The sequence below is a fragment of the Flagellimonas okinawensis genome (genome assembly GCF_029194005.1).
GTDB lineage: Bacteria > Bacteroidota > Bacteroidia > Flavobacteriales > Flavobacteriaceae > Flagellimonas > Flagellimonas okinawensis.
Window position 1 is genome coordinate 691,325 of record NZ_JARFVA010000001.1, and the last position, 115,343, is coordinate 806,667.

At 42.5% G+C, this 115,343-nt stretch carries 101 protein-coding genes and 1 tRNA gene (2 of these 102 running past the window's edge); 58 read left to right on the top strand and 44 right to left on the bottom strand.

What is annotated here, in order from left to right; all coding sequences use genetic code 11:
- The 10 genes in view from PY091_RS03290 to PY091_RS03335 are tightly spaced (at most 19 nt apart) and all read left to right on the top strand, a layout consistent with a single transcriptional unit that may run on beyond the window.
- A protein-coding gene (locus PY091_RS03290) for an NAD(P)/FAD-dependent oxidoreductase (RefSeq protein ID WP_090294879.1) crosses the window boundary here: on the top strand, positions 1–821 show its 3' portion. It extends 547 nt beyond the left edge of the window; 821 of the gene's 1,368 nt are visible here — the last part of the coding sequence; its start codon lies off the left edge, out of view; the stop codon is at positions 819–821.
- Positions 818–988, top strand: a complete 171-nt coding sequence (locus PY091_RS03295) for a hypothetical protein (RefSeq protein ID WP_275648311.1) — start codon at positions 818–820, stop codon at positions 986–988. Before PY091_RS03290 ends, PY091_RS03295 begins: the two co-directional genes overlap by 4 nt.
- Positions 985–1,815 (top strand): universal stress protein, encoded by an 831-nt coding sequence (locus tag PY091_RS03300; RefSeq protein ID WP_090294878.1) that lies wholly within the window; start codon positions 985–987, stop codon positions 1,813–1,815. Before PY091_RS03295 ends, PY091_RS03300 begins: the two co-directional genes overlap by 4 nt.
- 3 nt (positions 1,816–1,818) lie before the next feature.
- A complete protein-coding gene (locus PY091_RS03305) occupies positions 1,819–2,676 on the top strand; it encodes an ATP cone domain-containing protein (RefSeq protein WP_090294876.1) in 858 nt (285 codons plus the stop codon).
- Positions 2,663–4,039, top strand: a complete 1,377-nt coding sequence (locus PY091_RS03310; protein ID WP_275648312.1) for an MBL fold metallo-hydrolase RNA specificity domain-containing protein — start codon at positions 2,663–2,665, stop codon at positions 4,037–4,039. The genes PY091_RS03305 and PY091_RS03310 overlap by 14 nt, the downstream gene beginning before the upstream one ends.
- 3 nt (positions 4,040–4,042) lie before the next feature.
- Complete coding sequence (locus PY091_RS03315; RefSeq protein ID WP_090294871.1) at positions 4,043–5,545, top strand: thymidine phosphorylase family protein; 1,503 nt, start codon at positions 4,043–4,045, stop codon at positions 5,543–5,545.
- Positions 5,546–5,561: 16 nt separating this feature from the next.
- Complete coding sequence (locus PY091_RS03320; RefSeq protein ID WP_090294868.1) at positions 5,562–6,455, top strand: ribose-phosphate pyrophosphokinase; 894 nt, start codon at positions 5,562–5,564, stop codon at positions 6,453–6,455.
- Positions 6,452–7,102: a hypothetical protein gene (locus PY091_RS03325; protein WP_090294866.1), complete on the top strand. Its 651-nt coding sequence runs from the start codon at positions 6,452–6,454 to the stop codon at positions 7,100–7,102. The genes PY091_RS03320 and PY091_RS03325 overlap by 4 nt, the downstream gene beginning before the upstream one ends.
- Positions 7,103–7,108: 6 nt before the next feature.
- The gene (locus PY091_RS03330; protein ID WP_090294862.1) at positions 7,109–7,402 is read left to right on the top strand and encodes a phosphoribosylpyrophosphate synthetase; all 294 of its coding nucleotides are present in this window, start codon (positions 7,109–7,111) and stop codon (positions 7,400–7,402) included.
- 19 nt (positions 7,403–7,421) lie between these two features.
- On the top strand, positions 7,422–9,506 hold the full coding sequence (locus tag PY091_RS03335; RefSeq protein ID WP_275648313.1) for a copper-translocating P-type ATPase: 2,085 nt from the start codon (positions 7,422–7,424) through the stop codon (positions 9,504–9,506).
- A gap of 271 nt (positions 9,507–9,777) precedes the next feature.
- Here the strand turns inward: PY091_RS03335 and PY091_RS03340 are convergent, their stop codons facing one another.
- Genes PY091_RS03340 through PY091_RS03375 form a run of 8 tightly spaced genes read right to left on the bottom strand, consistent with a single transcriptional unit; the run spans position 9,778 to position 16,520 of the window.
- Positions 9,778–10,563, bottom strand: a complete 786-nt coding sequence (locus tag PY091_RS03340) for a DUF4138 domain-containing protein (protein ID WP_090294857.1) — start codon at positions 10,561–10,563, stop codon at positions 9,778–9,780.
- Positions 10,560–11,492, bottom strand: a complete 933-nt coding sequence (traM, locus tag PY091_RS03345) for a conjugative transposon protein TraM (RefSeq protein ID WP_275648314.1) — start codon at positions 11,490–11,492, stop codon at positions 10,560–10,562. The genes PY091_RS03340 and traM overlap by 4 nt, the downstream gene beginning before the upstream one ends.
- On the bottom strand, positions 11,473–12,099 hold the full coding sequence (locus tag PY091_RS03350) for a conjugal transfer protein TraK (protein WP_090294852.1): 627 nt from the start codon (positions 12,097–12,099) through the stop codon (positions 11,473–11,475). The genes traM and PY091_RS03350 overlap by 20 nt, the downstream gene beginning before the upstream one ends.
- A 10-nt stretch (positions 12,100–12,109) precedes the next feature.
- The gene (locus tag PY091_RS03355; RefSeq protein ID WP_275648315.1) at positions 12,110–12,949 is read right to left on the bottom strand and encodes a hypothetical protein; all 840 of its coding nucleotides are present in this window, start codon (positions 12,947–12,949) and stop codon (positions 12,110–12,112) included.
- A complete protein-coding gene (locus tag PY091_RS03360) occupies positions 12,949–13,554 on the bottom strand; it encodes a conjugal transfer protein (RefSeq protein WP_275648316.1) in 606 nt (201 codons plus the stop codon). The genes PY091_RS03355 and PY091_RS03360 overlap by 1 nt, the downstream gene beginning before the upstream one ends.
- Positions 13,551–15,962: a TraG family conjugative transposon ATPase gene (locus PY091_RS03365; protein ID WP_163636518.1), complete on the bottom strand. Its 2,412-nt coding sequence runs from the start codon at positions 15,960–15,962 to the stop codon at positions 13,551–13,553. The genes PY091_RS03360 and PY091_RS03365 overlap by 4 nt, the downstream gene beginning before the upstream one ends.
- On the bottom strand, positions 15,955–16,233 hold the full coding sequence (locus tag PY091_RS03370) for a hypothetical protein (protein WP_275648317.1): 279 nt from the start codon (positions 16,231–16,233) through the stop codon (positions 15,955–15,957). The genes PY091_RS03365 and PY091_RS03370 overlap by 8 nt, the downstream gene beginning before the upstream one ends.
- Positions 16,233–16,520 carry a hypothetical protein gene (locus PY091_RS03375; protein ID WP_090294840.1) on the bottom strand — a complete coding sequence of 96 codons (288 nt, stop codon included), beginning with the start codon at positions 16,518–16,520 and terminating at the stop codon, positions 16,233–16,235. Before PY091_RS03375 ends, PY091_RS03370 begins: the two co-directional genes overlap by 1 nt.
- A gap of 302 nt (positions 16,521–16,822) precedes the next feature.
- Here PY091_RS03375 and PY091_RS03380 point away from each other — a divergent pair, with 302 nt between their 5' ends.
- Together PY091_RS03380 and PY091_RS03385 are read left to right on the top strand one after the other, a co-directional pair.
- Entirely contained in the window at positions 16,823–17,116 is a 294-nt protein-coding gene (locus tag PY091_RS03380) for a helix-turn-helix domain-containing protein (protein ID WP_090294837.1), read from the top strand.
- 33 nt (positions 17,117–17,149) lie between these two features.
- Entirely contained in the window at positions 17,150–21,619 is a 4,470-nt protein-coding gene (locus PY091_RS03385; protein ID WP_090294835.1) for a restriction endonuclease, read from the top strand.
- A gap of 432 nt (positions 21,620–22,051) precedes the next feature.
- Here PY091_RS03385 and PY091_RS03390 read toward each other — a convergent pair whose 3' ends face one another.
- Positions 22,052–22,714 (bottom strand): ATPase, encoded by a 663-nt coding sequence (locus PY091_RS03390; RefSeq protein WP_090294833.1) that lies wholly within the window; start codon positions 22,712–22,714, stop codon positions 22,052–22,054.
- A gap of 80 nt (positions 22,715–22,794) precedes the next feature.
- Here PY091_RS03390 and PY091_RS03395 point away from each other — a divergent pair, with 80 nt between their 5' ends.
- From PY091_RS03395 to PY091_RS03415, 5 genes are all read left to right on the top strand, one after another.
- On the top strand, positions 22,795–22,983 hold the full coding sequence (locus PY091_RS03395; protein ID WP_417956557.1) for a hypothetical protein: 189 nt from the start codon (positions 22,795–22,797) through the stop codon (positions 22,981–22,983).
- Positions 22,984–22,985: 2 nt separating this feature from the next.
- On the top strand, positions 22,986–24,257 hold the full coding sequence (locus tag PY091_RS03400; protein ID WP_090294795.1) for a restriction endonuclease subunit S: 1,272 nt from the start codon (positions 22,986–22,988) through the stop codon (positions 24,255–24,257).
- Between the two features lie 8 nt (positions 24,258–24,265).
- Positions 24,266–25,453, top strand: a complete 1,188-nt coding sequence (locus tag PY091_RS03405) for a PDDEXK-like family protein (protein ID WP_090294793.1) — start codon at positions 24,266–24,268, stop codon at positions 25,451–25,453.
- Between the two features lie 216 nt (positions 25,454–25,669).
- Positions 25,670–26,581, top strand: a complete 912-nt coding sequence (locus tag PY091_RS03410) for an Abi family protein (protein WP_090294790.1) — start codon at positions 25,670–25,672, stop codon at positions 26,579–26,581.
- A 1-nt stretch (position 26,582) separates the two neighbouring features.
- Positions 26,583–29,417 carry a type I restriction endonuclease subunit R gene (locus PY091_RS03415; RefSeq protein WP_275648318.1) on the top strand — a complete coding sequence of 945 codons (2,835 nt, stop codon included), beginning with the start codon at positions 26,583–26,585 and terminating at the stop codon, positions 29,415–29,417.
- Between the two features lie 308 nt (positions 29,418–29,725).
- On the opposite strand, the gene PY091_RS03420 is transcribed toward PY091_RS03415, so the two are convergent.
- Positions 29,726–30,562, bottom strand: coding sequence for a DUF932 domain-containing protein (locus PY091_RS03420; protein WP_090294785.1), 837 nt, complete (start codon positions 30,560–30,562; stop codon positions 29,726–29,728).
- A 5-nt stretch (positions 30,563–30,567) separates the two neighbouring features.
- Between PY091_RS03420 and PY091_RS03425 the strand changes: the two genes are divergently transcribed.
- Complete coding sequence (locus PY091_RS03425; protein ID WP_275648319.1) at positions 30,568–30,780, top strand: hypothetical protein; 213 nt, start codon at positions 30,568–30,570, stop codon at positions 30,778–30,780.
- Positions 30,781–30,824: 44 nt separating this feature from the next.
- Positions 30,825–31,391, top strand: a complete 567-nt coding sequence (locus tag PY091_RS03430) for an AAA family ATPase (protein WP_090297501.1) — start codon at positions 30,825–30,827, stop codon at positions 31,389–31,391.
- Positions 31,392–31,438: 47 nt separating this feature from the next.
- On the opposite strand, the gene PY091_RS03435 is transcribed toward PY091_RS03430, so the two are convergent.
- From PY091_RS03435 to PY091_RS03475, 9 genes are all read right to left on the bottom strand, one after another.
- Positions 31,439–32,458: an acyl-CoA dehydrogenase family protein gene (locus tag PY091_RS03435; protein WP_275648320.1), complete on the bottom strand. Its 1,020-nt coding sequence runs from the start codon at positions 32,456–32,458 to the stop codon at positions 31,439–31,441.
- Positions 32,442–33,035 (bottom strand): nicotinamide riboside transporter PnuC, encoded by a 594-nt coding sequence (gene pnuC / locus PY091_RS03440; protein WP_090297496.1) that lies wholly within the window; start codon positions 33,033–33,035, stop codon positions 32,442–32,444. Before pnuC ends, PY091_RS03435 begins: the two co-directional genes overlap by 17 nt.
- Before the next feature lie 226 nt (positions 33,036–33,261).
- Positions 33,262–34,848, bottom strand: a complete 1,587-nt coding sequence (locus PY091_RS03445) for a type IV secretory system conjugative DNA transfer family protein (protein WP_090294780.1) — start codon at positions 34,846–34,848, stop codon at positions 33,262–33,264.
- Between the two features lie 11 nt (positions 34,849–34,859).
- Positions 34,860–35,879 (bottom strand): MobB family relaxase, encoded by a 1,020-nt coding sequence (gene mobB, locus PY091_RS03450; RefSeq protein ID WP_090294777.1) that lies wholly within the window; start codon positions 35,877–35,879, stop codon positions 34,860–34,862.
- A 2-nt stretch (positions 35,880–35,881) separates the two neighbouring features.
- A complete protein-coding gene (locus PY091_RS03455; protein WP_090294774.1) occupies positions 35,882–36,469 on the bottom strand; it encodes a BfmA/BtgA family mobilization protein in 588 nt (195 codons plus the stop codon).
- Between the two features lie 471 nt (positions 36,470–36,940).
- Positions 36,941–37,120, bottom strand: a complete 180-nt coding sequence (locus PY091_RS03460; protein ID WP_067036202.1) for a hypothetical protein — start codon at positions 37,118–37,120, stop codon at positions 36,941–36,943.
- A 306-nt stretch (positions 37,121–37,426) separates the two neighbouring features.
- Positions 37,427–37,624, bottom strand: a complete 198-nt coding sequence (locus PY091_RS03465) for a hypothetical protein (protein ID WP_090294768.1) — start codon at positions 37,622–37,624, stop codon at positions 37,427–37,429.
- 150 nt (positions 37,625–37,774) lie between these two features.
- Positions 37,775–38,224 carry a JAB domain-containing protein gene (locus PY091_RS03470; RefSeq protein WP_090294766.1) on the bottom strand — a complete coding sequence of 150 codons (450 nt, stop codon included), beginning with the start codon at positions 38,222–38,224 and terminating at the stop codon, positions 37,775–37,777.
- A gap of 63 nt (positions 38,225–38,287) precedes the next feature.
- A complete protein-coding gene (locus tag PY091_RS03475; RefSeq protein ID WP_036385938.1) occupies positions 38,288–38,641 on the bottom strand; it encodes a single-stranded DNA-binding protein in 354 nt (117 codons plus the stop codon).
- A gap of 237 nt (positions 38,642–38,878) precedes the next feature.
- Between PY091_RS03475 and PY091_RS03480 the strand changes: the two genes are divergently transcribed.
- The gene (locus tag PY091_RS03480; RefSeq protein WP_275648321.1) at positions 38,879–39,079 is read left to right on the top strand and encodes a hypothetical protein; all 201 of its coding nucleotides are present in this window, start codon (positions 38,879–38,881) and stop codon (positions 39,077–39,079) included.
- A 445-nt stretch (positions 39,080–39,524) separates the two neighbouring features.
- Here the strand turns inward: PY091_RS03480 and PY091_RS03485 are convergent, their stop codons facing one another.
- From PY091_RS03485 to PY091_RS03505, 5 genes are all read right to left on the bottom strand, one after another.
- Positions 39,525–41,492 carry a heavy metal translocating P-type ATPase gene (locus PY091_RS03485; RefSeq protein WP_090294760.1) on the bottom strand — a complete coding sequence of 656 codons (1,968 nt, stop codon included), beginning with the start codon at positions 41,490–41,492 and terminating at the stop codon, positions 39,525–39,527.
- Between the two features lie 42 nt (positions 41,493–41,534).
- Positions 41,535–41,951, bottom strand: coding sequence for a Fur family transcriptional regulator (locus PY091_RS03490; protein ID WP_067036187.1), 417 nt, complete (start codon positions 41,949–41,951; stop codon positions 41,535–41,537).
- Positions 41,952–41,966: 15 nt separating this feature from the next.
- A complete protein-coding gene (locus tag PY091_RS03495) occupies positions 41,967–43,166 on the bottom strand; it encodes an efflux RND transporter periplasmic adaptor subunit (protein WP_275648322.1) in 1,200 nt (399 codons plus the stop codon).
- 4 nt (positions 43,167–43,170) lie between these two features.
- Entirely contained in the window at positions 43,171–47,544 is a 4,374-nt protein-coding gene (locus tag PY091_RS03500) for a CusA/CzcA family heavy metal efflux RND transporter (protein WP_275648323.1), read from the bottom strand.
- Positions 47,545–47,667: 123 nt separating this feature from the next.
- On the bottom strand, positions 47,668–47,976 hold the full coding sequence (locus PY091_RS03505; protein WP_275648324.1) for a DUF6660 family protein: 309 nt from the start codon (positions 47,974–47,976) through the stop codon (positions 47,668–47,670).
- Between the two features lie 23 nt (positions 47,977–47,999).
- Here PY091_RS03505 and PY091_RS03510 point away from each other — a divergent pair, with 23 nt between their 5' ends.
- From PY091_RS03510 to PY091_RS03560, 11 genes are all read left to right on the top strand, one after another.
- On the top strand, positions 48,000–48,353 hold the full coding sequence (locus PY091_RS03510) for a hypothetical protein (protein ID WP_275648325.1): 354 nt from the start codon (positions 48,000–48,002) through the stop codon (positions 48,351–48,353).
- A gap of 246 nt (positions 48,354–48,599) precedes the next feature.
- Positions 48,600–48,971, top strand: coding sequence for an ArsR/SmtB family transcription factor (locus PY091_RS03515; protein ID WP_067036171.1), 372 nt, complete (start codon positions 48,600–48,602; stop codon positions 48,969–48,971).
- 1 nt (position 48,972) lies between these two features.
- Positions 48,973–49,575, top strand: coding sequence for a mercuric transport protein MerTP (merTP, locus tag PY091_RS03520; RefSeq protein ID WP_275648326.1), 603 nt, complete (start codon positions 48,973–48,975; stop codon positions 49,573–49,575).
- A gap of 1 nt (position 49,576) precedes the next feature.
- Positions 49,577–49,783, top strand: a complete 207-nt coding sequence (locus PY091_RS03525) for a GDCCVxC domain-containing (seleno)protein (protein ID WP_072882309.1) — start codon at positions 49,577–49,579, stop codon at positions 49,781–49,783.
- A gap of 58 nt (positions 49,784–49,841) precedes the next feature.
- The gene (locus tag PY091_RS03530; protein ID WP_072882308.1) at positions 49,842–50,204 is read left to right on the top strand and encodes a metal-sensing transcriptional repressor; all 363 of its coding nucleotides are present in this window, start codon (positions 49,842–49,844) and stop codon (positions 50,202–50,204) included.
- Positions 50,205–50,363: 159 nt separating this feature from the next.
- A complete protein-coding gene (locus PY091_RS03535; RefSeq protein WP_275648327.1) occupies positions 50,364–50,633 on the top strand; it encodes a thioredoxin family protein in 270 nt (89 codons plus the stop codon).
- A gap of 17 nt (positions 50,634–50,650) precedes the next feature.
- Positions 50,651–51,508, top strand: coding sequence for a hypothetical protein (locus PY091_RS03540; RefSeq protein ID WP_275648328.1), 858 nt, complete (start codon positions 50,651–50,653; stop codon positions 51,506–51,508).
- Positions 51,509–51,536: 28 nt separating this feature from the next.
- The gene (locus tag PY091_RS03545; protein ID WP_275648329.1) at positions 51,537–52,022 is read left to right on the top strand and encodes a heavy-metal-associated domain-containing protein; all 486 of its coding nucleotides are present in this window, start codon (positions 51,537–51,539) and stop codon (positions 52,020–52,022) included.
- A 5-nt stretch (positions 52,023–52,027) separates the two neighbouring features.
- Entirely contained in the window at positions 52,028–52,369 is a 342-nt protein-coding gene (locus PY091_RS03550) for a hypothetical protein (RefSeq protein WP_067036155.1), read from the top strand.
- Positions 52,359–53,057 (top strand): NHL repeat-containing protein, encoded by a 699-nt coding sequence (locus PY091_RS03555; RefSeq protein WP_275648330.1) that lies wholly within the window; start codon positions 52,359–52,361, stop codon positions 53,055–53,057. Before PY091_RS03550 ends, PY091_RS03555 begins: the two co-directional genes overlap by 11 nt.
- A 566-nt stretch (positions 53,058–53,623) precedes the next feature.
- Positions 53,624–54,577 (top strand): DUF4382 domain-containing protein, encoded by a 954-nt coding sequence (locus tag PY091_RS03560; protein ID WP_207027391.1) that lies wholly within the window; start codon positions 53,624–53,626, stop codon positions 54,575–54,577.
- A 61-nt stretch (positions 54,578–54,638) separates the two neighbouring features.
- On the opposite strand, the gene PY091_RS03565 is transcribed toward PY091_RS03560, so the two are convergent.
- Positions 54,639–55,445 carry a membrane metalloprotease gene (locus tag PY091_RS03565; protein ID WP_275648331.1) on the bottom strand — a complete coding sequence of 269 codons (807 nt, stop codon included), beginning with the start codon at positions 55,443–55,445 and terminating at the stop codon, positions 54,639–54,641.
- A 560-nt stretch (positions 55,446–56,005) separates the two neighbouring features.
- Entirely contained in the window at positions 56,006–57,802 is a 1,797-nt protein-coding gene (locus PY091_RS03570; protein ID WP_275648332.1) for a ParB/RepB/Spo0J family partition protein, read from the bottom strand.
- Between the two features lie 600 nt (positions 57,803–58,402).
- Between PY091_RS03570 and PY091_RS03575 the strand changes: the two genes are divergently transcribed.
- The gene (locus PY091_RS03575; RefSeq protein WP_067036133.1) at positions 58,403–59,017 is read left to right on the top strand and encodes a DUF6088 family protein; all 615 of its coding nucleotides are present in this window, start codon (positions 58,403–58,405) and stop codon (positions 59,015–59,017) included.
- On the top strand, positions 59,014–60,012 hold the full coding sequence (locus PY091_RS03580) for a nucleotidyl transferase AbiEii/AbiGii toxin family protein (protein ID WP_275648333.1): 999 nt from the start codon (positions 59,014–59,016) through the stop codon (positions 60,010–60,012). Before PY091_RS03575 ends, PY091_RS03580 begins: the two co-directional genes overlap by 4 nt.
- 237 nt (positions 60,013–60,249) lie before the next feature.
- On the opposite strand, the gene PY091_RS03585 is transcribed toward PY091_RS03580, so the two are convergent.
- The 4 genes from PY091_RS03585 to PY091_RS03600 form a co-directional block, all read right to left on the bottom strand.
- On the bottom strand, positions 60,250–61,524 hold the full coding sequence (locus PY091_RS03585) for a site-specific integrase (protein ID WP_067036128.1): 1,275 nt from the start codon (positions 61,522–61,524) through the stop codon (positions 60,250–60,252).
- 561 nt (positions 61,525–62,085) lie between these two features.
- Entirely contained in the window at positions 62,086–63,858 is a 1,773-nt protein-coding gene (locus PY091_RS03590) for a diadenylate cyclase (protein ID WP_275648334.1), read from the bottom strand.
- A 3-nt stretch (positions 63,859–63,861) separates the two neighbouring features.
- A complete protein-coding gene (locus tag PY091_RS03595; protein WP_275648335.1) occupies positions 63,862–64,431 on the bottom strand; it encodes a Cap15 family cyclic dinucleotide receptor domain-containing protein in 570 nt (189 codons plus the stop codon).
- 10 nt (positions 64,432–64,441) lie between these two features.
- Positions 64,442–65,338 (bottom strand): nucleotidyltransferase domain-containing protein, encoded by an 897-nt coding sequence (locus tag PY091_RS03600; protein ID WP_275648336.1) that lies wholly within the window; start codon positions 65,336–65,338, stop codon positions 64,442–64,444.
- A gap of 304 nt (positions 65,339–65,642) precedes the next feature.
- Here PY091_RS03600 and PY091_RS03605 point away from each other — a divergent pair, with 304 nt between their 5' ends.
- Genes PY091_RS03605 through PY091_RS03615 form a run of 3 tightly spaced genes read left to right on the top strand, consistent with a single transcriptional unit; the run spans position 65,643 to position 68,321 of the window.
- Complete coding sequence (locus tag PY091_RS03605; RefSeq protein ID WP_275648337.1) at positions 65,643–65,882, top strand: helix-turn-helix domain-containing protein; 240 nt, start codon at positions 65,643–65,645, stop codon at positions 65,880–65,882.
- Positions 65,866–66,810 carry a hypothetical protein gene (locus PY091_RS03610; RefSeq protein ID WP_275648338.1) on the top strand — a complete coding sequence of 315 codons (945 nt, stop codon included), beginning with the start codon at positions 65,866–65,868 and terminating at the stop codon, positions 66,808–66,810. Before PY091_RS03605 ends, PY091_RS03610 begins: the two co-directional genes overlap by 17 nt.
- 53 nt (positions 66,811–66,863) lie before the next feature.
- Positions 66,864–68,321 (top strand): DNA cytosine methyltransferase, encoded by a 1,458-nt coding sequence (locus PY091_RS03615; protein WP_275648339.1) that lies wholly within the window; start codon positions 66,864–66,866, stop codon positions 68,319–68,321.
- A gap of 221 nt (positions 68,322–68,542) precedes the next feature.
- On the opposite strand, the gene PY091_RS03620 is transcribed toward PY091_RS03615, so the two are convergent.
- Positions 68,543–69,640, bottom strand: a complete 1,098-nt coding sequence (locus PY091_RS03620; protein WP_275648340.1) for a hypothetical protein — start codon at positions 69,638–69,640, stop codon at positions 68,543–68,545.
- Between the two features lies 1 nt (position 69,641).
- On the bottom strand, positions 69,642–70,436 hold the full coding sequence (locus PY091_RS03625) for an RNA polymerase sigma factor (RefSeq protein WP_275648341.1): 795 nt from the start codon (positions 70,434–70,436) through the stop codon (positions 69,642–69,644).
- Between the two features lie 194 nt (positions 70,437–70,630).
- Between PY091_RS03625 and PY091_RS03630 the strand changes: the two genes are divergently transcribed.
- Positions 70,631–71,020 (top strand): helix-turn-helix domain-containing protein, encoded by a 390-nt coding sequence (locus PY091_RS03630; protein WP_275648342.1) that lies wholly within the window; start codon positions 70,631–70,633, stop codon positions 71,018–71,020.
- A gap of 134 nt (positions 71,021–71,154) precedes the next feature.
- Entirely contained in the window at positions 71,155–72,021 is an 867-nt protein-coding gene (locus tag PY091_RS03635) for a hypothetical protein (RefSeq protein WP_275648343.1), read from the top strand.
- Positions 72,022–72,180: 159 nt separating this feature from the next.
- Here PY091_RS03635 and mobB (PY091_RS03640) read toward each other — a convergent pair whose 3' ends face one another.
- The 6 genes from mobB (PY091_RS03640) to PY091_RS03665 all read right to left on the bottom strand — a co-directional run bounded on the left by mobB (PY091_RS03640) (position 72,181) and on the right by PY091_RS03665 (position 84,924).
- Positions 72,181–73,203: a MobB family relaxase gene (mobB, locus tag PY091_RS03640; protein WP_275648344.1), complete on the bottom strand. Its 1,023-nt coding sequence runs from the start codon at positions 73,201–73,203 to the stop codon at positions 72,181–72,183.
- Positions 73,204–73,208: 5 nt separating this feature from the next.
- A complete protein-coding gene (locus PY091_RS03645) occupies positions 73,209–73,793 on the bottom strand; it encodes a BfmA/BtgA family mobilization protein (RefSeq protein ID WP_275648345.1) in 585 nt (194 codons plus the stop codon).
- A 262-nt stretch (positions 73,794–74,055) separates the two neighbouring features.
- On the bottom strand, positions 74,056–75,294 hold the full coding sequence (locus tag PY091_RS03650) for a site-specific integrase (protein ID WP_275648346.1): 1,239 nt from the start codon (positions 75,292–75,294) through the stop codon (positions 74,056–74,058).
- 226 nt (positions 75,295–75,520) lie between these two features.
- Positions 75,521–75,594 (bottom strand) — tRNA-Pro (locus PY091_RS03655).
- 316 nt (positions 75,595–75,910) lie between these two features.
- Positions 75,911–76,420: a nicotinate-nucleotide adenylyltransferase gene (locus tag PY091_RS03660; RefSeq protein WP_275648347.1), complete on the bottom strand. Its 510-nt coding sequence runs from the start codon at positions 76,418–76,420 to the stop codon at positions 75,911–75,913.
- A gap of 191 nt (positions 76,421–76,611) precedes the next feature.
- Positions 76,612–84,924 carry a T9SS type B sorting domain-containing protein gene (locus tag PY091_RS03665; RefSeq protein ID WP_275648348.1) on the bottom strand — a complete coding sequence of 2,771 codons (8,313 nt, stop codon included), beginning with the start codon at positions 84,922–84,924 and terminating at the stop codon, positions 76,612–76,614.
- A 156-nt stretch (positions 84,925–85,080) separates the two neighbouring features.
- On the opposite strand from PY091_RS03665, the gene PY091_RS03670 reads away from it, so the two are divergent.
- Complete coding sequence (locus PY091_RS03670) at positions 85,081–86,199, top strand: PQQ-dependent sugar dehydrogenase (RefSeq protein WP_275648349.1); 1,119 nt, start codon at positions 85,081–85,083, stop codon at positions 86,197–86,199.
- A gap of 14 nt (positions 86,200–86,213) precedes the next feature.
- On the opposite strand, the gene murQ is transcribed toward PY091_RS03670, so the two are convergent.
- Together murQ and PY091_RS03680 are read right to left on the bottom strand one after the other, a co-directional pair.
- Positions 86,214–87,029, bottom strand: coding sequence for an N-acetylmuramic acid 6-phosphate etherase (murQ, locus tag PY091_RS03675; protein ID WP_275648350.1), 816 nt, complete (start codon positions 87,027–87,029; stop codon positions 86,214–86,216).
- A gap of 4 nt (positions 87,030–87,033) precedes the next feature.
- The gene (locus tag PY091_RS03680; RefSeq protein WP_275648351.1) at positions 87,034–87,783 is read right to left on the bottom strand and encodes a DeoR/GlpR family DNA-binding transcription regulator; all 750 of its coding nucleotides are present in this window, start codon (positions 87,781–87,783) and stop codon (positions 87,034–87,036) included.
- Positions 87,784–87,963: 180 nt separating this feature from the next.
- Between PY091_RS03680 and nagB the strand changes: the two genes are divergently transcribed.
- From nagB to PY091_RS03725, 9 genes are all read left to right on the top strand, one after another.
- Entirely contained in the window at positions 87,964–89,871 is a 1,908-nt protein-coding gene (nagB, locus tag PY091_RS03685) for a glucosamine-6-phosphate deaminase (RefSeq protein WP_275648352.1), read from the top strand.
- A 57-nt stretch (positions 89,872–89,928) separates the two neighbouring features.
- Entirely contained in the window at positions 89,929–92,901 is a 2,973-nt protein-coding gene (locus tag PY091_RS03690; protein ID WP_275648353.1) for a SusC/RagA family TonB-linked outer membrane protein, read from the top strand.
- 17 nt (positions 92,902–92,918) lie between these two features.
- On the top strand, positions 92,919–94,253 hold the full coding sequence (locus PY091_RS03695; protein ID WP_275648354.1) for a RagB/SusD family nutrient uptake outer membrane protein: 1,335 nt from the start codon (positions 92,919–92,921) through the stop codon (positions 94,251–94,253).
- An 89-nt stretch (positions 94,254–94,342) separates the two neighbouring features.
- Positions 94,343–95,827 carry a glycoside hydrolase family 10-like protein gene (locus PY091_RS03700; protein ID WP_275648355.1) on the top strand — a complete coding sequence of 495 codons (1,485 nt, stop codon included), beginning with the start codon at positions 94,343–94,345 and terminating at the stop codon, positions 95,825–95,827.
- A 6-nt stretch (positions 95,828–95,833) separates the two neighbouring features.
- Complete coding sequence (locus PY091_RS03705; protein WP_275648356.1) at positions 95,834–96,316, top strand: hypothetical protein; 483 nt, start codon at positions 95,834–95,836, stop codon at positions 96,314–96,316.
- A complete protein-coding gene (locus PY091_RS03710) occupies positions 96,313–97,593 on the top strand; it encodes an MFS transporter (RefSeq protein WP_275648357.1) in 1,281 nt (426 codons plus the stop codon). The genes PY091_RS03705 and PY091_RS03710 overlap by 4 nt, the downstream gene beginning before the upstream one ends.
- Positions 97,586–99,172 (top strand): glycoside hydrolase family 3 protein, encoded by a 1,587-nt coding sequence (locus PY091_RS03715; protein WP_275648358.1) that lies wholly within the window; start codon positions 97,586–97,588, stop codon positions 99,170–99,172. The genes PY091_RS03710 and PY091_RS03715 overlap by 8 nt, the downstream gene beginning before the upstream one ends.
- A complete protein-coding gene (locus PY091_RS03720; protein WP_275648359.1) occupies positions 99,162–99,827 on the top strand; it encodes a class I SAM-dependent methyltransferase in 666 nt (221 codons plus the stop codon). The genes PY091_RS03715 and PY091_RS03720 overlap by 11 nt, the downstream gene beginning before the upstream one ends.
- Positions 99,824–100,915 carry an anhydro-N-acetylmuramic acid kinase gene (locus PY091_RS03725; RefSeq protein ID WP_275648360.1) on the top strand — a complete coding sequence of 364 codons (1,092 nt, stop codon included), beginning with the start codon at positions 99,824–99,826 and terminating at the stop codon, positions 100,913–100,915. The genes PY091_RS03720 and PY091_RS03725 overlap by 4 nt, the downstream gene beginning before the upstream one ends.
- Here PY091_RS03725 and PY091_RS03730 read toward each other — a convergent pair.
- Complete coding sequence (locus tag PY091_RS03730) at positions 100,912–102,126, bottom strand: multidrug effflux MFS transporter (protein WP_275648361.1); 1,215 nt, start codon at positions 102,124–102,126, stop codon at positions 100,912–100,914. The genes PY091_RS03725 and PY091_RS03730 overlap by 4 nt on opposite strands.
- 186 nt (positions 102,127–102,312) lie before the next feature.
- Between PY091_RS03730 and PY091_RS03735 the strand changes: the two genes are divergently transcribed.
- Positions 102,313–103,374 (top strand): Gfo/Idh/MocA family protein, encoded by a 1,062-nt coding sequence (locus tag PY091_RS03735; protein ID WP_275648362.1) that lies wholly within the window; start codon positions 102,313–102,315, stop codon positions 103,372–103,374.
- 51 nt (positions 103,375–103,425) lie between these two features.
- Here PY091_RS03735 and PY091_RS03740 read toward each other — a convergent pair whose 3' ends face one another.
- From PY091_RS03740 to PY091_RS03750, 3 genes are read right to left on the bottom strand one after another with little or no spacing between them, the layout of a single operon-like run.
- The gene (locus PY091_RS03740; protein ID WP_275648363.1) at positions 103,426–104,967 is read right to left on the bottom strand and encodes an acyl-CoA carboxylase subunit beta; all 1,542 of its coding nucleotides are present in this window, start codon (positions 104,965–104,967) and stop codon (positions 103,426–103,428) included.
- Positions 104,968–104,972: 5 nt separating this feature from the next.
- Positions 104,973–106,415 (bottom strand): acetyl-CoA carboxylase biotin carboxylase subunit, encoded by a 1,443-nt coding sequence (gene accC, locus PY091_RS03745; RefSeq protein WP_275648364.1) that lies wholly within the window; start codon positions 106,413–106,415, stop codon positions 104,973–104,975.
- Between the two features lie 6 nt (positions 106,416–106,421).
- The gene (locus PY091_RS03750; protein ID WP_275648365.1) at positions 106,422–106,922 is read right to left on the bottom strand and encodes an acyl-CoA carboxylase biotin carboxyl carrier protein subunit; all 501 of its coding nucleotides are present in this window, start codon (positions 106,920–106,922) and stop codon (positions 106,422–106,424) included.
- A gap of 179 nt (positions 106,923–107,101) precedes the next feature.
- Here PY091_RS03750 and udk point away from each other — a divergent pair, with 179 nt between their 5' ends.
- The 9 genes from udk to lepB all read left to right on the top strand — a co-directional run.
- On the top strand, positions 107,102–107,710 hold the full coding sequence (gene udk, locus PY091_RS03755; protein WP_275648366.1) for a uridine kinase: 609 nt from the start codon (positions 107,102–107,104) through the stop codon (positions 107,708–107,710).
- A 1-nt stretch (position 107,711) separates the two neighbouring features.
- A complete protein-coding gene (locus tag PY091_RS03760; RefSeq protein ID WP_275648367.1) occupies positions 107,712–108,050 on the top strand; it encodes an FtsB family cell division protein in 339 nt (112 codons plus the stop codon).
- Complete coding sequence (locus PY091_RS03765; protein ID WP_275648368.1) at positions 108,037–109,422, top strand: methylmalonyl-CoA mutase subunit beta; 1,386 nt, start codon at positions 108,037–108,039, stop codon at positions 109,420–109,422. Before PY091_RS03760 ends, PY091_RS03765 begins: the two co-directional genes overlap by 14 nt.
- On the top strand, positions 109,415–111,487 hold the full coding sequence (gene scpA, locus PY091_RS03770) for a methylmalonyl-CoA mutase (RefSeq protein WP_275648369.1): 2,073 nt from the start codon (positions 109,415–109,417) through the stop codon (positions 111,485–111,487). Before PY091_RS03765 ends, scpA begins: the two co-directional genes overlap by 8 nt.
- A gap of 134 nt (positions 111,488–111,621) precedes the next feature.
- On the top strand, positions 111,622–112,395 hold the full coding sequence (locus PY091_RS03775; RefSeq protein ID WP_166248660.1) for a ParA family protein: 774 nt from the start codon (positions 111,622–111,624) through the stop codon (positions 112,393–112,395).
- A complete protein-coding gene (locus tag PY091_RS03780; protein WP_275648370.1) occupies positions 112,396–113,301 on the top strand; it encodes a ParB/RepB/Spo0J family partition protein in 906 nt (301 codons plus the stop codon).
- Positions 113,294–113,941 (top strand): DUF5683 domain-containing protein, encoded by a 648-nt coding sequence (locus PY091_RS03785; RefSeq protein WP_275648371.1) that lies wholly within the window; start codon positions 113,294–113,296, stop codon positions 113,939–113,941. The genes PY091_RS03780 and PY091_RS03785 overlap by 8 nt, the downstream gene beginning before the upstream one ends.
- A gap of 3 nt (positions 113,942–113,944) precedes the next feature.
- Entirely contained in the window at positions 113,945–114,646 is a 702-nt protein-coding gene (gene dapB, locus PY091_RS03790; protein ID WP_275648372.1) for a 4-hydroxy-tetrahydrodipicolinate reductase, read from the top strand.
- A gap of 49 nt (positions 114,647–114,695) precedes the next feature.
- Positions 114,696–115,343: the beginning of a signal peptidase I gene (gene lepB, locus PY091_RS03795; RefSeq protein ID WP_275648373.1), read on the top strand. 1,089 nt of this gene lie beyond the right edge of the window; the window shows 648 of its 1,737 coding nt (coding positions 1–648); it begins with the start codon at positions 114,696–114,698; its stop codon lies beyond the right edge, outside the window.

Genomic DNA, 115,343 nt, shown 5'->3' on the forward strand with positions numbered 1-115,343 from the left:
GGGTTGAAATGGCAGGGGCCTTGGCCGAATTTCGTAGATACATCCTGCCAAAGGACTATCCAGAGTACCCATCCTCCACCATGGAAATCTACTTGGTGGAAGCCCTTGACGAACTATTGGGCACCATGTCGGACAAGGCCTCCACCAAGACACTGGCCTATTTAAGGGAACTTGAGGTAAACGTACTGTTCAACGAATCGGTAAGTGGGTATGACGGTAGTGTGGTCACCACAAAAAGTGGAAAGGAGATCAAGGCAAAAAACCTCATATGGACCGCAGGGGTGCAGGGGCAGTTCCCCAAAGGCATTGCCCCTGATAAAGTGGTAAAGGGCAACCGGCTCAAGACCGATCCCCATTTACATGTTGAGGGGTATGGGAATATTTTTGCCATTGGGGACATAGCCGCCTTGATCGGGGAAACGACTCCCAAAGGGCATCCCCAAGTGGCGCAGGTAGCCATCCAACAAGGCAGGTACCTTGGGCGGTCTCTTTGGGCCACCCTTCATGGAAAACCAACAAAACCCTTTTCCTACAAAGACAAGGGATCATTGGCCACAGTGGGCAAGCGCAAGGCCGTCGCCGATTTGGGCAAATTCAGGTTTGGCGGGTATCCCGCCTGGCTATTGTGGTCCATCGTTCACCTTATGTCCATCAGTGGTTTTAGAAATAGAATCCTGGTCGGTTTGAACTGGGCCGCAAGTTATTTCACCTATGAAAAGGGCAACCGTTTGATTATAAGGAATTTTAGCCCTCCAGACCAAGGCCCACCTAAAAAATCCAGAACGGGAAACTTCGGGAACCATAAAGAAAAAGTCCAATGAAGCGGAAACCAATATCCTATGATGTGATCAAAGGGAGGCTGATTTTTGAAAGAAAGGCCTTCCATGGACCCTTCAGGGGTAGCATCCAATTTTTGAACAACGTCCAATGGATATATCTGGACGACACGACCACAATTGCAGAACACATAAAACCCTATGAGCCATGAACAATATTCTAGTACCCACCGACTTTTCCAAAAACTGTGAAAAAGCAGCACAATTGGCCTTGGAAATGGCCAAGGCATACCAATCCGAGATCCATTTTTTGCACCTTATGAAAACACCCGTGGATTGGATAAAGCTGGATAAGGAAAAGGAAAAGCGCTATCCGGAGACCCTTAAACAGATCGGCAAGGCCAAAGCCGCCTTACGGGAGTTGGAAAAAACGGCCGAACGGAAGGGACTGAAGTGCCGGACCTTTCTTCAGTTTGATGCCGGACAAGCAGATATCCTGGAGCATTCGGGACATTTTCACCATGACTTCATCATTACCGGGAGCAGCGGTACCAAAGGAGTCGTTCGCGAATTGACGGGAAGCAATGTGGAACAAATTGTACGAAAGGCCCATGTCCCCGTTATCGTTGTAAAGGATGAAAAGCTACACTTTCCCTTCAAGAACATCGTGTTCGTTTCGGACTTTGAGGAAGATTGCAGCCAAGCCTTCGAGAAGGTCATCTCCATTGCCAAAAAATGCAATGCCCGGATACACTTCTTGCGCATCAATACCGAAACCGACCACAACAGTATCCGATTGGGCCTGTCCCCCATTGAAAATTTGCTGAAGAAATTCCCGGGATTGGAAAACTATGCGCTGGCGGTCTATAATGAACCTTCCGTTGAAACGGGGATCAATACCTTTGTTGCACAGCATCCCATTGATCTTATCGCCATGGTCACCCACGGCAAAACAGGGTTTTTAAGCCTGTTCCGAACCAGTATTGCCGAGGGCGTCACCAACCATGCGTCCTTGCCCGTAATGACCTTACACCTCTAAGCCATGGCCAAATCCGTTAACCTTATCAAACATTCGGGCGATGTAGTCCCGTTCGATCGTAAAAAACTGATCCATTCCTTACAACGTGCCCGCGCAAGCGATGTACTCATACAACAAATTGTGGAGCAAGTCGAGCACCAGATCCAGGATGGCATGACCACAAAAAAAGTATATCAGCTGGCCTTTACAATGCTTCGGAAAAAGTCCCGTGTGAGTGCCTCTAGATACAAGCTCAAAAAAGCATTGATGGAATTGGGCCCCTCCGGTTTTCCCTTCGAGAAATTGGTCGGTGAACTCATGGGGCGCGAAGGATTCTCCACCCAGGTAGGTGTCATAGTAGCGGGCAATTGCGTACAGCACGAAGTGGATGTCATAGCCCAAAAGGAAAATGTACATTATATGATCGAATGCAAATACCACAGTGACCAAGGCCGGTTTTGCAATGTCAAGACCCCTTTGTATATCCATTCCCGCTTTCTGGATGTGGAAAAGCAATGGGTCCGCCAAAAGGGACATGGTGCCAAACTCCATAAAGGTGGGGTGTACACCAATACCCGGTTGACCACTGACGCCATCCAATATGGGAACTGTGTTGGATTGCTCCTGTGCAGTTGGGACCATCCGAACGGAAACGGACTCAAGGATAGAATAGACAAGGCGGGTCTTCATCCCTTGACCGCCTTGACGACCCTTACCAAAGGGGAAAAAACAAAATTACTGGATAAGGGCATCGTCCTTTGCAAGGACATCCACGAAAACCCAATGTTGTTGGATGACATGGGAATCTCCAGATCCCGGCAAAAAAACATCTTGAACGATTCAAGGGAATTATGCAAAACCCATAGTCATGGACCTAGATAAAACAAACATTCATTTTTTGGGGGCGTCAGGTACGGTCACCGGCTCAAAATATCTTTTGGACACAGGAGACAGAAAAATACTGGTGGATTGTGGACTGTTCCAGGGACTGAAGGAACTGCGCCTTAAAAACTGGGAATATCCACCCGTAACGGTTTCGGAAATAGATGTGGTATTGCTCACCCATGGCCATATGGACCATACGGGATATCTTCCCCGATTGGTGAAACAGGGATTCAATGGGTCCATTTATGGAACATATCCCACCTTGGACATCACAAAGATCATTTTAAACGACACTGCCAAAATACAAGAGCAGGAAGCCGAACGTGCGAATAAGGAGGGCTATTCGAAACACCGTCCTGCCCAACCTCTCTACGACCTAAAGGATGTGGAAAAGACCCTTCCGCATTTCAAGGGGGTTCCCCAATCCCAATGGATTACCCTATTCGATGGCATAAGGGTACGGTTCCAATACAACGGACACATCCTGGGAGCCACACATATCGACTTGGATATACACGGAAAGCGCTTTGTTTTTTCAGGGGATATTGGAAGAACCAAGGACCTATTGCTTTACCCACCCCTAAAACCGAGAAAGGCCGATGTGCTTTTCATTGAATCGACCTATGGTGGAAGGTTCCATCCCGATGAGGCGGAAGCCCTCCCCTTGATCGAAAAATTGGTCCAGGACACCATAGCCAGGGGCGGTAGCCTTTTTATCCCCAGCTTCTCGGTAGAACGGGCCCAGCTCATGATGCTCATTTTTTGGAGGTTGCTGAAGGAGGGCAAAATCCCCAAGGTCCAAATGATCATGGACAGTCCGATGGGTACCGATGTATTGGAGCTTTTCCATCGTACAAGGGATTGGCACAAGTTGGAAGACCATGAATGTGATGAGATGTGTTCCCACTTCAACGTGGTAAGCAGCTATCGTGAAACCATGGAGCTGCGTATGGACCATAGCCCCAAAATCGTCATTGCGGGAAGCGGGATGCTAACCGGGGGGAGAATGCTCAACTATTTAGAGACCCAGGCCCCAAACCCGAACAATACCTTGCTTTTTGTAGGGTATCAGGCCGAGGGTACCCGGGGCAGAAAGCTGTTGGAAGGTGAAAAAGAACTAAAAGTATATGGAAAATGGGTGCCTTTCAACATGCAGGTCTGCGAGGTCGAAGGCCTATCGGCACATGCGGACCATGAGGAACTCCTGGGCTGGATGGACAGGATGGCCAATGCACCGGAACGGATATTCATCGTCCATGGGGAAAAGGATGGTGCCATCGCCCTACAAAGGGGCATCAAGGAAACCTATGGTTGGGAGGCCGAGATCCCACAATTATATCAAATCGAAGAAATCGCATAGACCATGGAACCCAATTCAAACACCTTAACATACAAACACCTTGGCATATACACCCAAAATGAAAATGTGGTGTACATGCGGTATGATTGCCACGTCTGTAAATCGGAAGGATTCGAAGCCCTTGTCCGGATAAGGGTCTCCAAGGCACCCCGTTCCATTGTGGCAAGCCTGAACGTGGTAAGTTCGAACATGCTCTTACCCGGTGAGATCGGTCTGTCCGATGCTGCGGCCCAGAAACTGGACGTTTCCGAAAACGACCTGTTGCACGTCTCCCATTTGGAGCCCATAGCGTCCCTTGGCCATGTCAGGGCAAAGATCTACAACAACAAACTCGACCGTGAGGCCTATGGGCATATCATTACGGATATCCTTGCGGGGGACTATTCCAACATCCACCTGTCGGCCTTCATCACGGCCTGTGCCGGTGACCGTATGGACTTGGATGAGATCACCGACCTGACCAAGGTCATGATCACCTCGGGCAAAACCCTGGACTGGAACCAAAGCATCATCGTCGATAAGCATTGCATCGGTGGACTTCCCGGCAACCGCACGACTCCCTTGGTGGTGGCCATGGTCACCGCATATGGACTAACGATGCCCAAAACATCCTCAAGGGCCATCACCTCCCCGGCAGGTACTGCGGACACCATGGAGGTCATGACCAACGTTACGCTTTCATCGGATGAAATAGAGCGGGTCGTAAACCAGGAAGGAGGCTGTTTTGTGTGGGGCGGAACAGCGCAACTGAGCCCTGCGGACGATGTGCTCATCAAAATTGAAAAGGCCTTGGATATCGATAGTGAAGGGCAACTTATCGCCTCGGTCCTATCCAAAAAAGCGGCCGCAGGCTCCACCCATGTGGTCATAGACATTCCTGTGGGCGAGACCGCCAAGGTTCGAAGCATGGAGATGGCCCAAAAACTTCAGAGGGATATGGAGGCGGTCGGCAGGGCCGTTGGCCTCACGGTAAAGATTGTGATAACGGACGGTACCCAACCTGTGGGAAGGGGCATAGGACCATCCCTGGAGGCCATGGATGTGCTCAGTGTGTTGAAAAATGAGGCCAAGGCCCCACAGGACCTAAAGGAACGTGCTGTTTTATTGGCAGGCGAACTGTTGGAACTTTCAGGAAAGGTGGTGTCAGGGGAAGGCAACAGAAGAGCACTTCAAGTATTGGAATCGGGAAAGGCCTACGATAAATTCATTTCCATTTGTGAAGCCCAGGGACGTTTCTCCCTCCCCGTCCCGGCACCCCATACCTTGGAGGTCAAAGCTGAAAGATCAGGTGTCCTACACCACATTGACAACAGAAAAATTGCCAAGCTCGCCAAGCTTTCAGGGGCGCCCCGGGCCAAATCCGCAGGGATTTCACTGTACGTCCGTTTGGGGGACCGTATAACAAAGGGCCAAACCCTTTATACCCTGCATGCGGTAACAGAGGGTGAACTACGATATGCACTGGACTATAAAAACGATCATGAAGACATCATAACCATCCTATAAAACTTAAACAACACCTATGGAAACCATTTTGTTCAGTCTACCCGGAAATGAAGAGCTCACTGCCCTTATGGCCAAGCAAATGAATGCCGAAGTGGGAAGGGCCATCTTGAGGAAATTCCCCGACGGGGAATCCTACACACGCATCCTTTCAAAGGTGGAAGGCAAGTGTGTTGTCCTGGTATGTACCCTTCACGAACCGGATGAGAAACTGTTGCCCCTCTATTTTTTAAGCCACACCGCCAAGGCACTCGGGGCAAAGTGTACCTGTTTGGTGGCCCCCTATCTCGCCTATATGCGACAGGATACGATCTTTCAGGAAGGGGAAGGTGTGAGCGCTGCATTTTTCGGAAAGTTGGTTTCGGGCTTTGCCGATAGCATGGTCACGGTGGATCCCCATCTGCACAGGATCACCTCCTTGGGCAAGGTCTATACCATCCCCAACAAGGTCATCCCCGCGGCCGACAACATATCCAAGTGGATAACGGAACATATCAAAGATCCGGTATTGATCGGCCCCGATTCAGAAAGTGAGCAGTGGGTCTCGGAGGTCGCCAAGAATGCCGGTGCCCCATTTACCGTATTGCAAAAGATTCGCCACGGCGATCGGGACGTGGAAGTTTCGGTCCCCGAAATAGATACCTACAGGGATGCCACCCCGATCTTGGTGGATGATATCATATCCACGGCACGAACCATGATCGAGACTGTCGGCCATCTTAAAAATGCGGGCATGAAACCACCAGTTTGTATCGGTGTCCACGCGGTATTCTCGGGCAATGCCTATGGTGACCTATTGGCCGCCGGGGTCGGGAATGTGGTGACCTGCAATACCATCCCCCACCCATCGAATGCCATCGATTTGAGTGGTATATTGGCAAGTGAAGTACAAAAAATGATGCATCACTTATGAAAAAACAAGGTTTTTTGTTATTGTTCCCATTCCTGATGTTCGCTCTCACCGCGAACGGACAGACGGACATGCTTATCGGCCAAATTTCAGGCCGATCCATCGTACGGGAAAATTTTGATGGCCAAGGAGCATTGCTCAACAAACAAACGTTCAAAGTCGGCGCGATCATGGAGAAAAATGGCAATTATGCCATTAAGGTGGTCGCACAAATGTTCGATAGGGACAACGAACCGACCGACACCTACTCCACCCTCTATAGCTGCAAGCCCGATCAGGCCAGTATGATGGTCATGGCCTTCCCGTTTTCCGACCCAGGTTCAAAGGAGACCGAGATCAACGCCACATCCACGGGATTCAAGGGGCTGTATGACTTGGACCACCTTGGGGACATTGAGATGAAGTTGACCTTTGATTCGGGCCTTTTGAACTTTTTTGGATCCAAGAGCCTGATACGGATCTACGGGCGGACTTGGGACAACGGGCAAAATGAACTTGATTCAAAAATCGAGATCAAGGCCTATGCCCTGGGCATACGGATAAAACAACTCCACTATACCGTCAAGGAGGAATTGAACGAGGACGGTTTATTGAAATTTCAGAAATTTACCGAAGAGGACCAAAGTTATTTCACGATGACCTATAATTGAAAGCCCATGAAAAATTACGATACCCTTTCAGAAGCCATATCCGATTTACAGGCAAAGGGCTATACCTATGATTTTAACCTCAAGCCCCATTGCCTGGAATGCGCTTCCCTTAAAATCGAAATTCGACCGGAGGACTTTAAGGTCGACCAGACCCATCGTTTTGAGGGGATGAGCAGCACCGATGACAACAGCGTGCTGTACGCCATATCCTCCAAGGATGGCATCAGGGGCATCCTGGTGGATGCCTATGGCGTCTATGCCGAAAACATTTCTGAAAAAATGAGAAAAAAATTACGATAACCCATAAAAAGGACCGATCATGGAAAAGCACCAACACCACGACCATTCACAGATGAACCACGATAAGACCGACCACTCCAAAATGGACCATGGCCCCGGGGGCCATTCGGGGCACAACCCCGCACATGGCCAAATGGGCCACGACCACCACAAAATGATGATCGCCGACTTTCGAAAGCGATTTTGGGCAACGCTGGTACTCACCATACCCATCTTGTTCCTATCGCCGATGATCCAGGATTTCTTTGGATATGAATTCCTGCTTCCCGGTAACCCTTACTTTCTTTTCGGGCTTTCCACCATTGTATATTTCTATGGGGGATGGCCTTTTTTGAAAGGTTTTTGGTCAGAAATAAAACAGGGTGCACCGGGAATGATGACCTTGATCTCCATGGCCATTTCCGTAGCCTATTTCTATAGCACGGCCACCGTATTCGGACTGAAGGGCCAAGACTTTTTCTGGGAACTGTCCACCCTTATAGCCATCATGCTACTCGGGCATTGGATAGAGATGAAGAGCGTCCTTGGTGCCTCAAAAGCCTTACAGTTGTTGGTCAGCATGATGCCTGCCGAAGCACACCGTGTCAAAGGGGAAACCATAGAGGACATACCGTTGGAAGCGGTATTGAAAGATGACATCATACTGGTCAAGCCGGGGGAAAAGGTCCCAGCCGACGGTACCATCGTCGAAGGCAGCAGTTACCTGAACGAATCCATGCTCACGGGGGAATCGAAACCTGTAAAGAAAGAGGAAAAGGACAAGGTGATCGGCGGTTCGGTCAATGGCAACAGCACCTTAAAGGTCAAAGTGGAGCACACGGGCAAGGATAGTTACCTCAACAAAGTGATCACGATGGTGGAAGAGGCCCAAAAGACCAAGTCCAAAATGCAGAACCTTTCCGATAGGGCCGCCAAATGGTTAACCTATATCGCCTTGACCATTGGTTTTGGAACCCTGGCGGTATGGCTGGCCCTGGGTTTCCCCTTTGTTTATGCCCTGGAACGCATGGTGACCGTTATGGTCATTGCCTGTCCCCATGCCCTGGGTCTTGCCATCCCTTTGGTGGTGGCCATTTCCACCGCGGTATCCGCCCAAAACGGCCTATTGATCCGCAACAGGACCGCCTTTGAGGAATCCCGGAAGATATCGGCCTTGTTATTTGATAAAACGGGGACCCTGACCAAAGGTGATTTTGGCGTTACCCGAATCCAATCGGTCGATGACAACTATTCCCAGGATGAAGTCCTTCGCCTGGCAAGTGCCTTGGAACAAAGCTCGGAACACCCCATTGCCGTGGGTATCATCAAAAGGGCCCAAGAGAAAAAGGTCACCATTCCCAATCCCTTGAACTTTCATGCGATCACTGGAAAAGGGGTCGAGGCAACCGTGGAGGACAAACCGGTAAAAGTGGTCAGTCCCGGTTTTTTAAGGGACAACAACATTCCCATTCCCAAAGACGCCTATAGCGATGCCGCCGAAACCGTGGTATTTGTGTTGATCGAGGAAAAACTGGCCGGATACATTGCACTGGCCGATGAGATACGATCGGAATCCCAAGAGGCCATTCAGGTATTCAAGAAGAACGACATCAAGGTATTGATGGCCACTGGGGACAATGAAAAAACGGCCAGGGCCGTTAGCGAAAAACTCGGTTTGGATGGCTATTATGCCGAAGTGTTGCCCCACCAAAAAGTGGAAATAGTGGAAGAACTCCAACGTAAGGGCGAGTTCGTGGCCATGACCGGGGACGGTGTGAACGATGCCCCGGCCCTTGCAAAGGCCAATGTGGGCATTGCCGTTGGTTCCGGTACGGACGTTGCGGCGGAAACCGCCGACATCATCTTAGTCAACAGTAACCCCAAGGATATAGCCAATCTCATCCTGTTCGGCAAGGCCACCTACAACAAAATGATCCAGAACCTGATTTGGGCAACGGCCTATAATGTGGTCGCCATTCCGTTGGCCGCCGGTGTACTGTATTCCTCAGGGTTTGTCATGGGCCCTGCCGTCGGTGCGGTGTTCATGAGCCTGAGCACCATCATTGTGGCCATCAATGCGCAGTTGTTAAAACGTAAGATAGGAAGTAATCAGATAAAAGGATGATAGGCAAATAGAGCAATTTAGCATATAAAAGGGTGCATTCCCAATAGCAATACGGATTTTCAGTGTTCCCGCAATCCTATTAGGCCACTACGAAGAGAATACTGGATTCTGGTATTAATACTGCTGGAAGCCAGTTCCATTTTTCCTGAGGTGTACCATTCCTAATTTATTTCCTTTCTTGGTAACCATTATAACCTTTGTTATGGCAAAATTTTGTTTTCATGTTAAAGTGTATACCCTATAAGGGATTCCACTTCTCTTTATCGATAGGTCAATAGTTGAGCTCCAACCTTCTGCCTCCACGGCTTTCCAAGAGAATCAGTCTTAGATGCTCCTTATGGAATAGGACAAATTTGGGTAGCACAAGTACAAATCGTTGGGAAGTCCCGGTTTTAATAATTTTGGGTCGTTCAAAGATAAAGTGGGGTTCCAACCTGGTTTCTTGATACGAGGATCTCCGTTTCAAGCTGCCATTTATCCTTAGGGCCTCAAGGGTGCCTACTTCAAAATCAATGCCTGATCGGTTGCGCACCTCTACAACCATAAATACTTGAGCGTTTCGGTAGACCAACCTTTTCAACAGCAATCGGATTCCCTTTCTTCGCACCGATGCCAAGGCACCATTCCCATCACTTGATGGCAATCCCCTTAAAAGAGGAAATCGAGCTGTGTGGGAAGCCAAGGAATCCCCTTTTTTTCCAGGTAATGGCTGTACTGGACCAATGCTATGCGCCTTGTCCACAAAAAAATGGGTTTGGGCAACGTTTTCCCTATAGGCCACCTTAAATTCATATGCTTGTCCGTCCATGGTGACCACCAAAAGGTTGGTAATGGTGTTGGCTGTGGACTGCAATAGCCCAAAATATTGAGCTTCTTCCCGGTTATAGGTAAAGATCGCTTTAGTGTTTCCCGTTATAGCCTGTTTGATGGGACTGGGAAAAAAGAGGGCCACGTTCATTTGTGAATTGGCTTGGATGGTGTCCAAAACCTTTTGGCCCGATACGGTGTGCCCATAGGCCATTAGCATTACTGCAATGATGACGTTTAGTGTTTTCATGATCTAGGTATTAAGAAAAATTGATAATGGTCGGAAATCTGAACTTTAACGGTACGTTGATCACGCTGAAATATGCGTTTGATCCCATTGAACTGGGGCACACCCGGCACATTGATCTCTCCAAGGCCCTCATCCAAAGACCGATCCACCACTTCACCCAGCAGATGGTTCTTCACATAAATCCCTTCCTGCCCATCCTGGGCATCATAGGCTTGCATATCCATAAGGGTTGTCCCCAATCGGGTAAGTTCCACCATCACCCGGTTGGGCCTTATCTTTACAAAGCCATAGAGGCGGGTACCTCCTGGCATCCTTTTCCCATCCACAACATAGTCATGGGCGAGTCGCAAGTCCAATCGTTGTCCATCCCGAAGGGTCTGGTCCCCATCCACATACACCTTGGCCACAGCAGTAGTTGGTAAATTTCCATCGGAACGGTTCCTTTTTGGATTGGAGGCAAAGAACAGTTGATGTACCAATCCTAGCTCCGTTTCCGTCCTTGGGGAACCCATTGTCAACTTTTCATCGTCTACCTTTACCTTCTTTACAGTCCCCAACCTGGACATTACGCCTGCATCCGACACAGAAACTTTTTTCGCAGTAAAGGCATTGGTATCAAAGACACTGTCTATGATACGCTGCTTTTCATATTCCATATAATCGGGATTGAAATACCCTTTATCATCCACCATGTGGTCGGGATACACTTGTGGTGCCGTGGATTGTTTTTCCACCTTGATGGCTTCCACGGCTTCCAGTTTGGTTTCAAACTCCACCGAAGTGTCCTCCAGATCCGGCATGGGGATCCTCCCTACATCAAGGCTTTCCTTTTTTGGCTTACCAAAAGTGACGATGCTATATATGGTGATAAAGAGTACCATACATGCCAGTACCAGCACAAAAACTATTTTATTCTTCTGTGTTTTCATGAGTTTCTAGTTTACGAAGTGAGTTTTCAAAAAAATCAGTGATCAACAATCCATGAGGATTATGGGGAAAATTCCGTTCCACCTGGATCAAATGTCCCGAGGTCACCAGTTCATAGGTATCGGTGACGGTTCCCCGATTGATCCGTATGTGCAATTGGGTCCTAAACGCAAAGGAAGACCCATCCCAATCCAGCTCTGTATCGATTCGGATGACCTCTTGCACAAGGGAATATTGCAACAACCGGTTATAGAAACCGTCTGCCTTTTTCTGTTGAAAGACAGCACCAACGGAGGCATTGCCCAACCAAAGGGCCTTCTCCATGTTCTTCTCATAACTGCCGGCATCCACCCCATAAAACCACCTATGAAACTGTTCCAAATGGGCCAGGGCCTCCACTTCCAGATGATCTCGTTGTTCGGCCCAGGAAAGCGGTATGACCTCCCCTTCCCCATTGACCACGAAGGCCCCGTTCAACGATTCACGGTATATCCTGCCCACTAGGACCATAGCAACCATACAGACCAAACCCGAGGCGATAACCACGCCAAGAACCACAAAACGGTTGAGCCGCAGCACATGAACAATACTTTTAAAAGGTGTTTTCATAGACTTCAATTTAACCGGTGAACAATCGAAGGGTAAAACTGGTCGCCCTTCGGTACAATTTAAATTTGAGCAAGACAATAAAGCCAATGGTCCCGAGTTCAATGATGGAGGCAAAGAATTCACGCCCAAAATCAAAACCAAAGAGGTTCCCCCAGAAGTTGGTACTGATCTCCGTATAAAGGTTGTTGACGAAGACATTGACCAAAAAGAAGGCGGGAACCAGCATATATACTGCTGCATAGAGCTTGAAATAATTATAGGCCAATGGCCTGAACTTTTCAAAGACGGCCAAGCTGATGACCAAGGGAAAAAAGGCCTGTAGGATCCCCAATAGGAAATATCGCTCTGCAAGGAACAAAGGATAGATGAACAGGTCCATCAACCAAAGAATGACCCCGATGATAAAGGCCAAGACCTTTAATCCGTACAAAGGAGTGACCAAGGCCTCATACAACAGTGCCATGGCTTTCTTGGCGGCTTCCAAGGCACCCACATCCCGTTCCAGGTCCACATCCTGCAACTGTAATGGGAGGAGTGCCGGAGCCGTGTCCCGGTATTGGGCCTCAATGGCCACCAGGATCCCATCGAACACTCCCAATACCTCAGTGGAGAAAATGACCAAGAGCACCACCAAAAAATTCTTGGCCAGTTCCGTGGGGGTCAACCCCCAGGTATGGCCATCGGTGGAAGCTATTCCCTCATTGTATTTCTTCAAAATATTGATCAAAAAAAACAGTACGGCCAGGGTCTTCATCCCCACAATGGTATATTGGGAGAAATCACTGTCCTTGATGGTCTGGAAGACGGCATCCACATATTCCAATCCTATGCCCAAAAAGATTCCCGCCATCAGTAATTGGTTTCCCGGTTATTGATGATATCCTGCATACGCCGAAAGGAGATGATTTCCCGGTACCTTCGTGTCTTGACCTCCAACTCGGCCACCATTTCCTGCGACTGCACTTTTTTTTCCATCAAAATGGCCGTGCGCTCCGCATCGGACATCTTCAAAAAATCACTGGACAAAATCTGGTTTACAAAATCGAGATCATCAATGGCCGTATCCATGATCTGTTCAAAGGCTCTGGATACCTGTTCCACCTCCCCGGCTTTGATATAGGGGGAATTCAAAATATCCCTCAATTCATTTTGCACGGTATTGAAAAGGATTTCATTGTTCCGTGCGAGTTCCCGCACCGCCTTCAATTGTTTAATGGTATTGTTGACTTTGACAATATTGTCCTTCTGTTCCTTTAAAAACTCCACGGTCTTTAGCAGTTCAGAGGTCTGCTTTGCAGATTCCAACAGGGATTTGGTCATGCTGATAAAGTTCGTATTGTCATACACCGGCATTCCCTGGGCCGTAGCACGGCCGGGCAAGGAAATGGCCAAGATCAGAGCGAGTATCAAAGTCTTGGGATTCTTCCAAAGGGTTTGTTTTATTGTTACTCTCATATCATTTTCTTTTGTTGATTTATAAATTCAGTAATGGCCCGTTCCATATTCCCAAACTGTTCAAAGAGCTCCATAAGCTGGCCATGTTCCACCCCATCGGTGAGATAGGCGGCATAGACCTCTGGGGGCACCTCCAAGCGAAAGACATTGCTTTCCTTCCCGATTTTGATAAAGATTTCGGTGTATTTGCGCACCCCGGTAAGGTTGTTTCTAAGGGACTTCAATTGATTGAGATCATGGTTGGAGAGGTGCAACCGTCTAACCAATTCATCATAGCCCTTCTCGTTCCGTAAACTGTACACGACCTGCGTATTCTCCAGGATACTTGCCGAAGTGGCATTTTCCGGTAATTGGTTGATGGATTGCAGGATGATACCAATGGCCCCGTTTTGCTTTCGGATGGCCTGGTAATAGAACTCCACACTCTCCAATACATGGGGAAATTTAAGCTGCTTGGCAAACTCATCGAAAAGAATAATGCCCCGTTCCGACCTGTTCCTCCAAATGGTGCGTTGGATGGCGGACTTGATCAATTTGAGCATTACGGACAGGATTTCCTTATTGTCTCGCACTTCGTCCAGTTCAAAGACAATCAGGCGCTTGTCCTCTATTTTATAGGTCTGGTCTTCTGCCACATGGAACAGAAAACTGTACAGTCCCCCATCCACATATTCGGAAAGAATGTGCAAAAATCCATAGACATTGAAATCGGATTCATGAACTCGGGTCTCCTCGATCAAGGTATCCTTGTGCTTATCAACAAACTGATATAGGGAAGCCAAGGAATGCCCCGCCCTGACAGCATCATAATAGTGCAACAACACTTTTTTCAAGGCCACTTCCTTGGATTTGGTCACCTGGTTTTCAGCCAAGAGCTCCAAAAGAAAGAGGGCCAGATCTTCCAGTCGTTCAGGGGTCAAATCGGACGGATCGGCGATATAAAAGGGATTAATACCCAAATTCTTGCCTTGCTCATAGCGAAGGACCACGTGATCATCGGGATACAATTGGGCAAATTTGGCATAAGAACCCCCTAAATCGATAATGACCAGTCGTACATCCGCCTCAAAGTATTGACGTAGGATATTATTGGCCAAGAAGGATTTCCCTTCTCCTGTCGGGGCAAAAATGGCAAAGTTCCGGGCCTTGATACGCCTTTTCCCCTCGTCCCATACATCCTTGACCACAGGAATATTGTACTGTCTATCATTAAAAACGATTCCTGTTTCATCAGAGCGATAATTGGTATTGTTGATATACAGACAAAGGGCTGCCTTCAGGTCCATCACAAAAAGATCTTCATTGGAAAAGTTGGAAGCATAACTGGGATAGGAGTTCAAAAAATAATGTTTGCGCTCCTCCCCATGGGGATGATAGGGTCGTATATCCAGTTCCTTCAATTGCGCCTTGATGCCAGAAGCAATTCGCTTCAACACCCCAACTTCCGTATGCCAATAAACAATATTCACATGGCCACGAATTATTCGTGCGGTATCATCCCCATTGATCCTGTCCAAGATATGTTGGACCTTGTTGCGGACCACTTTGTTCTGGGAACCAAAATTGGAGCTCTTGGAGAGTTCCTCAATTTTTTTATCCAATAGTTTACGCCATTGATGGGTATCATCTAGATATAGGATTTGGTTGATGATATGGTTCTCCCCCAATTCCAGTCCCAGACCGTCCAAAAAACCTTTATGAAAACTGAATCCGTCCGAACTGAATTTCCCGTTGGGCACACTGCTTTGCACGGTTTCTCCAAAACATTCTTCATGGTTGATGGCCATCACATCAAAATAATGGTCACCAATTTCTATGGGGCCTTTCCCAAACTGGATATCCGTATCAAAATCAAGATTGTATCCATTGAAATAAGCATGGGTATGCTCCAATATGGCTTCAGGTTCCATGGGTACCATGGACACGCTTTTGGAGTTGTTGATATAGGATACCGCATCGTTGACGGCGGTCACAAATTCCGCTACCTGCACATCCAGTTTCCGGTGCAACCCTTTCTCTACTTTTCGAAAGGGATTGACATATTTGGTGGCATTAAGGGCTTTATCAAGAGGAAGTACAAAGAAGAGATAACTCTGATGGTCCAAATGCTCCCTACCCACAAAATAATCATGGGTGGCCTTGGCCAGAAAGGTTTCCTTTGGAAGGTTCCTAGCATCATAACCTTTCTTTTGATACCTATCCTGCTTATGGATAATAGCACCCACGGGCAAGGATTTAAAGGCCTGGAACCACATCCCGTGCAGCTCCTCAAAATCCGTCTCAGAAAGGGAGTATATCTCAGGTAATTCCACTTGATAACACAACACCACATCGCCATTGCTCCCAAAAACCACATGGTTCTGGATATCCAGGATTGGGTGATATGCATTGAAATTGAGCTTAGACATAGTCAATGGGATTCAATTGTTTGAGGCTTATAATCTTGGGAAAGGTTTGCACTACCTTGAATTGGAAGGGTTTCTTCACCCACTGCAACAATGCCCCATAGAGCAGGGCATTGAAGAGCAGTAGGCACACGATGACACCAAAATGAAAAGAAAAAATGATGATCAAAAGCGAACAGATGATAGACACCATCATCAAGGCAAACAGGGAAATGGACAGTCCCATGATCATGGCCCGCTTTCGTATATTTCTATAGACCTCGAACTGTTTCATCAGACCACGATTCCGATGAGATAGGTAAAGATGCCCACAACGGCCCCGGCAATCAGCACAAAGACTAAGACCCGGGTAATGCCCCTTTTTAGGTCAGCGTTCTCCCCAAAGAAATGTCCGGCATTAAAAAGGAAGCCCACCAAAAAGATGACCCCAAGAATGATAGGGAATATGGCCCGAATGGTATCGGAAATATCGTTGACCGAATCCTCGATGCCCCCGATCTGGGCCAAAAGAGCACTAGATGTAAAAAGTAAGAACAGGGTAATGAAGAAAGATTTTCGCATATCGTAAACGTTTAAGAATTAGACGATTATTGATATGTGAAAAGTACAGGAATATCCAATTCAAATAACTGATAATCAGCAATTTGTCAGTAAAATTAAATTTCGTTTTAGATATATTCTTTTGATGTCGATTTGCATCAAATTAAAAGGCAGGTTCACAAACTAATGTTGATAAAATTTAACCATGACCTACGAATTGAGTCAAAAACGTCAACTTATTACTGTGATTGACCTACAACTTGACGAATATCCAGTTCCATATTCATATATTTGACAGGTTTTGACAAGTTAATATTTGACAAATGGACAGCCTGTGTGATTTATTAAAAACCAACAGAGAGAAAAAAGGGCTACTGCTTAGACAAGTGGCTTCCAAAATTGATGTTGATACAGCTCTGATAAGTAAAATCGAAAATAATGATAGGAGACCCACAAAGAAACAACTTCAAAAACTATCTAAAGTTTTGGAGTTGGACTTCAATAAACTTTTAACCTTATGGTATGCTGAGAAATTTTATGAAGATTTAAAGAATGAGCCTAATGCCTTTGCTATCATAAAAATCCTATCAAAAAAAGTCAAGACGAGTAACATGTAGATATTAAGAACATATAACCATCCCCAAAGTGTAATGGAACCGGAGTATTTAGACAAACCACCGAATAGAGATTCTACCCTACCGATTCGCAAGAATCAAATGGAACTTCCCATACGGGATATGGGTTGGGAAGATTTTGAAAAACTCTGTTTGAGGATGGTCGAATTCGTTGAAGGCTTTCAAAGATCCGATTGTGAAATCCTAGGAAGGAAAGGTCAAAAACAAGATGGTATCGATATCTATGCTAGAAAAGAGCCGGAAAAGTATTATACATTTCAATGTAAAAGATATAGCTCAATAACCGTCACGGACCTAAACAAAGTTATATCAGCATTTAAGGAAGGGGAATGGTTTGATAAATCCATAAAATTCTATATCTGCACTACGGCCGATTTCATGGATGTAAAGCTTCAAACGAGGTTTGAGGAAATAAAAGATGAATTTGAAAAAAAGTATACTAAACAGATTGTAAAATGGGACAGCTCCTTCCTGAATAGCGCTCTCAAGACCCATCCACAAATTGTGTGTGATTTTTTTGGTGATGAGTGGTGCAAGGCTTTTTGTGGGGAAGAGGCCTATAATCAGATAGTATCAAAAATCGATTTTGAAGTTTTTGACAAATCGTTTACCAAAGCATCATACTTCCTATCAAATTTAAAAAACTACTTTGCAATAAATCCCAATACCCATATACACAGAAAAGAATCAAAGGAGATTATTGATTGGATAAACGCAGATTTAAAATCCCCCAAAAGAAATCTCCTTGTCCTCGAAGGAGAAAAAGGGATGGGAAAATCCGTAATTCTTAAGGACGTTTATGATCAATTGGTGAAGGACGGCCATTTGGTCTTAGGCATCAAAGCGGACAAATACTATGCCCTATCTCCTAAAGAATTGGAAAATAAAATCTTTTTGGATGATCGGATAAAATTTTCAAGTATCATAAGAGCATTAAATATCCATAAAAGGAAACTTACTATTATTATTGATCAATTGGATGCCCTGTCCCAAACGCTCTCTTCCAACAGGCAGTATATTCAAACCTATAGTAGGGTAATAAATGAGCTGTTGGATGAAAAAAATATTAAAATCATAATATCTTCCAGAACCTATGACCTGAAATATGATGCCGAATTAAGTATCTACAAATCAAACCAATTCCATAACATCAAGGCGTCTTTGTTAAATGAAAATGAGGTTTCCGAAATCCTTCAAAAGTTTAAAATCAATTGTTCCCAAAAAAAGGTCATTGAACTGTTAAGGACACCAAACCATTTGGAAATATTCTGCAAACTGCCCCATAAGGATAAAATTAATCTTAACACACTTTTCTCCCTAAAAGACTTGTATGACACGCTTTGGGAAGAATTGATAGCTAAGGAGCAAAATCCAAACCTATCCAAACTACTCTATGAAATTGCGACCAGGATGTATGATGAACAGCAGATAATTGTTAAAAATCAATTCTTTTCTGAGTATGGAAATGAGCTAAACTACCTTTTAAGCAACCAGTTAATAGTATCTGAAAACAAGAACATTCAATTTTTCCATCAAACATTTTATGACTATTGTTTTTCAAGGCAATTTGTTGAAAAAGGAAACAGCATCTATACATACCTTAATGAAAACGAACAAAATTTAGAGGTAAGGTCCATACTAAAAATGGTCTTTGAATATTTACGTGAATATGACCATAAAAAATATATCCTTCAGATTCAATCCATCCTAAAATCATCCAAATATCGTTTTCATATAAAATCCCTTATTATTAACAATTTAGGTATTTTGGAAAGCCCATCTTACCTAGAAAAAGAGGTTGTCAATTCTATTATTTTGAAAAACAAAATATATGAAGACATATTTCTTCATTCCATACTTTCCAAAGATTGGACAAACTATCTAATTGAATTGGGAATACCGACTAAGTTCCTGTTATGGGACAATGAGGTATTGACGAAGGTTTATACATTGTATAAGAGGCAAACCTTAATCCACTGGAACTTTTTGGAGCAAAAAAATCCTGATAAAATATTTGAATACAAGAGAAATGTTGCCTGGATCTTTTTAAGGAACAATGTAAACTATGCCCCCTTACAGGTAATGCAGTATTTGGAGGGGTTACCTGATTTTAAGGACAAGGATTATTTTATTGAAAGAATCCTGATGAATCTTGATGACTGGGAGGAAAAGGAATTACTCCCCTATTTTGAAAAATATATGTCTTTTCTTGAAGAATCCAAAGGGAGGGACAATTTTTGGTTTTATCAAAAACTTGAAAAAATATTTGAACACCATGAGCTGTATGTATTCAATTTACTCTTGCCAATTTTCAACAGTATCTTTTACTCTGATAGTTCATGGCATCATAATGAATTTTCTCACGACCAGGAAGAGTTGATCAAAAAGCTCTATGGACATAGTCCTGAGAAGACATTCAAATTTATATTCCAGTTATATGAAAAGGTACTCGATGATAATCAAGAGCCTTCCAATTATGAAGGAATAGATTGTCCGTTCTACAATTGTACAAAATTCATTGATGGTTTGAGTACCCAAAAGGATGCACATATTTTCCTGCAAGACTTTTTGGTCAAACATCTCAAATCAAAGTTATCCGACAAAAAGTATATCATCGACTTTTTTGATAAGTATAAGGATTCCAATGCAGTCTTTATTCTTAGAATTTTGGTTTTGGCCTTAAATGATGATAGTATTAGATACCCCAAACCAGTTTTTGAATTAATCAATATCATCCACCATAAAAGTGGATTGAATGGTTATGACGATAAATTCCAATTGTACATCAGACAGCTTATTGGAACTTACTTCTCCCATTTTTCCGATGAGAACAAAAAAAGAATCGCCCAAATTTTGTTGACCATTAAGAGCCCCTATGATTTAGGTTACCACAAATATGAAGATGAAGATGGAAAGCAGAAAATTCAATTCCGTGGTTTTGGCAAAAAGTGTTACTACTTTTTAAAACAACTCCCGAAAAATGAGCTTGACCAGATACCTGAATTGAAAAAGGCCTATCAGGAATTTTTTAGGAGATTTGGGGCCGTCAACAGTGATAAGGCCCATGATATTTCATCCTCTTCCGGGGCATATGCCGTTGGTCCCCCGTTATCTTCCAAAGCATATGAACATATGGATTTGGAAAACTGGAAGAAAAGTATGTCCAAATTCAATGATTCTTATCGCGAAGGCTACGGTCCTAAGGGAGGGAAGCATGAGCACTCAAGGGCATTTGGCGAAAATGTCAAAAATGATCCTGATAAATACTATGACTTTATCAAAGGATTGTTTGAGGAAAAAGGTATCTCCGCAGATTATATCTCCAAGGGGATAGATGGTCTAATTGATGCTAAATATTGCCCTAAACAAATAAAATGGCTTTTTGATTTGTTTGTTCAGCTCGATTTGGACATGAGCAACACTCTACATGCCATTTGGCAATCCGGCTATCTCATCCAAAATAATCAGGTAGATGAAGTTTTAGTCAACTTTTTGAGTGATAAGGCCAAAAACCATCCCAATCCCCAAAAGCCAATGAATGAAAATGACCCTTCATTTGACAGTTTAAATACAGTCAGAGGGGCTGCCATCCATAAACTGATGTGGTGCTATGAACATAGTGAATTTGAAGAAATCATTTTTGATACGGTGGAAAAAGCTGTCCACGATCCCCAGGTTTCTGTCAGGGTTGCCGTAATGCAGGAATTAGCATATTTGAATTATCTGGACTTACAAAGGAGCTTTACGGTTTTCATGAGCCTTATCCAGTCCGATGATATTCACATCCTTAGAAACTCCTTTAGTACCTCCCAGTACTTTAACGTTAAGTTTCATAAGGAAATGTATCCGTATTTCATGAAAATCATCAAAAACGAGGAGTTGCATAGTGAAGGTAATGTAATCGTACTTAGCTGGCTCGATGATAATATAGATGATGGTAAGCTTTACAGAAGATTTGTACGTTCAAGTGATAAAGCAAAACTCTGTGCCCTTAAAATTGCAGAGGCCAATTTATTCGAAAGGAACGGAATGCCTAATGAAAAGTCATTTAAAATCTTGCATCAATTTCTAAATCAGGATAATGAAGAGATAGCTTCCGCATATTCAGGATTGGTTTTACGGAAATTTAAAAATAATAATTTCAAGGAAACCTATTCTTTTCTTATTGCATACTCCAAAAGTAAGCTATGCCTTGCCCAACCTAGCTATTTCTTACAGTTGCTCATGGGTTGTACTAAAGAATATCCCGTAGAATGCCTCAAACTGGTTGGAAACATGAAATTTGATAGATTACCGGATATACAAAGAAGAGGATATTATAGGGATGAACCTGTCCAATTAATTTTATCGATTTATTCCAAACTTAACATGAATTTGAAAGAAAACAGAAAATTGGTCAATCGAACCCTGGATATTTTCGATTCTATGTTAAGGCACAATCATTTACGGGTTTCTGTTAATCAAGCAATTCGATTGACAACCTAGAGGGTTTTAAGAAAGTAAATAAAAGTTTTACTCTTTAAAGTATCCACTAGGATTTAGCAAAATCACCGTAGCTTTTAGGTATAAGTTGTTGTTGAAGCCAAATTCGAAAAAGAGCACAAACATATTGTAAATCAGACCTAACTTTATTTTTATGTGATATTTTAGTCTTTTCTTCACTTAAATAAAATATGGATAGATAAATACTAAAAATGAGCTGCTTTCATATATATTTTATTCAACAAAATAACAATTAATTCATGGACCATATCGCAACGCCTATTTGCTTTGTCTATACTTAGAGTGGAAAATCTGAAAAATATCCATCAAAAAATGTATCTCACCTAACCTTTAGATTAGATCCTAAATTAAAAACCATTGTTTATGATATTGAAAAGAGGGGGCATACTTCTTTTCTTATTTGGGAATCCTTCATTACTTCCTCTTATCCCCTGTCCCCTTATCAAAAGCAATCAAATTGAACAACTGTCGCATCCTTGAGCGAACTCGATTTCCATAGCGATCTTCAAGTTCTTGGGCATTCAGGTTGGTCGTGGTATGGGTCTTTAACTTATGCTCAGTGAACAGTTCGTATCGAGACAGCAGAATCTCCCCCATGACATTGCATTCCTTACCAAAATGGACGCCTTGAGGTTCTACTCCCAGGTCATCAAAACAAAAGGATTGAGAATTACCATAATCCCCAATGATTTTATATCCGAGATGATTGAATCCAAATACAATGTTTCGACTGGGGATGACCTCATAAGGCCTTTGGTGTGGGACCATGTACTTGAACAGTTTCATCAGACTGGTTTTCCCACAACCTACCGGACCAGAGAGAAGAAGACCCTTATCCACATCGATTCCAAACTGTTTACAACGGTCGCGGTCCCGGATAAAGTAGAGGCTAAGTTTATACAAAATCTCCCGGTCTTCTTTGTATATCTTGAATTTTCTGCCAAACAGGAGTTTTCCCTTTGCATCGAGATAGAACAGGATTTTTTCAAAATCATACCTTATCTCACGGCCCTTCAATGAACCCAGCTCATAGTTGATGGCACCTTCGGTGATGATATGTGGAGCCCTGTAATTCATAGAGGTTCATTGTAGTCCTTGTCCTTACCGGTCCTTACCGCACCCGAGGCACAAAAGATAAATTTAGTTGCGTAGCGAGTTTGGACGAGGTAGCCAAAAACGATTACAACCTCAACATATCTCGCTACGTGGACACCTTTGAAGAAGAGGAACCTGTGGATTTGGACCAAGTGGCCGCCGATTTACAATCCCTACAGAAAGACTTGTCCGAAACCAATGCGATGATTGCCGACTTCTGCCAACAACTCAACCTTAAAACCCCGTTTTAACTATGGAAGAACAAAAACGGGTGCCGAAACTGCGGTTTACCGAGTTTTCAGAAAATTGGAATGGTGTATTATTTGGAGATATAGCCGCTTTTACAAAGGGTAAAAATATCTCAAAATCTGATATTGTTGATGATGGACAAACTGAGTGCATTAGGTATGGTGAATTATATACAGACTACAATGAAATCATCGAAGAGATTGTTTCAAAAACTAATTTACCCAAAGATGAATTAGTTCTAAGCAAAATAAATGATGTGATAATTCCATCTTCTGGAGAAACTCAATTGGATATTGCTACCGCTTCATGTGTTCTTAAAAATGATGTGGCATTAGGCGGAGATTTAAATATTGTTAGGACTAAGCAAGATGGTTTGTTTATTTCGTATTATCTAAATAGTGCAAAGAAAAAGGATATTGCTTCACTAGCGCAGGGCAACTCAGTAGTTCATTTATATAATCATCAATTAAAGGGTCTAAAGCTAAACCTACCGAACCTAGTAGAACAACAAAAAATAGCCACTTTCCTTGCAACGGTTGATAAAAAAATTGCGCAATTACATCAAAAGAAACGTTTGTTGGAAGACTACAGAAAAGGGGTGATGCAGCAAATCTTTTCTGGGGAATTGCGATTTACGAAAGAAGATGGAAGTGCTTATCCTGATTGGGAGGAGAAAAAATTCAAAGAAATATATTCATTCTATTCAACCAATTCTTTTTCCAGAGACAAATTAAACTATGAATCAGGTAAGGTGAGAAACGTTCATTATGGGGACATTCACACTAAATTTTCAACCCTATTTGATATTAATGAAGAATTGGTGCCTTATGTAAACAATGATGTTGATTTGAGTAAAGTCAAAAAAGAATCTTTTTTGCAATTAGGAGATTTATTAATCGCTGATGCATCTGAAGATTATGATGATATTGGAAAAACCATTGAGGTTGTAAACCTAAATAGTGAAAAAGTAATTTCTGGGTTACACACTTTTCATGCAAGACCAAATAAGCATAAAATGGCTTTAGGGTTTTCTGGATATTTGCTTCAAAACTGGATGATAAGGAAACAAGTGATGAAAATTGCACAAGGAACAAAAGTTTTGGGAATTTCGACTGGAAGACTAGGAGAAATAAAGTTCTTCATTCCTTCTTATCCAGAACAAACCCAAATCGCCAATTTTTTAATTGCCATCGATAAAAAAATAGCTGTGGTACAAACTCAAATAAGTCAAAACCAACAGTTTAAAAAAGGCTTGTTGCAGCAAATGTTTGTATAGTCCTATTGATGATGAAGTACACCAACGAAAAAAAACTGATCAAGGACGCCAAAAAAATCATTGCCCACCACAATGAGATATCGAGACTGAAAGGGGAAAACTTTAATATATTTTCCATTCTTAACATGGAACACAAAGAGAACGGTACCCATTCCGCTTTCTTGGGGGAATTACTCGATCCAAAAGGTTCGCATGCAAAAGGGAACTTGTTTTTACGATTGTTCTTGGAATCCGTGGACAATAACACCATCCATTTGGAGAAGGCTAGTGTTATCTTGGAAAAACATATTGGTAAACGAGATGATGCCAAGCTATTAGGAGGCAGAGTAGATATTTATATAACCGACCATGTCAACAGCATTTGCATAGAGAATAAAATCTATGCAGCCGACCAAAATGTTCAACTACAACGGTATTGCAACCACAATAAGGAAAACAACACGGTATATTACTTAACGCTCGGTGGTTCTGATGCTTCACCCGAGAGTAAAGGCAAACTGGTTTTGGATAAGGACTACCATTGTCTTGCATTTAAGACAGATATCATAGACTGGCTGGAAGCTTGTTTAAAGGAATCAGCAGAAGAACCGATTCTTAGGGAGTCCATACGGCAATACATTATTTTATTAAAGAGACTGACCAACCAATTAACCGATAAAGCCATGGAAAAAGAAATGCACAAGCTTGTCAAGGAAAATTACAATGCTGCCCAAAACATTGGCAATGCAATATCCGATGTAGAGCTGGAAACTACCAAACAGTTTGTGGATGAGATTGCTGAACGCCTTGAAAGGGAGTTGGATGACGATTGGAATATACAAGTGGACGATGATTTAAATGACCCATGGACGGGAATAACCATTACCAATGTTAAGTGGCCAGAAAATATTGCTATCAAACTCGAAGGGCAATCCAAAATACCTTGGCAAAAATCGATCTATGGTATAATAGCAGCTCAAGATAAAGTGGAAAGAGCCCCTATAAAATCAATCTTGGGGCAACTAGAATATTTTCAGTCAGGGTTTAGGGGAAGCCAAGTTTGGCCATTTAACAGGGATATTCTGTATTTTAATGAGGTAAGTGAGAGATCCAAGCTGTTTAATGCCAGCCAAAGGGAAGATTTGATTGCGTTTGTTGAAGAGAAATTATTGGAGATATGTAAGGTCAGTGAGGCTCCTTTGGCTTCTTTGAAATAGTGTAAGTATAAGGCTTACATCAGTTTATAGGAGATTTGTTGCAGCGTCGATTTGTATTGGGAATAAATGTTAAAAACGATAAATTATGGCAAATTATGGTAAAAAGTAGTATTTTTGCACTAACAGTACACACCACGCTACATCATAAGAACAGCGTCCCAGGGTGTGTCTTTTGCTTTATGGGCTTTAGTTTACTTACCTTAAACTATACAACAAATGTTTGAAAAGCCCGCATTTACCAAGGAACAACAATTAAAGCAATTAAAGGATAGGGGGCTCCACTTTTCCAATGATGCCATTGCGTTAAAGTATTTGTCGCATATCAGTTATTACCGTTTGGGGGAATATTGGTATGTCATGCAAGAGGATAAAGAAAACCATACATTTAAGGCTGACAGTAAATTTGATGATGTAGTTGCTCTATACAATTTCGATGCCGAATTAAGATTACTTTTGTTTGGAGTGATTGAAAAAATAGAGATCAGTCTTCGCACTAAATTAATTTATCACCTCTCCCATGAATTCGATCCATGGTGGTTTCAGAATTTTGAACTTTTTTCGGATAGTAGGGCTTTAGTCAAAACCCTATTCAATCTTGAGGAGGAAATCAGCAGGACAAAGGACAAGACGATAAAAAATCACTTAAAAAAGCACAAGGATGACCAAAGATTTCCCCCTTCATGGAAATCGTTGGAACACACCAGCTTTGGTTCATTGTCCAAGTTATATGGAAATTTAAAAAACACCATAAAATCAAAGGATACCATTGCGGAAGAGTTCGGGGCTGTAAACCATACCTACCTTCCCAGCTGGTTGCAATCCATAGCTCAAATACGCAATTTTTGCGCCCACCATTCCAGGCTATGGAACCGTAACCTGCCTGGCACCGTAAAATTATTGCCAAAACCGCCAAATCCTTGGATAAGCGATTTGGACAATGTGCCCAAACAACATGAATTTTCAAAACTATATGTGCATTTGTGTTTGATGAAATATTTATTGGACACCGTTCAGCCCAATAATAATTTTGGAGAAAAATTAGTTGAGTTATTCACAAAATTTCCGAATGTTGATCCTGATGCACTTGGAATGAAACCTGATTGGAAAAAAGAACCCCTTTGGAAATAGTATGACCACCCAACCCGAATACATTTTAGAAGAAAACCTAGTTGAACAGCTACAGGACTTAGGGTACGAAAAAGTCATCATTAAAGATGAAGATCAACTCGTTTCCAACTTAAAGGGTCAGTTGGAAAAACACAACCGGACCACCTTTTCGGATGCAGAGTTTAAGCAAATATTAAATCAGCTCTCCAAGGGCAACATTTATGAAAAGGCTAAAACCCTCCGTGACCGAATTACCTACCCCAAAGACAATGGGGAAACGGGATACGTGGAGTTGATCAACCAAGTGCATTGGTGTAAAAACCAGTATCAAGTTACCCATCAGGTCACCATGGAGGGCTCCTATAAAAACCGCTATGATGTCACCATACTCATTAACGGTCTGCCCTTAGTACAGGTTGAACTTAAAAAGCGGGGCTTGGAAATGAAAGAGGCTTTTAACCAAATCAATCGCTACGAAAGACATTCGTTTGGATCGGGAAGTGGATTGTTCCAATACGTGCAGCTCTTTGTCATCAGCAATGGCGTAAATACAAAGTATTTTGCAAACAACCCTGTAAAAGCACGTTCCTTTAAACAAACCTTCTTTTGGGCGGATAGGGAGAACAACATCATTACGCAGTTAAGTGAGTTTGCCAAAGAATTTTTGGAGCCTTGCCATCTCTCCAAAATGATCACCAAATACATCGTGCTGAACACCTCTAATATCCTAATGGTATTGCGCCCATATCAGTATTATGCTACTGAAGCCATCGTAGAGCGTGTGAAAAACAGTAACAAATTTGGTTATATATGGCACACCACTGGTTCGGGAAAGACATTGACCTCGTTTAAAGCCGCCCAGATACTAACCAATTTAGAAGATGTGCCCAAAGTGGTCTTTGTGGTAGACCGAAAGGATTTGGACTATCAGCCCATCAAAGAGTTCAATAGCTTTAGCGAGGGCAGTATCGATGCCACGGACAATACAAGCACATTGGTCAAACAGCTCTCCGATGACACCAAGCTTATTGTAACCACCATACAAAAATTGAACACGGCCATCTCCAAGCCCAAACATATGGCGAAAGTGGATCAGCTAAAAAACGAGCGTATCGTGTTTATTTTCGATGAATGCCACCGCAGCCAGTTTGGCGATACCCATAATGCCATTAAAACCTATTTTGGCAATGCACAGATGTTCGGTTTTACGGGTACTCCCATTTTTGCCGACAATTCAACAAAGAACAAACTGGGTAGACGAACCACCAAGGATTTGTTCGAGGAGTGTTTGCATAAATACGTTATTACCGATGCCATACGGGATAGAAATGTGCTCAAGTTTTCCATTGAGTACATGAACACTGTAAAGCTTAAAGAAGAGGTTGTGGACTTAAAAGTGGAGGACATCAATACCGCAGAAGTGCTGGAGGCTCCTGAACGACTGGAGAACAACGTGGATTTCATCATCAACAACCACAACCGTAAAACGCACAACAAACGATATACGGCCATTTTCTGCGTCCAGAACGTTAAGACACTTATTACCTATTACGAGTTGTTCCAAGCTAAAAAAGTATCAGGAGAACACGATTTAAAAGTAGCTACCATTTACTCTTACCAGGCCAATCAGTTGGATGAGGATGCTATGGGTTTTATTCCTGACGAAGATTTTGAGGATCTTGAAAAAGATCCGTCGTCTAGATATGATACAAAGCATACAAGGGATAAATTGGACGAATATATTTCCGATTATAACCAAATGTTCAAAACCAATTATTCCACCAATGCGTTTTATTCCTATTACAAGGATATAGGGAAACGTGTTAAAAACAGAGAGGTGGATATTTTGTTGGTGGTCAATATGTTCTTGACAGGATTCGACAGTAAATTATTGAACACCATTTATGTCGATAAAAATTTAAAGTATCACGGCTTGATCCAAGCCTATTCCCGCACCAACCGCATATTGGACGAGGTCAAATCCCAGGGAAATGTCGTGGCCTTTAGGAATTTAAAAGAGGCCACTGATGAGGCAATTACCTTGTTTTCCAACAAAGAAGCCATTGAAGAAATTGTGGTTCAACCTTATGAGGACTACATTGAAAAGTTTGATGAAGCCGTGGAACGAGTAAAGGCCATTGCTCCAACCTTTGACAGTGTAAACGATTTGGTATCTGAAGCTGAAGAACTGGAGTTTGTAAAGGCCTTTAGGGAGTTGATGCGTGTGAAAAATGTATTGGGCACATTCACCGAGTTCAGTTTTGAGGATTTGGGCATGGACGAGCAAACCTTCGAGAACTACAAGAGCAAGTATTTGGATTTATATGATATCATAAAATCAGAGACCCAAAAGGAGAAAGTATCCATTTTGAACGACATCGATTTTGAACTGGAACTGATTCGTAGGGATGAAATAAATGTAACCTATATCTTGACCCTGTTGGCCAAACTCCACGATTCAGCGCCAAAGGAGCAAGAAGAACAGCGAAAAGCGATTTCAGACATATTGGCCTCAGAATCGCAATTAAGAAGCAAAAAAGAACTGATTGAGAAGTTTATTGCGGAAAATCTACCGTTGATAACGGACTCCGAACTAGTGGCCAATGAGTTTGAGTCCTTTTGGACTGTAGAGAAGAAAAAGGCCATAATGAACTTGGCAAAAGAGGAAAACTTGGATTATCAAAAGTTGGTCGACCTTGTAAGCAATTATCTTTTTACAGAGAAAGAACCATTACGTGATGAGATCATTGCCGTAATGAATGAGAGGCCTAGCCTAAGGGATAGAGCAACTTTATCTGAACGGATATTAGGGAAGGTAAAAGGCTTTGTAGAAACGTTTATTGATGGGATGGGGTAAACAGTACAGAGTAAGAAAGTCCTTTTATCATCGCCCTAGTACAGATGTCCCCAACCCTTTTTCGTAATTTTATCTCCTAGTTGCCACACCGCGGTTAAGGATGGGCCAGCACCTTGCGGGTGATGGGGGCACAGACGGCTGATAAAGACAGCGTGGTGTGGCAATGAACCCGCTTATTCAAACATAAACGACAGTGCACATAGAAAAAGTCATTCCCCTACCCCCTCAAAAGCACAATTTGTCCCAACTTCCCAACACCCTTTAAATCTCCGGTTTTCCCATAGGCACCGGAGAAACCCTAGATGGCTTTATGCCATTTCATAAACGGTCTGGAACAACTCCTTGTCTAAACGCTCCTGACGTGAAAAGCTTTTTTTGAGACTGCTATGGAGCACGGCATTAAAGGCATTGTAACCCAACCAAAGGTTCGGTGTGACACCTAGCTGAATGGCCTCATAATTAAGGATGTCAATAACCTCCCGAGCTCTTTTAGAGGGGTCATCATTGGTATCACTACACTCATAGCGGAAAAGCTTGGTCTGCTCCAGCACTTCTTTCACAAAGGCCTTGGTATCCAATAGTTCCACAGTCATCATTTGATGGAATCTATCGGATATGGTATAGAACTCATTATCCATGAACTTTTGAAAAAGCCCTTCCAGTTCAGGCATGATCAAATGGACACTGTTCTTATGATGCTTGATCGAAAAGCCTATTTCGGTCTTGGCCACATGCAGGCCATTGGAGCATACCTTGCGGTAGAACCCAAAATGTCCAGAGGTGCGTTCGCTCCCGTCATAGGAGTTGGTGAATCGGAGCATGGGCAGGATGGCATCCTCTCGGTTCCCCACGGAAAACTGGGTATTATCGGTCAGGATGAAGTCCATACTAAAACTTCTGTCAGAGCGGTTAATGGTCTGGCGAGAATATTCCAGACCGGTTTTGATGACCCGGTTCTCGGCTTTCCCAAAAAACAGTTCATTCGGGATATGCCCATAACGTTTTGAGACCACGTTCACAATCTTTCCATGGCTCACAACGGCCTGTTCCATACCCTTTCTAGTGGGTATTCCGGTCAATTCTTCCAAAGGTCTTAGTTCAGCTGGTACAAAGACCTCGTCCTGTTGCAATCTGTTCAAATACATAATTTATGGATTTAAGGTTAAACAATAAGTGCCGGACGCAGCAAACGGAAGACAGGCTGAGGAGTGGCAAGGAAACGGAATATAAAGGGACGCAAGGAACGGTTTATGCCGTCCCTTGTCCGACAACAGGCTGCGACGTTTACCTTTCGACACCTATTGATGGAACACTTATTCCGGACCGTCCTTTGTCAACCCATCAATTCTTTAGAAGTTCGTAATATTGCCGACCATTAAAAAACCAAACAAAACCAAATCCTTAGCATTGAAACGTACCAAAAATCACAATCCGTTTTATGTCATCACTGGAGGCCCGGGAGTGGGCAAGACTACGCTCCTAAAGGAACTACAGCAAAGAGGCATGGCAGTAGTCCCGGAAATCGCCCGCGAACTCATCAAGGAACAACAGGCCGTAGATGGCGATGCCCTACCTTGGAAAAACAAAAAGCTTTATATGGAAATGATGTTTCATCGTTCCCTTGCAAGTTTTGAAAAGGCCAAGAACGACCACAAGGAAACCACTCTCCTTTTTTTTGACCGTGGCTTTTTGGATGCCCTATGTTACGCCTCCTTGGAAGGTATTCCAATTGATCAAGAAATGAGGACCTACGTTGAAACGGCCAGATACAACGACCATGTTTTTATTTTACCCCCTTGGGAAGAAATTTATCAAACGGATGAACAGCGAAAACAAGACTGGAATGAGGCTGTATTTACCTACAACAAAATCATCCAGACCTATCGCAGCCATCTATACGACCTAATTGAAGTTCCCAAGACCTCTGTAAAAGAAAGGGCGGATTTCATTTTGAATCACATCCAGAACTCCTAATTTTCTTAAACCTAAAATTTAATTGCTTTGCTTTAAAATGGGATTTCTCAATCCAATTTACCATGGAAATTGTGGTGTTGTGTAGCCGTGAAATAGTCCCTAAATATTTGGTTCACTGTTTGACCTTCCGTGATTCCTCGAATGCCCAAAAAAGGAAATACTTCAATGATTGCTTTCGAAATAGTACCAATAGACCGAGAAGCCTCATGATGTATTTCATTGATAAAATCAATCGGTACAGATAGTCCAATCTCAATACTATATTCCAGCTGTTTTGCAAATATCATAACTTGATAATTAGCACCAATCAAAATATCTTGAAGTTTATTAAAAAAGGTATTTGACTTCTTAAACATTTGAGCCTCCTTCAAAAAGTGATCCGCCATCCCCAAATAATTGACCCATAAGGTCAAATCTGCAAATACCGAGAATGGAATTTTAAAGATGGGCTGAGGCAGATAAAATTCATCATATACGAAACTGTACTTGTTATCCACCCATTTGGATCGCACTGCAAAAGAGTCGGTAACCGTAGCCCTTAACCCCATGGCATTCCAATCCCGTATAATTTCGACATCATCTTTTTTGAGCACAAAAGATTGTATCATAGGGCTACCATCCTCTAAAAGGATATCCTCGCCTCCTTCCTGAATCTTTGCGTTCAAAGTGAAATGTGTCAGATAGGGTGCTCCTGTGGCATACTTCCAATGTCCATTGATTATATAGCCATCGTCCATTTTCTCAGCAGTCCCAAATGCACCTCCACTCCCCCCAAAGCGAACCGCTTTTTCGGATTCTAAAAAAATCTCGTCCGCAACGCCCTGCTTTAAATTCCCAATAAAGAAATTGGCTCCGCTGCACAAGGTCACGGTCCAGCCCAGACTACCATCGCATTGGGCAAGTGAATGTAAGGTTTTCAAGCCCTCGGACAAGGACATTTCCATTCCACCATATTCTTTTGGCACCCAAAGGTTCCACAAATTTTCGGCATCGATCCAATCCAGAACTTCTTTTGGAAACTCCTTTTTCCCAAAACAGCGTTGTTGAATGCTATGCTGCGGCTCCATCCAATTCCTTTTCAATGATTTTGGACCATTTGATATAACCCGATATGGCCACCAAGAATAAAAACGTTGTCAATCCCGCATATATGTATAGTTCTTTGTACACTAACAGTGGTATGGAAATCAAGTTGCTAATATTCAAATAAATCCAGTTTTCTATCTTTCGTTTGGCCATTAACCACATCCCTGCCCAAGCAAAGGCAACGACCATGGCGTCCCAATAGGGGACATCGGAATCCGTATGTTGTCCCAACCAATAGGCCATAATGAGAAAGCATCCTAATACAATGCCTACTGCAATCCCATGATCTCTACCATCAGAATAAGAAATGGGCGATTCTTTTTGTTGCTTTCCCATCTTCCAATAGAACCAACCATAGATACTCATGACCAAATAGTAAAGATTTAGAAGAATGTCGGCATATAATCGGGATTGGTACAACACCCAAATACTGATCAATATGGCAATGATTCCAAAAAGGTAATTATGTACGTTGTTCTGGCGTGCCATAAGGACCTGAACCACACCAAAGGCGGTTCCTACCCATTGTAAAACAACTAATTGTGAAAATATTTCCATTTTTTGGGTTTCTCTACTAATTATAATGACATCGGAATCCCAAAATGGAACAAAGGCCTGAATCGGCTTTTCCAAAATCCCTACGCCAGCATTATCTGGATCAGGTGCGAAGCAAAGTGCTTCCGGGTTTAATCTCAGCCCTTACGGACACCCCTTGTGTTATTGTATAAAGGTAGAATTGTTTTTTGGAAATACATATTTGAAATGCAAACATTCCTAAACTAGGTTATTTAAAAATCGTCCCAATATCATGGTGTACCTTTAAATAATGCTGTTCCAATTCCAGTTCAGTTACCTCTAAAGGTTTAGGTAATCCCTTTTGAATTTCTGGTTTGACAAACCGCACCTTCCGATCTTTTCCATCTGCGAACACCACAAACTCCCCTTGCCTTAACCGAAAGAACACCTCTGCCCTTCGTTTGGACACTTCCTTCTCCCCTTCCGTTATTCGACTTTCCAAGTTGAGCCCTGAACTCTTGCTCACACTTCGGGTCGGAATCTTGACCAGCTCAAAAAAGCGTTCATAGTATCTTGCTGTATCTGGGTCGTTCACCTTCCCAAAAAACTGATAGGATAGATTGGATAGGATTGCCTTACTCGCCTTTTCCCCATACATCATATCATTTTGGATCTTGTCCTGAAGGACATAGACACTCACAATATCATAGCTTCGTAAAGTAGCAGGTATTCGATGCATGTTTAATAACCGTAAGGTGGAAGCCTCTTCCAACAACATAAAGGAAGGTTTACGATTGCGCTGGGACATTTGTTTGGAGATGGTATGGATGATGGTGGCAATAACCGGAGATAAGGAAGCATCCTTTTGCGGATTGTTGACCAAGGCTATGACTGCAGGATTCTTTTCATTATTGATATCCAAGGGAATCTCATCCGCGGAAAGCACCATAAAAATCTTCCGTGTACTGATCTTTTTAATGGCATTGGCCAGGGTACTGAGTACTCCTGCTGTCTGTCGTTCAGAACCCACACCACTGATAAAGGCATCGGCCATGGCCCTTGCGGTAATGTTTCCTCGTAGAAATTTGATCAGGCTTTTGGTGGACAACTGTTGGAACAAAGCTATCAGATGGGGCAAGGTGCAATAATGCGGGTAGTCTTTTTTTAGACGCCATATCAGCCCGCTGACCAACCCTTCTGCAGCATCCTTAAAAAAGCGTGAGGTGCTATTCTCATCTGAGTCCTTATGTTCCATCAGATTTTCCAAAAGCACCCGTGATACCTCATGCACACTTTCTTCATCGGGCAAGTATCTTGGGGCTATTGGATTCACTCGATGATATATAGGTCCGAAAGAAACAATCCGAAAGGGAATCTTTTCATCTTGCCATAAGGGGTAGGCCATTTCCGTGATCTCAAAATCCTTGTAATCATGTATAATCCCGGAGAAATGCGCTTTCTGAAAATGCCTCAAAAAATTATAGATGACACTTTCGGTCTTTCCACTCCCTGCAGAGGCCATTACGGAAACTCCTCTTCGAATATTCTCCATAACCAAGGGTCTGCCACGCACTTTCATCTTTACTACAAAGGTTTTGGAAGGTTTCTTATCGTCCTTGAAATAGTCCACAAAACTATAAATGATGATGTGCAGGAACATCAAAGGCAACCATAGGGTCAATGTCCTTTTTATTAAATCATCCCATCCCAAAATCAAACCATTGGCCATGGCCAAAAGTACGATCCCCAAAGCCCAAATCACAAAGCCATATTCGAGATACCGATTCACCACAACCGAAATCCCTCCCCCAACCAACAGGCAACCTATAGTTCCAATCCATCCTAAATGCTCCATATCTTTATCTTTTACATACCAATCGATCCCGATTCCATAGCCTTCCCGATTCCTTTCTTCAGTTGCATCATGGCCTTATAGGCCAATTGGGCCTTGTTTGTGGGGATGCTCGGAACATGGACACCGGCCTTGAACAATAATTGTTTGGCCACTTGCTTCTCGTTTGTGGGCAAACCCAATAGCGCTGCAAAGAACTGTTTGGGATTCTTGTCCAACAAGTTTCGGGCATGGTAGGTTTCCACAAAATTTCTTCTATACCCAAACTGTCTATCAAAAGTTTTTTCAGAGGCACGATAGAATTTATCCCTATCAAAGCCCTGCTTTACTTTCTCCCCGTTCAATGTTGTCTCGGAGGTCCGAAATTTAGATCCAGGTGAAAGGCTATGGGAATTGGTCACATCCTTACGGCTGACAATGATATGGATATGGCTCTGGTGGCCTTCCTTGGCCATGCCTGGAACGATACGTTTGCCATGCTGTTTATGGGGCGCTTCTAGTTCCAATGCCTGTATTTTTTCTTTGAGTTTACCGATATCCCCATGCTCCCTACCTTGTTTGATGTCCCTAATCTTATGTTGTAGTGCCAGGATCTTACTGGCAATGGGTTGGTTTTCTTTAACTGCTTTATCTTTTTCGGAATAGGTTCGTTCCCGTTCCAACTTCGCGAAATACAATACCTCCTTTACGGTCACTTCCTTGTCTCGATAAAAGGAGGCAGCATAGGTCTTCATCAGTTCCCGGGTGTACTCTTTCAGTTTTTCGGAATCGTTCCCGATATGTTTCAGTTCTGCTTGTGAGGGACTTACCATAATGGAATAAAACTTAGGATCTCGCTTGGACAACTTGGAGGTATTGGCATCGATTTCGGCAATGACCCGTTGGGCATCAATGTCATTTTCCGTTTGATTGAAAAAAAGTTCCTGCTCTTCTGGAGCCTTCCCTTCGTTCTCCTTTTCCAAATACTTGATAAAATCACTGGCACTGCCATGATAGTTATCTCCCAAGTGTTGTCTTGTGATGGCGATGTACATACTTATAGATTTTTGAGTTTGGTACGGTACTGTTCAATGGCCCCAGGTTTGAGATCCACTTTGAGTTGATCCTTCCCAAAATGGTTTTTGGTTATGGCCACATGGTCCAGGACATGTGTAAAATCCTGCTTCAATTCTTCCATTTGTTCCCTCAACCGTTCATGCACGATCTTGGGCACCGTGGTCTCCTTGTCCAAGAGTTCAGGATTGGAGGGGGTATTGATCTCGGTCAGTTGTTTTTCAAAAAACTCAAAGTCCCCTTCCCATTCCTCGCCATCCCCAGATTCCAGTTCCTGCTGAAATAGGGCCTGTATCATACTGACCGTGGGCAGGGTCTGCTCTTTTTCGATACTGCGCATGATGGCCACCATGGCATTGAATCGCCTTTTGATCAAATATTTAAGGCTTGCAATGGTCTCGTGCATCCGTTCATCGGGCGATATACCATTATGATCAAAGAACTCCACCATGGCCAACAAGGTCATGGAATGGGACTTTCCTTGCCGTTTGGAAAAGCTCCGAAATTTCATGGCCACCGAGATTTTGATCCTCAGTCCCGCAAACGTCTCTTTTTCATATCCTTTATCCATTTTTTCAACAAAAATTCCTTGGTTTTACTGGGCCCGGCCCATTTTTTCAACAAAAACCAAATGCCCGAAATCTTCAAGATTCCCCGAAACCCCCATAAACAGGGCCTTGCGAAGCAACCATGATCGGTAGCGCTGCGCCAGCACGCTATCCTCTTGCTTCTCCTTTTTGCGCCAAAGGCCCAAAAAGCATCGCACAAACCATCTTAAAAAGACAGCCGTCCCTTTTCATATTTTACCCTATGGAGCACGGACTTTTGGAAAGTCAGATCAAGTTGGGTTGCCGTGCAAACTTTGCTACGATGTAGCATCTTAAATATACCCACATTCCTTCAGGCACAAAAATGCGTTCTGCGGGCAAATGGCATCATTTGCCCGCAGCAAATATGAAACGTCCATTTTTGGGTTTCCACAACGTCGGGAGTTCCACGGGAACGCCAAAAAAAAGACCCTTTTTCAAGGGTCTTGTTCCCGTCAGTCCTCTGATGGAACAGTATTGGTCTGTTCCCTGTAATACTCATACCGAAATATCCAGAGATTGACCACCAGGGAGTAGGTTTTGTCCACCGTGGCATCCGCTGTCTTTTTGACAACGCTTTTCTTTGGATGTTTCTTTGCAGGGATTTCCAATGACTTTTTTACAATTGCTTTCATAATACATGATTTTAGATTATTAATTATTTGAGGGCATCCCCGCACTTCACAAAAATTTCAGCTCAAAAGGAAACGGAATAAGGAGTGAGGTACGAACGGTTTATGCCGTAGTCTTTTGATGGGAACATTTTTGAAGGGCGAACTTGCGGTCAAATAAGGGATAGGTATACTTTGGGGTTGCCCAATACTTTGCAAACAAGAATTTCCCAAATTGGTTTTTGGGTGTTCGACCCACCTAAAAACCAACCATGAACCCATAAAAAAAGCCCATCGTGATGGATGGGCTTCGATGGTGTGTTTTGGCATTCACATATTGAATACGAAATCATAACTGTAGAGATTTCGCATTGCCTCTTCTTCCAAGAGGGTATCATAGTCCTTATCATGCGTTTCTGCAAATTGGAGCAATTCGGTCCCGGAACGGCTTTCCACATCTTCTTTGGATACGGAAAGCAAACGTTCCTGGGTCTCGCTATCAAGGTTGGTAAAGTTCAAATAGACCATTATTCAAAACTTTGATAGCTCATTGCTCACAGATCATATAGGCTTGGATCGAACCCATCGGGGTAATACCTTGGGTCATATTGTTCTTCCAACCATTTTTCAAATTCCGTCATTTCTGTATTCGCTGTATTCGCTTCCATGACCATTGGATTAAAGAATTCCATTATCAGCAAAACTGTAATACCGTCCGTCTGGGGCAAGGATGATATGGTCCAAAATCTTGACGTCAAAAAGCTGTGCTGCCTCTTTGATTTTTTGGGTCAATTGTTTGTCCTGATAACTGGCCTTGAGTTGCCCAGAGGGATGGTTATGGGCGAGTATGATCCCCACGGAAAGAGTCTTTAGCGTAATGGCAAAAAGGATGCGCAGATCTACCAAGGTACCTGTGATGCCCCCATGGGATAAGGGGTAAATGCCCTTTACCTTATTGGACTGGTTGAGCAGCACGATCTTAAAGGTCTCGTGCAGGCCTATGGTCTTGTTGTCCCAGTTTTGGAACAATAGATTCGCTACCTCATTGGAGTTCGTCACGGACAGGGATTTCAGGGTACTGAGCTTTTCCCGATAACTGATCTGTATTTCATTGACACGGTGTTCCATTTCAAATATGTTAAGGATGAAAAAAGAAAGGGATGCCCAAAGACTGGACACCCCCTATCCATTTTACTCGGTGGTATTGTTATCACCACCACCCAAAAGCAGGATCTCACTGGCCACTACCTCGGTCACATACTTTTTATTGCCCTCTTTGTCCTCATAGGATCGGGAGGTCAATTTCCCTTCGATGGCAACTTCCTTGCCCTTGGTCACAAAACCTTCGATGATGTCGGCCAGTTTTCCCCATGCGATGATGGTGTGCCATTCGGTATTGGTCACCCGTTCCCCTTCGGAGTTCTTGTAATGTTCATTGGTGGCCATGGTGAACCGTGCCACACGTTTCCCCTTGTCAAGGTCTGTAATGGTGGGGTCCTGCCCCACATTTCCGATAAGTTGCACTTTGTTTCTCAATGTACTCATGATAAAAAGTTTTAAAGGCCTGCCGTCCTCCAGTATGGACAGATCAGCAAACAGGGTTAAAAATTTCCCCTCTATTTTTTTGGTTTTTGTCTCCCAAATTTTAAGGGGCGTTTGTTTGCTTCTTACGTGCGTAGCACAATAAAAGAAGGGGGTTCTGTCAAGGCTTTTGGACAGAAATCGGGAGGCTCCGCGACGTAGTAAAACCTTAAGGTTTTCAAGGAAGTGGAAACCCTATTTATGGACAAAACCTGCCTTGGCCTTGACAGGTTCGATGAGGGCCCTAGGAATTCCATCCGACCCATTGGCAAGGGAGCGTACGGGAAGTTAAGCGACTGCAGGCGATGGTGTCCTGATTGGAAGTCCTTGGGCCCTGCCCTGTTTTTCGATGCCCCGAAAAACAATCAGGGCTTCTTTTATTACGGGACCCTTAAAATTTGATGGGCGGACAAGCGGATTTGCGGCCTTATAGGCAAAACCCCAAGAAGGGTTTGCAAAGGAAGGACGCACCAAAAATCCGTTTGGGCGACTTCCGTTTTGCCCAAATGAAGTTTCATCAAACATTACGACAATAAGGGAACAAAAGTATTGGAGTTACCCTACGACCGGATTATTTTTCATCTACAGTGATAAGCATTTCGTAATTGTTCGGATAAGATTCTTTATGCCCGGAAGCTTTCATATTGTCTCATAAGTCCTGTCGCCGTTTCTCGAAGAATCAGACCCCTAACCTTCCTGAAGTCCCCTCCAAAACAAGGAAAGTTGTTTGGGTGTCTCAACCTGCGAAGCGTCTCATGTACAATTTTATTGAAGGTCTTGGCCAACCATGGAGCTGCCAACAACGGCTGAAATATAAGTTAGCCCAAAAAATAGTTCCTCTTTGAAACTAAGTGTTCCACTTCATCCGCTGAAGTCGAACAGCATTCAATATTGCCAATAAGGCAACCCCCACATCAGCAAAAACTGCTTCCCACATCGTGGCTAGGCCTCCCGCTCCAAGGATGAGCACAAATGCCTTCACGCCAAAAGCGAGCCCAATATTTTGCCAAACTATCTTTCGGGTGGAGCGTCCTATTTTAATGGCCCGTGCCATCTTGCTCGGTTGGTCGGTCTGAATGATGACATCTGCTGTTTCAATGGCCACATCACTACCCAAGCCTCCCATGGCAATGCCCACATCGCTGATGGCCAGAACGGGCGCATCATTAATGCCATCGCCCATAAAGGCCACTTTTGTGTCGGATTGTTTTTTGAGTTCTTCGACTTCGCCGAGCTTATCTTCTGGTAATAGGCCGCCCTTTGCCCAATCAAAGTTTAACTTTTTCGAGACTTGTTGCGTTATGGAATCTTTGTCACCCGAAAGCATTATGATTTTCGAAATCCCGGCATCCCTGATTTGTTGGATGGCTAGATGGGCATCTTCCTTGAGTTCATCTGCAATGGTAACATAGCCTGCAAATTTTTCATCAATGGCCAACATTACAATAGAATCTACAATATCATCGGTTTCTGGAGGCACATCAATGTTGTTTGAGGCCATTAGCGCTTTATTGCCCACCAGCACTGTTTTCCCATTGACCGTTCCCCTTAATCCCTTTCCGGCAACTTCCGAAACATCGGTTGCCTTTATATCCGTTCCTTCGGCTTTGTATTCCAAAATTGCTTTTGCTATGGGATGGGTAGATTGTTCCTCCATGGCCATCAAGTATTTCATAAACTTGGCTTCCTCAAATTGGGCAGTCTTGATCTCCTTGATTTTAAAAACCCCTTTGGTAACGGTTCCCGTTTTGTCCATCACTACCGTGTTCACTTTGGTGATTGCTTCCAAAAAAGATGCACCTTTGAAAAGAATCCCATTTCGGGATGCCGCTCCCAGACCACCAAAATAGCCGAGCGGAATGGAAATGACCAAGGCACAGGGACAGGAAACCACAAGGAATATTAAAGCGCGATAAAGCCAATCCCTAAATACATAGTCATTTAGAAAAAAGTAGGGCAAGAACGTTAATCCAATGGCAAGGAAAACTACAATGGGCGTATAAATTCTCGCAAATCTTCTAATGAACAGTTCTGTCTTTGATTTTCTGGCTGTAGCGTTTTGTACCATATCCAAGATTCGAGTGATGGAACTATCCTTGAATTCTTTGGAGGTTTCTACATCGATAACACCCTCAAGATTAATACTTCCGGCATAGACTTTTTCGTCTCTATTTATCGTATCGGGCTTACTTTCGCCAGTAATTGCCGCCGTATTGAGGGAAGCTCTTTCGGATAAGAGAATACCGTCCAAGGGGATTTTCTCACCCACACGTACTTGTATCCTTTCGCCAATCTCGACGGTTTCGGGGTTTACGGTAACGAAATTCCCGTTACGAAGCACCAAAGCTTCGTCCGGTCGCGCATCCAAAAGGGCCTTAATATTTCCCTTTGCCCGATTGACTGCTGCATTTTGGAACAGTTCGCCCACGGCGTAAAACAACATTACCGCCACGCCCTCTGGGTATTCGCCTATGGCAAAGGCCCCTAAAGTGGCAATGGACATCAGGAAAAATTCAGTAAAGAAATCACCATGCTTTATACTGTTCCAACCTTCTTTGATGACAGGAAAACCAACAGGCAAATAGGCAAGGGTGTACCATGCGATTCTTATCCAGCCCTTGAAAAACGGGAAAGCATCAAAATAGTCCACTGCTATGCCGATGATGAGCATTACAAAACTGAAAATGGCCGGTAAATAGGTTTTGAATTTAGATACACCTTCAGGACCACCATGGTTATGGCCACTTTCGTGTCCGTTTTCGCCCTGGCGTTCCTTTGAACCTAGATCACGTAGTTTTACTTTTTTCTTTTTCATAGACGGTAAGGTCGTAATTAGTTTCGTGCAACGGAAGTGCATTTATTGACCGCTGCATTTGTCGCAAATTCCCTTAATGACCAAATTGGCATTTTCTGCCACATACCCATCAGGTAGATTGATATGGGGAATCTTATGCTCAGTGAGACAGACCGTTTCATCACAGTTATCGCAATGAAAGTGCAGGTGCAGATCTTGTTCCATTTCACAATTGCAACCTGGTTCGCACAGGGCATACTTTGAAATATTGGTGCCATCATCTATTTGGTGCACAATTCGTTTTTCCTCAAAGGTCTTCAGGGTCCGGTACAATGTGGTTCTGTCCGCTTTTGAGAAAGCGTTCTCCATATCGGTCAGGGCAATGGCCACTTCCTTTTCAGCCAAATATTTATAGATCAAAATACGCATCGCCGTTGGGCGTACACCTTTGTTTTCCAATGTTTTTTCAATTTCTGTCATCATATTGTAATTTTATCAATGGCTATGTCCCGCATCCCCTTTTTTCATTTGGGCCATTAAATAGTAGGCATTGTTGTATGCAAATGTAGTATATGGCCCAACGGAATCTACAAAATCGATGGCGACCCAATCCCCGTCATTTGGGCCTGTGCTAATTTCGACAGGTTTGAAGCTCCAGTCATTGCCTTCACGCTCCGCTTTAAAAATATACTTCTTTCCTTCGTTCGAACTTATTGCACTTTCAGGCACCGCAACGGTCTCGGATTTTTGGATTTCAATCCGTCCTTCAACATACATCCCTGGAATCAGCTGCCCTTCCTTGTTCTCGATTTCGGCATGGACGTGTATCGCTTTGGGATTTTGCTCGAAAGTTTTCCCTACGGAATAAATTTTCGCAGTAAGTTCCTTTCCGGGAATGGATTGCACATTGAAGGATACTTGCTGGCCTACCTTTACTTTGTACACATCCTTTTCAAACACCATTAAATCGGCATGGACGTGATGGGTGTCAACGATTTCAAAGAGGTCGGTCTGCGGTTCTACGTACTGCCCGGTTTTGACGGCTACTTTTTGGACAAATCCCTCAATGGGACTTCGCAATGCCACCCGTTGGTAAATCGTACCGTTTCTGACCCCGGATGCACCAATGTTCAATTGTTCCAACTGTGCTTCCAATCCTTTTGCCAGGCTTTGGGAGGCCCGGTATTCCGCTTCGGCCTTTTGAAAGTTGGACCCGCTGCCCACCCCGGCATCATACAAGTTTTTTTGTCTTTCAAATTCCTTCTTAAGAAACTGGCTGTTACTGTAGGAGTTCAGGAAATCGGTCTGTTTCTGGATGATATTGGGGTGGGACAGATAGGCAACCGTTTGACCTTTGCTTACTTTGTCGCCTTCAATGACCTCTATGGACACCACATTGGCACCCACGACGGTAGTAATGGTCGCTTCGTTCTGTGGTGGGACCTCCAGTTGGCCATTGGCCTCCACATATTGCTTCATAACACGTGGGGCAACGGTATCGATTTTCATGTTAAGGTTGCGGAATTGCGTTTCCGTTAGCATGGCTTCCTTGACTTCACCTTCTTTGTGCATTTCACCCACTTCAGGATTTTTTTGCTTTGCTTCCTCAGTATCGGCTTTGGAATTCCCACAGGAAGTAAGAACCAAGAGCATCGTCACGAGCCCGATAACGCTATATTTAAAAAGATTGTTCATTTGTCTATTGTTTAAAATATTGTAATTCAAATACTGATTCTAGATAGTTGTCAAGAGCGTCAAGGGCATCCATTTCCGTGTTTATGGCATCCCGAATAATCTGTGTGAACGCTGCATAGTCCACCGCACCCTCCGCGTAGGCCAACAACGCTCCCCTGCGCTGCTCTTGGGCAAGTGGCAAGGCCTTGTCCCTATAAAATTGCCACGATGCGCTCCATTTCCGATAGGCTTGCACCGCCTGCCGATATTCGGATTGCAGCTGGCGTTTGGTATAATCCGCATTGGTCTTTGCGATTTCACTTTCAATTTTGGCGGCCTTGGCTTGACTACGCTGTCCACCTGAAAACAAAGGAACCGAAATGCCGGCTTGATAGGTGTAGAACCCGCTATTGCCATTGACCTGTTGCAGACCGCCCTGAAGGTTGAACTTAGGCAGCAAGTCAGCCCGTGCCGCATCGTATGTCGCCTCGGCCTCCTCGATGCGCCTTTGTGAAAGTTCCAGCGCTGGGTGTTTTCCCAAATCCCCGTCCCATCCCAAAACCGTTACCGCACTTTCATCAAGTTTTTCTGGAACGGAATAGTAGATGTCCGAAACCAACCAAAGATTGAGCTTTTGCAGGGCAATGGCATAATCACTTTCGGCCTGTTGCAGTTGATTGTTGATTTGTAAGGCCTGATTTGTGGCCGATGAATATTCCAGCCGGGAAATGGCCTCTACCTTGAAGTTGAGTTCTATTGCTTTTTTAAACTGTGAATAAATGGAATCCAGTTCACGGTACAGTTCAAATTTCTGTCGTTGTCGATAGGCTTCTGACCAAGCCTTTTTGACCTCCTGTTCCACTTGCAGTTCGGAAAGGTCAAGAGCTGTCTCGGCCAAAGCGATGCGTTGTCTCTGCAAACGCCTTTTTGCACTGATGCCCAACAGGTCGATATTCTGTTGTCCAACCCCAACCAAGGTATAAATTCCTTGTCCGTCCACAATTTCTTCGCCACCTGTGAAGACTTGGGTATTGCCAAGGTCGTAAGCCATTCCTTTTAGGGCGGTTTGTTTTTGGACCTCCCATTGTTTCGCTTTCAACAGCGGGTAGTTTTTCCTGGAAACTTCCACCGCCTCTTCCAATGAAATAGCGGGCAGTGAATCTTTAGGTTGGATCTGTCGTGCATTTTCAAAACCTTTTTGCGCATGCATTTTGGCAGGCAGTGCGGTGGCGAACAAAAGAAGGACCATGACCACAGGGGTACCCCATTTCGGGTCGGGTTTCCTCATCCGTTTCGAATGTCCCTCGACCCATTGGTAAAAGATGGGTAGGATAAAGAGGGTCAAGAGGGTCGAAGTTATCAAGCCACCAATGACCACGGTGGCCAAAGGTCGCTGTACCTCTGCCCCGGCAGAAGCCGAAACGGCCATGGGAAGAAACCCTAAAATATCCGTAAAGGCCGTGAGCATAATGGGACGAATCCGTCTTTTGGTGCCTTCTATAATTCTACCTTTAAGATTGGTCACACCTTCTTCCTTCAGTTCATTGAGACCACTTATCATGACGAGTCCGTTCAGAACGGCCACGCCAAAAAGCACGATAAAGCCGACCCCCGCGGAAATACTAAAGGGCATATCCCTTAACCAGAGGGCGAACACACCGCCAATGGTGGCCATCGGGATGGCGAGGTAGATCATCAAGGTCTGTGGAAAGGACTTTAGCGCAAAATAAATCAATATGAAAATCAGGAACAAGGCAATAGGGACCACAGTTTGCAATCTATTGCTGGCGCGTTCCAGATTTTCGAAAGCTCCACCATACCGAATGTAATATCCTGTGGGCAGGTCAAACTGGGCATCCAATTTTTCTTGGATATCCTCTACCACCGATTTTACGTCACGGTCGCGAATATTGATGCCCACATAGGTCCGCCTATTGGTATTGTCACGGCTTATCTGCATCGGGCCGGGTTCATAACTTACCTCGGCAATTTCCCGTAATGGGATTTGCGAACCATTGGGCAGGTTGATGAACAGGTTCTGGATGTCCTCGATGCCTTGCCGGTTTTCCTTTTGAAGTCTTACGACCAGGTCAAACCGTTTTTCACCCTCGAAGATTACGCCTGCCTTTCCTCCTGCAAAGGCGGCCTGTACCACTTTATTGAGCTGTTCGATCTTTAGACCGTACTGTGCCAATTTATTGCGGTTATAGTCAATGGTGATTTGTGGCAGGCCGTCCGTGGCCTCAACTTTCATATCTGCAACACCGGGAACGGTGGCAATGATTTCCCCCATTTCCTCGGCCTTGCTTGCCAATATGCCGAGGTCTTCCCCGAACAATTTAATGGCCACATCCTCACGAACACCCGTAAGTAGTTCGTTGAAGCGCATTTCGATAGGTTGGGTAAACTCAAAATTCACGCCGGGAACGATACTGATGGCCTCCTTCATTTTTTCCACCAATTCATCCTTGCTTTCTGCAGTTGTCCATTCATCCGTTGGTTTGAGGATAACGAAGATATCGGCGATATCCATGGGCATCGGGTCCGTTGGTACATCGGCGACACCGATACGGCTGAGAACGGTTTCCGCTTCGGGAAATTCGGCCTTCACGATACGTTCAATCTTTGTCGTGGTTTCGATGGTTTCCGACAGGGAACTGCCGGGTTTCAAGATGGCATGAAAGGCAATATCACCTTCGTCCAATTGCGGGATAAACTCACCACCCATTCTCGTAAAGGCGAAAATGGCAATGGCAAAAAGGCCAAGTGCAATGCTTACGACCATTTTGGCCTTGGAAAGTGATTTGGTCAACAACGGTTCATATTTCCGCTCAATCCAATGCACGAACCTATCGCCATAGGATTGTTTTTTGGATTTTGGCGGCCGTAGGAACAATGCCGAAACCATGGGCACATAGGTAAGACACAATAGCATGGCCCCGATCATGGCAAAAATGAAGGTGAGGGCCATGGGCCGGAACATTTTCCCTTCGACACCCTCCAAGGCCAAAATGGGCAGGAACACGATCAGAATGATCAGCTGGCCAAAGAAAGCGGCGTTCATCATTTTTTTGGAGGCCTTAGCGGCGATGTCATCCCGTGTTTCTGCACTAACGCCATTCTTTTTGACCACATAGGAGTACATTAAAAAAACGGTGCCCTCTACGATGATCACCGCACCATCCACGATGATTCCAAAATCGATAGCCCCCAAGCTCATCAAGTTTGCCCATACATCAAAAACATTCATCAGAATAAAGGCAAACAATAGGGATAAGGGTATGGTCGAAGCCACAATGAGTCCGCCACGCCAATTCCCCAACAGCAAGACCAACACGAAGATCACGATAAGCCCACCTTCCAAAAGGTTCCCAGTTATCGTGCCTGTTGTCTCGGCGATCAATTCGCTGCGGTCAAGGAAAGGTTTGATGGACACTCCTTCAGGAAGGGACCGTTGTATCTGTTCCACACGTCGGGTCACGTTTTCGATCACCTCGTTGGAATTTGCCCCTTTGAGCATCAAGATCATTCCGCCCACGGCTTCGCCCTTTCCATCTTTGGTAAGTGCACCATAGCGTACCGCACTTCCCATGCTTACCTTACCTATATCCTTCACTTTGATGGGAATGCCATTAACGGCCTTGACCACCATATTTTCAATATCCGATATGGTCCTGGCCAGCCCTTCACCACGAATGAAGTTGGCTTGGTGGTTACGCTCGATGTAGGCCCCGCCTGTATTCTGGTTGTTGTTTTCAAGGGCCGAGAACACTTCTGTAATGGTTATACCAATGGCGCGAAGTTCGTCCGGGTCAACCGCCACTTCGTATTGCTTTTTGTTTCCGCCAAAGGCGTTTACCTCCACCACGCCGGGCACCATGGCCATCTGTCTCCGTACAATCCAGTCCTGGATCGTACGCAGTTCGGTTGCCGAATATTCACCTTGATGTTCATCATCTACTTCAAGGGTATATTGATAGATTTCGCCCAATCCCGTTGAAATTGGACCCATAACGGGTTTGCCAAAACCCGAAGGGATCTGTTCTTGAACCTCGGGCAGTTTTTCAGCTACAAGTTGTCTTGGCAGATAAGTGCCCACCTCGTCATCAAATACAATGGTCACTACAGAAAGACCAAACCGGGAAACAGAGCGGATCTCCTTGACGTTGGGCAGATTGCTCATGGCCACCTCAACGGGATAGGTTACAAATTGTTCTATATCCTCCGTTCCCAGATTGGGCGATTGGGTAATGACCTGTACTTGATTATTGGTGATATCCGGTACGGCATCGATGGGAACTTGGGTCATGCTATAAACGCCCGCACCTATCAATGCGAGGGTGAGCAGACCAATAATGAATTTATTATTGATTGAAAAATCAATGATTCTGTTGATCATATAAAATGTGTTTTAATTCAGTTGAACCAATGCAATAGGGTTGCAAGTATGAGGGAACAGGTCTTTGAAAAGTTCAAAGTCCATAAACCTCATAATCGGATATAGCTATCCTGTAAAACTGAATTAAACCTGTGGAGGTTGAAATAGTGGGTCGGTAAATTCCTTGCCCAATCCTTCAAAATGGGTGAAAACCTCTTCAAGGTAAGTCTCTTGAAGCGGCTGGAATCGAGCTATACCAAAATCCACCGTGTGCACATGGCAGCAATGGCAGTGGCAAAATGGTGAGCATAGTTCACAATTCTCGCTGTGTTCACCATCAAATTGAACCAGATAAACACCTTGGGAGTCTTCTGTTACGTTACCCGCATCACTGCAAGGAACCACATTGAGTGCCAACACGTAGATGGATAATATGACGGTAAAAAATTTCACTTTGCAAAGATAACAGAACTTTGGTGCAACTGCATTGCAAAATCCGGAAAGGACCTATTGAAGATTTAGTGTGTGGAACCAAGAGCATTCCATTGCAAATTTCAAGGGATGATCAAATGGGGCAATCCGGACCATCCAAAATTCAAGACAGGAAATTTCCAATCCATTCCAACGCCCCAAAAGGCTATGGCTTTACCAGAGCACGTCCCAATCCCAATTCGTCTGGAAAAAATCAAAGTATCCAAGAACGCTCATATAACCGAAAAAATAAATCACTGCTGGAACAAGCCTCTACAACTGCCATGCAACACGAAACAAAGTACAGTTGGCAAGTGGAACAAGCAAACGTTCCTTGTAATGGACAGGTGTCCAACTGACCGTAATAAACGGTCTTAATCATAGTACAAAATGGTGGCCTAAAAGATTCAATTTCTGTAGCGGGCAGTACTAAAGGCCACGTCGGATGTATAAAAGTCCTATTCAAAAGGGGCAAGTTGACCTGTAATGGGATGCTTCCTTGAAGGATAAGCCAGTCGTTCCATAAACCGGTCATAAAAAAACACAATTTATTTAAGCATTTGCTTATATAATGATATAACCTTATCTTTAATAAAATTTTTATCATGGCCCTTGAATTAAGTTGCACCCGCGCCGAGGCGGACCAAAAGCAGTTGATGCGCTGTCGCGAGACACTACGGATGAGTTCGAATTCAATCAACACTATTGGTAAGGTACTGGCCCTAGCAGGAAATGAGACCAGATTGAAGATTCTTTTCCTGCTGAACAAGGAAGGTGAGCTCTGCCCTTGTGATTTTTCAGATATACTGGAAATGACCGTACCCGCAATTTCGCAGCATATCCGTAAGATGAAGGATGCTGGTCTAATTACCTCCAGACGGGAAGGCCAAACCTTGTATTACTCACTGGTAAAAGGCCAAAGCGAGGTGTTGGAAGGCATCTTCAGCAGGCTTCAGGAAAACAAAAAAGTTGCATAGAATGAACATAGAAAGATCATCATATTCAGCAATGTTCACTGGAGTTTTTACAGCGATCACAGCCTCATTATGCTGCATCACACCTGTGCTTGCATTGATTGCGGGCACCAGCGGAATGACATCTACCTTTGCATGGCTGGAAGCTTTCAGACCATTTTTTATAGGCCTGACCGTATTGGTACTTGGATTTGCCTGGTACCAGAAGCTAAAGTCAAAATCGCAGCAAGAAATTGATTGTGCCTGTGAAAATGATGTAAAACCTTCCTTTCTACAATCAAAAAGGTTCCTGCTATTTGTTACCCTCTTTGCGGGACTGATGCTGGCATTTCCATATTTCTCAGGGCTTTTTTATGCCCAACCGACCAAGGAAATCATATATGTGCCCCAGGACAACATGGTAGATATAACCTTTACAGTGGAAGGAATGACCTGTTCCGGCTGCGAAAACCACATTGAGAACGAGGTCAACAAATTGGACGGTATCGTTTCAGTAAAAGCAAGCTATGAAAAAAGCAATACTACAGTTAAATATGACCGTACCAAAGTTACGGAGCAACGAATCATAAAGGCCATCAACAATACGGGCTATAACGTTTCCGAATAATATGGATACAAAAATATTATCTACCATTACCTGTCCCAAATGTGGGTACCAAGAAGAGGAAGAAATGCCAACCGATGCTTGCCAGTACTTTTATGAATGTAAAAACTGTCACGAAGTAATTCGACCTAAAGAAGGCGATTGCTGTGTTTTTTGTTCCTATGGCTCTGTCGCCTGTCCACCCATACAGAATAAATCTTCCTGTTGTTGACGAGAATAGTGGTTGACCAACCTTTTCACAACCATATATTGCAGATAAAATATAAATTATGATACCAAAAGATTTAAGCCAGGACATCAAAACAAGACTTCAAAGCATCAATGGACAGGTAAACGGTTTGGTCAGGTTATTGGACGAAAGTTCCGACCCCGAGAAGATTTTGGTACAGTTCAAAGCAGTGAAGAACGCCTTGGACAAGGCACATCACCTGCTCCTCGATGAGACCTATCGAAAGACCCTCGCCATCAAGATATCTGAGACTGTCGAGGCCTGTCCAGGAAATTGCGGCAATGAAGAACGTATCGAATTTATACGAAAGCAATTTCCAGATTTGGAATTGGACAGCCTAACGGAAAAGATGAAGGAAATAGATGCGCTCAAGGCCAAACTCGAAAACCACAAAAATGCTTGACCTCCCCATAATCACTACCGATTGGATGGCCTGCACGATGCGGGCTTTTTTTTTTGAAATTTTATTTGGAGACCACCCTACCCACCATTCTACCTTTGATGCATTGTTTGAATTCCATGTCGCGTACAGGAAATTTTAAACTATTTAAAAAACAGAAACATGAAACGTCAAGTAGAAGTATTTACGGCCAATTGTCCGGTCTGTGACCCCGTGGTCAAAAAGATAAAGGAACTGGCCTGCGATACATGTGAGGTAACGACCTATGATCTGGTCAGGCAATGTGAGGACAAGACCTGTCTTGATAAGTTGGATGAATACGGCATCAAGAAAGTGCCTGCTGTGGTCGTGAACGGTGAGCTCTTGGAATGCTGTAAGGATTCGGCCATTACCGAAATGGAATTGGTGGAAGCAGGAATTGGGCAGTCATAATTGAAAAGTGTTTGCATATGATTTGCAGAATATTCCTGAACATTCGCTATGTCAAATTGATATTGCTATTGGCCATATCAGGATCGGTGATGGCCCAGGGCCACGGCCCCCTCTATGGGCTACAGACACCGACCCTTGCCAAAGGCGGTGTGGATTTGAACGTGGCCGGGATGAGCCTAGGCACAGAAACCGAAACCTCCTATATGTTGCGCTACCTATTTTCCTATGGCATTACAGAAGATCTACAGGTAAACCTTACCACGCCCACACTGATAGAACGGTTGGGCGAGACGCCAAGGACACGGGGCAATAGCAATATGCCCGCCAATGGGGATATCGAGGCTTCCCTTTGGTACCGTTTTTTCTCGAACGCCTTTGGTGTGGGAAAGCGGTTTGAGTCCACTGCCATCGTGGGTGTTTCCACTCCTACCGATAATGTCAGGGGACAGGTCAATGTCGGCAACGCTATACATGCGGCCATTTCCACGGGCTATGCCTCACGCACTTGGTATGCATGGATCGGTGGCGGTTACCAATATTATTTTGAAAGAGATGACGAACGATTGGGCGACCTGCCCTATGCGAGTGCCGTTGTGGGGTACCGGCCCAATATCTTTATGGGTGATTACCCAAAACCCGATTGGCGCATCTTTATCGAATCATTGGCCGAATTCCCTGGAGGCAATAAAATTGATGGACAACTGGATTTTAGCGATACGCGCAGTACAAAGGTTTTGGTGGGACCTTCTTTCCTAGGACTTTACGGTGCTTGGGGCATATCCTTTGGTGCGATGGTTCCAGTAGTACAGGATTTGACACCCGGTTCGGTAAAAGAAAGGTATCGGATTGCCGTAAATTTAAGTTATTGGTTGTAAACACAGTATAAATTAAAAAGCACATATAATGAAAAACATCAAAATGATGGCCCTGATCGGTATTCTTGGAATAGGCACGATAAGCGGCCAAATCGCCAGGGTTGACCAAGAAGTCTATGGAATGGACTGCGCGCCCTGTGCCTATGGATTGGAACGCGGGTTGAAAAAGATGGACGGGCTTCAGGAGGTTCGCGTCAGCCTGAACGATGGAAAAGCGTATTTGGGATTGGCCGAAAAAAATGACCTTACCTTACTTAGCATTCAGGAAGAGGTCAAAAAGAACGGTTTTTCGGCAAAGAAAGCCGAAGTGGTTCTAATGGGTAACGCAACGAAAGAGGATGGCCAATGGTACATCGAGACCGATAACGAACGGTTTGCGGTATCGCAGGATACATCTATCGAATTGGTTCAAAAATTGGCGGTGGGCAGGACAACGCTAAGTGGCACGGTACAGGATGAAGATGATGATAATCTCTCGGACCAATGGGAGATCATACTGTCCAAAATAGAATAGGCCTTATGAAAGTAATTCTCAAAATGGTATTGGGCACCAGCTTGGTAGCGGCCCTTCTTCCGGTAATGTGCTGTTTGGCCCCGACCTTGTTGTCGGTCGTGGCGGGACTGGGTTTCTTGGGTGGGAATTTTGAATGGGTACATCCCGTGCAGCCCTATCTGACCACTATTTCGGCAGGAACGCTTGGGTTCGCCCATTTTAAAAACATCAAAAATGAAAGGAAATGTGGGAATGCAGGTCCTTGTCAAAACCATGGACAAAAGCACCATATTAATTCGTGGACGCTTTGGACCGTTACATTTCTGGTTTTAATACTTACGATAGTAAACTATGGATATGAATATTAGACCCGCACATATTATTCAGGTTGTTTTTTTACTGTCCCTTATGTCAAGTTGTGAGCAGCCCGAGAAACAATGGCAGTTCGAACGGAAGATCATGCTGCCCGAGAAAGCCCGACCCTTGGCTTTGGCCAAAGATGGTGATGCGATATGGTTTTCCGATCCTGATTATTTTAGGCTTTACAAGATCGACCGGGACGGAGAGCTGTTGGATTCGATTACTGGTATCCAGCGACCAATGAACATCCATACTGACAATGGCACCCTGTTTATTCCCGAATTTTTGACGGACACCATCTGGCAATATAGAGATGACAAAAGATGGCCTTTGAAACTATCCAAAAGACCACAGGCCCCAGCAGGGGTTTCCATTTACGGAGATACAGTTCTTGTAGCCGATTTTTATAACCACCGAATCATCGTACAGACACCGAATGAATGCTTCACTATTGGTAGGCAGGGGCACAAAGATGGGGAGCTGTACTATCCGATAGACGTAAAGATGAAGGATAACAGGATATATGTGGCCGATGCGTACAACAGCAGAATACAGGTCTTCGGGTTCGATGGAACACACCTAAAAACCATTGGTGGAAATGAAAAAATGAACGTCGCTTCCGGTATTGCAATGGGGGGGAAGGGAGTTCGCAATTACGGACCAAGAAAATGGCCGGGTGTTGATTTACAACTTTGATGGATCATTGCGGCAAGTCTTGACCGAAAGCATCAAGTATCCAACGGATGTGCAATTCGACGGGGAATACCTATACAGCACGAATTTTAAGGAGAACGCAATTTTAATCTGGTCCAGAAAATAGTGGGGACATTGGACAATTCACTTGTTCCTTAAAAAGTTCGCTTTACAAAACGACCATCCTTTAAACTGAGCGGGAAACCGATTAAGCCATTACTGAAAACAAGATTCCCAGAATCATGTTTTTGTCCCAAATTTAAAGTTCACTTTCCCGCTTGTTGTTTGAACAATCCAATCGAAAAACGTAAATGATCGAACCTTCATTGATTTAAAATATCAGAACCATTGTTCTACGTATACGGACCAGGACCCTTGACCTCTTTAATCAAAAAAATCCAATGTGTTTCTAAGTATGCCGTATCATCTGTGAGCCATATCGTAGGGAGTCCGAACCATCATTCCATGAAGTCGGCATTGTATTGGGCCTGTTTGACCCAAGTAGGGTTTGACGTATGCCAATTGTTATATTACTGAAACAAATAATAAATCCTTAAATCTTAATTTTTATGAAGACCCTTTTGAAAAACTTGGGAATTATCTTTGGAACAATGCTTTTGATAGTATCCTGTAGTGACAACAATGAAAATGACAATGTAGAGAAGGAATCTTATCAAACAACCCTTAAAATGACCGATGCACCCATTGACAATGCGAACGTGGAAGCGGTGTTCATCACGGTCTCCGATGTAAAGGTGGACGGAAACTCCATTGAGGGGTTCTCCAAGACCACTTTTGACCTTTCGGCCTTGGTCAACGGCCAGACGAAGACCTTGGGCAATCTCCAAATGGAGGCAGGGACCTATTCCAACATTGAATTGGTCCTGGACTATGCCAATGACATGAACGGCAACAGTCCCGGATGTTATGTGGAAATGGCCGATGGGACCAAGGACAGGATAGAGGCCTCTTCCAATACTGTGGACATCACGGATGCCTTTGAGGTCTTTGCCACCAATACCAATGAGATCATCATCGATTTCGACCTGCGAAAGACCATAAAGGAAGAACAGGGGACCTTGGAATCGGACTTTGATTTCGTGACGCTTTCTGAGCTTTCCGCAGGTATTCGGACCGTAAACAAAGAAGCGACGGGAGAGATTTCGGGTACGGTCAACGATTCCCAAGATACGTCCGATAAAATTGTGGTGTATGCCTATGAAAAGGGCACATACAATGCCGAAGTGGAGACCCAGGGCCAGGGTGAGAGCAGTATCAGGTTCGCCAATGCCGTGACCAGTGCTGAAGTGGGCGGAATCAACAACTCCTATAGCCTTAACTTTTTGGCCGAAGGGGAGTATGAACTCATCTTTGCTTCCTATACCCAAGATGGTACTGAGTTTTATTTCAACTCACAATTGGAAGTGGAGTCCACCACAGGTCTCGACCTGGGGGCCATCAATATCACATCGGCCCTACAGTTGAGCGCCAATGTCACCGTGACCGGGACCGCTTCGCTATAGGCAATCCCATCGATTATAACAAGAAAAGCCCCAGAACGGGGCTTTTTTTATGGTCAAGGTTTTATTTGCCACCATTGGCCTGTAAATCTGCCAAACAGGCGGCATCCAATCCTGGAATGGTGCCGCCACTGATCATATTGATGAGCCCCTCACCGGTTTCCGCTGTCCAATACATCAGACAATCCTCAGTGGTACAATGCTTTCCGTGTGGCTCATCCTGATGCGTACTTTGCAATGGGGTACCGGCATTTACCAATCCCAATAGATGTCCAAACTCATGGTCAAGGACCGTGGTCTCCAGAACCGCAGTGCTCGGGGCCAAGGGTTGTCCGCTAAATTCCCGGATGGTATCCGCAAAGATGACAAAGGAGGTGTTCCTGTAGGCTACCCCCAATACGGAACCGTTTTCCGTGTTCTCGGAATATTCCCCATCAATAAAAAGGCCAAAAACCTTTAGGATACCCTCTTGGTTATAGGCTGTACGTATATCGTCCTCCAAGTTCCTGATATCCGTAATGGAATAAACGGCCTGCCCCGGGGATGAAATCTCTGTAAGCGCAATGGTAACCCCATCGGGTTTATGGAGCCGTTCCATCAAGAAGGACTCAAAATTGTCCAAGGTTGTTGCACTAGGCTTCAGACCTTCCACATAGAATATTTCAAGGTGCAGTGCTGGAAAACGGGAACCATCCAACAGATCTGCGGCCGAATCCCCGACGGACTTACGGTTCTGTGAAACATCCATTGTGTCGTTCAATCCATTTCCATCATCCGCTTGTCCAGAGTCGGCACTGCAGCCAAGACCCAAAATACCAAGCAATCCCATTAAACAAATGGAACAAAATCTTTTTCTTACCTGTAATTCCATATTTACCCAACGGCAGATAAAAAAGGATAGTATGCCCTTGTCCCGTTTATTTTTAAACCAAATTCCCTCGACCTAACGTTTCGAAAGACCTTTTTGGACAATCGCCTGAGCACCACCTTGCGGTGGCAAAATATCAATCTTTTGCTTTTGGGCAGCAAAGAGTAGCTTTCACGACCTTTGGGGAAGGGGAATTTTTTACCACCATCAAATATATCATTGTGGTGGACATAATTATCCCAAGTCTATCCTATTCCTTCAGTAACGCTAAGAACAAATCGCGGTTCATTGATAGTGAGTTTGGCAAAAAAGAATTTTAAAAGTAATACCCTAGATAAAAAACATGTTCCCCACTCTTTTTTTGGTGTCCATGCCCATAATGGAACCATAGGTTTAATTAAGGGAAGGGATAAAGGAAGCTATCCCATTACCTTGGTCCATTCAGTAGAACCCTGGGAGCACAATAATCAGTTGGACATTATAGCTTACATAACGATGTAGATTAACAATGGATGTCCAAAAAAAAAAGAGGCCTGGTGACAGGCCCCTTCCATCAATCTTTGTTAATCCTCAATTGCCTTGGCCTGCCGTTCCAGAACTATAATCCTTTCCTTGATCCGTGCTTCACGCTTTTGACGACTTTCTGCATATGTTTCTTCAATGGCCGAGATTTTTTTTTTGTAAAAGGATAGCATCGCCACATAGAAGGATTGGTTGGTCAGGTCATTGGTATGGTTGCTTTCCCCAAGGTGTACCTGTCGGGTCAACAAAAACCGTATCAGTTTATAGAAGGTCTCTTTCTTGAAGTTTTGTTTGAACCGGGCCACCAGCTCCTCTCGGGACAATTTGGAATCCTCCCCAATGAACCCCTCAAAATGTTCCCTTTGACTATAATATCCAATGTTGTTCTCAAACAGTGAGATGGAGATGGCCACCATTTCATCCGTGGTCAAAGGTTTGTTCCTATTGATGTAATTCGTTTCCCGGATCATATCCACCACTTCCTTGAACTGGTGGTTGTTCTCGATCTGTTTTTTCCTAAGTTCCCGTGTATGAATCTTGATGATCTGTTCCTCTGGGGAACATTCAGCCATCTTCCGTTTCTCCAAGGACTTGGCACCTGAACTTCCATTATTGGTTTCTTCCCTGACCTTTACAAAAATGGACTGTGTCAAGTAGGTATCCGTTTCCAGTAGAATACCCTTTTCAAATCCATTTTCCACGGCCTTGTCCCATGCCTCCTTTTCCTCGGTGAAGGATTCCAAAGCTTCGTCAAGGAATTCAGCCAATTCTTCCTCGGTGTATTCATAGTGCCGGTGCTCTTCTTTAATGCTTTTCATGGTAGGCTCAACAGGCTCCTTTAAAATTTCGAATTCATTGGTCAAATGTACTTCTAGACCTTCTTTTTCCATTTGGGCCATGACCCACTGGTTGCGTTCCTCGTCCACCCAATATTTGTTGATGTTGGGCACCAGTTTCAATCCTTCCTTTTTTACTCTTTTCAGGAGTTGCAAAAAGGTCTTTGTCTTTTTGTTCTCAAAACAGGAGGTCCGGGTACAGACCATCTTCCCTTCCCCGAACAAGTTGCCTTGGTTGGCAGCGTTGAAAGGGCAGGCAACACATGCCCCTGCTTTGGGCAATAAGGTCTTATCTGTCACATCAAAGCCGGCCTTGGTCAGGTCAAAGGTTCGGCTCTCGATCATCCGTTTAATCCGATGTTCCTGAAATTTCCCTTCCAGGCTTTCCAATAACATCTGTTGTTCGCCGGGCTCAAAAAGTGCCACTGCGACTCCCAAGGACAAGGTCATTTCCCCATTTCGGACAAAGGCCTTGAATCCCTCGATCAAACCGGCCAATTTGATACGCTGGCGGACATAGTTCTCCGAACGCCCGAGACGTTTGGCAATCTCAACGGGTTCGTAACGGTCCAACAAAAATTGGATGGCCTCGGCCTCCTCAGTAGGTTCCACATCTTTCCTTTGGAGGTTTTCGATGATCTGGACTTCCAAAATTTCAGAGCCCGCATATTCCCTTATCATGGCTGGAATAGTAGGCAATCCTGCCAATTTACTGGCTCGAAATCGCCTTTCACCCATGATGATGATATAGCCGTCATCAGATTTTCTCACAGTGATGGGCTGCAATACACCATGCTCGGCAATACTCTGTGCCAAATGATTGAGACTTTGTTCATCCAAGGTTTTTCTGGGTTGTGTCGGATCTGGCGAAACCAAACCGATTTCCAACATCTGGATCTGTGGAACAGAGTTCCGTTCCTTCTGCGGTGTGGGTCGCTCTGCTTTTGATGATTGGTCCGCATTCCTTTTGCTTGTCGCTCTTTGTTTTGTTTGTGTTTCCATGATTTTTTGGATTTTTGGTTAAACAATATTTGAGCGGAAACCAAGCGGAAGACAAAATTTTGGAGCGGCAAGGAAACGGAATAAACAGTGACCATCGGAACGGTTTTATGCCGTCCCTTGTCCGAGAAAATAGTGCGAGCTTAACTTTCGGGAATATTGGTAAGAAAATAAAAGTTATAAGGCAAAATTCAAGCGTTGGTACCTGATGTGATTTATAATGGTTTCAAAAGCGCTCCTTGGGAACCCAATGGTTGCCCTTACCATGCATATAGACAAGTTTAAGAATTTTGGCCCAAGAGCACACTGTTCATTAATTTGTTTATAACACACCGTCGACAAAGCCCCTACCCCATTGACTTTCTTCCTGGAAAAAACTAACTTCACTACATGGTAAACATCGGTGTTCACAATTCACTTGAAATATCAAAATAGCTCATGAACACCGATGTTTACCATGTGGAAAATTTGCCTAGTGCTGTTGGTCAAGACCAACAGCACTAGGTTTACACCCTCCATCTTTTGTGATTTTCACTCTTGTCTCCCCAAAAATTTATTCGTCACATTTTTTTACTAAATTTGTGACGGAAAATAATTGACAAAATGCCCATACCCACTGAAAAACTTATAAAAAATTCAATTTCGAACCATAAGCGTGGAAAAATTTTTTTCCCGAAAAACTTTTCCAAATTCGGTACATCTGAAGCGATAAGGCAAGCATTGAAAAGGTTAGAGGACAAAGGTTTTTTGATCCGATTGGCCCAAGGCATTTATCTATATCCCAAAGAACACAAGCTACTTGGGACGTTATATCCGTCTTTGGAAGAAATTGCCAAAGCAATCTCTAAAAGGGATAAGGCCAGAATTATTCCCACTGGGATTCAGGCACTCAACCAACTGGGGCTTTCCACACAGGTACCTTTGAATTTAGTTTACTTAACGGACGGAACTTCCCGTACCATATCCGTTGGGGAAAATACAATAAAGTTTAAAAAGGCTTCCCCTAAAATTCTAGCCGTCAAGAGTGAGACCAATATCCTTATCATGCAAGCCCTGCGCCAATTGGGCAAACACAATATAGATGACAAAACCTTGGAAAAAATAAATATGATACTCCAAAAGGTTGACAGAGAATCAATAGTTCATGATATGAAACTAGCTCCTGTTTGGATTTCTGAAATTATGCAAAATTCACTATCAAAAAGGGAACCGACATGAAGGAATGGTTTGATTTATCCGAACAGGACAGAAGAGAAGTGATTGTTCAAACAAGTATTTTAAAAGGCCTTTCACAGGCGGCCATAGAAAAGGATTGGTGGGTGGTCGCTGTCCTTCGCACCCTATTCGAAACCAAATATTCAAACCACCTGGTTTTCAAAGGAGGTACATCCTTGAGCAAAGCATGGAGACTTATTGAGCGCTTTTCGGAGGACATAGATCTGGGTATGGATAAATCCTTTTTTGAATTTGAGGGAGATCTTTCCCGAAAACAGGTTAAAAAACTTAGAAAGGCATCATGCAAGTTTGTGAGCGAGATACTGCCGCAAGATTTAGAGGATAAGCTTCATGAAATGGGCATCAAGGATTTTACCATCCATGTCCGCGATTTTGAAGAATCAGATACTGATCCCTTGGCCATTGAAATCCGCTATAAGTCATTGGTCGACAAGGTTCCCTATTTAGAACCAAGAATACTGGTTGAAATAAGCTCCAGGTCACTTCGGGGACCCTTTGAAAATAGAGAAGTTATATCGTTTATTGGGGAAATGTACAGAGGCCTATCCTTTGCTGATAAAGCCGTTAATATACCCACAGTTTTGCCTCAACGCACATTTTTGGAAAAACTGTTCCTATTGCATGAGGAATTTCAGAAACCAAAAGAACGGGGACCAATAAGAGGTCATCGAATGACAAGGCATTTATATGATGTATCCAGAATGATGGATACAGGATTTGGGGAATCGGCAATAAAGGACAAAGCATTGTACGACAAAATTGTGGCACACCGAGAAGTATATGCACGAATATCTTGGATCGATTATTCAAAGCATGGTTATAAAACTTTGAATTTCATTCCACCTGAAGAAGTTATGGCAGAATGGGAAGAAGATTATGCGGAGATGAAAGAGAGCATGTTCTATGGTAAAACGGAAAGCTTTAAAGATTTAATCAACAAGCTAACCGGCTTGAGAGATAGGTTTAATTCAGCCTAGTTCATTTTGATTCCAATTGTTCTCAAATAGCCCAGAAACAGGACTCAAATGTTAAAGTAGCGTTGAAGTAGAGTCCCTTTCCGCGACAGCTGACTTTTGACCCCTTGAAACTAAGTGTCCTGTCTTATCTGTTGAAGTCGAACTGCATTCGATATTGCGCATAAAACAACCCGCTCATCAGCAAAAACTGCTTTCCTGAAAGGTATTCTAAATAGAAATAACAATACCCCTACAGCTCTACCGTACAATTCTCAAATTGGGAACCCCACTGTTATCTTGAATTTTATGGCTGCTCTCATCCAATATGTTTTTCAATTGGGCCATGTCCTTACTGATTTTCTTTTCCACCACCCTTGCATACTTTTGGGTCGTAGAAAGCTTGGTATGCCCCAAGAGCTTGGAAACGGTCTCTATGGGTACGTCGTTCATAAGGGTGATTGTTGTTGCAAAGGTATGTCTGGCCACATGGAACGTTAGGTGCTTATCAATATTTGCCCTTTGTGCAATGATCTTTAGGTATTGGTTCACCTTTTGATTTGAGTACACAGGAAGAACAATATCTTCATTTTTGGGAAAATCCGCATACTTCTCCAAGATTTTCTTGGCTTTGGTCAATAGGGGGACCTTGACTTCGGTCTTGGTCTTTTGGCGCTTTACATCGATCCATAGTTCCCCATCGATGCCGGATACGATACCGTTGGGTTTGAGAAGTTTGATCTCAATGTAGCTCAGTCCAGTATAGCATGCAAAAAGGAAAATATCGCGGACCAGTTCCATCCCCTTTTCCTCGAATTTCAATTGGCCCAGTGCCAAGATTTCCTCCTCTTCCAGAAAAGCACTGTCATAATCCTCCATTTTCACTTTATAGAGGTTGAAGGGATTCTTGGGGATGCAATCAAATTTATAGGCCATGGTCACCAATTTCTTGAACCGTAGCATATGTTTCATGATGCCATTGTTGTTCAATGTTTGGAACGACTTGATGGGTTCGCAGTTCCGCAGGAAGTTTTCAAATTCAATCAAAAAGGCATAGTCAATGGAGGCCAACCCAATATCGGGCACCCGATATTTTTTGGCAATGAAACGTTTCAGGTAGGTCTCTGTAGAAGAATAGTTCTTGACTGTCCCTTTGGCCAGTTTGGGCAACTCATAGGTTCGGTTATACTCCAAAAGGTCCAATAGGGTGAGCATCACCTTGTCCTTCCCCAGATATCTAAGCTTGATGGATTGTGCCGTTATAAAGTTGCTCTCCGCACAGAGTTGTCGATGGCATTCCAGTAATTTTGCCCGGACGTCGTCCAAATATTTGTTGACAACAACGGATTCACTGGCCCTATGGTCCATTTTTCCCAAAATAGGACACCATCGTTCTTCAAAAGTTGATCGATGGACACTGAGATCTGCATTTTTTCCTTTACATCTGATTCGGACATAAATTGGAAAACGTCCATCTTTTTTTCTTCCTGATTTTTTCAGCCAAAAACTGATACTGAAGGCGTTAGAGGTATTCATGTGTTCTCGCTTTAAGTTAAACTTTGGATTAAGCGAAAGTCAAATCACACGAAAAATCAATTACGGAAGTACAATTTAGGGAATTTTTCCCGACAAAAATAGGACACTCTATAGGACATCCTCATCGATGGTTTCAGATGGAAATAAAAAAAACCAGAAAAAATTAATTTTCTGGTTTTCAATTAATTAAGGTTTTACTTAGTGTCATAAAACCATGGTTCGTCGGGATGACTGAATCATCGACGAAATCTTATATGTTTGAAAATCATTGTTTTACAACTGCAATCTTGAAGGTATTCCCGTTAAGAACACGGAAAGCAAAAAACAACTTTTGAACACAAATTTCATATGTTTATGATAACCTAAATATACAATAAATTCTGTAAAGAATAACTTTTTCTACCACACAAAAACATATTCTGGGAAGAATCAGAAATCGTTCAAGAAAGCAGCTTGATAGTTGTAGATTTTCTAAATTATGTCCTTTATTTAGAGTGCATCTCCATTCCAACAAAGTCCCGTTCATTTAAAAACAAGTTGGTCATTATTTGATTCTGACCCTTATTCTATACAATAATAAGATTCGTTCATTTCCGGGTACGGAGATAAATCATTATAAACAACTCTTACCTTAAACAAGTCCTTAGCAAACTTTTCTTCAATTTGCTGTCTTAAGGAATTTATCGTATTACACTCTTGTTCCGTTAGATAGAAATTAATATTTTGAAAGAAGCTCATACACTTATTGAAACATTTCCCTTCGAAAACCTCGGATTCAAGAAGACCTTCAAAATTTTCTATTGCATCTGTGATTTCACTGTGCTTTATTTGAGGTCTTAATTCTGGTATTAGATTAATCATTCCATCTTCAGAAATAACGACAATAACAACTGGAGCATCTGCTCCGAAATGTTCATAATACCTAATAGCAGAATTATACCTTGAACCTCTCGAAGAATCCCCTTTCTCAGTGGCTATACCATCTAAGATAACGCCAATAGCATAGCAAGTGGCATTTTCATCCATAAGAACGCCACCATCAATAGCAGTGGTTTGTGCTATCAGTTTAGAATTCAAATTAAGAGGTTCTAGTGGAAAGCACTGGCTACCTAAGCGTTTGGCTTCAGCTTCAGCTTGAGAGGAAATGATGAGCATCGCCCCGCTTTTTTGTTTAGTCGCCTCCATTGTAACCTCCCATAAGGCATCGATTTGCTTCTTCTTAATACCCTTAAATAGTCGCGGAAAATCACCATAAAATTTATCTCTATTTATTTTTTCTTTCGGTAAGTTAGGAATGCCGTATTCAACAACCATGAGTGGGTTGTCATCATGTAATATTTCCCATTTCAAATGGTTCTTAAAACTAATTACAAATATATTCTCGTCCTTTGGGTTATACTTTCCTATAAGCTTGCCCAGACCATATATTAAAGCTGAATCTGAAATGATATAGGATTCTGAATCCACCAATTCCAAGAACTTACGAACCTTCCTGTGATTCCGCATTTTTATGGGCTGTTTAAGTTCTAAAATCATTCGGATATTGTCATGACTAGAGGGGGCAACGATTAAGCCGCCGAGCCCTTCAGTGCCTTCATATTTCATCGATGCTATTTCGTTACAAGCATTATATAGCCCATGTAAACCATCAAGATTTCCACCGGCACTTGAAATGGTATACATAAAATTACGTGACGAATCCCTAAGTAGTTCGTCAGCTCTTCGGGATAAAAAATTAATTCCTCGGTCTGGATCTTTTAGTTCATAAGTACATTCATTTAAGAAGGTATTAATACAGCTTTCGATAAATGAGCGTGAAATATCAAAGTGGTCATTCCATTTATCATTTGTAAGCGAGTAATACTTTGATAAAACTTTTTTATCCAAGGTTAAAACAGTAAATACTAAATAGCCTTCAACTAAAGTTGGATAGGCAACAAAAAATGCTTCATCTCCATAGACAGATTCCCTTTGTAGAATTTTCAGAACAGCTTTCTTATATGCTCTTTTTAAAATTCTGTTGTTGTGGTTTTCTTGGGCATTTGGATGGGAGTGCATAATTCTTGATTCCCCGTCTACTTTAACCAATTCACTAGTTAAAGCTTTTACATCAGAAAAGCAACTAACATGAAAAGCAGTGTCATCGGGTTCTAAACAAATGGGGTGCCTATTCTCCTTCTCTTCAACCAAAACACCAACAAAGAATACTTTTGGGTTTAATTCTTTATCCAGATGATTGAACAAACCTTCGGCAGATACCTGAACCGAAATCTGCGCGTGTCTTTGATAACCCCACATAAATAGTTCAATAACATTGCCATTATTCGTATTCATAGACTATGCATTTTTACGTTTCAGGTGCAACTCTCCTGTAGTTTTTCTGGAAGTCCAATACTCCCCTTCTAGTTCATTCACTATAAAACCTTTAAATTCAAGACGAGTCGTACCGTAATGCATTTCGCTACGATCTCGCACACTTGGTTTTGGTGTATTCAAATACGAATAGAATAACTGCTGAAGTCCTCGATCAGAATCAATATCAAATGATGCCCCTGTGCTGAAACTTTTACTTTCCCCTGTTTGGATTTGCACCTGCACATTAAAAAATGTCTGACTGATTACAACTTTGGTAGGAATTGGATCAAGAGGCTTACCATCTTTTAAATAACTAGAAATCAGGTATCCTTCCCAATTACCAGAAAGGTTAGGAAAAGGTATTAACCAAGAATAAAAGATTTTAAATTTCCAAGCCCATTTTGTGAATATTATCCATATAACAATATTTACTGCTACAGTCGATGAAAATGCCGAAACCACATCTTTTGTATAAAGGAATAATACTATAAATGTAATTATTCCCAGGCCTAGTATAGCCCATGCAAAAGCTCGGATGTTGTATCTAATCATAATTTTTGTTTTAAAATTCTAAATAGTTCCACGCCTGAACCATGTAATCATTAACATCCTTTCGTGACCATTTTCTACCTTCGTGGAAAAGATAGAGCAATTCAGATACTTCTCCCCATTCCTTACAATCCTTTTCCTCTTTCGTTTTTTGATAAATGTAGCGGATAGATTCCTTTAATCTGTCTGTCCATGTATCATTATTATTAAAGACCGAATCTGGAACATTCCAAACAAGGCATTCCAATAAAAAAGATGTTATGCCATCAGTAACACCAATGCCATCATCGATCATCTTATACCTTAATTTTCTATGGATTCTGGTTAGACGCTTGAAACGCTTTTGAGTTCGAGCATTTTTGTCCTTTCCATTTTGAATATGTTGTTCAGGGTAATTAGTTACTACACCACCTTCATCAGGAAAGAATCTTGCTCCCTTCACGGGTATCTTACTTTTATTATACCTTCGTAATTCCCAGGTTGGAACAACATCTGTTTCAACTCTGTAACTGTTAGCAAGAACAGTAATACATTTGTTTTTTCTTACCACCGAATTAATACCAAACTTATCAATAAGAGCTTTTTCGACATCATCTTTGAAATCATCATAAGAATATGAGGAACTAGATAGCTTATCAATTCCTGCATCTTCTTCCCTCGTATCATTTAAAAGTTCGAAAAAAAAACCTCCATTGTACTGTACATTTATATCGATATCACTATTCAATTTTACATTCGTATCATTAGCATATGAACCTTGCCCAAATATTCTTATAGATTTTGAACTTAAAACATCATCTTCAGTGATTGCTTCACGTACCATACGCTCGGCATTAGAAAGTTTTGATTCTTCAGTATCACTTGGTGGCTTCCTCCAGTTATCTAATGTTGTTTCCGAAAACTTTGGCATTTAATCTTTGTTTAAAATTTTGAACTCAAAACATTTACCTTAAATATTTGAGTGTCAATTATCAAAAAGTGCTCCGATAAGAGTTTAGTGCCATATTGACAGAATATTTTGTATTGCATATTACTCTAAATTCACTTAATAATAAATTACTAGACTTGGGCAACCAAACCAATTTATCTTTATATGCCCAACAGAGTTCCGTATATAAACAAATTACAAATAAGCTAAAAAGTCGATAATGCTAATTATAGTATGTAGTGAGATTTGAATACTAAAATTAGCTTTATGCAGACTTTAGTTAGCAATGGAAACTAAACACGAAATTTTAAATTTATTCGGAGAAAACGTCAGGAAATATAGACGCCTACTCAACATTTCACAAGAAGAATTAGCTCATAAAGCTAACCTTCATAGAACTTATATTGGAATGATTGAAAGAGCAGAAAAAAATATTACTCTGGTAAATATTGAAAAAATTGCCAAAGCTCTAGAAGTCAAAATTGAAGACTTATTAAAACCTAGCAATAATGGAAATTACGGTTGAAGAATTTTCTGATTTACTCGATAACAAGTATATAATTGTTGAAGCTTTTAGAGAACATTCAAAAGCTTCCGAAAAATATATTGATGTTACTTTTGTCCAAAAAGACGGTTATTCATGGAAAGGTTCAATTCCCTATTTCTATAGAAGAACAGGCCTTTTTATTGAAACTGCAAATGATTTGGTCGACTACCTTAACGAAATTTATCCTCACTTTACCAAAACGGAAATTAAAAAATTTCAAGCAGCAGAAAAAAAGCGTTGGAATGATGAAATGTCAGGTAAAAAGACAACAAAGGGTTTCTTTGATAATTTACTTGATCTTGATTGGAAAAGTGTAAAATATGACTTACCAAATAATCCAAATTGGGCAAGAAGAATTCAAGACATAAAAGAATTTGGTTACACTTTAGCAACAGATACAAGAAGACAGGTGAATGGCAAATATGAAACAGATACACATATTTTGCTGGTCCCTTTGCCAAAAGGAGGAGTTACAGGGTATGAAGTAATGTCACCCGCATTTAAAGCAAAAGCAATTGCTGTTATGGAATCAATCAATGTTTATGAATGCAGTAAAGCAAATAAACATGGTTTACTTCCTGACCACAAATTTCCAGAAATAAGATGGGATGAAGAAACTAGGGCCGAAAACCCTGACAAAATGCCTGAAAAAGAAATAAAAGAAAAATTTCAACTTGTTGACAACCAAAGAAATCAACAAAAAAGAGAGGTGTGCCGTAAGTGTTTCCAAACAGGAAAAAGAGGTACTCTATATGGAATAAATTTCTTCTACGAAGGCAATGAAAATTGGCCTAATGACATTCCAAAAATTGGGAAAAATGCTGAAAAAGGTTGTGTGGGTTGCGGCTGGTACGACATTCAAAAGTGGCGTGAAAGTTTAAATCAGTTTATAGAAGAAAACAAATAACGTGCATACTAAAGTTATCATTTTTATGTAGTTTTGTATTCAAATAAATAAGCATGGGTAAAAAATTAACATTTGGTAGCGTTTGTTCAGGTATTGAGGCATCTCAATTGGCTTTTAATCCATTTGGGTTTGAGCAGTTGTGGAGTTCTGAAATTGCAGAATTTCCTTCAAAAGTTCTTGAACACCATTTCCCAGACATATCAAATGTTGGAGATATGATTAATATTCCAAACTTAATTCTAAATAAAGATATAGAAGCACCTGACTTATTTTGCGGAGGAACACCGTGTCAAGCATTCTCCTTGGCGGGTTGGAAAAATGGTCTAGCTGATGAAAGAGGTCAGTTAACAATGACATTTATTGAAATTGCAAATGCAATTGATAAAGTCAGATTAGATAATGGTAAAGACAAAAGCATCATTCTTTGGGAAAATGTAGAAGGAGTTTTAAATGATAAAACAAACGCATTTGGAAATTTTATTGCAGGTTTAGCCGGATTTGAAGAAGAAATCAAGGTTTCAAAATGGACAAAATCAGGCTACCTAGAGGGAAATGAAAGAAATGTCGCATGGCGTGTTATCGATGCAAAATATTTTGGACTTCCGCACCAAAGAAAAAGATTGTATGTTCTTGCCGGAGGTAAAGACTTCAAGCCTGACCAAATACTCTTTGAATTCGACAATAAAGACATAGTAAAAGAACTAAAAGCTAAGAATACGACCCAAAAAACACCTACTCTATTTGATCAAGAAGTCAAAGAAGAAACTAATGAAAAAATCTTTAGTAAGCTAGGTGTAAAATTTGAAGTATTTCGAGAATATACTGACTGTCTTTATGCAGCCTACGGAACAAAATGGAATGGGAACGCAGCAGCATACAATGGATCGTTATATGTTTCAGAGAACAATCGAATTAGACGATTTACACCTTTAGAATGTGAACGTTTGATGGGTTTTCCTGACAACTATACCAAGGTCAATGGTAATAGTCATACAAATAGGTTTCAGGCAATTGGAAATTCTTGGGCAGTTCCAGTAGTAAAATGGATCGGTAGTCAAATAAATCAATACATGAATAGCGAATCGAATCGAAACTTTACTGAATGGCAAAAGTTTATCCAACCAAAAAAGAATAAGCTGAATGCTTTGCTTTATTTATTGAATGGAGTTAACCAAATTAGCCAAACAACCTTTTTAAATTCTTCAAATATCCCAAATCAACCTAAATATGGTCATTTAAAAGACATCGTCGAGCCAAATCATGCATTGGAAAAGTTTTATTTAAGTGCTAAAGCTTGTGCCGGAATATTAAGAAGAAAGAGAGAACGGAACATGAAAATGAATTCAGAATTAGAATCTCTGATGGAAAAAATTAGTGGAGAAAAAGCTGAAACTGCTGAAAGTGAAAAAAGTAAGCATACAACATTAGGTATTAGTAGTAGTTTAAGTGACCTGATTCAAAGGGTAGACACAGATTACAATTCAGTTCTTGATAGAAAAGTTGTTGGATAAAATTCACCACTTTTCACAAACTCTATCGTTAGCGAGATTGGAAGAAATTGAGCAAAAACTATCGACTATACATCGACTGTGAACTTTCGGAAATTAAGCTTCCACAAAAAGGGTGTAAGTCGAAATATATAAGAGAGCCCACGCGTTGTATATGCTTTTAACATTTAGTGAGTGCCTTTGACCTCACCATACGGGTGTACAAGCACCCTCCATCGGTTTTGTTAATCAATTATAACTTCGAGACCCGCTTTATTAGCCTTATATTTTATTTTGGTCATCAAATCACAATAGCTCCAATTTCTTAATACAAATCCCTCCTCCTTAGCAATCTCAGTTTTTTCCTCCTGATTCAATAGTATAAGGGTTCCTGCTCTATGTTTAACACAAAAATCAATCAACCTACGGCTGTATACGTGCAAACGGTTATGGACATATTTACGTTCCATTTGACCAAGTCTGTCAACTGCCTTTAGTTTTCTTTTGATGCCCTTACCCGATTTGGAATATGTTGCCCCAATCTTTGCCCGTCTGTGCGCCGATTGTATCGCCAGTCTTCTGTATAAAAATTCTTCCTTTGTACCAATGGTAAGCCTTGCATTGCCAACCTTTACAACAATGGGATATTCAAGGGACAAAGAGGCTTCTGCAATAATCTCAGGTCTAAGGTCATGGTTTTCCTTTTCAATTTCGAATACCGCCAATAAGAAAATCTTGCCATCTTTTAGCTTTATGTGTGATGTACACAGCTTAGTCTTGCCATCCACTACCCGCTCCAACAATGTTCGTTTATCCGTAAAATCCTTGCCCAAGTAGGTTTTAAACGGAATCCGAAACAAACGAAAGCAAAAGGCTTTTTTCTCTGCGTTGTAGGATAATCCACTCATACCCTCCAAATCAAAAGGGAAGGCCATATCCCTTCTGAAATTTTTCAAAGAGCGTTCACCATTCCAGTATTCCGGTCTGTTCTTCTTGAATGATGAAATTAAGGCCTGGTTCAAATTGGACAATATGTTTGTGGGGATTTCTCCTTTAAAACGATCTGACACCACTCGATAGGTGGTGTTGATCTTGGAACGATTAAGGATTCCTTGTTCATCCTTCTTTTCATCAGCCAATTTATATTTTATATCCTCTGATAGATAAAAGAATTCCTTGATCATTTCCTGAACATACAGATGGGTCACTATTAGGTTGGCCGCCCTAAAGCATCGGTTCTGCCACTGGTACAGTTTATCCAAGGCCTCTTTTTTCTCTTCTTTGGTAGGGAGATCAATCAGTATTTGGATCTTTCGAGTGAGTTTTAACGTTGACTTTTCCATACTAGGCTGATTGTAATTGATGTTTTGCTTCCATTAGCCTGTATGCTATCATGAATTCCTGATGCACCTCCTTTTGGGAGATATTAAGTTCATTGGCTATTTCGGAAAAGGAACATCTTAGTTCGCAACGCATTTTAAGCACCTTTGCCTGCTCTTCTGTCATTTCGCCAGTAAACTTTACCTCATCCATATTGTTATTACTGGAATCGAGTTTATTTCCTTGATGAACGATGGTTTTAATATCTTCAATTGCCTCCTTAATCTCTCTACAGGTTTCATTGATGCCTTTTCCCATTGCTTTGGAAATGGCCTTGTACTGAAAACCATATTTCAAACACAGGTTGATTACGTGTCTTTTGCTGTCATCCAATAATGGCAGGACGCGTATGATACTTTCGAACTTCTCTTGTTCCCCTTCCTGAAGTTTAAAATTGTTATTGTCTTCAACAGGGTCATACCCGACCATATAGTCTTGGTAATTCTCAAAACTCTCCAATGAGTGGACTTTCCTAAAAAACCTGTTCTTGGGGCGTGTATAGTATGAAATGCACTCCCTTTTCATGACAAATCGCAGGAAAAAATAAATGTGCTTGGGTGATTCCAATGTATCTCTATGCACCCATAACTTCAAGAATACATCCTGAACCAATGTTTCCACAACAAAACCATCATCGAGAAAACTCTTTCCTAGCCAGAAAATCTGTCTATTGTATTTGGTATAGATTTCCGTAAAAGAATTGGCACAACCCTTTTTTAGGCGTTCATAGCATTCTTCTAGGTTATGATGGTTTTCCATGCGTTTGTTCTTTGTTAATACTTGGTGTTGATGAACCCTTTTTCTTTGGTTTGGAATTTTTCCAAGCTGAAATTTTAGCTTAAATTAGTCGTGTAGAAAGATGTAACCCACCATAACCGATTGTAAATTATCAGTATGAGCTTGTATTTTACCAAAAGGCGGGCACGAAAGAATATTATCAATATCTTTAAGTTATGACGACAGACACAAAAGCCAATCATATAGGACGAAAGATTGCTCGAATCAGGGAACTCCGGGGAATGAAGCAAGAAACACTTGCGGAGGAACTGGGAATCAGTCAGCAAAGTGTCTCAACCTTGGAAAAAAGTGAAACCTTAGAGGATAAGAAACTTGAAGAAATCGCAAAGGCGTTGGGAGTTACGAAAGAAGGTATTGAGAATTTTTCCGAGGAATCCGTTTTAAACATCATTTCAAATTCTTTTCATGACCAATCTGCATTAAATGCAATTTTACACCAACCTACTTTTAATCCTTTAGATAAGGTAGTTGAGCTTTATGAGCGTCTTGTTCAAGCTGAAAAGGACAAGGTTGCTTACTTGGAGAAGTTGCTGAAGGATAAATGAGTACTTCTTAAAAGAAACTAAGAAACCTCAATCCTATGTAGGATTGAGGTTTCTTATGTATTAATGGCTAAACTTACCTCCCTAATAATTCGGTTATCTTTACCCGTTAAACATAAGTTTGAAAATCCAAATGAATGAGAATTAACGACAAGTCAATTGAAAAATTAAGAATGCTAATCAACGAAGAGACTGAATATCGCTCTGGACCAAAGTTGATTGAGTTTTTTAATGACTTAGGCTTTAATGATTCCTATGGTCAAGGATTCCCTTCAAGATGGAAATACACGGAGGATAGATTAAAACATATCAACGGAACACCAGAATTAGATAAATGCATTGAGAAATTATTCAATCCAGTAAACTTTATTGGTAAAATTTCTGAGCTAGACAATTACATCAAAGACTTTAATCAATACTTGGCATTTGACAAATGGCAGGTGGTAAGAGACGAAACTGTCATAGCTTTCAAAAAAACGAACAAAGTAAAATTACACGATGATAAGGTTGAAGTCAAAGCAGATGAATTTTTGGAAAAAGAGTTCGAAAGTATATCACTCGAAAAACTTGGTCTTGACGGAACAGTTACAGATGTTCTAATGATTAGATTCAATGAAATAAAAAAATGCTTTGCTTCTAAAGCTCATTTATCGGTCATTTTCATGTCTGGCAGTACTTTAGAAGGAATTTTATTGGGTATTGCACTCAATAATCCTATAGCATTTAATCAAGCAAATTCAGCGCCAAAAAATCGAGAAGGAAAGGTTAAACAATTTCCTGAATGGACTTTGAGTCAACTGATAGATACTTCAAGCGAAATAGGACTTTTAAAAGAGGATGTAAAAAAATTTAGCCACGCTTTAAGAGATTTCAGGAATTACATTCATCCATACCAACAAGTAAGTTCTGGATTTAATCCTGACCAACATACAGCTAAAATTTGTTTTCAAGTGCTGAAAGCAGCAATATTTCAATTAAATGAAAACAAAAAAGCCGGCACCTAACTCTAAATCAAGCTTAAAACGGAACCGTTTAAAAGCAGAAAATATGCACCCCAAATCTTACCCCCAACTTTTGCGCATGGATCCTGGCGGGTTTTTGTAGCGTTCCGGCAGATAAGCGTAAAGCAAAAACCCGAAAGGGCGCAACCTACTTTTTGGATCTCAATACCCCATGTCCTCACCTGTGCCCCTAGCCTTATCGATACCCCTTCCAAGGGCTTTGATGATCTTGGCCGCCATTTGCACTTTATTGGTCGGGATACTGGGAGCCTTGACCCCCATCGTCCTAAGGAGTTTAAAGGCCATGTCCTTTTCCTTGGTGGGCAGTCCCATGACCTTGGCAAAAAACTTCCCCGGTTCCTTGGCATGGGCCTTTCTCCCAACATAGGATTCCACATAGTTCCTTTTGAAACCAGTAGTCCTGTCAAAGGTCTTCTCTGCTGCTTGGTAAAAGCTGTCCCGGTCAAACCCTCTTTTTATGGTCTTTCCGTTCAGTTCCACTTCGGAGGCCTTATGTTTTGCCATTGGTGAAAGGGTGTGGGTGTTCGTTACGTCCCTTCTACTGACAATAATATGGATATGGGTCTGTGGCCCTTCCTTTTGCATCCCTGCGGCCACCAATTGTCCATTCTGCTTATGAGGGGCCAATCTTTCCTGCTCTTTGATCCTCTTTTCAAGCTCTTTGACATTCCCCATGGATTCGCCCCGTTCCACTTTTCGTATCTCGTTCCTGAGCCTTGCTATCTCCCCTCTGTAGGGCGCATTCTCCTGCACTTGTCTATCAAAGCCCCGATAGGTGCGCTCATGCTCTATCTTGGCATAGTATTTCAGGTTCTCTGCCTTGACCTCTTGGTTCCTATGGAAACTCTTGGCATAATCCTCCATGAGCTTCCTTGTGTATTCCCTTAGTATGCTGGGGTCATTGCCTATGGCCTTAAACTCCCTTTGGTTGGGACTTACCACTATGGAATAGAATTTAGGGTCCTTTTGCCTAAGTTTGGCCGTATTGGCATCTATTTCATCGATGACCGTTTGAGGGCTTACGCTGTCGTTCTCCTGGTCAAAGAACTCTTCCCTTTGTTCTGGTAATCTATCCTCGTTTTCCTTTTCAAGATAATCCACATAGTTCCCTACACTGGAGTTGTAGGTACTGCCCGTTTTTTGTGCTGAGATGGTAAGGTACATGTTCGTTATCTTAATTGATGTTTCAGGCTTTCAAAATCCCCGATGCCCATATTGATCTTGAGATAGGGTTTGCCCATCATTGGCTCCACTTTCTCCACGTTGTTGAGGATTTCATTGCAGCGATTTTTATATTCTTTGAACTCTTGTAGTATCCTGTCATGTTCAACTTTCGGAACGGTATTCCTAGGCTCCAAAAAATCCATTCGCTCTTCCTGTGTCTGGACTGGCTCGGGTCTCGGTTTCCTCCCATCCTTTACATAGGCCTCGTAAAGAATGAGTACCATTTCATAGGTCGGCCGGATACTGGTCTTTTCCATGTTCTTGATAATGGCAATAATCCTATCGAATTTCTTCATCATCTGACGCTCCAACTTTTTGATACTGTCAAGGATGATCTTTGTTCCCTCTCCAAAAGGGTCAAGATGGTTCTCCTTGAAGTATTGTATCATTCCATCCAACACCTCACTATGGGACTTGTTGAACCTTTTGGAATAACTGCGAAAGCGTATGGCCGTTTCCTTCTTTACGGTGATATTGGAATAACCACCGCTTCCTTTCTTTGTTCTGCCGTTTGTTGATTGCTTTTCCATAGGTGCGATTTTGTTTTTTAGTGAAATTGCGTCAATTTTTGCGTCAAAAATTTCCAGTGTTTATTGGGCTTCCCAAAGGGTTTACTGTAGATTTCGGAAAAGTCTACTGTAGCCCCAATTTTTCCACAGTATTCCAAAAAGTGTTCAATTAACTGGTTTTCAACTTGTTGAAGACCCGAAAACAACCGTGATGGCGCAATTTGCGCATCACCCTCTTGCTATTCCTACGTCCCGCAAGCGGGACCGAATGAATACTATCTTATCATCCTTCGGCTGCTTTTTTGGTCTGCATATGTTCAATTAGATTTTGCATGTCCTCCCCTATCTTGTGTTCCAGTACCCTTGCATAGATTTGTGTGGTGGACAATTTGGTATGGCCGAGCATTTTGGAGACTGTTTCTATCGGGACTCCATTGGACAAGGTTACCGTTGTTGCAAAAGTGTGCCTTGCAGTATGGAATGTCACTTTCTTGTAAATCTTACAGGCTTTGCAGATTTCCTTTAAGTAATAATTGACCTTTTGATTGCTATAAACAGGCAATAGGACTTTCATCATCTTTCTTTCTGCGGAATCTTCATATTTTTTGATGATCTCCTTTGCTTGTGGAAGTAAGGGGATTTTGAGTTTTTCGTCCGTCTTTATCCTTTTGGTGAACAACCATTCATTGCCATCTATTCCTTTAAGAAGATGGTCTGGGGTCAATGCCTTGACATCGATATAGGATAGGCCAGTATAGCACGAGAAGAGAAACACATCCTTGCATTTCTCAACCCCCTCCTTTGTGAACGTGGTTTCTTCTATCAACCTCAATTCCCGTTTTGTTAAATATTCCCGTTCGGTTTTCTCAAAACGCAGTTTATAGTTTTCAAAAGGGTCTTTTGTTATCCAATCCAGCCGAACGGCCAACCTTGACATTTTCTTTAGCCGTTCCATGTGCTTCATAGCCCCGTTATTGGTGCACTTGGTTCTTGTCGATGGCCTGTACTTTCTTAGGTACTGCTCAAAGTCCGATATAAAACGGTAATTCAGTTTTTTGAGCTTTATATCCTCAATCCCGTATTCCTCTTTTAAAAAGAGGTTTATGCACCGTTCGGTAATATGGTAGTTCTTTCTGGTTCCCGGGCGCAAAGATGTGTGCATGGTTCCATTGTGGTAGGCAATCAATTGCTTCAATGTCTTGCCCCCCTCATCTTCCCCAAAGAACCTTGCCTTTATGGCCAATGGTGTGATTACCTTCTCTTCTGCCATCAATAGCCTATGGGCCTCATGAAGGCCTGTATAAATTTGGTCTAGGTACTTGTTAAGGGAGATAACGTAATTGGAAAATCCCTTGCCCCTTTTACGGCTATTGTCCCATAAATTGGTTTTGATTTCCCGATTTATGCTAAAATCGGTGCGCTCACCATCGATGGTGATCCTACAATAGACAATCCGGTTCTCAGATTGCACCTTGTGCTTTCTTGTAAAGAAATTGATTGTTAAACGATTGTTTTTCTGCATGTTGCAACCTTTTAGAGTGTTAATACTGTGAAAGTCAAAACACAAGAAAAATGGTTCTAAAAGTCATTTAAAGTTACAACAAGAACTGTAAGTGTTTGCTCCCGATGGGAACACGCTTGATATGATTTTAGATGGTTTTAAATGAATTCAAACGATATGCCTAAAAACACAAAACACTGAAAATCATAAGATTAACAGTGTTTTGATTTTACTTGAAAAGGTTAAGTCGGGATGACTGGATTCGAACCAGCGACCACACGCACCCCATGCGTGTACGCTACCAGACTGCGCCACATCCCGAAAATGGACTGCAAAAATATAAATTTTGGTGATAAATCAACCTTGTCCCTAGAAAACTTTTGATGGATTTGATTGGCAGTACTATTAACCCCAGTTTTCCTATTAAAGTTTAAAGTTACTCATCGGATAACTGCCATAAAATATGGCCCAGATCGTTATAATATCGATTGGGCCATATTACACATAATTAAAAATTCTATTCACCATAAATCCTTTTTTAAAAGTGGCTGGGTTCACCTAATGCCCAACACCTTGATTTTTACATTAAATCGATACGTTTTATGGTTCATAAAATGAACAAAAACGCCTAATTCTATTAAAGGAACTCGCCTTTTTCATCAACTTTTACCCGCAATACTTTGTCTCCATTTTCCAATTTCAACTTGTATTTTTTTGTGACTCCTTTTTTATCATAATAATGTGTCACATAGGTATCCTTGGTGATTGTCCATCCTGGGAATCTATCCAAAACGGCAGTTTTTACAGAATTGGGCAGGTTAATGTTCTTAAATCTTTCAGCAGTACGGATAATTTTTCCGTCCTTATCATACGCAGCTAAGATCTTACCTTCTGGTATGTAGAAATTGATGTTGTAAACGTCATAATCGTCTTGGTAATACTCTGAGCTCTTAACATCAAAAGCTGCTACTTTACGTCTAAGCATTTCTACCGGTATAGAAGCTTCTTCTTTGGTATCAATGCTGTTCAGATACTTGTAGTTGGTTGCATACACCACTACCTCTGACAACTCCTCTGTCTTAATGATTTGAGATTGCATAGGTGCTACAATTCCCATCACAAAAAGAACTAACAATAGCTTTTTCATGACCTTTATTTTTAAGTTAATAATCCTTACGAAAGGAATTGCGGAGCTCCATAATTCACAAGCAACCTAAAATAACACACATCTATCTGTTCCACAATGACCTAGGTCAGTTTTACGGTCATTTTTATGCGTGATCCATGAACCAAAAATCGCCTTGTTTTACAGATTTAAAAAAGAAAGAATCCGAAAGCTTATCTATATAATGTAAAATGCCCTACAAATTGCTGTTTCTCGTTATCGTTCGCATTTACAACATACCAATAATCACCAGTGGGCAATGGTTTACCATCGTAGGTACCATCCCATTTTTTTACTTGGTCCAATCGGGCGACTACCCTACCGTAGCGATCATAGATGATAACATCTATATTAGGGAAATACTCTCTGTTTTCGGGATACCAATAATCGTTTAAATTATCTCCATCCGGACTAAAGAAATTTGGCATCTCAGGCATTCCTTCAAAATTGAAAGGCATTACCAAGGTAGCTACACATCCATTTTGATCGCGGACCATTATAGTGATATTGGAATCTACCGTTACATTGAACGTATTTACTTCTCCGTAGGACTCACCTTGGAAGAAATATTCATATCCGCCAAATCCACCGGTAGCAATGGCCGTGATCTCATCCGGCCCTGTTTTGGTCGCCTCCAATGTCAATGGCTCGTAAGCTTCAATTTCGAACTCCACGAAAGTAACACACCCATTGGAATGGTAAATATATACTGTATGTTCACCTGCCGGCAAATCTCCAAACGTGCGCTGTTCCGTGGCCAGCATTACATCGTCCACATCCAAGGAGAACAACAAATTGGGTAGTTGGGAATTGTCTTCGATGTTTACCGTTACCGTGCTATTCGGGAAAATACCTTCACATCCGTATTCCACTATTGGTTCTGCAACAATATCGACACCTACTCCAATTTCAGCGATTACATTGGTTTGACAGCCATTGGCATCACGTACAAATACCACATAGGTCTCTCCACCTTGAAGGTTATCGAAAAAGAGATTGTCATTTTGAACAAAATCGGCATCATCTGCAGAGTTTACACTGGTATAATATGGTGCGGTACCTCCGGTAACTTCTAGAGTCATGGTTCCATCACCATCACCCATACAGGTTTCTGGTGTGCTATCCACAACGCCTGCTACCAACTCCATCGGCTGAGTTATCTCCACCGTTCTTGTAATGGTACATCCTAGGTCATCTTGAATTATAATATCATAAGTCCTTGGCGCCAAATCCGTGAAGGTCTTTCTGTTTGGGTTGTCTGGATCATCACCTTCGAAGAACTCACTCAAGGTATCAGAAATGGAATACCTGATCTGACCCGTTCCTCCACTGGCTTCAATAATTATCTGCCCATTCATATCTCCAGCACATACTACAGGTACGGCTTCCAAATAATCCAAAACCAATGGGTCTTTGGGTTCTATTACTATGGGATCGGAAATAGCCTCACAACCTCCACTTTGAGCATACACATAGTAAGTTCCAGGATTCAACTCACGGAAAATTCCAGAATTCTGGGCCGGACGTACAATCGTTGCTGCTGTAGGTGGTGTAGTATTGGAATTTACCAAGGTGTAGACATAGTTTCCTATTCCTCCAAAAGCTTCCGACCTGATAATTCCCGTTGCCTCTCCGGCACAGTTTATGGTTGCGTTGGTCAAATCCAATGCAATGACCAAAGGAGCTGCCGGATCAAGTGAAATCTGGTTTGATTTCTCGAACGGACATCCATTCGAGTTTTGTACATCATATTGGAACGGTCCTGGATCCAGCGTAATATCCGCAGCGATCTCTATGGTGGTCATACCGGCTCCAAATGGAATAAAAGGGTCGGTTGTACCCGACCTTCTGTAGAAATAATCCACACCTGGTTCTGGATTGGTTACGGTAAGCTCCATTCTACCCAAATCCCCACATCCCGGTGGCTGAAGTTCCACCAATTCGGCTACCACAATTTCGGGGTCTTGAATTTCAATCGGTGCGGTGGTGAAACTACAGTTCCATCCATCAAAAATAGTAATGGTGTATACTCCAGATGATAGATTGGCAAAACTAGGCGTAGTCTGCAGTCCACTATTGGTTCCGTCCGTAATGCGGTTCAATTGATACAAATAATTTCCTGGACCCTGTCCCCCGGCTTCGTTATATGCCTCAATAACCGCATCGTTATCATTGTTACAAGCCAATGGGCTTACTATGCGAATATCCGCAGAAATCGGTGTAGGTAATGGTAAATCAATATCTGTTGTGGATTCACAACCTCTAAGATCTCGAATATTTATAGTGTAAGTATCTGTTGAGAGATTCTCGAACACAGGGTTTGTATTGGGGTAATCCACCAAAATGGTTCCATCCGAGGCCACCAATTGATATTCGTAGGTTCCCCAGCCTCCATCTCCAGAAGCGGTAATTTCTCCAAATCCCGGAACATTACAGGTGACTGGCGATGTTTGAAGCGCATCTACCCTCAACTCCCTGTCTGGTGAGCGAACCGTGGTTACATTACTTACGGCATCACAATAAGGGGAATCCAAAGCCTCTATACGTACTACAAGGTTCCCTGCTGGAACATTTTCAATAATCTCGGGAGAATTTATGGGTGCATTGGTATCAAAAGAACCGGTTACACCTGTTGTTGTTTCCACCCCTGCGTTATCTCTTCTAAATACCTCATAATTGTAGACACCACTGTAATTGGAAATATCCAAACTAATGGAACCGTCATTCCCATTAAAACATGTAACAGGTTCCACCTCTGCTATTACAGCTTGGATATTATTATACTCTGGCATATTAATCGTGCTGGTCAAGTAGGTACAACCTCCACTACCCACATCGGTAACTGCGAAAATATAGTCTCCAGGTGTGCTTATGTCCCAAGTAACCCTGTCGGAACCTCCAGAGCTACGTGCTGGTTCGGACCCCAATGGCAATATTTCCACTTCGTAATTGCCCGGTCCTTCATTTATGATGATATCAATAGATCCTGGGGTTACACCACTTCCTGATGCATCACAGGTAATTTGATTTACATTATAACTAAATGTGATATCTGTTGGGGTATTGATGTAAACGGTATCCGTAAGTTCGCATCCGTTCTGGTCACGAGCGGTTAAAATGATGGTTTGGTCAGTTCCATTATCAATCACCTCGAAGGTATTGCTTGTTTGGAAGTTGGTTCCATCAAATTGGGCGGTTCCATCGTTCATGCTATATGTGTAGGATCCCGAGCCTGTTGGGGTTCCCGTTCCATCGCCATTGTTATCCGTGTAAATAGTGATGGTGGCCGTACTGAATTGGTTACTGGAAGGATTGCAACTGAATTCCGTGTTCACTGCATTTACCATCAACTGTGTTGGCTCATCAATGACAATATTTCCTGAGCGGTCCGAACATCCTCTATCGGAAACCACTTCTACTTGATAAGTTCCCGGCTCCAAATCATCAAACAATGAGGAACCTTGGGGACCAGCTATCACAGTAGCCGTTGCGCCTTGGTACAATATGTAATTCAAAGGTGTATCCGTATCCGTTCCAGGCTGCAATTCCACAGCTATGATACCGTCATCAGCTCCAAAACAAGTTACATCGCTACTTGGTGTCGCCGCGATTACGGGCGATGTAACGGTTGTGACCAAAACTTCAGCTTCATCAGAACACAAAGGAGTGGTATTGGAATCCAAATCGGTAACCAGAATATTGTAATTGCCCGGCAATACACCTGTAAACACATTCGAACTTTGGGCTGGCCCTACATTGGCCATACTATTATCAATATCCCGAAGCTGGTAACTAAAGTTACCACTTCCACCTGTTGTATTTACCGTTATTTCTCCATCTCCAGCATTACAGGTCGGATACGAGGTGGCATCGGCAGAAATCGCGAAGAAATCGAACACTTCCGCGGTCACCGTATTGGTACAACCATTGCCATCCCTTACGGTGATCACATAACTTCCCGGATTGGGCACAATAAAAGTAGTTCCGGATTGGAATCCGCTTCCTATATCGTATTGGAAAGTTTCCTCTGGCAGCCCAGAACCTGTAGAGACCGGTGATACTATATCAATTTGATATCCACTTGTGGCCGTACATTGGTTCACAACATCGATGACAGGGTCGGGAACACCTGCTTCTTGTGTAACGTTCAATGTGGTTAAAGCTGTACATCCATTGGCATCCTGCACATAAAAATCATAAGCTGATGGATAAGGGCCGGGCACTTCAAAGGTGGTAGCCGAAGTGAAAGTGGTCGGAGCAGGGTCTCCTGTTGGCACGTAGGCAAAATTATATGGACCTGTGCTTCCAAATCCCCTAACTGTAACCAAGGCACCTACATTACAAGTGGCTTCGACAAAATTTTCTATGGATATGGATACCGAACTGATATCGATAAAAGCTAGTGTACTTCCACTACATCCATTGGTATCGTCCCGAACAATTATTTGATAGTTTCCTGGTGCCAATCCGGTAACGGTACCAGTATATGGCATAGTCTCTCCAGTAAATGATTGTGTAGAGAACGTTGCACCTGTATCCGTATTCTGAACAGTGATTGTAAAATCCCCTGGTGCAGAAATTCCAGAAACTTCGTAATCTATAGCACCACTTCCCGCAACATTACAAGAGGCGGCCAGAGATGTAGCCGAAACGGCAACTGGGTTAGTTGGACCTATTGGGTCTATTTCTTCGATATAAGTACAGCCATTGGCATCCCTTACCTCAACAAAATAAGTGACACCTGGCACAACTAATCCGGTAACATCAAATATATCGTTGTTAATTCCTGTACCCAATTGAAAGACAGGGTCGCCGACCAATCTAAATTCATATGGAGCGGTTCCACCTGTTGCCTGAACAGAATAGGGAAACGAAGTGTCGGAACAAACTGCTGGGTCAGGATCCAAAGGAATCAAATCCAATTGGTTTTGATCTATGACTACCTGATCACGATCCTCACAACCTTGTGCATCGGTTGTTATTACAGTATAGTTACCCAAAGGCAAGTTTGGAAAATTTACTGTTGTACTCGCTGTTCCTGTTGAAGAAGCTACGGTTCCTCCAAACTCATCTACAAGGATGTAATCGAAAGGAGCAACTCCATTATTTATTGTTGCAGAAATCGAACCGTTTACGGTTCCCATCATGGTACAAACAGCATCTGTTGGTGTGGCCGTGGCATCCAATGGAGAACTGGCACCAATAGTAACATCGTAAATTGGGCTAACACAGCCCCTACTATCTCGAATCACGAATCCTGAATGTGTCCCTGCTCCGTATCCTGAAAATATATTTTGAGTGCTAAATGTTGTTCCTCCATCATTACTAAATTCATATGGAGGTATTCCCTGTGTGGTATCTGGAATCAATTCTACAATACCACTTGTATTGTCTCCACATTGGGTGTCGGTTCCTACAGCGGTGCCCGCAATTGTTTCAGGCGGAGAAATGGTTACGGTATTCGATTCTGTGGTACAGCCTCTAGCATCTGTAATCAAAAATTGAAAGGTGGTATCCGATATGATCGAACCATCGTTTGGCACGCTGTATACAAAGGAATTGCCAGTTATGTTATTATTATCGGAAGTATATGGAGCACCATTGATACTTACTTCATAAATATCGTAATCACCAGAAGAAGTATAACCATTACTGATGTTTACCTGTATTTGACCAGGAGGGCCTGCACAATCCAACTCTTGAATGGTTGTGGCATTGGCCATTACCTGAGGCTCTATGGTTGCAGTTACGGTATCCCTACAATCATTAGCGTCGATTACCTCAATAGTGTAGGTTCCAGGCGTTAATCCGCTAAAACTTGCACTACCGCCCAAAGCTCCTCCGTTGATTCGATACTGATACGGTGCCAAACCTCCGGTAGCATTCACTGCGAGTGTGGCGGCGGTAAAATTATCATAACAAAAATCTGATACGCCCGCATCCAATGTTAAGTTAGGGGCATCTAAACGTGTCAAGGTAAAACTATCGGTTACCGTACACCCATTGGCATCTGTAACACTAACTTGATAGGTGCCGTCTAGAGAAAGATTGGAGAATGTACTTCCATTTTTAGGGCCTCTAGTGGAGCCATCGGGCTGAGTCAACGTATAGCGGTTTCCTCCCCATCCACCGACAGTGTTAACACGAACCGAACCAATGTTTCCATTTTGACAACTCATGGCGGTAACATCCAAACTTGAAATAGCGAATGCTGTCGATGGCTCCTCAATTACCAAGGTGGCCGTATCGGTACAATTTGTTTCTTCATCGGTAACGGAAATTACATAGCTACCTGCCGCCAATCCGGTCAATGGAACAATATTGCTGTTTTGCCCCGTGGAAACTGGCCCTCCATCAATGCTATAACTATAGGTTGTGTTGAACCCGTCCACTAAAAATCGTCCTTCACCATCAGAATCACCTACACAGGTTACTACCCTTGTCTGCTGTCCTTGCACACCAATGGAGCTAATGTCGGTTATGGCATAATTTTCATCATAGGAACATCCCTCATCATCGGTTACCCTAAAAGTATAAGTCCCTAGTCCCAAACCGGTAAAAGTGCTATTACTACCGTTGTTCACTGCACTTGCGGCTGGGGCAATAATTTCATAAGTATAAGTTCCCGAACCACCTGTTACGGTCAAATCCAAAGAGGCTGTTGTAGTGATACAGTCCAGACTGGAAATACTGAAATCCAAATCAGAGGGTTTGTTCAAACTATTGAACACGATATCGGGAAGAGCCTGTACACACCCGTTGGCATCACGAATCATTGGGGTGTAAGTTCCCACTCCAAGACTTGGAAATACAGGATTACTGCTAAATCCGGCTCCTACACTGTACTCATATGGAGCGGTTCCACCGGAAACTCCTGAAATTGTTATCTGCCCACCATTTTCATCTACACAAGTGGGGACACTGTCCGGTGTTGCGGTAGCTGTAATGGTCGATGGTGTTCCTATAGTAGCAGTTTGGGGCGTTGTGGTACAGACAAAAGAATCTTGCTCGTACCGCAATACAATATCGTAATTGCCAGGAGCCAAATTAGAGAAGGTATTACTGATCTGAAAAGTTGCTCCATTGTCTACACTGTACTGTATCTCATAACCATATCCACTAGTAACGTTCACCGTTATCCTACCATCGTTGGCCCCTCCACAATTGGCATCTTCCTCGGTGAAATTAAATAGTGGTGGTGGAATATTCTCCACATCTACAGCGGCGGTTCGTTGACATCCGTTGGCATCCTCCACCAAAATATTATAGGTTCCTGCTGTAGAAACGGTAAAAGTCGAAGTACTAGAGTATGTTGAACCGAACGGACCACCATCCACACTAAATCGGTAAGGTGCGGTACCACCGCTGGTCGAAACATTTACGTTGACCGATGTTGCCCCACAACCAAAACTATCAGATGCCGTTGCCGAAACGGCCAATGGACTTATTCCGCCCCCGATTACAATAGGGTCACCATCTATATCTGTAGTGATTGTCTCGGAACAAGTATTTGTTTCCACACGTATATTGTAGGTTCCTGGACTTACATTGGCAAAAGTGTAATTATCCGATCCATTGGGACCAAAGGTATCCACGGTAACACCATTCTTCACCAACCTATAGGTATAAAATCCGGGTACTCCGGAAATGGCAACATCAATACTTCCCAGCTCCCCACTACAAAGGATATCGTTTGCAGTAACATCCACATTGATATCCAAATCATCTACCGTTACTAAATTGGATGGGAATACACAGGCAGTTTCGGATACGTTCTTCAATCGAACATAAACTCGGTAATCTCCCGGTGCCGTAATATCAAAGAAAGGATCATCTTGAAAAGGTCCCGCAGCACTGTTCAAACTATACTCATAGCCTGCAGGCACGTTGGTAACTTCCACCCTACCTGGATTCCCACAAATAATATCCTCTTTGATGAGCTGTGGGTTCAGTGGATTTAATGTAGACTTAAAATAATAATATTGACCTGAATTGACACGTACTCTGAACTCCCCAGCTGCGGATAGATTAAAAGTCGATCCTGTACCGACCGTATTCCAAGTACAAGCATTATTAATTGTAGGACAATCGTCCACAACGGTTGGCGCACAACTATTCGGGTCTAACTGCTGCCACTGATAAGAACTACCCGATTGACTAAGTGTTATGGTTCTAATATCACTTGTACCACACAGGAAGAATTTAGCCAGGGTACTCCCATCATTGGGACACACCACTTCTTCGTTGGCACCATTGATTATGGTGGCAAACATTGGGGCCGTAGTAAAGGGCTCATTTATTTCGGCGGATGTCAACTCAATGGTTTCATCCTGCTTTTGCCTTTCGGTATTTACCTCCGTTTTGTTGCTTACTATACTTGTAAGTATGTGTGCAACTTGAGTTTTTGCCAATACCGTGGAACCGAATATTGATATGAACACCAACAACACGACATATAGCAAATGCCTTGTTTTTTGTGGGAGCATAGGGTTAAGTCTTGTTTGGAAGAATACGTCAGATTTGGGACCTTAATATTCTTAATAGTAATTTTCTGTTCTTATAAAATTCTCTTTATCTTAATCTCACCCAACCATACTAATATGGTCGTTTATCTATAAAATCTGTTATTTCAACGTAAAATTATGCAAAATAGTCTCTTATTTCCCATTTTTTTCGTTGTACTGCTTAGTACATCCTGCGCGCAAACCGTGGATAAGGATATAAATACGCCCAAAACCCTTGATTTTACTGTACAACCGGTAATCGAGGACCTTCAGAACGCTTGGGGCATGGTTTTCTTGCCAAACAATGCCATTTTAGTATCGGAAAAGACCGGAAAGTTACTGTTATTCCAATCAGGAACTATCACAGAAATTGAAAATCCACCTAAAGTTTACAACCGAGGCCAAGGAGGTTTAATGGATATTGAGCTACATCCTGAATACAATACAAATGGTTGGATCTATTTTTCTTATGCCTCATCTAAAGGTGAAGGTAAAGGAGGGCATACGGCCATTATGAGGGCCAAACTAAAAAACAATCAGCTTGTAAATATTGAAGAACTGTACAAGGCTTCACCAAACTCCACTCGGGGTCAACATTTCGGTTCCAGAATAGAGTTTGACAGTGATGGCTATTTATTCTTTTCCATTGGGGAAAGAGGCAACAGGGATGTAAATCCACAGGATATTACAAGGGATGGTGGCAAAATATATCGTTTGCACGATGATGGCGGCATTCCAAAAGATAATCCGTTCGCTGATAAAAGAGGAGCTAGAAAAGCGATTTGGAGCTATGGACATAGAAATCCGCAGGGGCTTGCTCTACATCCTACCACAGGTGTTTTATGGGAACACGAGCATGGACCAAGAGGTGGAGACGAGATCAATATCATACAAAAAGGTAAAAACTACGGGTGGCCCATCATTACATACGGCATTAATTATAGTGGAACGGAAATTACCGATGAGACTTCCCGCCCTGGTATGGAACAACCGATATATCAGTGGACACCATCCATTGCCCCTTCTGGAATGACATTCGTTACTTCCGATAAATACCCTAAATGGAAAGGAAGTTTATTAGTGGGGTCCTTGGCTTTTCAATACTTGGAACGTTTGGAACTAAAAGACAATAAAGTCATTTATCGCGAAAAGCTCTTAGACCGAATGGGCCGTGTTAGAAATGTGAGGCAAGCTCCGGACGGCTATATATACATTAGCGTTGAAGGCAAAGGAATTTACCGCTTGGTTCCCAAGTAAGGATACAATGACTTTTACTTTAGTGCATCTATGGCCAACTTAACGGAACCGTATTTTTTCAAAACCTTTTCCGCCTCGTCGTAACTAAGCCCAAGTTCTTCCACTATATAACGGGTTCCCCTATCTACCAATTTGGTATTGCTCAATTGCATGTTAACCATCTTGTTGCCCTTTACTCTTCCAATCCTGATCATTAATCCTGTGGAAATCATATTAAGCACCATTTTCTGACTTGTACCGCTTTTCATTCGAGTACTTCCTGTCAAAAACTCGGGCCCCACATTCACTGCAATCGGGATATCCGTAGATTGGGCTAATGGCGAACCAGGGTTATTTGTAATTCCCACCGTAAGGATGCCATGGTTCTTGGCATCGGCCACCCCGCCCAAAACATAAGGTGTTGTGCCAGAAGCGGCGATACCGACCAAAACATCGTTTTCATTGATATCGTATTCCTTAAGATCTTTCCAAGCTTGTGCAGTATCATCTTCAGCAAACTCAACAGCCTTTCGAATGGCATGGTCACCGCCGGCAATAAGTCCGATTACCCTATCATAAGGCATTCCAAAAGTTGGAGGTATTTCAGAGGCATCCAAGATACCCAACCTACCGCTTGTTCCTGCACCTATATAAAAAAGTCTACCGCCTTTATCAAAACGTTTGGCCGTTTCATCTATCACCTTGGCTACTTGCGGCAAAACAAGCTCTACAGCATCTGCTACCTTTTTGTCCTCATTGTTTATATTGGCCACAATATCCAAAGTTCCCATTTCTTCCAATTGGTCATAATTAGAAGGTTCCTCGGTAATCTTAATGTGCTTTTCTACCACTATATTATAGTATTTGAATGTTCAAATTTTTAAATGCGTCTAGTTTTGCGTCCCACGGTTCCAATTCGGTGATCAATACATCCACTTCCTCCACGCCACATATCTTGTAACGCTGCATGGAACCTATTTTTTCAGATATACAGGGTGAAACCACTTTTCTGGAACTATGGATCATTGCCTTTTTCATCTGAACGATTTCCCAATCAAATTCAGTAAGTCCTTCCATCGGGTGGATGGAATTTGTTCCTAGAAAACAAATATCCACTTTTATTTCGGAGAGCATATTGATCGCACTCCCACCTACCGTAATCTGTGAATCTTTGGACAGACGCCCTCCAATAAATATGACTTCTATATTGCTCTTTCCCAATAACTGAACCGCAATAGGAAGACTCGGTGTAAAACAGGTCAACTTTAACTTTGGCGGAAGCATCCTAGCCAATTCCAAATTGGTCGTGCCTCCACTCAATAATATAACCTGTCCATCCTTTATAAGACCGAGCGCCTTTTCCGCAATTTGCGATTTTTTTTCGAGGGAATATATCTTTTTCCCTGTTGGGTTATAGTTATTGAACCCTAAAGAAACAGCTCCGCCATGCACCTTTTTTAAAAGCTTTGCATTGTGGAGTTCCTTAATATCCCTACGTATCGTATCTACAGACACATTGAGCTGATCAGCAATATCCGTCAACAGGATCCTATTATGGATACCCACCTCATTTAGAATAAATTGCTGCCTCTCTTCTTTTAACATAGGATGTGATAAAGTTAAATAAATACTAAAAACATCATCAATAACGGCAAAATACTGCAAAAATTTGCAGTTCTCAAGATATTTTTATCAAAAAAAGCATTTTATCGCATGATATGCAGTTTTTTGCATATATTTGGAATTAACTTTTCAGCATTTTGCTAGAATATTATTTATTTTCTTATGTACGAGCCTTATCAGGAAGAATTAAGATTTGAAAAAATCCACACGATTATCCATGGGGATTCAGATGCAGCTTCGCTATCGGTAGCAAATGAAATTGCTAGTTTGATCAAGCAAAAACAAGAACAGGGCACAAAAGCTGTTCTAGGTTTGGCTACAGGTTCCACACCTGTAAAAGTTTATGACTACTTGGTTCAGTTCCACAAAGAAGGGAGACTGAGTTTTAAAAACGTGATCACCTTTAACTTGGACGAGTACTTCCCAATGGATGCAGACTCCATCCATAGTTATGTAAGGTTCATGAACGAACACCTTTTCGACCATATCGATATTGAGCCACACAATGTACATATCCCCGATGGAAGCCTTTCCATGGAAGAGGTAAGAAAGTACTGTGAGGATTATGAAGAGAAAATAAAGAATGTGGGCGGCATCGATATCCAAGTTTTGGGTATTGGTAGAACCGGACATATTGGTTTTAACGAACCAGGTTCCACATTGAACAGTAAAACAAGATTAATTCGCTTGGACAGGGTCACAAGGCTCGATGCTGCAAGTGATTTCTTTGGTGAAGAAAATGTCCCTAAAAGAGCCATCACCATGGGGGTGGGCACCATTATGAGTGCACGAAAAATCATCTTGATGGCTTGGGGCGAAGGAAAATCCAGCATAATCCAACAAGCCGTTGAAGGAGAGATAAAGGAATCTGTTCCCGCAACATTCCTTCAGCATCACGAAAACTGTGACTTTGTATTGGATGAGGCCGCAGCTTCTTCCCTAACAAGAATTAAGACGCCTTGGTTGGCCACAGAATGTGATTGGGATGATAAGCTCATAAAGACCGCCACAATTTGGTTGTCCGAAAAGTTGGGCAAAGCCATTTTAAAGCTGACCAACGAAGATTACAACGAATATGGTATGGGTAATTTGATTGCGGAGATTGGTTCTGCAGAACAAATCAACCTTAAAGTATTTAATCAGCTACAGCACACCATTACAGGCTGGCCAGGAGGGAAACCCAATGCGGACGACAGCCAAAGACCTGAAAGGGCCGAGCCATTTCCAAAGACTTCATTGATCTTTAGCCCACATCCAGATGATGATGTTATTTCCATGGGAGGAACATTGTTGCGCCTGGTGGACCAAGGACACGACGTGCATGTAGCGTACCAAACATCCGGTAACATTGCCGTTTTTGATGACGAAGTAATCCGTTTCTTGGATTTTGCCACAGATGTGCAAAAAGACAATAAGGACCTTCAAAAGAAATTCAAAGATGTTCGCGAATTCATCGCCAACAAAAAACCAGGAGAGCTGGACAGTCCCGAAGTCCAAGAATTTAAAGGACTTATAAGGAAAGGTGAAGCCTTGGCAGCTTGCAGGTACTGTGGTGTACCAGAAGAAAATGCCCACTTCCAAAACCTTCCGTTTTACGAAACAGGAGCTGTAAGGAAAAAACCTCTCTCCGATGAGGATGTGCAGATTACCTATGATTTGCTGAACAAATTAAAACCGCATCAAATTTTTGCTGCAGGAGATTTGTCCGACCCGCACGGCACACACAGGGTATGTCTGCAAATCATCTTCAAAGCATTGGAAAAACTCAAGGAAGATAGAGTTGAATGGATCAGAAACTGTTATGTATGGCTTTACCGCGGTGCTTGGCAAGAATGGGATATCGCTGACATGGAAATGGCCGTGCCAATTGGCCCAAAAGATATGACCAGAAAAATCAACGCCATTTTCAAGCACCAGTCCCAAAAGGACAGTGCCATGTTCCCAGGTAACGATGAAAGGGAATTTTGGCAACGTGCCGAACAAAGAAACAAGGATACCGCTAACAGATACAACGAACTCGGAATGGCAGAATACGAAGCTATGGAAGGCTTTGTGCGCTATCATTTTTAAAAATAACGCTTATACAAACTACTCGTTAAACTAAACTCAATTAAACTACTCATTTTTATGCGAAAACTTCATGATTATTTAGGATTGAAGTTCCGATTGGTGCTATTTGCGCTCATGGTTTCGACGCTTTCCGCGTTTGGACAGAGCCAGTACACTTTTTCCGGGACTGTTACAGAGGCCGGCACCAACCTTCCGTTGGCAGGTGCATCTGTATTTATTGAAAACACATCATTTGGAACTGTATCCGATTTTGATGGGAACTACAGCTTCACTGCCACATTGGAATCAGGAGAGCATACCTTGGTATTCAGTTCACTAGGGTTTACATCTCAAAGAATTTCAATTACAGCAGGTGGAAGCCTTACCATTACCAATGACATTTCCCTAGCAGAAGACCTTTTGAGCTTGGACGAGGTAATTGTTACCGGATCTGGAGCAGGTGTTAACAAAAGAACACTTGGTAATGCGATATCTTCGGTAAAAGCAGAAGAGCTTACCGATAATGGTGCCACACAAATCGACCAGGCCATTGCAGGTAAAATTACCGGTGCTTTGGTTCAGCAAAACTCAGGTGACCCTGCAGGTGGTATCAGTATACGTTTAAGGGGACCAAGTACCATTGCAGGTAACTCGGACCCACTATACATTGTCGATGGAATTATCATCAGTAACTCCAGTAACGAGTTGGTGGACCTTGGTGGTAATGCGCAAAACAGGTTAGCGGACATTAACCCTAACGATATTGAAAAAATCGAGGTAATCAAAGGTGCCGCTGCAGCAGCTATCTATGGATCGCGAGCCAGTAATGGTGTAGTACAGATCTTTACCAAACAAGGTAGAAGCGGTGATCCTAAATTTACTTTCATGACCAATGTTAGGGTCAACGAACTAAGAAAGGAAATTGATTATAATACCGTTCCATTGGCTTGGGAAGTTCCTGGTGACAGAACCAATTTGGATACCTATGAAGTTGAGCGATACAATCTGCAAGATGCTTTCTTTGACACTGGATTTGGTGTAGAAAACTACCTTTCCATGACAGGTGGCTCAGAAAACACTTCTTATTATTTATCCGCTTCTCATTTAGATAATGAAGGTATTGTAGAGAACACCAATTTCAAAAGATATGGATTCAAGGCCAACTTGACCCAAAAAGCTTTCGATTGGTTGGATATTACAGGTGGATTCAACTATGTGCGCAGTGTAAGTAAGGACGTACCCAATGGTGGTATCAACAACGCTTACGGTGCTATTACAGGTTTTGTTTTTAGTGACAACTCCATAGATCCATCACCAGATGAATCCGGTGTTTTCCCTGTAACCTCTCCAGCAGTACCAAGAACAAACCCAGCAGAAGCTGTATCTCGTTTCGATTTTGGACAAAAAACCAATCGTTTTATCACCAGCATCGCTTTGGACGCCAATTTCAACAAACATTTGAGTGCAAAGTATACATTGGGTATGGATTATTACAACCAATCTGCTACAGCTTACATACCGATTGGAAACACATCACCAAACCCTGATGGATATGCAAGAAGAGCCGATTTGAACAATTTCCAGTACAACTCGGACCTTAACGTAACATATAGAACCGACCTTACTGATGCAATTAGATCAACCTCTACCCTAGGTGGGTCTTGGCAATATGAAGAGCGTGATCGTGTTGGTATCAACGCAACCGGACTTCCTCCAGTGGTACAGACCGCAACAGGAGGTAGTATTTTGGAACAAGGTGAAACAAGGTCCAGAATATCTTACTGGGGAGCATTTTTCCAACAATCGTTCTCTTTGAACGATAAAATTTATGTAAACGGTGCTGTACGTTTGGACGGTGCATCTACCTTCGGTGAAGATGAGCGTAACCAGCTATACTTTAAGGCCAGTGGATCTTATGTGATTTCCGATGAAGATTTCTGGAAAGATACATTTGGAGGCACTTTTAACCTATTCAAAGTAAGGGCTTCATGGGGACAAGCCGGAAACTTGACCGCTTTGGGTGCATTTGACAGATTCTCTGTATACAACCCATCCGCATTGACCGGTTCAGTTAGTCTTATACCATCTACCGCTCAAGGTAACGAAGACCTTAAACCAGAAAGACAGGACGAAGTTGAACTAGGTTTTGACGCAGGACTGTTCGAAAACAGATTAGGTATCGAGTTTTCTTACTACAAGCAAAAAGTAACAGACCTTTTATTACCTAGAGTATTGGGCCCATCCAGTGGATTCGGTTCAAGATTTGAAAACGTAGGAAACTTGGAAAATACAGGGGTAGAAGTTCTTTTGAAAGGTGCCCCGATAAGAACTCCCGATTTTAATTGGGATGTTACAGCTACATTCTCAACCAACAAAAACGAGGTAACCAGTGTAGCAGGAGGTGGTCGATTGACATTGGCCGGAAGTTTCTCTACCAACTATGTGATCGAAGGTGAGCCACTTGGGGTGTTCTATCGTCAATTCTATGCAAGAAATGAAGATGGATCTATCGCATTGGATGAAAACGGTTACCCATATAGAGGTACTACTGAAGATGGTGAAGCCTCTAAAGTAATCGGAGATCCAAACCCAGATTGGTTCGGTTCCTTGATCAACGAGTTTACATACAAAGATTTTGGACTTAGAGTGCAGTTTGATGCCGTACAAGGGTACGATGTATTCAACTGGAACAGAAGGTTGTTGGACAACGTAGTGTTCGGTGGCGGATACAATGTTGGACAAGAATTATTGGGCAACCGTCCTAAAGGTTATGGTAGTGCCCAGGCCAATATTTTCGAAGAATTTGTAGAGGACGGTTCCTTTGTAAAACTTAGGGAAGTAGCATTGAGCTATAACCTTAAACCAAGTTGGGAATATATCGATAACATCAAGTTCACCTTGGTGGGTAGAAACCTATTCTCTTGGGACGATTACTCAGGATGGGATCCAGAAGTTAGTGCTGCCGGACAAAGTAACGGTGTGCGTGGATTTGATTTTGCAACGGTGCCGATTCCAAGAACGTATCAGTTAGGCGTTAACGTAAGCTTCTAATCTTAAAAAAATTGACAATGAAATTTTACAGATATAACACATATAAGCTGATGTTCTTGCTAACTACCGTATTGGCATTTACATCTTGCGAAACAGACTTTGAAAACCCGAATGCTGCAACAAGCGATCAGGTATTCTCCTCAAGGGAAGGTATCTTGGCAGCTACCATCGGTATGCAGGAACTATATTCCACATCCGGGGTTCGCTATATTGTTGAAACCCCCGCTATCACAACAAGAGAAGCGGGAATAACCACCACATTCCAAAACATGATCGATTTGGAAGACGGTGGGGACATTCCCAACACAAACTCCAATGTTGTGGGTCTATGGACTACTATGTTAAGGGTAATAGGTATTGCAGAAGATATTTCTGCAAATGCTGCCACCATTGATATTGATCCAGGAACTCAAAGTGGTTTGATTGCTTATGCAAACCTTTATCATGCAATGAGTATTGGTGCCATGGCACAAAACTATGAGCAAGTAATTGTAGCAACATCAGAGGATAATCCTCCTTTTGTTTCAAGAATCGAAGGATTCAATACCGCAATTACTTTGTTGAACGAAGCCAAGAACACCATTACTGCAAATCCCATTTCAGCAGAATTTGAAACAGAGGTTTTGCGAGGTGAAATCGATTTGGAAAACACCATTGATGCCATGTTGGCGAGGTTTAACCTGTATGCTGGAAATTATGATGCAGCCATTGCTGCGGCTTCGGAAGTAGACCAAACTTCCACTTCAGTTTTCACATACGATTCCCAAAACCTTAACCCGGTTTGGAGCAGGGTTTACCAAAATGGAACACCAAACTTTAAGCCAAGGGACAATTTTGGTCTTCCAGAGAGCTTTGTAATCGATGAGAATGACGGAAGGGTTGAATTCTACTTGATTCCATTGGATGAATTGAACCTTAACCAACTCCCCATTGAAGACTTGGCCGGTTTCTTCCAAACTGAATCATCAGAAATACCATTGTATTTGCCAGATGAAATGAACTTGATCATTGCTGAGGCGAACCTAAGGAGCGCCTCACCAAACACTGGTGCTGCAGTAACTGCATTGAATTTGGTACTTACCGATACAGATGATGCTTTTGGAGTAAACGCGAACCTTCCTGCATATGCCGGGGATACCTCTGTAGATGCTTTGTTGGACGAAGTTTATAAAAACAGAAGGATTGAATTGTTCTTGACTGGTTCAAGCTTAGAGGACAGTAGAAGGTTTGGCAGACCCGAACCTACTCCAACCGTTCAAAATTTCGAGGAAGAACGCAACAGAAACTTCTATCCTTACCCTAACACGGAAAGAGATAACAATACAAACACACCGGCTGACCCAGCCATTTAAAAGATAATGTTTTTAAGTTGTTAGTTGTTTAATTAATCTTGAAAAGGCCTACATTTAGTGCATACGTAGGCCTTTTTTTTATCCTATATATGCGTCGATTTTTATACATATTGCCCTTACTTTTTATATGTGCTTGCGCAACAGTAAAAGCGCCTGAAAAAGAGTTTCGGGGCGTGTGGATAGCTACAGTGGCCAATATCGATTGGCCCAAACATCCGAATGACGATGTTTCCAAGAAAAAAAAGGACTTCATCGATATCCTTGATTTCTATCAGAATATGAATTTCAATGCGGCCATCGTACAGGTACGCACCGCAGGAGACGCCCTCTACCCGACCGATTTGGCACCTTGGTCCAGATATTTGACCGGAAAAGAAGGTACTGCCCCAGAAGGATTCGACGAACCATTGAAATGGATGATCAATGAAACCCATGCCCGTGGCATGGAATTCCACGCTTGGCTCAACCCATATAGAGCAACAGTTAGCTTGGATACTTCATTACTTTCCCAGAAACACGATTATTACCAACACCCCGATTGGATCATACAATACGGGAAAAAGAATTATTACAATCCCGGACTACCAGCAGTCAGGGAAAAATTCAACAAAATTATAGAAGAGTTGGTCACCACTTATGAGGTGGATGCCATACATTTTGATGACTACTTCTACCCCTACAAAGTAGAGGGGGAAACTTTTGATGATGCAGCAACCTATGCAAAATATGGATTACCAGAACAATCCTTGGAAGATTGGCGACGAAGCAATGTGGACTCGCTGGTACAAAATGTGCATCGGACCATAAAAATGAATAAACCATGGGTCCAATTTGGAATCAGTCCTTTTGGAGTCTGGAAAAATAAAAGCACCGACCCCACAGGTTCCGATACCAAAGCGGGACAAACCACCTTTGAAGACCTCTTTGCCGACCCCGTACTTTGGGTGCAGGAAGGCTGGCTGGATTATTTGGCCCCTCAAGTCTATTGGAGCATGGATTACCCCGTGGCTTCCCATAAGATCATAACATCGTGGTGGGACCAGCACACACCAAACACCAATCTGTACATCGGAAACGGTACCTACAAAATTAAAAACAATGCCGACAAGGCTTGGGACAAAAAAAATGAGATTCCAAAACAGTTGAACCTTGCCCGGGAGTTGGACCACATTAATGGAAATATCTTCTTTAGTGCAAAATCGTTGATAGGACAACATGAAAAAGTAAATGAAAAGCTTCAAAAAAAGTTTTATCTTTTGCCTTCCGAAAACCCTGGACCACTCAACAAAGTTGTACGTGAGGTTCAATTACCGGCCATCAAATCAGTTCAGTTGGACCAACAAGCTTTGACCATCTGTATCGATCACACCGATAATGTCCCTAGATTTCTCAACCTTTATATTTACCAAAAAGGCAATCATCAACTCATTGGAAAACAATATCTTTCGGAGAGTGCCATGGAAGGATGTTTTCAATTTCAACTCACTAAAAAACAGTTAAGACGCAATATTCAAATCAATATTAGTGACGCATATGGCAACCAAAGTGCCATGCTGCCATTAAAACTAAAATAGAACCTTATGCAGGACATGCTCGTGCGACTTTTGGACTTACCGGATATCTCAGGAGAGGAGAAAAACCTATTCGAGAAAGACGGCATCGTCTTTAAAAGGCCCATTACGCCAGAAAAAAGTATTGTGGTGGACTGGGTTGCCAAGCATTTCAGTAAGAATTGGGCCGATGAGGCTGCAGCTGCCTTTACATCGCTTCCTGTTAACTGTTATATCGCTCAGCGAGAACAAGAGATTCTTGGTTTTGCCTGTTTTGAAAGTACTGCAAAAAACTTTTTTGGTCCCACTGGGGTTGTCAGTACGGAAAGAGGAAAAAATATCGGGAAAGTCCTTTTGGTAAAATCATTGCTGGCTCTAAAAGAAATGGGATATGCCTACGCCATTATCGGCGGGGTTGGACCTATTTCCTACTACGAACAAACAGTAGATGCAAAAATCATTGATAAATCGGAAAAAAGCATTTATCAGAACCTTTTAAAACAATCCAAATGAGTGTAGCCCCAAAAGACAAGAATGCATGGCTGTGGATCCCCTTTTTATATTTCACGCAAGGTATCCCGTACATTCTTGTGGTGACCGTTTCCGTGATAATGTACAAACGATTGGGAATAGGCAATGCCGAAATTGGGCTGTATACGAGCTGGCTATATTTACCTTGGGTTATAAAACCACTATGGAGCCCTATCGTAGATCTTAATGGCACCAAAAGAAAATGGTTTTTAGGAATGCAATTACTCATTTCAATGGCATTCTTGGGCATAGGACTTTTTCTGCCATCAAACTCCTTCTTTATCATCACATTGGCATTCTTTTGGATGGCGGCCTTCGCCTCGGCAACCAATGATATCGCATCGGACGGCTACTATATGATTGGTCTCACTCAAAAGAAACAATCCTTTTTTATTGGATTGCGCAGTACATTTTACCGATTGGCCATGGTTACCGGCCAAGGTCTACTGGTGATTTTTGCAGGGTACCTCGAAAACCAGTATGGCGACAATACCAAAGCGTGGTCCGTTACCATGATTAGTGCGGCTGTTTTAATGATTGTTCTTACCGTTTCCAACTTTTTTACCGCACCAAAATTTGAAGAAACCACAACTGAACCCAAGGAAAAACCCGCTGGATTCTTTGAAGTATTCGCCACCTTTTTCAAAAAACATCAAATAGGGATTGCTTTGCTATTTATCCTAACGTATCGATTGGGGGAATCCCAATTGGTAAAAATGGCATCACCTTTTTTACTGGATGATTTGGAGGTGGGCGGATTGGCCTACTCCACCGAAGCAGTGGGAACCATTTACGGTACGGTCGGCATCATTATGCTATCTCTTGGCGGTATCCTTGGTGGTATCCTAATTTCACGCGACGGACTTAAAAAATGGATGCTTCCCATGTTATTGTCCCTTAATTTGCCCAACGCACTTTATGCGATTTTGGCCATAACACAGACCACAAGTCTGTATGCCGTGGTAGGCACTGTTGTTCTTGAACAATTTGGATACGGATTCGGTTTTGCTGCATTTATGATGTATTTGATCTATGTGGCAGAAGGGGCTTCCAAAACATCACATTACGCCATTGCCACTGGTTTTATGGCTTTGGGCATGATGCTGCCCGGTATGTTGAGCGGTTATATTCAGGAATGGCTGGGGTACGATGGTTTTTTCATCTGGGTGGTCATTGCCGCCCTACCCGCATTTTTTGCATTACGCTATTTAAAATATCCAGCGGATTACGGTAAAAAAACGGCAGAAACCAATGACTAAAACGCAACCAACCTATACACTTCCGACCGTAACATTGACCTTATCTCAAAAAGTAGGTCAGTTGTTTATGCCCGCGGTTTTCATCAACGACACCGAAGAGGAGGTGCAGAAAATGGAAAAGCTCATAAAGGAATACCATGTGGGTTCCGTATGCTTTTTCCATAGCAGGGCCAGTGCTGCCACCAACTTTGAAGGCAAGAAAAAGATTGTACACAACGAGAAGAGCTACGACCGTTTATTGGAACTTATCAATCGTTATCAAAAAGCGGCAACAGTGCCTTTATTAATTGCAATAGATGCCGAATGGGGCCTTGCCATGCGGATTGAAAACACCCCGCAATATCCTTATGCCATCACCTTGGGCGCTTTGACCAATAATTATAATCTTATCCGAAAAGTTGGCGAAGCCATAGGAAATGATTGTAAGGCAGCTGGGGCACAATGGAACTTGGCTCCCGTAGTGGACATCAACAACAACCCGGAAAATCCTGTAATCGGCTATCGCTCTTTTGGGGATGATAAAAACAGTGTTCACGAAAAATCAGCCGCTTTTATCAAGGGAATGACCTCGAGCGGAACACTAAATTCCATTAAACATTTTCCCGGCCATGGCGATACGGCAACCGACTCCCATTTGGGGCTGCCAGTGATTGATAAATCCATGGAGGAACTCATGGAGAATGAACTATACCCATTCAAAAAATTGATTGAATCCGGTATTGATTCAGTAATGGTAGGCCATTTGCTATTGCCACAATTAGATGAAGAACACCCCTCCACCACCTCATCCAAAATAATATCGGACTTACTTAGAAAGCAATTGGGTTTTGATGGCGTGGTAATTTCTGATGCACTTAATATGCATGCTGTATCCAAAAAACATCCTGAAAAAGGGAAGTTGGAGAATGCAGCCTTCTTGGCAGGAATGGATGTGCTTTGCTTTAGTGAGCACGTGGTTGAAGGTATTGATGAAATCATGAAGAATGCCTCCGAAGAGCGAATCAATGAAAGCTTTGAGAGAGTTTGGCACCTAAAAAAGAAGTCTTTTGAACAAGACACTGAAGCAAAAAGTTCAAGCTCACCGTATGAATTAAATCGAGAGATTGCAGAGCATGTAATCACGGAATTATATGGGAATCCTTCTGAAGTAAATAACATTAAATCATCTGATTTCCTTAATATTTCTGTAAGCTCCGGAAAGACTAATTCCTTTGCACAAGAAATCCAATCGCACTTTGGCTCAGAGATTATAGATTTAGAAAACCTATCCGGCGACAATAAGGAGCAAATTGTTTTGAGCATCTTCCCTCCTGCCGTAAAACCGAAGGATCAATTCGGTTTTGACAGTGACACCTTAGCAAGGCTGCATGAAGTTATCGAAAAACACGCCCCACTGATTTACTTGTTTGGAAATCCATATGTTCTGGACATTTTACAGCTCAAACCCAATTCCAATGTGGTCTTGGTCTATCAAGAATTCCCTGCTTTTCAAGATGTTGCTTTCAAACATTTTTTGGGAGAAAATAAAGGAAAAGGAAAGCTACCTATTCAACTGAAAACTTTTGGCAATGAGCGATGAGATAAGATCATCTTGGAATAAAAATGCTGAAGAATGGGTTAAAATCATCCAAAATGATGGTATTCCTTCAAGAAAATTTACCAATCCGGCCATTTTAGAGGAAATCAAAGAATTGAAAGGAAGTACCATTGCCGATATCGGTTGCGGAGAAGGCTGGTTAACTCGCGAGATGGAAAAACTTGGTTGGAAGGCTATAGGTTTGGATGCCACTGTGGATTTAATCAAAGACGCACGTCAAAGAAGCGACCAGACCTTTGAAGTATTCACTTTTGAAGACATCATCAAAGGGGAAAAGATGCGGAATGCACCTTTTGATGCCGCCATTTTTAATTTCTGTCTGTATGTAAAAAATGGCTTGATCGAATTGTTGTCAAACACTTTAAAGCAGTTAAGCCCAAAGGGAAGCTTGGTGATTCAAACACTTCACCCCTACTTTCTTTTGCAAAACAATTTACCTTATAAGAGTCAGTGGATTTCCGACTCTTGGAAAGGGTTGCCAGGCAATTTTACGGACGGACACTCGTGGTACGCCCGGACCATGGAAGATTGGGTCCAAGAACTCAATCAAATTGAACACATTGAATTCAATATCAAGGAAGTCTTGAACGATGATGACAAACCGATTTCCCTGATTATAAAAATCAACAAGATATGAGGACTTATAAAGTTATGGGACTGATGTCGGGAACCTCTTTGGACGGATTGGACATCGCCTATTACCATATTTGGGAGGAAGATGGAAAATGGAACTTTTCTATAAAAAAAACGGCAGAAATCGATTACTCCGATGAGATGCGGGAATACCTCAAAAATGCGATTCATCTTTCCGAAGAAGACCATGAGCAACTGCACAAAGATTATGGTATTTGGTTGGGACAACAATCCAAATTATTCATTGACGAATTGGACGAAGAAGTTGATTTTATTGCCAGTCACGGGCATACCTCCCACCATAGACCCGATGAGGGGGTTACATTTCAATTGGGGGATGGACAACTTTTGGCAAACACTTCGGGAAAACAAGTAGTCTGTGATTTTAGGTCTAAGGACGTGTCCCTAAAAGGACAAGGAGCACCTTTGGTTCCCATTGGAGATAAGTTGCTGTTCCATGAATATGATTTTTGCCTAAATCTAGGCGGTATAAGTAATATTTCTTTCGATAAAAATGGCGAACGTATTGCCTACGATATTGGTTTGGCGAACATGCCACTAAACTATATCACCCATAAAATAGGGTTATCCTATGACGAAAATGGAAAGATGGCAAGATCAGGGAAACTGGACCACGCACTGCTTCAAAAACTGAACAGTTTACCATATTACGCTCTACCCTATCCAAAATCCACAGGGTACGAATGGTTCTCTTCTGAAATAATGCCCTTAATAGAGGGGTCCAAACTTTCAAATGAGGATTTATTGCACACCTTCATCCATCATAATTGTGAGCAAATTGCATTTGCCGCACTAAAGCATAAAAAGAATGGAAAATCCAATAGTAAACTATTGGCAACCGGTGGTGGTGCACTCAATCAATTTTTTATGGACACGCTCCAAAGTAAGTTGGGAAACAGCATTGAGGTGGTGGTTCCCAATAAAACGCTGATCGCATACAAGGAAGCATTGGTTTTTGCGTTAATGGGGGTACTCCGCTTGGAGGGAAATACTAATGTACTCAAATCGGTTACCGGGGCCACCGCAGATTCTTGTAGTGGGGAAGTGTTTTTTCCCAAAGATTTGGTTTAGGAAGCAGCGATTCGTTTCCGTTTGGGCAAATGGGTCAAAAGGAACAGCGCCAAGGCGACCATACCACAAATGGCCAAACCTGCAAAAAGAGGCCAAACACTATCCTTTACAAAATCACCGATAAATGTAGCGATGGGTATGGAAAGTACCGTTGATACAAATCCATTTATCGCGGCACCAATTCCCGCAATATGACCAATCGGCTCCATAGCAATGGAACGGAAATTACCCCACATAAACCCAAGGCAAAAGAATTGAACGGATAAAAACCCGACCAAAACATAAATGTTTGGATTAGGTGAATTCAGGAAAACTATGGAATAGGTCAAGGCGACAGCACAAAAAACAATGGTCGCCATTAATGACAATCTACGCATACCAAAACGCATCACCAAAGTTCCGTTCATAAAGGTGGACAATCCAATGGAAACCGCCAGACCGGCAAAAATATATGGGAAGATTTCCTTCAGGGCATATTGATCTTCAAAAATATGCTGTGCCGAACTTAAATACACCAAAAATGCTCCTGTGACCAATCCTGAAATCAAGGTAAAGGCGATGGTTTCCCGATATTTAATAAATTCTTTGACCCCATCTACAAAAACATGACTGGAAAATGGAATTTTATACTCAGGGTGAAGTGTCTCCGGCTGTCGTTTCCAAAACCAAAGCGCCACCACTAACACAAAAAACATCTGCACATAAAATATTCCTTGCCATCCCGATGCATCCAATATCAATTTTCCAATGGCAGGAGCCACAACTGGTACCAAAATGAAAAATGCGGTAACAAACGACATGATCTTTGCCATATAATCACCTTCGTAAGAATCGCGTATAATGGAAATGGAAATGGTTCGAGGTGCGGACAAGCCGATACCCTGCAAAATTCGACCTACTACCATCACTTCTAGATTGGGAGCAAACAAGCAAATAATACTTGCAAGCAAAAAGATGGAAAAACCGATATAAACCACTGGCTTTCTACCAAAACTGTCCGAAATAGGACCAAAAAACAACTGGCCTACACCCAATCCCAAGAAAATCATGGTAACCAATAACTGATTATCCGTTGGGTCCGTGCTATTTATCGCTTCCCCAATATTGGAAATTGCAGGTAAGATCGCATCAATGGCCAATGCCACGATTGACATTAATGCCGCCATCATGGCCACAAACTCAAAGTTCGGTTTTTGTTGTTGTTTTTGCATCGGGCAAAATTAGGCATCCCCATTGGATCGGTAAAGCTTTTAAGAAAGGTTTAATGATATAGAAACATTTCCATCGTTGTAGTAAAATCAAAAAAGGGAATTTCCAATATTTTACCTCCATCCATAATCCCGATCCTAAAGGAAATTAAGATTGTAAACCCTATATTTAAGAATAAATAGAAAGATATGGGACGATTGAAAGTATTGGTAGTTGGTTGCGGGAATATGGGAACATCGCATGCTCGTGCCTATCATCAACTGGAAGGTTTTGAAATTGTTGGATTGGTGAGTCGGGGAGCAAAAAGCCGGGAACGACTTTCCAAGGAATTAAATGGTGTTCAGACTTTTTCAGATTACACCAAAGCTCTCAACAGTACAAAACCCGATGTAGTGTCCATTAATACTTACCCAGATACACATTATAATTACGTAAAAACTGCCTTGGAGGCCAACGCACATGTTTTTGTGGAAAAACCATTGGCATTGACCGTTGAGGAGGCACAAATATTGGTTGACCTAGCACAAAAGCAACAACGTAAAATGGTGGTGGGCTATATATTGAGAGTTCATCCCACATGGGCAAAATTCACCGAAATGGCCCAAACATTGGGAAAACCTTTGGTGATGCGCATGAACTTAAATCAACAAAGTTCGGGAGAGCATTGGTATACCCATAAACAGTTAATGAATTCCATGTCGCCCATAGTGGATTGTGGCGTACATTATGTAGATGTGATGTGTTCGATGACACGTTCCAAACCCATTAGTGTTTCAGCGATAGGAGCCCATTTATCGGATGAAATTGCCACTGATATGTACAATTATGGTCAATTACAGGTACGGTTTGAAGATGGTTCCGTTGGCTGGTACGAAGCTGGTTGGGGCCCCATGATGAGCGAAACCGCTTTTTTTATAAAGGATGTCATTGGTCCAAAGGGCTGTGTATCCATCAGCGACGAGGATAAAGGAGCTTCGGATGATGTTGAAGGGCACTCCAAAACAGGAAGCTTGAAACTGCACCACAGCGAATTGGACGCCGATGGGCATTTTACAAAAATGGATGAAATCATCAGTACTGCTGATGAACCCGACCATGATGGACTTTGCCTATTGGAGCAGGAATACCTACTGGATGCCATAATTAACGACAGGGACCTGACCAATCACTTGAATGACGCCATCAACAGCTTAAAAATTGTTCTTGCCGCTGATGAATCCGTAAAAACGGGGAAAACCGTGATCTTGTAGGCAGAGTGACAACCCTTTGACCATTGACCCTTTACTCCTTATCCATCAACCTTACAATGGAATGTTCCCGTGTTTTTTCCAAGGGGTCTGCACCTCTTTGTTCTCCAGCATAGCGAATGTCTTCAGCAATTTACGTCTGGTATCCTTTGGCATAATCACCTCATCAATAAAACCACGTTTGGCGGCACGGTACGGATTGGCAAACTTATCGGCGTACTCAGCTTCCTTTTCTTTCAATTTGGCTTCTGGGTTCTCGGATGCAGCAATTTCACGTCTAAAAATAATCTCACTGGCACCTTTTGCACCCATAACGGCAATCTCTGCACTTGGCCAAGCAAAGTTGAAATCGGCCCCAATATGCTTGGAGTTCATCACATCATAAGCACCACCATAGGCTTTTCGGGTAATCACGGTAACCCTTGGTACGGTAGCTTCACTCAAGGCATAGAGTAATTTTGCCCCGTGCATAATAATACCGCTCCACTCTTGATCGGTTCCAGGCAAAAATCCGGGCACATCGACCAAAACAAGCAAAGGAATATTGAAAGAATCACAAAAACGGGTAAATCGGGCCGCCTTGGTGGAACTATTTACATCCAAGACCCCTGCCAAGAACATCGGTTGATTGGCAATGATACCGATACTTCTTCCACCCAAACGGGCAAAACCAGTGATGATGTTTTCGGCATAATCCTTATGGATTTCGTAAAAGGAATCCGTATCGATAATGCCACTGATTACATCGTGCATATCGTAAGGCTTATTGGGATTGTCGGGCACAATACCGGACAATTCTTCCCTTGTTTCATCACCTAGCTCATAAGGTAATAGCGGAGTTGTTTCTTTATTATTCTGAGGTAGATAGTCCAGTAAGTTTCGAATATCGTTCAAACAAGCGGCATCATTTGTAGAGGTTTTATGAGCCACACCGGATTTTGCGGCATGGGTACTCGCCCCTCCTAGCTCCTCGGAGGTTACATTTTCGTTGGTCACTGTTTTTACCACATTGGGACCGGTCACGAACATATAACTGGTTTCTTCTACCATAACTATAAAATCGGTCATGGCAGGGGAATATACCGCCCCACCTGCACAAGGACCCATAATGGCAGAAATCTGGGGAATTACACCAGATGCCTGTACATTGCGATAGAAAATATCGGCATAGCCACCAAGCGATTTCACCCCTTCTTGGATACGAGCACCACCCGAATCGTTGAGTCCGATAACCGGGGCCCCAACTTTCATGGCCAGATCCATTACCTTACAGATTTTTTCTGCATGGGTTTCTGACAAGGCACCGCCAAATACGGTAAAATCCTGGGCATAAACGTACACCAATCTCCCGTTCACCGTTCCATAACCCGTAACCACGCCATCGCCATAGTACATTTCTTTGTCCATACCAAAATCCGTGGTACGGTGGGTCACTAAAATGCCCATTTCTTCAAAAGAACCTTCATCCAAGAAATAAAGAACCCTTTCACGAGCCGTTAGCTTTTTCTTCTGATGTTGTTTTTCTATACGTTTTTGGCCACCACCCAAATGGGCTTCGGCTATTTTTTCCTGAAGTACTTTTATTTTGGGATCCATAGGATTCAATTTGAAGGTAATCTTACTATTTTTTTGTCTTCCAGATATTGATAAAGGGCAATCATCGCAGCAACTTCGGCTTCGTCCGCCGTTTGTTCCTTGATTTTCTCCGGAGAATAATAATTTTTAACGAAGTGGGTATCAAAATTTCCTGAGCGGAAAGCTTCGTGTGCAAAAACAAAGCTTCCAAACGGCAAGGTGGTCTGGACTCCTTTTACTTTGTAATTTTGAATGGCTTCCAACATCAGCTCAATGGCTTCTTCGCGAGTTTTTCCATAGGCAATGAGCTTGGACAACATGGGGTCGTAATAGATGGGAATATCCATACCTTCCCTAAAACCATTATCTACGCGAATGCCTTCGCCGACCGGTAATTGGTAGGTCTCCAAATTGCCCACACTGGGCAAGAAGTCGTTCAATGGATCTTCGGCATATACCCGAAGCTCTACTGCATGGCCATGGATGGTAAGGTCTTCCTGCTTCATGGGAAGTTTTTCTCCCCTCGCCACTTTTATCTGTAGTTCCACCAAGTCGACTCCTGTGATCAACTCCGTCACAGGATGTTCCACTTGGAGACGGGTATTCATTTCCAAAAAATAGAAATTATGGTCTGCATCCATCAAAAATTCTACCGTACCTGCTCCAATGTAATCACAGGACTTGGCCACTTTGCAAGCAGCAATACCCATTTCCTCCCGCAATTCCGGGGTTAAAATAGAAGATGGTGCCTCTTCCACCACTTTTTGGTGTCGACGTTGCACACTACATTCCCTTTCAAAAAAATGAAGCACGTTGCCATGGGTGTCCGCCATCACCTGCACTTCGATGTGCCTTGGCGATTTCACATATTTTTCCACAAAAACGGAACCATCTCCAAAGGCGGAAGTCGCCTCACTAATGGCTCGCTTCATGCCGGATTCCAAATCTTCTTCCTTTTCTACGATGCGCATACCCTTTCCTCCACCACCGGCAGAGGCCTTGATGAGGATGGGATAACCCACTTCATTGGCTATTTCGTGGGCCTTTGCAACATCGGTAATGGCCTCATCGATACCTGGCACCATTGGAATGTCATAAGCTTTTACAGCTTCCTTCGCAGCCAATTTGCTTCCCATGATCTTGATTGCCTTGGATTTTGGTCCAATAAAGGTGATTCCGCTTTTTTCCACTGCTTCAGCAAAATCTGCGTTTTCACTCAAAAAACCATACCCCGGATGTATACCATCTACTTGAAGTTCCTTGGCCACTTCAATAATTTTATCGCCTCGTAGATACGATTTATTGGAGGGCGCCTCACCGATACAAACTGCTTCATCTGCAAATTGCACGTGCGGGGCATTCCTGTCGGCTTCCGAGAAAACGGCAACCGTTTTAATGCCCATTTTTTTTACGGTCTTCATTACCCTAACCGCAATTTCGCCACGATTGGCGATCAATATTTTTTTCATGATGTTTTATTGAAATTCAATCAACAATTGTTTCTTGTCAACAGCATCTCCTTTGGACACACTTATTTTTTTGATTACTCCAGTACGTGGGGAGGTGATAATGTTTTCCATCTTCATGGCTTCCAAAATCAATAATTGGTCCTCTTCGTTGACCTCTTGTCCTTCTTCCACCAGAATATCCAAAATCAATCCCGGCATGGGTGCGGAGATGGAATCAACATTTTTACCTGCATTCACGGCAAACCCCATTTTTTGGATGAGTTCATCCAACGGAGTGTGTATCGAGGTTAAATATTCACTACCATTTATACTTATGGTATATTTTCCCTGATTAAAATCGGAATCGACGATTTTGATGTGGTAAGAGGCACCATCTTTTAACAAATGGTATGATCCCTCACCATTTTTTATTAAATCCAACGAAGAAATAGTGTCCTTGGAAAGTTTAAGGTCAAAGTCTTCACCGACCTTGACGGAATACGAATTATCCATAAAAGAATTTTCCATTGGTTAGCTTGATAAAGATAAGGTTAATGCTTTAGAAATCACACAAAGCTATACCATTTAAGCAGGATTAATTATGACAATGATCATTATATTCTTTAATATTAAACACTAATTATGTTGCATTGTAGATAGGCGGGAGATATAATCATTTGTTTATTTTTGATGCCAAAATTTGAACTATGCTGATCTTAGGGATTGCCGGTGGTACAGGATGCGGAAAAACAACGGTGGTAAACCAGATCGTGGAGCAATTGCCCACGGACGAAGTGGGCGTAATTTCCCAAGATTCCTACTATAACGATCTTTCCCACATGAGCAAAGAGGAAAGAGCGAAGGTGAATTTCGACCATCCGAACTCAATAGACTTTGATCTTTTGATTTCCCATATCGATTTGTTGAAACAAGGTAAAACTATAGACACTCCCATATATTCCTTTGTGGAGGAGACTCGGATGAAAGAGACCATTCCGACCCCGCCAAGAAAGGTAATGATCGTTGAAGGGATATTGGTATTGAGCAACCCTATTTTAAGGAACATGTTCGATATAAAAATATTTGTACATGCAGATTCGGACGAACGTTTGATAAGAAGACTGCAACGCGACACCCAAGAAAGGGGACACGATTTAAAAAAGGTGCTCACTAGATACCAAACAGCGGTTAAACCAATGCACCTTCAATTTATTGAGCCATCGAAAGAGTTTGCGGATATCATTATCCCGAACAACCACTACAACACAGTGGCAGTAGATATTGTTAGGACCATTATCAACAACAAACTTTCGTAATATGGGCTTGAAGGAATTGAGAAAAAAGAAATGGTTTAAGATCATGACGAACACCTACATATTGGTGCTCACCATCTTTGTGATTTGGATGGCTTTTTTTGATACAAATTCCCTAATGATCCATTTGGAGCTGGAAAGCGAGATCGATAAACTGGAAAAAGAAAAAGAATTTCTTAAAAGTGAGATATCCAAGGACAAGGAAATTTTGAAAAAAATGTCCGATGAAAAGGAACTTGAAAAACTTGCCCGAGAAAAATATTACATGAAAAAAGACAATGAAGAAATATTCCTGATTGAATATGAAGATAGTCTAAAGAACAAGCAAGATGAAAAACACTAACCTATTTAAAGAATTTCCCGAGGTTTCCGCCAAACAATGGAAACAAAAGATCCAGGTAGACCTAAAAGGTGCTGATTATAACGAAGCCTTGGTTTGGGAATCTTTGGAAGGCATTAATGTTAAGCCTTTTTACAACGAGGAAGATCTGGAGAACATCCCCACTTTTTCTTTGCCTCAAGACCATAATTGGTCCATTGGACAAAGCATTTATGTAAATGACGAAAAAAAGTCCAACACCAAAGCACTTGAAATCCTTGAAAAAGGTGTTGAAAGCTTGATTTTGAACATACCAAACGAGGCTACGGACTTTGAAGCCCTGCTAGCAGATTTAGACCTGGAGGAAGTTGAACTCTACTTTTATTTTGAGTTCTTGAGCTTGGAACCCATCAAAAAATTGGTAACCTACCTTAAAGGCAAAAAAGCAAAAGCCCATTTGAACATTGATATTATTGGACATTTAACCAAAGATGGCAATTGGTATCACAATCTAGAAAAAGATCACGAACTGTTCACTGATTTGGTTGTGCTTGGGACACCCGATATTTCTGTTATAGGGGTAGATATGTTACACTATCAGAATGCTGGCGCCAATATGGTGCAGCAATTGGCCTATGCGTTGGCCCATGCCAACGAGTACATCAACCATGTTGTCACTTCAAGCGCAGTCGAAAAATCTTTCCCAATTACCTTTACAGTAGGTGTGGGTAGCAATTATTTCTTTGAAATAGCCAAACTCAAGGCCTTACGATGGCTTTGGAAAAGTCTTGTTGCCGAATACGGAATACAAAGCGAATGCAATATCTTAGCTATTCCTTCCAAACGCAATAAGACCCTGTACGATTACAATGTAAATATGCTCCGAACCACCTCCGAGTGTATGTCAGCAGTATTGGGAGGAGCGGACACTGTCTGCAATCTGCCTTACGATGCCATTTACCATAAGAATAATGAATTCGGCGAGCGTATTGCCCGTAACCAACTGCTTCTATTAAAAGAGGAAGGCTATTTTACCGATGCTTCGCAAATTTCCGATGGCGCTTACTATACGGAATCGCTTACCAATCAATTGGCTGAAAAGGCCTTGACCTTGTTCAAGCATTTGGAAAAGACCGGTGGATTCTTGGAAGGACTTAAAAAAGGAACTGTCCAACAAAAAATAAAGGAAAGTGCCCAAAAAGAACAACAACTTTTTGATGAAGGAAAAATAGTTTCATTGGGCACCAATAAATATCAAAATCCACAAGATCGGATGAAGGATGATATGGAACTCTACCCCTTTGTAAAAACCAAGGCGCGAAAAACCATCATTGAGCCTATTATCGAAAAAAGATTGGCCGAAGCATCTGAACAAAAAAGATTGAACGATGAGTAGAAAAGACCTTCAACAATTAGAATTGACCAATGGGTCGAGCAAAGTTGAGACCCAAAAATTCGGACATGAAAATTTTGCAGCAGGAATTGAACCTTTTCTTCGTGGCCCCTACTCGACCATGTATGTTCGCAGACCATGGACGATTCGCCAATATGCCGGATTTTCCACTGCGGAGGAAAGCAACGCATTTTATCGAAGAAACTTGGAAGCGGGGCAAAAAGGGCTTTCCGTAGCCTTTGACCTGCCCACCCACCGTGGTTACGATTCGGACAACGACCGGGTTGTAGGTGACGTTGGTAAGGCAGGAGTTGCAATAGATTCCATCGAAGACATGAAAATTTTGTTCAATGGCATTCCCTTGGACAAAATGTCCGTTTCCATGACCATGAATGGAGCCGTGATTCCGATTATGGCTTTTTATATTGTTGCAGGGCTGGAGCAAGGAGTGTCTATGGAGCAACTTTCCGGAACCATACAAAACGATATTCTAAAAGAGTTCATGGTTCGGAACACCTACATTTACCCACCTACTCCATCCATGAAGATAGTGGCGGATATTTTTGAGTTTACCAGTAAAAATATGCCACGGTTCAACAGTATTAGTATTTCCGGATACCATATGCACGAAGCCGGCGCCCCTGCATCCATGGAATTGGCCTATACGTTGGCGGATGGCATTGAATACATCAGAACTGGGATAAAGGCTGGACTTAAGATTGATGAATTTGCACCACGATTGTCCTTTTTCTGGGGTATCGGTATGAATCATTTTGCAGAGATCGCAAAAATGCGTGCCGGACGAATGCTTTGGGCCAAATTGGTGGAGCAATTCAACCCTTCCAACCCAAAATCCTCCATGTTACGCACCCATAGCCAAACCAGTGGATGGAGCTTAACGGAACAAGACCCGTTCAACAATGTGGCCAGAACCACTATTGAAGCCATGGCGGCCGCTTTTGGGGGAACGCAAAGTCTTCATACCAATGCCTTGGATGAAGCAATCGCTTTACCTACTGATTTCTCGGCGCGTATAGCCCGGAACACACAGATATATCTTCAACAAGAAACCCATATTACCAAAACGGTAGATCCGTGGGCCGGCAGCCACAAAGTGGAACAATTAACCCAAGAGATTGCCGAGAATGCCTGGAAGCTTATTCAGGAAGTGGAAAAGTTGGGCGGTATGACCAAAGCCATCGAAAAAGGGATTCCGAAAATGCGGATTGAAGAAGCCGCAGCCAAAAAACAAGCGCGTATCGATAGTGGTCAAGATGTTATCGTTGGTGTAAACAAATACAGGTTGGAGAACGAGGACGATCTTCAAATTCTGGAAGTGGACAATGCCAAAGTGCGCAAACAGCAAATGGCACGCCTCGATCAAATTCGCAGCACAAGGGACACGAAAGCTGTAGAAAATGCACTGGAAGCCATTAGAATTGCTTCCAAAAAGGCCATGGAAAATAATTCCGACCGCGGAAATTTATTAGCTTTAGCCGTAGAAGCAGCAAAAGAACGTGCTACACTTGGTGAAATCAGCGATGCCATGGAAAGTGCGTTTGGACGCTACAGAGCAAAAATCCAATCATTTACCGGAGTGTATTCCAAAGAAATCAAAAACGACGAGAGTTTTGAAAATGCCAGAAAGCTCGCAGATGCTTTTGCTGAGCAAGAAGGGCGTCGTCCACGTATTATGGTAGCAAAAATGGGGCAAGATGGTCATGACCGTGGGGCCAAAGTGGTTGCTACAGGGTATGCCGATCTAGGTTTCGACGTGGATATCGGACCCTTGTTCCAAACCCCTGCGGAAGTTGCCAAACAAGCCGTAGAAAACGATGTGCATATTTTGGGGATTTCTTCACTAGCGGGAGGGCACAAAACCTTAGTACCCGAAGTAGTCCAAGAACTTAAAAAATACGGACGGGAAGATATCATGGTCATTGTTGGAGGAGTAATCCCGAAGCAAGATTACAAGCATTTATTGGACAATGGTGCCGTAGCAGTATTTGGCCCAGGAACCAAAATAGCAGATGCGGCAACGGAAATACTGAATATCTTAATGGACTAAATTGGATAACACCTTAAGGAATACAACTTTAACTTTATTTAACGCAGAACGGCAGGTTTATTCACCCCCTGTTAACAAATTACATTTTATCGCATCCTAAATAATCGTATTTTTAGCACCTAACTTACTATGAAATGGGCAAGATTATTGCAATTGCAAACCAAAAGGGTGGTGTTGGAAAAACTACCACAACGGTAAACCTTGCAGCCTCCTTAGGTGTATTGGAAAAAAAGGTGTTATTGATTGATGCCGATCCCCAGGCCAATGCCACATCAGGATTGGGCATTGATGTAGATTCTGTTGAGAACGGAACCTATCAGCTTTTGGAACACACCATGAGTGTTGAAGAAGTAACCATAGCTACAGATTCCCCCAATGTGGATTTGGTGCCTGCGCACATCGACCTAGTGGCCATTGAAATTGAATTGGTCGACAAGGACAACAGGGAATATATGCTAAAAGAAGCCCTTAAAAATTTGGGCGACAAATACGATTTTGTACTGATTGACTGTGCTCCTTCTTTAGGATTACTCACGCTGAACGCTTTAACCGCGGCAGATTCCGTAATGATACCCATACAGTGTGAATATTTTGCCCTGGAAGGTCTTGGCAAACTATTGAATACAGTAAAAAGCGTACAAAAAATACACAATAACGATTTGGACATCGAAGGAATGCTACTTACCATGTACGATTCCAGGTTAAGACTTTCCAACCAAGTTGTTGAAGAAGTGAAAAAGCACTTCGCGGATATGGTATTCGACACCATCATCCAACGTAACGTAAGGTTAAGTGAAGCCCCCAGTTATGGCGAGAGCATTATAAAATATGATGCCAGCAGTAAAGGTGCCTCCAATTATCTTAACTTAGCCAACGAAATTTTGAAGAAAAACAAGGAGAAAGTTTAGATGGCGAAAGCAACAAAAAAACAGGCGTTGGGAAGAGGCCTGTCCGCACTATTAAAAGATCCGGACAACGATATCAAGTCAGTGTCGGACAAAAATGCGGACCAGGTAATCGGGAATGTAGTAGAGTTGGATATCAACGCCATTGAGGTAAACCCTTTTCAGCCTCGTTCCAATTTTAACGATGAAGCCCTTGAGGAACTCGCCAGTTCCATTCGAGAGTTGGGCATAATCCAACCGATCACCGTTAGAAAACTGGACTTTAACAAGTACCAGCTGGTTTCCGGTGAGCGAAGGTTCCGCGCATCCAAATTGGTGGGATTGGAGACTATCCCTGCATATATCCGTATTGCCAACGATCAAGAGTCTTTGGAAATGGCCCTTGTGGAAAACATCCAAAGACAGGATCTTGATCCCATTGAAATTGCACTTTCCTATCAACGACTGATTGATGAGATAGAGATTACGCAAGAAAAGCTAAGTGACCGCGTAGGTAAAAAACGTTCAACCATCACCAATTACCTACGTCTTTTAAAATTAGATCCAATCATTCAAACAGGAATGAGAGATGGTTTTATCAGCATGGGTCATGGTAGGGCACTTATAAACATAGACAAGAAAAAAGATCAAATTGCCATTTATGAAAAAGTGGTCTCCAACGGATTGTCCGTTAGAGCTACGGAACAATTGGTGAAAGATCATAAAGAACCAAAAAACGCTGGTTCCGACAAGAAAAAAGCCACTACTAATGTGCCCGATTTCGTTTCCAATAGCTTGGATTCCATAAAAGAACGATTAGCTACCAAAGTGGATATTACCACATCAAAAAACGGAAAAGGAAAGATTGTGATACCCTTCCACTCAGAGGAGGATTTTAAACGTATCAAAAAATTGTTGACAGGTGAATAAAAACCTTCTTTTATTGCTCTTTGCCTTTTTGTTGTTTCACTCAGGTTTTTCCCAAGAAGAAGAGGAAAACAATAAAAACGATAAACCTCAACAAACCAAAGAGGTAGATTCCATTGCCCAAAATATGGAAGGGGAAGGTGTAACTTTTGAAGAAGTCATCAAACAAAAAAGTATTAATCCTCTTGCTCCGAGCAAAGCCGCATTTTACTCAGCAATACTACCCGGTTTGGGACAGATTTATAACAAGCGTTATTGGAAGGTCCCTATAGTTTGGGGAGCTATTGGAACTGGTATCTACGCCTACTCCTACAACAATACCGAATATCGTCGGGCCAGAAATGCCTACAAGAGGAGATTGGCGGGCTTTACCGACGATGAGTTCTCCAGAGAAGATGGAACCCCCATCATTTCTGACGAGGCACTCCAAGAAGCACAGGAAAACACACAAAGGGACAGGGATTTGGCCTTGGTAATTACTATCGCACTTTACGCCCTTAATATTATAGATGCCAATGTGGACTCACATTTAAAGCAGTATAATGTTAGTGATGACCTTGCTATAGACTTTAATCCCTATTTAGATATAAATCCTTTTACCAACGAGCCAAACTACGGTATGGCCATGGTCATAAAATTTTAAAGAATGAAGATTGGTCTGTTTGGATATGGCAAAATGGGAAAGATGATTGAGCAAATTGCCCAGGATAGAGGTCATTCCATTGTAGCAAAGATTGATGACCCCTCGCAAGAAATAGATTATACATCTATGGATGTTGCCATTGATTTTAGCACACCCGAAGCAGCTTTTAATAATATTACATCCTGTTTTAAGAACAACGTACCCGTAATATGTGGCACTACAGGATGGTTGGAAAAATTCGAGGAAGCCACTGACATATGCAAGGATAACAAAAGTGCTTTTATTTATGCCTCCAACTTTAGTTTGGGTGTAAATATATTTTTTGAGCTCAATAAGCATCTTGCCAAAATGATGTCCGGTTTGGATCAGTACAATGTTTCCATGGAAGAAATCCATCACACGCAAAAGTTGGATGCTCCGAGCGGAACAGCCATTACTTTGGCCGAAGGCATTATTGAAAACACCCCTTACGAAAACTGGAAGCTGGATGAATCAAGTGATAAAACAGTTTCGATAAAATCGATCAGGGAAGGCATGGTTCCCGGAACACACAGCATATCTTACACAAGTTCCGTGGATACCATCGAAATTAAGCACGAGGCGCACAACAGGGAAGGCTTTGCTCTTGGAGCAGTAATCGCTTCGGAATGGATACAGGGAAAAACGGGTGTCTTTTCCATGAAAGATGTGTTAAACCTTAGCTAAAAAACGTAACAGAAATTTAGACCCAAAGTCTAACAAAGAAACTTTTTATATGGACGGTATTCAATGGATCATTTTTATCCTGATTATTCAAGTCATCCATTTCTTGGGAACTTGGAAGCTCTACGTTAAGGCAGGCAGAAAAGCATGGGAAGCCGCCATACCTGTGTACAACGGTATAGTTTTGATGAAAATAATTAATAGACCATGGTGGTGGGTGCTATTGTTATTTATTCCTATCATCAATTTATTGATGTTCCCGGTTGTTTGGGTGGAAACCATTCGAAGTTTTGGAAAAAATTCACTTGTAGACACTTGGTTGGTAATATTGACCCTTGGATTTTATATTTATTATATCAATTATGCCGAGGATGTTCAATACATCGAAGATCGTAGTTTAAAACCAAAAACTGGATTGGGCGAATGGGTAAGTTCCATTGTGTTTGCCATTGTTGCCGCAACATTTGTCCACACCTATTTTATTCAACCCTACGTAATTCCAACAGGATCCTTGGAGCGAACACTACGAGTTGGCGATTTTTTGTTCGTAAGCAAATTCCATTATGGCGCACGGGTACCCATGACAACCTTGGCCGCCCCAATGGTTCACGATACCCTACCTGTATTAAAAACAAGATCATATTTGGCCGATGTAAATCCGGATACGTATAAAACCTCTTGGATCAACAAACTGCAACTG

Excerpts from the sequence above, each read along its gene's own strand:
- PY091_RS03295 (WP_275648311.1), top strand. The coding sequence starts at position 818 with ATGAAGCGGAAACCAATATCCTATGATGTGATCAAAGGGAGGCTGATT.
- PY091_RS03300 (WP_090294878.1), top strand. The coding sequence starts at position 985 with ATGAACAATATTCTAGTACCCACCGACTTTTCCAAAAACTGTGAAAAA.
- PY091_RS03305 (WP_090294876.1), top strand. The coding sequence starts at position 1,819 with ATGGCCAAATCCGTTAACCTTATCAAACATTCGGGCGATGTAGTCCCG.
- PY091_RS03310 (WP_275648312.1), top strand. The coding sequence starts at position 2,663 with ATGGACCTAGATAAAACAAACATTCATTTTTTGGGGGCGTCAGGTACG.
- PY091_RS03315 (WP_090294871.1), top strand. The coding sequence starts at position 4,043 with ATGGAACCCAATTCAAACACCTTAACATACAAACACCTTGGCATATAC.
- PY091_RS03320 (WP_090294868.1), top strand. The coding sequence starts at position 5,562 with ATGGAAACCATTTTGTTCAGTCTACCCGGAAATGAAGAGCTCACTGCC.
- PY091_RS03325 (WP_090294866.1), top strand. The coding sequence starts at position 6,452 with ATGAAAAAACAAGGTTTTTTGTTATTGTTCCCATTCCTGATGTTCGCT.
- PY091_RS03330 (WP_090294862.1), top strand. The coding sequence starts at position 7,109 with ATGAAAAATTACGATACCCTTTCAGAAGCCATATCCGATTTACAGGCA.
- PY091_RS03335 (WP_275648313.1), top strand. The coding sequence starts at position 7,422 with ATGGAAAAGCACCAACACCACGACCATTCACAGATGAACCACGATAAG.
- PY091_RS03340 (WP_090294857.1), bottom strand. The coding sequence starts at position 10,563 with ATGAAAACACTAAACGTCATCATTGCAGTAATGCTAATGGCCTATGGG.
- traM (WP_275648314.1), bottom strand. The coding sequence starts at position 11,492 with ATGAAAACACAGAAGAATAAAATAGTTTTTGTGCTGGTACTGGCATGT.
- PY091_RS03350 (WP_090294852.1), bottom strand. The coding sequence starts at position 12,099 with ATGAAAACACCTTTTAAAAGTATTGTTCATGTGCTGCGGCTCAACCGT.
- PY091_RS03355 (WP_275648315.1), bottom strand. The coding sequence starts at position 12,949 with ATGGCGGGAATCTTTTTGGGCATAGGATTGGAATATGTGGATGCCGTC.
- PY091_RS03360 (WP_275648316.1), bottom strand. The coding sequence starts at position 13,554 with ATGAGAGTAACAATAAAACAAACCCTTTGGAAGAATCCCAAGACTTTG.
- PY091_RS03365 (WP_163636518.1), bottom strand. The coding sequence starts at position 15,962 with ATGTCTAAGCTCAATTTCAATGCATATCACCCAATCCTGGATATCCAG.
- PY091_RS03370 (WP_275648317.1), bottom strand. The coding sequence starts at position 16,233 with ATGAAACAGTTCGAGGTCTATAGAAATATACGAAAGCGGGCCATGATC.
- PY091_RS03375 (WP_090294840.1), bottom strand. The coding sequence starts at position 16,520 with ATGCGAAAATCTTTCTTCATTACCCTGTTCTTACTTTTTACATCTAGT.
- PY091_RS03380 (WP_090294837.1), top strand. The coding sequence starts at position 16,823 with ATGGACAGCCTGTGTGATTTATTAAAAACCAACAGAGAGAAAAAAGGG.
- PY091_RS03385 (WP_090294835.1), top strand. The coding sequence starts at position 17,150 with ATGGAACCGGAGTATTTAGACAAACCACCGAATAGAGATTCTACCCTA.
- PY091_RS03390 (WP_090294833.1), bottom strand. The coding sequence starts at position 22,714 with ATGAATTACAGGGCTCCACATATCATCACCGAAGGTGCCATCAACTAT.
- PY091_RS03400 (WP_090294795.1), top strand. The coding sequence starts at position 22,986 with ATGGAAGAACAAAAACGGGTGCCGAAACTGCGGTTTACCGAGTTTTCA.
- PY091_RS03405 (WP_090294793.1), top strand. The coding sequence starts at position 24,266 with ATGATGAAGTACACCAACGAAAAAAAACTGATCAAGGACGCCAAAAAA.
- PY091_RS03410 (WP_090294790.1), top strand. The coding sequence starts at position 25,670 with ATGTTTGAAAAGCCCGCATTTACCAAGGAACAACAATTAAAGCAATTA.
- PY091_RS03415 (WP_275648318.1), top strand. The coding sequence starts at position 26,583 with ATGACCACCCAACCCGAATACATTTTAGAAGAAAACCTAGTTGAACAG.
- PY091_RS03420 (WP_090294785.1), bottom strand. The coding sequence starts at position 30,562 with ATGTATTTGAACAGATTGCAACAGGACGAGGTCTTTGTACCAGCTGAA.
- PY091_RS03425 (WP_275648319.1), top strand. The coding sequence starts at position 30,568 with ATGGATTTAAGGTTAAACAATAAGTGCCGGACGCAGCAAACGGAAGAC.
- PY091_RS03435 (WP_275648320.1), bottom strand. The coding sequence starts at position 32,458 with ATGGAGCCGCAGCATAGCATTCAACAACGCTGTTTTGGGAAAAAGGAG.
- pnuC (WP_090297496.1), bottom strand. The coding sequence starts at position 33,035 with ATGGAAATATTTTCACAATTAGTTGTTTTACAATGGGTAGGAACCGCC.
- PY091_RS03445 (WP_090294780.1), bottom strand. The coding sequence starts at position 34,848 with ATGGAGCATTTAGGATGGATTGGAACTATAGGTTGCCTGTTGGTTGGG.
- mobB (WP_090294777.1), bottom strand. The coding sequence starts at position 35,879 with ATGTACATCGCCATCACAAGACAACACTTGGGAGATAACTATCATGGC.
- PY091_RS03455 (WP_090294774.1), bottom strand. The coding sequence starts at position 36,469 with ATGGATAAAGGATATGAAAAAGAGACGTTTGCGGGACTGAGGATCAAA.
- PY091_RS03460 (WP_067036202.1), bottom strand. The coding sequence starts at position 37,120 with ATGAAAGCAATTGTAAAAAAGTCATTGGAAATCCCTGCAAAGAAACAT.
- PY091_RS03465 (WP_090294768.1), bottom strand. The coding sequence starts at position 37,624 with ATGGTCTATTTGAACTTTACCAACCTTGATAGCGAGACCCAGGAACGT.
- PY091_RS03470 (WP_090294766.1), bottom strand. The coding sequence starts at position 38,224 with ATGGAACACCGTGTCAATGAAATACAGATCAGTTATCGGGAAAAGCTC.
- PY091_RS03475 (WP_036385938.1), bottom strand. The coding sequence starts at position 38,641 with ATGAGTACATTGAGAAACAAAGTGCAACTTATCGGAAATGTGGGGCAG.
- PY091_RS03480 (WP_275648321.1), top strand. The coding sequence starts at position 38,879 with ATGGACAAAACCTGCCTTGGCCTTGACAGGTTCGATGAGGGCCCTAGG.
- PY091_RS03485 (WP_090294760.1), bottom strand. The coding sequence starts at position 41,492 with ATGAAAAAGAAAAAAGTAAAACTACGTGATCTAGGTTCAAAGGAACGC.
- PY091_RS03490 (WP_067036187.1), bottom strand. The coding sequence starts at position 41,951 with ATGACAGAAATTGAAAAAACATTGGAAAACAAAGGTGTACGCCCAACG.
- PY091_RS03495 (WP_275648322.1), bottom strand. The coding sequence starts at position 43,166 with ATGAACAATCTTTTTAAATATAGCGTTATCGGGCTCGTGACGATGCTC.
- PY091_RS03500 (WP_275648323.1), bottom strand. The coding sequence starts at position 47,544 with ATGATCAACAGAATCATTGATTTTTCAATCAATAATAAATTCATTATT.
- PY091_RS03515 (WP_067036171.1), top strand. The coding sequence starts at position 48,600 with ATGGCCCTTGAATTAAGTTGCACCCGCGCCGAGGCGGACCAAAAGCAG.
- merTP (WP_275648326.1), top strand. The coding sequence starts at position 48,973 with ATGAACATAGAAAGATCATCATATTCAGCAATGTTCACTGGAGTTTTT.
- PY091_RS03525 (WP_072882309.1), top strand. The coding sequence starts at position 49,577 with ATGGATACAAAAATATTATCTACCATTACCTGTCCCAAATGTGGGTAC.
- PY091_RS03530 (WP_072882308.1), top strand. The coding sequence starts at position 49,842 with ATGATACCAAAAGATTTAAGCCAGGACATCAAAACAAGACTTCAAAGC.
- PY091_RS03535 (WP_275648327.1), top strand. The coding sequence starts at position 50,364 with ATGAAACGTCAAGTAGAAGTATTTACGGCCAATTGTCCGGTCTGTGAC.
- PY091_RS03540 (WP_275648328.1), top strand. The coding sequence starts at position 50,651 with ATGATTTGCAGAATATTCCTGAACATTCGCTATGTCAAATTGATATTG.
- PY091_RS03545 (WP_275648329.1), top strand. The coding sequence starts at position 51,537 with ATGAAAAACATCAAAATGATGGCCCTGATCGGTATTCTTGGAATAGGC.
- PY091_RS03550 (WP_067036155.1), top strand. The coding sequence starts at position 52,028 with ATGAAAGTAATTCTCAAAATGGTATTGGGCACCAGCTTGGTAGCGGCC.
- PY091_RS03555 (WP_275648330.1), top strand. The coding sequence starts at position 52,359 with ATGAATATTAGACCCGCACATATTATTCAGGTTGTTTTTTTACTGTCC.
- PY091_RS03560 (WP_207027391.1), top strand. The coding sequence starts at position 53,624 with ATGAAGACCCTTTTGAAAAACTTGGGAATTATCTTTGGAACAATGCTT.
- PY091_RS03565 (WP_275648331.1), bottom strand. The coding sequence starts at position 55,445 with ATGGAATTACAGGTAAGAAAAAGATTTTGTTCCATTTGTTTAATGGGA.
- PY091_RS03570 (WP_275648332.1), bottom strand. The coding sequence starts at position 57,802 with ATGGAAACACAAACAAAACAAAGAGCGACAAGCAAAAGGAATGCGGAC.
- PY091_RS03575 (WP_067036133.1), top strand. The coding sequence starts at position 58,403 with ATGCCCATACCCACTGAAAAACTTATAAAAAATTCAATTTCGAACCAT.
- PY091_RS03580 (WP_275648333.1), top strand. The coding sequence starts at position 59,014 with ATGAAGGAATGGTTTGATTTATCCGAACAGGACAGAAGAGAAGTGATT.
- PY091_RS03585 (WP_067036128.1), bottom strand. The coding sequence starts at position 61,524 with ATGAATACCTCTAACGCCTTCAGTATCAGTTTTTGGCTGAAAAAATCA.
- PY091_RS03590 (WP_275648334.1), bottom strand. The coding sequence starts at position 63,858 with ATGAATACGAATAATGGCAATGTTATTGAACTATTTATGTGGGGTTAT.
- PY091_RS03595 (WP_275648335.1), bottom strand. The coding sequence starts at position 64,431 with ATGATTAGATACAACATCCGAGCTTTTGCATGGGCTATACTAGGCCTG.
- PY091_RS03600 (WP_275648336.1), bottom strand. The coding sequence starts at position 65,338 with ATGCCAAAGTTTTCGGAAACAACATTAGATAACTGGAGGAAGCCACCA.
- PY091_RS03605 (WP_275648337.1), top strand. The coding sequence starts at position 65,643 with ATGGAAACTAAACACGAAATTTTAAATTTATTCGGAGAAAACGTCAGG.
- PY091_RS03610 (WP_275648338.1), top strand. The coding sequence starts at position 65,866 with ATGGAAATTACGGTTGAAGAATTTTCTGATTTACTCGATAACAAGTAT.
- PY091_RS03615 (WP_275648339.1), top strand. The coding sequence starts at position 66,864 with ATGGGTAAAAAATTAACATTTGGTAGCGTTTGTTCAGGTATTGAGGCA.
- PY091_RS03620 (WP_275648340.1), bottom strand. The coding sequence starts at position 69,640 with ATGGAAAAGTCAACGTTAAAACTCACTCGAAAGATCCAAATACTGATT.
- PY091_RS03625 (WP_275648341.1), bottom strand. The coding sequence starts at position 70,436 with ATGGAAAACCATCATAACCTAGAAGAATGCTATGAACGCCTAAAAAAG.
- PY091_RS03630 (WP_275648342.1), top strand. The coding sequence starts at position 70,631 with ATGACGACAGACACAAAAGCCAATCATATAGGACGAAAGATTGCTCGA.
- PY091_RS03635 (WP_275648343.1), top strand. The coding sequence starts at position 71,155 with ATGAGAATTAACGACAAGTCAATTGAAAAATTAAGAATGCTAATCAAC.
- mobB (WP_275648344.1), bottom strand. The coding sequence starts at position 73,203 with ATGTACCTTACCATCTCAGCACAAAAAACGGGCAGTACCTACAACTCC.
- PY091_RS03645 (WP_275648345.1), bottom strand. The coding sequence starts at position 73,793 with ATGGAAAAGCAATCAACAAACGGCAGAACAAAGAAAGGAAGCGGTGGT.
- PY091_RS03650 (WP_275648346.1), bottom strand. The coding sequence starts at position 75,294 with ATGCAGAAAAACAATCGTTTAACAATCAATTTCTTTACAAGAAAGCAC.
- PY091_RS03660 (WP_275648347.1), bottom strand. The coding sequence starts at position 76,420 with ATGAAAAAGCTATTGTTAGTTCTTTTTGTGATGGGAATTGTAGCACCT.
- PY091_RS03665 (WP_275648348.1), bottom strand. The coding sequence starts at position 84,924 with ATGCTCCCACAAAAAACAAGGCATTTGCTATATGTCGTGTTGTTGGTG.
- PY091_RS03670 (WP_275648349.1), top strand. The coding sequence starts at position 85,081 with ATGCAAAATAGTCTCTTATTTCCCATTTTTTTCGTTGTACTGCTTAGT.
- PY091_RS03680 (WP_275648351.1), bottom strand. The coding sequence starts at position 87,783 with ATGTTAAAAGAAGAGAGGCAGCAATTTATTCTAAATGAGGTGGGTATC.
- nagB (WP_275648352.1), top strand. The coding sequence starts at position 87,964 with ATGTACGAGCCTTATCAGGAAGAATTAAGATTTGAAAAAATCCACACG.
- PY091_RS03690 (WP_275648353.1), top strand. The coding sequence starts at position 89,929 with ATGCGAAAACTTCATGATTATTTAGGATTGAAGTTCCGATTGGTGCTA.
- PY091_RS03695 (WP_275648354.1), top strand. The coding sequence starts at position 92,919 with ATGAAATTTTACAGATATAACACATATAAGCTGATGTTCTTGCTAACT.
- PY091_RS03700 (WP_275648355.1), top strand. The coding sequence starts at position 94,343 with ATGCGTCGATTTTTATACATATTGCCCTTACTTTTTATATGTGCTTGC.
- PY091_RS03705 (WP_275648356.1), top strand. The coding sequence starts at position 95,834 with ATGCAGGACATGCTCGTGCGACTTTTGGACTTACCGGATATCTCAGGA.
- PY091_RS03710 (WP_275648357.1), top strand. The coding sequence starts at position 96,313 with ATGAGTGTAGCCCCAAAAGACAAGAATGCATGGCTGTGGATCCCCTTT.
- PY091_RS03715 (WP_275648358.1), top strand. The coding sequence starts at position 97,586 with ATGACTAAAACGCAACCAACCTATACACTTCCGACCGTAACATTGACC.
- PY091_RS03720 (WP_275648359.1), top strand. The coding sequence starts at position 99,162 with ATGAGCGATGAGATAAGATCATCTTGGAATAAAAATGCTGAAGAATGG.
- PY091_RS03725 (WP_275648360.1), top strand. The coding sequence starts at position 99,824 with ATGAGGACTTATAAAGTTATGGGACTGATGTCGGGAACCTCTTTGGAC.
- PY091_RS03730 (WP_275648361.1), bottom strand. The coding sequence starts at position 102,126 with ATGCAAAAACAACAACAAAAACCGAACTTTGAGTTTGTGGCCATGATG.
- PY091_RS03735 (WP_275648362.1), top strand. The coding sequence starts at position 102,313 with ATGGGACGATTGAAAGTATTGGTAGTTGGTTGCGGGAATATGGGAACA.
- PY091_RS03740 (WP_275648363.1), bottom strand. The coding sequence starts at position 104,967 with ATGGATCCCAAAATAAAAGTACTTCAGGAAAAAATAGCCGAAGCCCAT.
- accC (WP_275648364.1), bottom strand. The coding sequence starts at position 106,415 with ATGAAAAAAATATTGATCGCCAATCGTGGCGAAATTGCGGTTAGGGTA.
- PY091_RS03750 (WP_275648365.1), bottom strand. The coding sequence starts at position 106,922 with ATGGAAAATTCTTTTATGGATAATTCGTATTCCGTCAAGGTCGGTGAA.
- udk (WP_275648366.1), top strand. The coding sequence starts at position 107,102 with ATGCTGATCTTAGGGATTGCCGGTGGTACAGGATGCGGAAAAACAACG.
- PY091_RS03760 (WP_275648367.1), top strand. The coding sequence starts at position 107,712 with ATGGGCTTGAAGGAATTGAGAAAAAAGAAATGGTTTAAGATCATGACG.
- PY091_RS03765 (WP_275648368.1), top strand. The coding sequence starts at position 108,037 with ATGAAAAACACTAACCTATTTAAAGAATTTCCCGAGGTTTCCGCCAAA.
- scpA (WP_275648369.1), top strand. The coding sequence starts at position 109,415 with ATGAGTAGAAAAGACCTTCAACAATTAGAATTGACCAATGGGTCGAGC.
- PY091_RS03775 (WP_166248660.1), top strand. The coding sequence starts at position 111,622 with ATGGGCAAGATTATTGCAATTGCAAACCAAAAGGGTGGTGTTGGAAAA.
- PY091_RS03780 (WP_275648370.1), top strand. The coding sequence starts at position 112,396 with ATGGCGAAAGCAACAAAAAAACAGGCGTTGGGAAGAGGCCTGTCCGCA.
- dapB (WP_275648372.1), top strand. The coding sequence starts at position 113,945 with ATGAAGATTGGTCTGTTTGGATATGGCAAAATGGGAAAGATGATTGAG.